Annotated in this window: 92 protein-coding genes, 3 tRNA genes and 4 pseudogenes (2 of these 99 cut by a window edge); 53 read left to right on the top strand and 46 right to left on the bottom strand. The window is 70.2% G+C overall.

What is annotated here, in order from left to right:
• On the bottom strand, window positions 1-3,967 hold the 5' portion of the coding sequence (locus SLUN_RS12925) for a HAMP domain-containing hybrid sensor histidine kinase/response regulator (RefSeq protein ID WP_108154705.1). It extends 158 nt beyond the left edge of the window; 3,967 of the gene's 4,125 nt are visible here — the first part of the coding sequence; it begins with the start codon at window positions 3,965-3,967; its stop codon lies off the left edge, out of view.
• A gap of 195 nt (window positions 3,968-4,162) precedes the next feature.
• On the opposite strand from SLUN_RS12925, the gene SLUN_RS12920 reads away from it, so the two are divergent.
• Both SLUN_RS12920 and hemW read left to right on the top strand, forming a co-directional pair.
• Window positions 4,163-6,214, top strand: coding sequence for a SpoIIE family protein phosphatase (locus SLUN_RS12920; RefSeq protein WP_108148632.1), 2,052 nt, complete (start codon window positions 4,163-4,165; stop codon window positions 6,212-6,214).
• A 40-nt stretch (window positions 6,215-6,254) separates the two neighbouring features.
• Window positions 6,255-7,487 (top strand): radical SAM family heme chaperone HemW, encoded by a 1,233-nt coding sequence (hemW, locus tag SLUN_RS12915; protein ID WP_108148631.1) that lies wholly within the window; start codon window positions 6,255-6,257, stop codon window positions 7,485-7,487.
• A 64-nt stretch (window positions 7,488-7,551) separates the two neighbouring features.
• Here the strand turns inward: hemW and SLUN_RS12910 are convergent, their stop codons facing one another.
• Window positions 7,552-8,394, bottom strand: a complete 843-nt coding sequence (locus SLUN_RS12910) for a DUF3097 domain-containing protein (RefSeq protein WP_108148630.1) — start codon at window positions 8,392-8,394, stop codon at window positions 7,552-7,554.
• Between the two features lie 10 nt (window positions 8,395-8,404).
• Window positions 8,405-9,136, bottom strand: coding sequence for an MBL fold metallo-hydrolase (locus SLUN_RS12905; protein ID WP_108148629.1), 732 nt, complete (start codon window positions 9,134-9,136; stop codon window positions 8,405-8,407).
• A 178-nt stretch (window positions 9,137-9,314) separates the two neighbouring features.
• Here SLUN_RS12905 and hrcA point away from each other — a divergent pair, with 178 nt between their 5' ends.
• The 4 genes from hrcA (at window position 9,315) to SLUN_RS12885 (ending at window position 13,441) form a co-directional block, all read left to right on the top strand.
• Window positions 9,315-10,337 carry a heat-inducible transcriptional repressor HrcA gene (hrcA, locus tag SLUN_RS12900; protein ID WP_108148628.1) on the top strand — a complete coding sequence of 341 codons (1,023 nt, stop codon included), beginning with the start codon at window positions 9,315-9,317 and terminating at the stop codon, window positions 10,335-10,337.
• The gene (gene dnaJ / locus SLUN_RS12895; protein WP_108148627.1) at window positions 10,338-11,471 is read left to right on the top strand and encodes a molecular chaperone DnaJ; all 1,134 of its coding nucleotides are present in this window, start codon (window positions 10,338-10,340) and stop codon (window positions 11,469-11,471) included.
• A 156-nt stretch (window positions 11,472-11,627) separates the two neighbouring features.
• Window positions 11,628-12,698, top strand: coding sequence for a nitronate monooxygenase (locus tag SLUN_RS12890; protein ID WP_108148626.1), 1,071 nt, complete (start codon window positions 11,628-11,630; stop codon window positions 12,696-12,698).
• Window positions 12,698-13,441: a 16S rRNA (uracil(1498)-N(3))-methyltransferase gene (locus tag SLUN_RS12885; RefSeq protein ID WP_108148625.1), complete on the top strand. Its 744-nt coding sequence runs from the start codon at window positions 12,698-12,700 to the stop codon at window positions 13,439-13,441. Before SLUN_RS12890 ends, SLUN_RS12885 begins: the two co-directional genes overlap by 1 nt.
• Before the next feature lie 44 nt (window positions 13,442-13,485).
• Here the strand turns inward: SLUN_RS12885 and SLUN_RS12880 are convergent, their stop codons facing one another.
• On the bottom strand, window positions 13,486-13,860 hold the full coding sequence (locus SLUN_RS12880) for a hypothetical protein (RefSeq protein ID WP_108148624.1): 375 nt from the start codon (window positions 13,858-13,860) through the stop codon (window positions 13,486-13,488).
• An 84-nt stretch (window positions 13,861-13,944) separates the two neighbouring features.
• On the opposite strand from SLUN_RS12880, the gene SLUN_RS12875 reads away from it, so the two are divergent.
• The 15 genes and pseudogenes from SLUN_RS12875 to era all read left to right on the top strand — a co-directional run bounded on the left by SLUN_RS12875 (window position 13,945) and on the right by era (window position 30,373).
• On the top strand, window positions 13,945-14,463 hold the full coding sequence (locus tag SLUN_RS12875) for a hypothetical protein (protein ID WP_175313747.1): 519 nt from the start codon (window positions 13,945-13,947) through the stop codon (window positions 14,461-14,463).
• A 46-nt stretch (window positions 14,464-14,509) separates the two neighbouring features.
• On the top strand, window positions 14,510-17,713 hold the full coding sequence (locus SLUN_RS12870) for a S41 family peptidase (protein ID WP_108148623.1): 3,204 nt from the start codon (window positions 14,510-14,512) through the stop codon (window positions 17,711-17,713).
• Window positions 17,714-17,846: 133 nt separating this feature from the next.
• Window positions 17,847-18,206 carry a histidine triad nucleotide-binding protein gene (locus SLUN_RS12865; RefSeq protein WP_108148622.1) on the top strand — a complete coding sequence of 120 codons (360 nt, stop codon included), beginning with the start codon at window positions 17,847-17,849 and terminating at the stop codon, window positions 18,204-18,206.
• A gap of 48 nt (window positions 18,207-18,254) precedes the next feature.
• The gene (locus SLUN_RS12860) at window positions 18,255-19,163 is read left to right on the top strand and encodes a ribonuclease Z (protein WP_108148621.1); all 909 of its coding nucleotides are present in this window, start codon (window positions 18,255-18,257) and stop codon (window positions 19,161-19,163) included.
• Between the two features lie 27 nt (window positions 19,164-19,190).
• The gene (locus SLUN_RS12855; protein WP_108148620.1) at window positions 19,191-20,183 is read left to right on the top strand and encodes an adenosine deaminase; all 993 of its coding nucleotides are present in this window, start codon (window positions 19,191-19,193) and stop codon (window positions 20,181-20,183) included.
• A gap of 184 nt (window positions 20,184-20,367) precedes the next feature.
• Entirely contained in the window at window positions 20,368-21,666 is a 1,299-nt protein-coding gene (locus SLUN_RS12850; RefSeq protein ID WP_108148619.1) for a glucarate dehydratase family protein, read from the top strand.
• 124 nt (window positions 21,667-21,790) lie between these two features.
• A pseudogene (locus SLUN_RS12845) lies at window positions 21,791-22,899 on the top strand (carbohydrate kinase family protein).
• A gap of 162 nt (window positions 22,900-23,061) precedes the next feature.
• Window positions 23,062-24,090, top strand: a complete 1,029-nt coding sequence (locus SLUN_RS12840; RefSeq protein ID WP_108148618.1) for a PhoH family protein — start codon at window positions 23,062-23,064, stop codon at window positions 24,088-24,090.
• 12 nt (window positions 24,091-24,102) lie between these two features.
• Window positions 24,103-24,600 (top strand): rRNA maturation RNase YbeY, encoded by a 498-nt coding sequence (gene ybeY, locus SLUN_RS12835; protein ID WP_108148617.1) that lies wholly within the window; start codon window positions 24,103-24,105, stop codon window positions 24,598-24,600.
• Window positions 24,597-25,880: a hemolysin family protein gene (locus tag SLUN_RS12830; protein ID WP_108148616.1), complete on the top strand. Its 1,284-nt coding sequence runs from the start codon at window positions 24,597-24,599 to the stop codon at window positions 25,878-25,880. Before ybeY ends, SLUN_RS12830 begins: the two co-directional genes overlap by 4 nt.
• Window positions 25,877-26,230 carry an MmcQ/YjbR family DNA-binding protein gene (locus SLUN_RS12825; RefSeq protein WP_108148615.1) on the top strand — a complete coding sequence of 118 codons (354 nt, stop codon included), beginning with the start codon at window positions 25,877-25,879 and terminating at the stop codon, window positions 26,228-26,230. Before SLUN_RS12830 ends, SLUN_RS12825 begins: the two co-directional genes overlap by 4 nt.
• A 56-nt stretch (window positions 26,231-26,286) precedes the next feature.
• Complete coding sequence (locus SLUN_RS12820) at window positions 26,287-26,640, top strand: cytidine deaminase-like protein (protein WP_108148614.1); 354 nt, start codon at window positions 26,287-26,289, stop codon at window positions 26,638-26,640.
• 279 nt (window positions 26,641-26,919) lie between these two features.
• On the top strand, window positions 26,920-28,275 hold the full coding sequence (locus SLUN_RS12815; protein WP_108148613.1) for a beta-xylosidase: 1,356 nt from the start codon (window positions 26,920-26,922) through the stop codon (window positions 28,273-28,275).
• 188 nt (window positions 28,276-28,463) lie between these two features.
• Window positions 28,464-29,411, top strand: coding sequence for a WxL protein peptidoglycan domain-containing protein (locus tag SLUN_RS12810; RefSeq protein WP_108148612.1), 948 nt, complete (start codon window positions 28,464-28,466; stop codon window positions 29,409-29,411).
• Between the two features lie 11 nt (window positions 29,412-29,422).
• A complete protein-coding gene (era, locus tag SLUN_RS12805) occupies window positions 29,423-30,373 on the top strand; it encodes a GTPase Era (protein ID WP_108148611.1) in 951 nt (316 codons plus the stop codon).
• A gap of 137 nt (window positions 30,374-30,510) precedes the next feature.
• Here era and SLUN_RS12800 read toward each other — a convergent pair whose 3' ends face one another.
• Window positions 30,511-30,777, bottom strand: a complete 267-nt coding sequence (locus SLUN_RS12800; RefSeq protein WP_108148610.1) for a protealysin inhibitor emfourin — start codon at window positions 30,775-30,777, stop codon at window positions 30,511-30,513.
• Window positions 30,778-30,802: 25 nt separating this feature from the next.
• The gene (locus SLUN_RS12795; protein WP_108148609.1) at window positions 30,803-31,870 is read right to left on the bottom strand and encodes a M4 family metallopeptidase; all 1,068 of its coding nucleotides are present in this window, start codon (window positions 31,868-31,870) and stop codon (window positions 30,803-30,805) included.
• Between the two features lie 294 nt (window positions 31,871-32,164).
• Between SLUN_RS12795 and leuA the strand changes: the two genes are divergently transcribed.
• Together leuA and SLUN_RS12785 are read left to right on the top strand one after the other, a co-directional pair.
• Window positions 32,165-33,928, top strand: coding sequence for a 2-isopropylmalate synthase (leuA, locus tag SLUN_RS12790; protein ID WP_108148608.1), 1,764 nt, complete (start codon window positions 32,165-32,167; stop codon window positions 33,926-33,928).
• Between the two features lie 243 nt (window positions 33,929-34,171).
• Window positions 34,172-34,924, top strand: coding sequence for a tellurite resistance TerB family protein (locus SLUN_RS12785; RefSeq protein WP_108148607.1), 753 nt, complete (start codon window positions 34,172-34,174; stop codon window positions 34,922-34,924).
• 97 nt (window positions 34,925-35,021) lie between these two features.
• Here SLUN_RS12785 and SLUN_RS12780 read toward each other — a convergent pair whose 3' ends face one another.
• Together SLUN_RS12780 and SLUN_RS12775 are read right to left on the bottom strand one after the other, a co-directional pair.
• Entirely contained in the window at window positions 35,022-36,389 is a 1,368-nt protein-coding gene (locus SLUN_RS12780; RefSeq protein ID WP_108148606.1) for an FAD-dependent oxidoreductase, read from the bottom strand.
• A 329-nt stretch (window positions 36,390-36,718) separates the two neighbouring features.
• Window positions 36,719-39,229 (bottom strand): SpoIIE family protein phosphatase, encoded by a 2,511-nt coding sequence (locus tag SLUN_RS12775; protein WP_217502302.1) that lies wholly within the window; start codon window positions 39,227-39,229, stop codon window positions 36,719-36,721.
• A 172-nt stretch (window positions 39,230-39,401) separates the two neighbouring features.
• On the opposite strand from SLUN_RS12775, the gene SLUN_RS12770 reads away from it, so the two are divergent.
• The 3 genes from SLUN_RS12770 to SLUN_RS12760 are packed head-to-tail and all read left to right on the top strand — an operon-like array spanning window position 39,402 to window position 41,297.
• Window positions 39,402-39,671 (top strand): DUF1905 domain-containing protein, encoded by a 270-nt coding sequence (locus SLUN_RS12770; RefSeq protein ID WP_170146571.1) that lies wholly within the window; start codon window positions 39,402-39,404, stop codon window positions 39,669-39,671.
• Between the two features lie 50 nt (window positions 39,672-39,721).
• Window positions 39,722-40,468 (top strand): DNA repair protein RecO, encoded by a 747-nt coding sequence (gene recO / locus SLUN_RS12765; RefSeq protein ID WP_108148604.1) that lies wholly within the window; start codon window positions 39,722-39,724, stop codon window positions 40,466-40,468.
• A 22-nt stretch (window positions 40,469-40,490) separates the two neighbouring features.
• Window positions 40,491-41,297: an isoprenyl transferase gene (locus SLUN_RS12760; protein ID WP_108148603.1), complete on the top strand. Its 807-nt coding sequence runs from the start codon at window positions 40,491-40,493 to the stop codon at window positions 41,295-41,297.
• A 75-nt stretch (window positions 41,298-41,372) separates the two neighbouring features.
• Here SLUN_RS12760 and SLUN_RS12755 read toward each other — a convergent pair whose 3' ends face one another.
• From SLUN_RS12755 to SLUN_RS12740, 4 genes are read right to left on the bottom strand one after another with little or no spacing between them, the layout of a single operon-like run.
• Entirely contained in the window at window positions 41,373-41,807 is a 435-nt protein-coding gene (locus SLUN_RS12755) for a Fur family transcriptional regulator (protein WP_108148602.1), read from the bottom strand.
• Between the two features lie 55 nt (window positions 41,808-41,862).
• Window positions 41,863-42,756 carry a metal ABC transporter permease gene (locus SLUN_RS12750; protein WP_108148601.1) on the bottom strand — a complete coding sequence of 298 codons (894 nt, stop codon included), beginning with the start codon at window positions 42,754-42,756 and terminating at the stop codon, window positions 41,863-41,865.
• Between the two features lie 2 nt (window positions 42,757-42,758).
• On the bottom strand, window positions 42,759-43,523 hold the full coding sequence (locus SLUN_RS12745; protein ID WP_108148600.1) for a metal ABC transporter ATP-binding protein: 765 nt from the start codon (window positions 43,521-43,523) through the stop codon (window positions 42,759-42,761).
• A gap of 26 nt (window positions 43,524-43,549) precedes the next feature.
• Window positions 43,550-44,521, bottom strand: coding sequence for a metal ABC transporter substrate-binding protein (locus tag SLUN_RS12740; protein ID WP_108148599.1), 972 nt, complete (start codon window positions 44,519-44,521; stop codon window positions 43,550-43,552).
• Between the two features lie 167 nt (window positions 44,522-44,688).
• On the opposite strand from SLUN_RS12740, the gene SLUN_RS12735 reads away from it, so the two are divergent.
• Window positions 44,689-46,071 (top strand): glycine--tRNA ligase, encoded by a 1,383-nt coding sequence (locus tag SLUN_RS12735; protein ID WP_108148598.1) that lies wholly within the window; start codon window positions 44,689-44,691, stop codon window positions 46,069-46,071.
• Window positions 46,072-46,256: 185 nt separating this feature from the next.
• Window positions 46,257-46,460 carry a hypothetical protein gene (locus SLUN_RS12730; RefSeq protein WP_108148597.1) on the top strand — a complete coding sequence of 68 codons (204 nt, stop codon included), beginning with the start codon at window positions 46,257-46,259 and terminating at the stop codon, window positions 46,458-46,460.
• Between the two features lie 90 nt (window positions 46,461-46,550).
• Here the strand turns inward: SLUN_RS12730 and SLUN_RS12725 are convergent, their stop codons facing one another.
• Both SLUN_RS12725 and SLUN_RS12720 read right to left on the bottom strand, forming a co-directional pair.
• The gene (locus SLUN_RS12725; RefSeq protein ID WP_108148596.1) at window positions 46,551-47,135 is read right to left on the bottom strand and encodes a TetR/AcrR family transcriptional regulator; all 585 of its coding nucleotides are present in this window, start codon (window positions 47,133-47,135) and stop codon (window positions 46,551-46,553) included.
• Between the two features lie 64 nt (window positions 47,136-47,199).
• A complete protein-coding gene (locus SLUN_RS12720; RefSeq protein ID WP_108148595.1) occupies window positions 47,200-48,219 on the bottom strand; it encodes an aldo/keto reductase in 1,020 nt (339 codons plus the stop codon).
• Window positions 48,220-48,499: 280 nt separating this feature from the next.
• Here SLUN_RS12720 and SLUN_RS12715 point away from each other — a divergent pair, with 280 nt between their 5' ends.
• Complete coding sequence (locus tag SLUN_RS12715; RefSeq protein ID WP_108148594.1) at window positions 48,500-48,700, top strand: DUF6243 family protein; 201 nt, start codon at window positions 48,500-48,502, stop codon at window positions 48,698-48,700.
• A 99-nt stretch (window positions 48,701-48,799) separates the two neighbouring features.
• Window positions 48,800-49,945, top strand: a complete 1,146-nt coding sequence (gene dusB, locus SLUN_RS12710) for a tRNA dihydrouridine synthase DusB (protein ID WP_108148593.1) — start codon at window positions 48,800-48,802, stop codon at window positions 49,943-49,945.
• Between the two features lie 48 nt (window positions 49,946-49,993).
• Here dusB and SLUN_RS12705 read toward each other — a convergent pair whose 3' ends face one another.
• Window positions 49,994-50,758: a GntR family transcriptional regulator gene (locus tag SLUN_RS12705; RefSeq protein ID WP_108148592.1), complete on the bottom strand. Its 765-nt coding sequence runs from the start codon at window positions 50,756-50,758 to the stop codon at window positions 49,994-49,996.
• Between the two features lie 264 nt (window positions 50,759-51,022).
• On the opposite strand from SLUN_RS12705, the gene SLUN_RS12700 reads away from it, so the two are divergent.
• The 7 genes from SLUN_RS12700 (at window position 51,023) to SLUN_RS12670 (ending at window position 60,395) form a co-directional block, all read left to right on the top strand.
• Entirely contained in the window at window positions 51,023-52,168 is a 1,146-nt protein-coding gene (locus SLUN_RS12700; protein ID WP_108148591.1) for an ABC transporter substrate-binding protein, read from the top strand.
• Window positions 52,168-53,064: an ABC transporter permease gene (locus SLUN_RS12695; RefSeq protein ID WP_108148590.1), complete on the top strand. Its 897-nt coding sequence runs from the start codon at window positions 52,168-52,170 to the stop codon at window positions 53,062-53,064. Before SLUN_RS12700 ends, SLUN_RS12695 begins: the two co-directional genes overlap by 1 nt.
• Window positions 53,052-53,957, top strand: a complete 906-nt coding sequence (locus tag SLUN_RS12690; protein ID WP_108148589.1) for an ABC transporter permease — start codon at window positions 53,052-53,054, stop codon at window positions 53,955-53,957. The genes SLUN_RS12695 and SLUN_RS12690 overlap by 13 nt, the downstream gene beginning before the upstream one ends.
• Window positions 53,958-53,960: 3 nt before the next feature.
• Window positions 53,961-55,055 carry an ABC transporter ATP-binding protein gene (locus tag SLUN_RS12685; protein WP_108148588.1) on the top strand — a complete coding sequence of 365 codons (1,095 nt, stop codon included), beginning with the start codon at window positions 53,961-53,963 and terminating at the stop codon, window positions 55,053-55,055.
• On the top strand, window positions 55,052-55,768 hold the full coding sequence (locus SLUN_RS12680) for an HAD family hydrolase (RefSeq protein ID WP_108148587.1): 717 nt from the start codon (window positions 55,052-55,054) through the stop codon (window positions 55,766-55,768). Before SLUN_RS12685 ends, SLUN_RS12680 begins: the two co-directional genes overlap by 4 nt.
• Window positions 55,769-56,108: 340 nt before the next feature.
• Window positions 56,109-58,817: a pyruvate, phosphate dikinase gene (gene ppdK, locus SLUN_RS12675; protein ID WP_108148586.1), complete on the top strand. Its 2,709-nt coding sequence runs from the start codon at window positions 56,109-56,111 to the stop codon at window positions 58,815-58,817.
• Between the two features lie 558 nt (window positions 58,818-59,375).
• Window positions 59,376-60,395 carry an ArsR/SmtB family transcription factor gene (locus SLUN_RS12670; protein ID WP_175314027.1) on the top strand — a complete coding sequence of 340 codons (1,020 nt, stop codon included), beginning with the start codon at window positions 59,376-59,378 and terminating at the stop codon, window positions 60,393-60,395.
• Here the strand turns inward: SLUN_RS12670 and SLUN_RS12665 are convergent.
• Both SLUN_RS12665 and SLUN_RS12660 read right to left on the bottom strand, forming a co-directional pair.
• Entirely contained in the window at window positions 60,365-61,522 is a 1,158-nt protein-coding gene (locus tag SLUN_RS12665) for an alkaline phosphatase PhoX (protein ID WP_108148584.1), read from the bottom strand. The two genes, SLUN_RS12670 and SLUN_RS12665, sit on opposite strands and share 31 nt — an antisense overlap.
• A 191-nt stretch (window positions 61,523-61,713) precedes the next feature.
• Window positions 61,714-63,601: pseudogene (locus SLUN_RS12660) on the bottom strand (APC family permease).
• A gap of 216 nt (window positions 63,602-63,817) precedes the next feature.
• Here SLUN_RS12660 and SLUN_RS12655 point away from each other — a divergent pair.
• The gene (locus SLUN_RS12655) at window positions 63,818-64,417 is read left to right on the top strand and encodes a hypothetical protein (RefSeq protein WP_306610689.1); all 600 of its coding nucleotides are present in this window, start codon (window positions 63,818-63,820) and stop codon (window positions 64,415-64,417) included.
• A gap of 150 nt (window positions 64,418-64,567) precedes the next feature.
• Here SLUN_RS12655 and nirD read toward each other — a convergent pair whose 3' ends face one another.
• From nirD to SLUN_RS12640, 3 genes are read right to left on the bottom strand one after another with little or no spacing between them, the layout of a single operon-like run.
• Window positions 64,568-64,891, bottom strand: a complete 324-nt coding sequence (gene nirD / locus SLUN_RS12650) for a nitrite reductase small subunit NirD (protein ID WP_108148583.1) — start codon at window positions 64,889-64,891, stop codon at window positions 64,568-64,570.
• Window positions 64,888-67,410 carry a nitrite reductase large subunit NirB gene (nirB, locus tag SLUN_RS12645; RefSeq protein ID WP_371413824.1) on the bottom strand — a complete coding sequence of 841 codons (2,523 nt, stop codon included), beginning with the start codon at window positions 67,408-67,410 and terminating at the stop codon, window positions 64,888-64,890. The genes nirD and nirB overlap by 4 nt, the downstream gene beginning before the upstream one ends.
• A 10-nt stretch (window positions 67,411-67,420) precedes the next feature.
• The gene (locus SLUN_RS12640; RefSeq protein ID WP_108148582.1) at window positions 67,421-68,629 is read right to left on the bottom strand and encodes an NAD(P)/FAD-dependent oxidoreductase; all 1,209 of its coding nucleotides are present in this window, start codon (window positions 68,627-68,629) and stop codon (window positions 67,421-67,423) included.
• Between the two features lie 184 nt (window positions 68,630-68,813).
• On the opposite strand from SLUN_RS12640, the gene SLUN_RS12635 reads away from it, so the two are divergent.
• Window positions 68,814-69,599: a sulfite exporter TauE/SafE family protein gene (locus tag SLUN_RS12635; protein ID WP_108148581.1), complete on the top strand. Its 786-nt coding sequence runs from the start codon at window positions 68,814-68,816 to the stop codon at window positions 69,597-69,599.
• A 199-nt stretch (window positions 69,600-69,798) separates the two neighbouring features.
• On the opposite strand, the gene SLUN_RS12630 is transcribed toward SLUN_RS12635, so the two are convergent.
• On the bottom strand, window positions 69,799-70,443 hold the full coding sequence (locus tag SLUN_RS12630) for a class F sortase (protein WP_108148580.1): 645 nt from the start codon (window positions 70,441-70,443) through the stop codon (window positions 69,799-69,801).
• Window positions 70,444-70,546: 103 nt separating this feature from the next.
• Window positions 70,547-71,053, bottom strand: a complete 507-nt coding sequence (locus SLUN_RS12625) for a GVDTG sorting domain-containing protein (protein ID WP_108148579.1) — start codon at window positions 71,051-71,053, stop codon at window positions 70,547-70,549.
• A 468-nt stretch (window positions 71,054-71,521) separates the two neighbouring features.
• Between SLUN_RS12625 and cutA the strand changes: the two genes are divergently transcribed.
• The gene (cutA, locus tag SLUN_RS12620; protein ID WP_257153713.1) at window positions 71,522-71,854 is read left to right on the top strand and encodes a divalent-cation tolerance protein CutA; all 333 of its coding nucleotides are present in this window, start codon (window positions 71,522-71,524) and stop codon (window positions 71,852-71,854) included.
• Window positions 71,851-72,303 carry a gamma-glutamylcyclotransferase family protein gene (locus SLUN_RS12615; protein ID WP_108148577.1) on the top strand — a complete coding sequence of 151 codons (453 nt, stop codon included), beginning with the start codon at window positions 71,851-71,853 and terminating at the stop codon, window positions 72,301-72,303. The genes cutA and SLUN_RS12615 overlap by 4 nt, the downstream gene beginning before the upstream one ends.
• Window positions 72,304-72,361: 58 nt before the next feature.
• On the opposite strand, the gene SLUN_RS12610 is transcribed toward SLUN_RS12615, so the two are convergent.
• From SLUN_RS12610 to SLUN_RS12600, 3 genes are all read right to left on the bottom strand, one after another.
• Window positions 72,362-74,461 carry a molybdopterin oxidoreductase family protein gene (locus tag SLUN_RS12610; RefSeq protein WP_108148576.1) on the bottom strand — a complete coding sequence of 700 codons (2,100 nt, stop codon included), beginning with the start codon at window positions 74,459-74,461 and terminating at the stop codon, window positions 72,362-72,364.
• A 227-nt stretch (window positions 74,462-74,688) separates the two neighbouring features.
• The gene (locus SLUN_RS12605; RefSeq protein WP_108148575.1) at window positions 74,689-75,270 is read right to left on the bottom strand and encodes a TIGR03086 family metal-binding protein; all 582 of its coding nucleotides are present in this window, start codon (window positions 75,268-75,270) and stop codon (window positions 74,689-74,691) included.
• Window positions 75,271-75,363: 93 nt separating this feature from the next.
• Window positions 75,364-76,059, bottom strand: coding sequence for a SanA/YdcF family protein (locus SLUN_RS12600; protein ID WP_371413910.1), 696 nt, complete (start codon window positions 76,057-76,059; stop codon window positions 75,364-75,366).
• Between the two features lie 164 nt (window positions 76,060-76,223).
• On the opposite strand from SLUN_RS12600, the gene SLUN_RS12595 reads away from it, so the two are divergent.
• The 6 genes and pseudogenes from SLUN_RS12595 to SLUN_RS12570 all read left to right on the top strand — a co-directional run bounded on the left by SLUN_RS12595 (window position 76,224) and on the right by SLUN_RS12570 (window position 84,112).
• On the top strand, window positions 76,224-76,982 hold the full coding sequence (locus SLUN_RS12595; protein ID WP_108148574.1) for a hypothetical protein: 759 nt from the start codon (window positions 76,224-76,226) through the stop codon (window positions 76,980-76,982).
• 89 nt (window positions 76,983-77,071) lie between these two features.
• Window positions 77,072-77,965, top strand: coding sequence for a sirohydrochlorin chelatase (locus tag SLUN_RS12590; RefSeq protein ID WP_108148573.1), 894 nt, complete (start codon window positions 77,072-77,074; stop codon window positions 77,963-77,965).
• 59 nt (window positions 77,966-78,024) lie between these two features.
• Window positions 78,025-79,365 carry a deoxyguanosinetriphosphate triphosphohydrolase gene (locus SLUN_RS12585; protein WP_108148572.1) on the top strand — a complete coding sequence of 447 codons (1,341 nt, stop codon included), beginning with the start codon at window positions 78,025-78,027 and terminating at the stop codon, window positions 79,363-79,365.
• A 152-nt stretch (window positions 79,366-79,517) separates the two neighbouring features.
• Window positions 79,518-80,780, top strand: a complete 1,263-nt coding sequence (locus SLUN_RS12580) for an NAD(P)/FAD-dependent oxidoreductase (RefSeq protein WP_108148571.1) — start codon at window positions 79,518-79,520, stop codon at window positions 80,778-80,780.
• A gap of 35 nt (window positions 80,781-80,815) precedes the next feature.
• Window positions 80,816-82,728, top strand: a pseudogene (gene dnaG, locus SLUN_RS12575) (DNA primase).
• 130 nt (window positions 82,729-82,858) lie between these two features.
• Window positions 82,859-84,112: an RNA polymerase sigma factor gene (locus tag SLUN_RS12570; protein ID WP_108148570.1), complete on the top strand. Its 1,254-nt coding sequence runs from the start codon at window positions 82,859-82,861 to the stop codon at window positions 84,110-84,112.
• A gap of 157 nt (window positions 84,113-84,269) precedes the next feature.
• Here SLUN_RS12570 and SLUN_RS12565 read toward each other — a convergent pair whose 3' ends face one another.
• From SLUN_RS12565 to SLUN_RS12550, 4 genes are all read right to left on the bottom strand, one after another.
• Complete coding sequence (locus SLUN_RS12565; RefSeq protein WP_108148569.1) at window positions 84,270-86,207, bottom strand: ABC transporter ATP-binding protein; 1,938 nt, start codon at window positions 86,205-86,207, stop codon at window positions 84,270-84,272.
• Entirely contained in the window at window positions 86,204-87,937 is a 1,734-nt protein-coding gene (locus SLUN_RS12560) for an ABC transporter ATP-binding protein (protein WP_108148568.1), read from the bottom strand. Before SLUN_RS12560 ends, SLUN_RS12565 begins: the two co-directional genes overlap by 4 nt.
• 91 nt (window positions 87,938-88,028) lie before the next feature.
• Entirely contained in the window at window positions 88,029-89,474 is a 1,446-nt protein-coding gene (locus tag SLUN_RS12555) for an FGGY family carbohydrate kinase (RefSeq protein WP_108148567.1), read from the bottom strand.
• Window positions 89,475-89,510: 36 nt separating this feature from the next.
• A complete protein-coding gene (locus SLUN_RS12550) occupies window positions 89,511-89,810 on the bottom strand; it encodes a YtxH domain-containing protein (protein WP_108148566.1) in 300 nt (99 codons plus the stop codon).
• 172 nt (window positions 89,811-89,982) lie between these two features.
• Here SLUN_RS12550 and SLUN_RS12545 point away from each other — a divergent pair.
• From SLUN_RS12545 to SLUN_RS12535, 3 genes are all read left to right on the top strand, one after another.
• A tRNA-Asn gene (locus SLUN_RS12545) sits at window positions 89,983-90,055 on the top strand.
• Window positions 90,056-90,060: 5 nt separating this feature from the next.
• Window positions 90,061-90,133, top strand: a tRNA-Asn gene (locus tag SLUN_RS12540).
• Window positions 90,134-90,324: 191 nt separating this feature from the next.
• Window positions 90,325-90,398: transfer RNA gene (locus SLUN_RS12535), tRNA-Ile, on the top strand.
• On the opposite strand, the gene SLUN_RS42325 is transcribed toward SLUN_RS12535, so the two are convergent.
• Entirely contained in the window at window positions 90,358-90,975 is a 618-nt protein-coding gene (locus SLUN_RS42325; RefSeq protein WP_108154699.1) for a transposase, read from the bottom strand. The genes SLUN_RS12535 and SLUN_RS42325 overlap by 41 nt on opposite strands.
• A 244-nt stretch (window positions 90,976-91,219) precedes the next feature.
• Here SLUN_RS42325 and SLUN_RS41120 point away from each other — a divergent pair, with 244 nt between their 5' ends.
• Window positions 91,220-93,328, top strand: coding sequence for an ATP-binding protein (locus SLUN_RS41120; RefSeq protein ID WP_257153712.1), 2,109 nt, complete (start codon window positions 91,220-91,222; stop codon window positions 93,326-93,328).
• The gene (locus SLUN_RS41115; RefSeq protein WP_257153914.1) at window positions 93,232-94,788 is read left to right on the top strand and encodes a fused response regulator/phosphatase; all 1,557 of its coding nucleotides are present in this window, start codon (window positions 93,232-93,234) and stop codon (window positions 94,786-94,788) included. Before SLUN_RS41120 ends, SLUN_RS41115 begins: the two co-directional genes overlap by 97 nt.
• A gap of 889 nt (window positions 94,789-95,677) precedes the next feature.
• Here the strand turns inward: SLUN_RS41115 and SLUN_RS12520 are convergent.
• The 12 genes and pseudogenes from SLUN_RS12520 to SLUN_RS12465 all read right to left on the bottom strand — a co-directional run bounded on the left by SLUN_RS12520 (window position 95,678) and on the right by SLUN_RS12465 (window position 107,230).
• The gene (locus tag SLUN_RS12520) at window positions 95,678-96,679 is read right to left on the bottom strand and encodes an arsenic resistance protein (protein WP_108148565.1); all 1,002 of its coding nucleotides are present in this window, start codon (window positions 96,677-96,679) and stop codon (window positions 95,678-95,680) included.
• A 97-nt stretch (window positions 96,680-96,776) separates the two neighbouring features.
• The gene (locus tag SLUN_RS12515) at window positions 96,777-97,685 is read right to left on the bottom strand and encodes a cytochrome c biogenesis CcdA family protein (RefSeq protein ID WP_108148564.1); all 909 of its coding nucleotides are present in this window, start codon (window positions 97,683-97,685) and stop codon (window positions 96,777-96,779) included.
• A gap of 24 nt (window positions 97,686-97,709) precedes the next feature.
• Complete coding sequence (locus SLUN_RS12510; protein ID WP_217505546.1) at window positions 97,710-98,312, bottom strand: redoxin domain-containing protein; 603 nt, start codon at window positions 98,310-98,312, stop codon at window positions 97,710-97,712.
• A 77-nt stretch (window positions 98,313-98,389) separates the two neighbouring features.
• Window positions 98,390-98,695 carry a mercuric ion transporter MerT gene (gene merT / locus SLUN_RS12505; protein ID WP_254710098.1) on the bottom strand — a complete coding sequence of 102 codons (306 nt, stop codon included), beginning with the start codon at window positions 98,693-98,695 and terminating at the stop codon, window positions 98,390-98,392.
• Complete coding sequence (locus tag SLUN_RS12500; protein WP_108148563.1) at window positions 98,692-99,495, bottom strand: heavy metal-responsive transcriptional regulator; 804 nt, start codon at window positions 99,493-99,495, stop codon at window positions 98,692-98,694. The genes merT and SLUN_RS12500 overlap by 4 nt, the downstream gene beginning before the upstream one ends.
• Window positions 99,496-99,778: 283 nt before the next feature.
• A complete protein-coding gene (locus tag SLUN_RS12495; RefSeq protein WP_159100237.1) occupies window positions 99,779-100,399 on the bottom strand; it encodes a hypothetical protein in 621 nt (206 codons plus the stop codon).
• Between the two features lie 1,749 nt (window positions 100,400-102,148).
• Window positions 102,149-102,925 carry a hypothetical protein gene (locus SLUN_RS12490; protein ID WP_108148561.1) on the bottom strand — a complete coding sequence of 259 codons (777 nt, stop codon included), beginning with the start codon at window positions 102,923-102,925 and terminating at the stop codon, window positions 102,149-102,151.
• On the bottom strand, window positions 102,922-103,362 hold the full coding sequence (locus tag SLUN_RS12485; protein WP_159100236.1) for a hypothetical protein: 441 nt from the start codon (window positions 103,360-103,362) through the stop codon (window positions 102,922-102,924). Before SLUN_RS12485 ends, SLUN_RS12490 begins: the two co-directional genes overlap by 4 nt.
• 53 nt (window positions 103,363-103,415) lie before the next feature.
• On the bottom strand, window positions 103,416-105,656 hold the full coding sequence (locus SLUN_RS12480; protein ID WP_108148559.1) for a glycoside hydrolase domain-containing protein: 2,241 nt from the start codon (window positions 105,654-105,656) through the stop codon (window positions 103,416-103,418).
• 64 nt (window positions 105,657-105,720) lie between these two features.
• A pseudogene (locus SLUN_RS41110) lies at window positions 105,721-105,908 on the bottom strand (clavaminate synthase Cs1); the annotation flags it as partial.
• A gap of 130 nt (window positions 105,909-106,038) precedes the next feature.
• Window positions 106,039-106,326: a hypothetical protein gene (locus SLUN_RS12470; RefSeq protein WP_108148558.1), complete on the bottom strand. Its 288-nt coding sequence runs from the start codon at window positions 106,324-106,326 to the stop codon at window positions 106,039-106,041.
• Window positions 106,327-106,714: 388 nt separating this feature from the next.
• Complete coding sequence (locus tag SLUN_RS12465; RefSeq protein WP_108148557.1) at window positions 106,715-107,230, bottom strand: hypothetical protein; 516 nt, start codon at window positions 107,228-107,230, stop codon at window positions 106,715-106,717.
• A gap of 1,427 nt (window positions 107,231-108,657) precedes the next feature.
• On the opposite strand from SLUN_RS12465, the gene SLUN_RS12460 reads away from it, so the two are divergent.
• Window positions 108,658-110,031, top strand: coding sequence for an ankyrin repeat domain-containing protein (locus SLUN_RS12460; RefSeq protein ID WP_108148556.1), 1,374 nt, complete (start codon window positions 108,658-108,660; stop codon window positions 110,029-110,031).
• A gap of 276 nt (window positions 110,032-110,307) precedes the next feature.
• Here the strand turns inward: SLUN_RS12460 and SLUN_RS12455 are convergent, their stop codons facing one another.
• The 4 genes in view from SLUN_RS12455 to SLUN_RS12440 are tightly spaced (at most 10 nt apart) and all read right to left on the bottom strand, a layout consistent with a single transcriptional unit that may run on beyond the window.
• On the bottom strand, window positions 110,308-111,447 hold the full coding sequence (locus SLUN_RS12455; RefSeq protein WP_217505544.1) for a vWA domain-containing protein: 1,140 nt from the start codon (window positions 111,445-111,447) through the stop codon (window positions 110,308-110,310).
• Between the two features lies 1 nt (window position 111,448).
• Window positions 111,449-112,357: an AAA family ATPase gene (locus SLUN_RS12450; protein WP_108148554.1), complete on the bottom strand. Its 909-nt coding sequence runs from the start codon at window positions 112,355-112,357 to the stop codon at window positions 111,449-111,451.
• A complete protein-coding gene (locus SLUN_RS12445; protein WP_108148553.1) occupies window positions 112,350-113,276 on the bottom strand; it encodes an XdhC family protein in 927 nt (308 codons plus the stop codon). Before SLUN_RS12445 ends, SLUN_RS12450 begins: the two co-directional genes overlap by 8 nt.
• Before the next feature lie 10 nt (window positions 113,277-113,286).
• Window positions 113,287-115,343 carry the 3' portion of an aerobic carbon-monoxide dehydrogenase large subunit gene (locus SLUN_RS12440; RefSeq protein ID WP_108148552.1) on the bottom strand. It continues 316 nt past the right edge of the window, so 2,057 of the gene's 2,373 nt are visible here — the last part of the coding sequence; its start codon lies off the right edge, out of view; its stop codon occupies window positions 113,287-113,289.

Genomic DNA, 115,343 nt, shown 5'->3' with positions numbered 1-115,343 from the left:
CAGGCTTCGGTACGTAGTCGTTGGCGCCCTGGGCGATCGACTTCTCGCGGTCGCCGGGCATCGCCTTCGCGGTGAGGGCGACGATCGGGAGGTCGGTCCACAGCGGGCTGCGCCGGATCGCCTCGATCGTCTCGTACCCGTCCATCTCGGGCATCATGATGTCCATCAGGATCAGATCGACGTCGGGGTTGCGCTCCAGGGTCTCGATGCCTTCCCTGCCGTTCTCCGCGTACAGCACGGGCATGCCCACCCTCCCCAGCACATGGGTGAGCGCGAAGACATTGCGGATGTCGTCGTCGACGATGAGGACGCGGCAGCCCGGCAGCACCCGGCCGGCCCGGCCCGACTTCCACTCCTCGAGCTTCGTCGTGGTGGGCCAGCCGTCCTCCAGGTCCGGGCGCGGCACATGGTCGGAGTGGTGCCGCTCGGTCGCGGTCAGCGGGATGTCGCGGACGTCATGGATGCCGTGACTGTCGTGACCGTCGTGGAAGCCGTCGCTGTCGCCGCCGGCATGACCGGGGTAGAGGACGGGGACGTACAGCGTGAAGGTCGAACCGCGGCCCGGCTCGCTCTCGGCGATGATGCGGCCGCCGAGCAGCCCCGAGATCTCCCGGCTGATGGACAGGCCGAGCCCCGTACCGCCGTACTTGCGGTTGGTGGTGCCGTCGGCCTGCTGGAACGCCTCGAAGATCACCGGGAGTTTCTCCGGGGCGATACCGATGCCGGTGTCGGAGACGGAGAAGGCGATCAGGTCGTCGATGCCCTTGAGCAGCTTGTCGTCGGGGTCCTTGATCCTTCTCACGCTCAGTTCGACACGGCCGGACGAGGTGAACTTGATCGCGTTGGAGAGCAGATTGCGCAGGATCTGCTGGAGCCGCTGCTCGTCGGAGTACATCTCCCGCGGTACGTCCTCGCCGACCGCGACCTCGAAGGCCAGCCCGCGGTCGAGCGTGATCGGGCGGAAGGTGGCGTGCACATAGTCGAGCACTTTGATCAGCGGCAGCTTCTTCGGGCGTACGTCCATCCGGCCCGCCTCGATCTTCGACAGGTCCAGGATGTCGTTGATCAGCTGGAGCAGATCGGAGCCCGAGCGGTGGATCGTGGTGGCGAACTGCACTTCCTGGTCCGAGAGATGGCCGTCCGGGTTGTCGGAGAGCAGCCGGGCCAGGATGAGCAGGGAGTTCAGCGGGGTGCGCAGCTCGTGCGACATGTTCGCCAGGAACTCCGACTTGTACTGCGAGGAGGTCGCCAGCAGCGCCGCCTTCTCCTCCAGCTCGGCGTTGGAGCGCTGGAGTTCGCCCTGCTGGCGCTGGAGCTCGTCCGAGCGCTCCTGGAGCTGGACCGCGAGCCGCTGCGACTCGCCGAGCAGTGACTCCGTACGGGAGTTGGCGATGATCGTGTTGATCGCGACGCCGATGGTGTTCACGAACTGGTCGAAGAAGGCCAGGTGGACGTCGGAGAAGCGGGAGAAGGACGCCAGCTCGATGACGCCGAGCAGCTTGTCCTCGAAGAGGATCGGGATGATGACGACGCTGGCCGGGGATGCCTCGCCCAGGCCCGAGTTGATCTTGATGTAGTCCGGCGGTGCCTCTTCCAGGAGGATCCGCTTCTTCTCCAGGGCTGCCTGCCGGACCAGACCGTGGCCGGGCATGCCGGTGGTGTCGATGGTGGCCGACTGGGCGGAGCCGTAACCGGCGATGAAGGCCAGTCCCTTGGTGGTGGATGTCGTGCGGGACGGAGCGCCGTCGGCGTCCGGGTGGGCCAGGAAGAACGCGCCGTACTGCGCGTTCACCAGCGGGGTCAGCTCGCGCAGGATCAGGTCCGCGACCTCCATCAGGTCGCGGTGGCCCTGCATCAGACCGGCGAGGCGGGCGAGATTGGACTCCAGCCAGTCCTTGGCGCGGGTGGTCTCGCGGAGGTTGGACACCATCAGGTTGATGTTGTCCTTGAGCTCGGAGACCTCGCCGCGGGTCTCGACGGTGATCGAGCGGGACATGTCGCCCTGGGCGACGGCGGACGCCACCTCGGCGATGGCGCGGACCTGGGTGGTGAGATTGAGCGCCAGCTCGTTCACATTGGTGGTGAGCCGCTTCCAGGTGCCGTACACACCCTCGACCCGTGCCTGGCCGCCCAGCTGCCCCTCGGAGCCGACCTCGCGGGCCACACGGGTGACCTCGGAGGAGAACGAGGAGAGCGTGTCCACCATGGTGTTGATGGTGGTCTTGAGCTCCAGGATCTCGCCGCGGGCGTCCACGTCGATCTTCTTGGAGAGGTCGCCCTGGGCCACGGCCGTCGCCACCTGGGCGATGTTCCGCACCTGTGAAGTGAGGTTGTCGGCCATGTAGTTGACGTTGTCCGTGAGGTCCTTCCACAGGCCGGTGACACCGAGGACCTGGGCACGGCCGCCGAGCCGTCCGTCGGTGCCGACCTCGCGGGCCACGCGGGTCACCTCGTCGGCGAAGGCGCGCAGCTGCTCCACCATGGTGTTCACGGTGTCCTTCAGCTCCAGGATCTCGCCGCGGGCGTCCACGGTGATCTTCTTGGAGAGGTCACCGTTGGCGACGGCGGTGGTGACCTGGGCGATGTTGCGGACCTGCGAGGTCAGGTTGGACGCCATGAAGTTGACGTTGTCGGTCAGGTCCTTCCAGACGCCGGACACTCCGCGGACCTGGGCCTGGCCGCCGAGGTTTCCTTCGGTGCCGACTTCGCGCGCGACGCGGGTGACTTCGTCGGCGAAGGCGGAGAGCTGGTCGACCATGGTGTTGATGGTCGACTTGAGTTCGAGAATCTCGCCCTTCGCCTCGACCGTGATCTTCTTGCCGAGGTCGCCCTGGGCGACGGCCGTCGAGACCAGCGCGATGTTCCGCACCTGGCTGGTGAGGTTGTCGGCCATGAAGTTGACGTTCTCGGTCAGGTCCTTCCAGACGCCGGACACTCCGCGGACCTGGGCGCGGCCGCCGAGGTTTCCTTCGGTGCCGACTTCGCGCGCGACGCGGGTGACTTCGTCGGCGAAGGCGGAGAGCTGGTCGACCATGGTGTTGATGGTCGACTTGAGCTCCAGGATCTCGCCCTGGGCATCCACGGTGATCTTCTGCGAGAGATCGCCGTTGGCGACGGCGGTGGTGACCTGGGCGATATTGCGGACCTGCGAGGTCAGGTTGGACGCCATGAAGTTGACGTTGTCCGTGAGGTCCTTCCAGACGCCGGACACCCCGCGGACCTGGGCGCGACCGCCCAGCCGGCCCTCCGTGCCGACCTCGCGGGCGACGCGGGTGACCTCGTCGGCGAAGGCGGAGAGCTGGTCCACCATGGTGTTGACGGTGAGTTTCAGCTCGAGGAGCTCGCCGGTCGCCTCGACCGTGACCGTACGCGTCAGATCGCCGCGCGCCACCGCCGTGGTCACCGCCGCGATGTCCCGCACCTGCGCGGTCAGCCGGGAGGCCATGGTGTTGACCGCCTCGGTGGCGTCCCGCCAACTGCCGGACAGGCCCTGCACCTTGGCGCGGCCGCCGAGCCTGCCCTCCGTACCGACCTCGCGCGCCACGCGGGTCACCTCGCCGGTGAACAGCGACAGCTGGTCGACCATCTTGTTCACCGCACGGCCGAGCCGGCGCAGGTCGCCGCGCAACTGGCGGTTGCCGTCGTGCAGATCGACCCGCTGGGTCAGATCGCCGCCGGCCACCGCGTCCAGCACGCGCGTGGCGTTCGCGGCGGACACCACCAGGGCGTCGAGCAGCGCGTTCGTACTGTTGACGCTGGAGGTCCAGGCGCCCTGGCCGGGGCTGGCCGACAGCCGGTCGTCGAGCCGTCCGTGCCGTACGACTTCCCTGCGCACCCGCGACAGCTCGTCCGTGAAGTGCTGATTGCGCCCCGCGATCTGGTTGAACATCGCGGCCAGTTCGGCCGGCATCCCCTCGTGGACCTCCGCCATGCGCACATGGAAGTCCCCGTCCCGCAGTGTCGTCATCGCGGCCAGCAGCGGGCGGAGCTCCGAGGCCCGGATCCAGCCGCCGTCCGCGGAGGGCGGGGCGGACGGAGAGGGCGCCGAGGGCAACCGGGAAGTCGGCTGGACGGACGGCGACGCATTGTCTCTGTTCATAATCCGCCCACTTCGGTGACTCGACGCTTATGGGCAGGCTCAGTCTGTCACTCTGTCGGTGTCATGAGCGGCGCATTGCCAGAACCGACCAGGAGCCGCACCGTGGGGTCCATTCCGATGCAGCAGCGCGAGACGACTCATCGCTCAACACCGCAGCACCCACTGCGGGATGACGCACGTTCAGTCGCCCGCACCAGCCTGCCCGGCAACCCTCTCGCGCCCTCCGCCGCACGCCGCTTCGTACGCGCCGCCATCGCCGACTGGACCAACCTCGGGATGCTCGCCACCTGCGCCTTCTGCCGGGGGGCCGGCGGGGGCTGCCCGCCGGGACAGCACAGTACGGACCGGCTCGCGGACGACGCCGTGCTCATCGTCAACGAACTCGTCACCAACGCCGTCGTACACGCCGGCACCACCGTCGAACTCCTCTGCAGGCTGGAGGAGTCGGCGGAGGGCGAGCCGGCCGCCCTCGTCCTCGAAGTCTCCGACCACCATCCCGCCAGGGCCGTACGCAGCGAACCGCACCGCGGCGATCCGCACCGCACCGAATCGCGCGGCGCCGAGGACCGCTCCGGCACCCCCGAGTACGGGCGAGGCCTCCATCTCGTCGCCGCCCTCGCCGAGCGCTGGGGCATCACCTACCGCTCCGGCCTCAAGACCGTCTGGGCCCGCATCCCCGTCGACGGCTGGGACACCTGCCCGCTCCCCGGCACCGAACCCGCGCCGCAGCGGGGACTGCGCGCCGCCGAGATCCTCGCCCCCACGCCCAGGCGCACGGTGCGCGAGGACCGGTCCGATCAGGGCATGACCAGCCGCGGCGCCCTCTCCTTCCTCGCCGAAGCCTCCGACCTGCTCGCCGGACAGCTCGACGAGGACATGGTCGCGGCGCTCGCGGGACAGCTCCTGGTGCCGCGGCTCGCCGACTGGTGCGCGATCTGGCTGGAGGGCGAGCAGGGCCGGACGGGCTGGGGGACGGGCGGCGCGGCAGGAGCAGCGCCCCGGCTGGCCAGGGTCTGGCACAGCGACGAATCCTGTACGGAGCAGGTGCGCGAGGCCCTCGAGAAGGATCCGCCACCGCTGCCCGCCACCTCCGGCAACGGGCCCGTACCGATCCCCTGGCCCGGGGAGGGCGAGCCGGGCGCCACAGAAGGCACGGCCCTCGCGTACCGCCTGGTCGCGGGCGGGCGCGGGGTCGGCACCCTGCTGGTCGCGCGGCACGGCCTCGCGCGCGTGCCCGACGAAGTGACCGCGCTGATCGAGGACTTCGCGCGGCGGGTGGCCCTGGCGATCAGCGCGGCCCGCCAGTACACCCGGCAGGCCACCATCAGCCGGGTCCTCCAGCGCGGTCTGCTGCCCAGCAAGGTCGGCCAGATCCCCGGCGTCGACCGCTTCCTGGTGTACGAGCCCAGCGACGACGGCGTCGCGGGCGGCGACTTCTACGACATCTTCCCGGCGGGCTCCGGGGGCCGTTGGTGCTTCATGCTCGGCGACGTCCAGGGCAGCGGGCCCGAGGCCGCGGTCGTCACCGGCCTCGCCCGGCCCTGGCTGCGGCTGCTCGCCCGCGAGGGCTACCAGGTCGGCCAGGTCCTCGACCGGCTCAACGGACTGCTCCTCGACGACGCGATGGAGGCGGCGGAGGCGGCCGCGCTGATGGTCGCGGCGGCGGGCGGGCAGGGCGTGCCGGAGGGGCAGCAGGCGCGCTTCCTGTCCCTGCTGTACGGGGAGCTGGTGCCGTCGCCCCGGGCCGGCGGGGGCGTGCGGTGCACCCTGGCGAGCGCAGGGCATCCGCTGCCGCTGCTGCTGCGGCCCGACGGGACCGTCCTGACGGCGGCCGAGTCGCAGGTGCTGCTCGGGGTCGTCGACGACGTCGCGTTCCAGAGCCAGACCTTCGACATGGAGCCCGGTGACACGCTGCTCTGCGTTACGGACGGGGTGACGGAGCGGCGCTCGGGATCGCGGATGTTCGACGACGACGACGGGCTCGCCCGGGTACTGGCGGGGTGCGCGGGCCTGACCGCGCAGGGGGTCGCCGACCGGATCAGGCAGGTGGTGTACGACTTCGGCGAGACGCCGCCGGAGGACGATCTGGCGCTGCTGGTGCTCCAGGCGCAGTAGCCGTCCCGGGGCACCTTCGAGGTGACGGACAATGGGGGGCATGCCTTCCGTACTGCCCGATGGTGAGCCGATGCCCGAGGACGGGGCGCTGCCCGCGTCCGCCCTGACGGCTGCCGGCGACCGGCCGCTCGCCTTCTATCTGCATGTGCCGTACTGCGCGACGCGCTGCGGCTACTGCGACTTCAACACCTACACGGCGACCGAGCTGCGCGGCTCGGGCGGAGTACTGGCCTCCAGGGACAACTACGCCGAGATGGTGGCCGAGGAGGTCCGCCTCGCCCGCAAGGTGCTGGGCGACGACCCGCGGCAGGTGCGGACGGTGTTCGTCGGGGGCGGTACGCCGACGCTGCTCGCCGCGTCGGATCTCGTACGGATGCTGGACGCGGTGCGCGAGGAGTTCGGTCTCGCGGACGACGCGGAGATCACGACCGAGGCGAATCCGGAGTCGGTGGACCCGGCGTATCTGGCGGAGCTGCGCTCCGGCGGCTTCAACCGGATCTCGTTCGGTATGCAGAGCGCGCGGCAGCATGTGCTGAAGGTGCTGGACCGTACGCATACGCCGGGGCGGCCGGAGGCGTGTGTCGCCGAGGCGCGGGCGGCGGGCTTCGACCACGTGAACCTGGATCTGATCTACGGCACGCCGGGCGAGAGCGACGACGACTGGCGGGCGTCGCTGACCGCGGCGGTGGGGGCGGGTCCGGATCATGTGTCGGCGTACGCGCTGATCGTGGAGGAGGGCACGCAGCTGGCGCGGCGGATCCGCCGGGGCGAGGTGCCGATGACCGACGACGACGTCCACGCGGACCGGTATCTGATCGCGGACTCGGTGCTGGGCGATGCGGGCTTCGACTGGTACGAGGTCTCCAACTGGGCCACGTCCTCCGCCGGGCGCTGCCTGCACAACGAGCTCTACTGGCGCGGCGCGGACTGGTGGGGCGCGGGCCCCGGCGCGCACAGCCACGTGGGCGGGGTGCGGTGGTGGAACGTGAAGCACCCGGGCGCGTATGCGGCGGCGCTGGCGGCGGGACGCTCGCCGGGGGCGGGCCGCGAGGTCCTCTCGGCGGAGGACCGCCGGGTGGAGCGGATCCTGCTGGAGCTGCGGCTGCGGGAGGGGTGCGCGCTGTCGCTGCTGCGGCCTGCGGGGCTGGCGGCGGCGGGCCGGGCCCTCGCGGACGGTCTGCTGGAGGCGGGGCCGTACGAGAAGGGCCTCGCGGTGCTGACGCTGCGGGGGCGGTTGCTCGCGGACGCGGTCGTGCGGGACCTGGTGGACTGAGGCGCCTGCCGGGGCTCCGCCCCGAACCCCGCGCCTCGAACGCCGGCGGGGCTTGATGTGCGCCTCAAACGCCGGCGGGGCCGGGAGGTGCTGTGACGAAATCGATCAGCTCCTCCACCCTCCCCAGCAGCTCCGGCTCCAGGTCCCTGTACGACCGCACTCCCGACAGGATCCGCTGCCACGCCGCTCCCGTGTTCTCCGGCCAGCCCAGCGCGCGGCACACGCCCGTCTTCCAGTCCTGGCCGCGCGGTACCGACGGCCAGGCCCGGATGCCCACCGACGACGGCTTCACCGCCTCCCACACGTCGATGTACGGGTGGCCGACGATCAGTGCGTGGCCGCTGGACACCTGCGCCGCGATGCGGGACTCCTTCGAGCCCGGGACCAGGTGGTCCACCAGCACCCCGAGGCGCGCGTCCGGGCCGGGGGCGAAGTCCCTGACGATCGACGGGAGGTCGTCGATGCCCTCCAGGTACTCCACGACCACGCCCTCGATCCGCAGGTCGTCACCCCAGACCCGTTCGACGAGCTCCGCGTCGTGGCGGCCCTCGACATAGATACGGCCCGCCCGCGCGACCCGGGCACGTGCGCCCGGGACCGCCACCGAGCCCGAGGCCGTACGCGCCGGGCGGCCCGGACGGGCCGAGGGCGACGACGCCGGGCGGACCAGCGTCACCACCCGGCCCTCCAGCAGGAAGCCCCGGGCCACAAGCGGGAACACCCGGTGCTTGCCGAAGCGGTCCTCCAGCGTCACCGTCGGGCCCTCCGCGGTCTTCTCGGTACGGATCACCGCACCGCAGAACCCCGTCGTGACCTCCTCAACGACCAGGTCGGACTCGGCGGGGACCTCCGGAGCAGGCTGCTGCTTCTTCCAAGGAGGCGTCAGATCCGGGCTGTAGCTGCGCATTTGGCAGACGCTACGACACGCTGAACCGCGCCGCCAACGCTTCCCGCTGCGCGCGTACGAACGCCGCGTCGACCACCGCCCCGTGCCCGGGCACGTACACCGCGTCCTCCCCGCCCAGCGAGAGCAGCCGGTCCAGCGCCGCCGGCCAGCGGGACGGGATCGCGTCCGGGCCCGCCTGAGGCTCACCCGACTCCTCCACCAGATCGCCGCAGAAGACCACCTCCGGCTCGTCCGCGCCGCCCGGCACCAGCAGCGCCAGATCGTGGCCCGAGTGGCCGGGGCCCACATTGGCCAGCAGCACCTGGCGGCCGCCGAGCTCCAGCGTCCACTCCCCGCAGACCAGATGGTGCGGCGCCACCAGCAGATCGGCCGCCTCCGCCGCATCGTCCGCCGTGACCCCTTCCCGTACGGCCGAGCCGCGGATCTCGTCCCGCTCCCGCCTCATCAGCTCGTCCACCCCGACGGCGCCGTACACCTCCGCCCCCGAGAAGGCAGCCGTCCCCAGCACATGGTCGAAGTGCGGGTGGCTCAGTGCGATATGCGTCACCCGGCGGCCGCCCATCAGCGCCTGCGCCTGGGCGCGGAGCTCGGCGCCCTCGCGGAGCGTCGAGCCCGTGTCGTACATGAGGACACGGTCCTCACCGGCGATCAGTCCAACGGTCGCGTCCCAGAGAGGCAGCCGCCGGCGGCCCACCCCGTCGGCCAGCCTTTCCCAGCCGAAGTCTTCCCAACTGACGTCCATACCGTGACGCTACTGGCAACGACCAGCGGAGTCTCGCGGTAGCGTGGCCGGTCGCCCTTGCTACGGGCGTACCCCACGGCCGTACACTGGCGAGGGGAAATGCTGGCACTCCGACGTTTCGAGTGCCAAGCAGTCACCCGAGGAACCACAGAGGGAACCACAGCTGGAGGTGTGCGCGATGCTCAGCGAACGCAGACTCGAAGTGCTGCGCGCCATCGTCCAGGACTACGTCGGCACCGAGGAGCCCGTCGGCTCCAAGGCCCTCACCGAGCGGCACAAGCTCGGTGTCTCCCCGGCCACCATCCGTAACGACATGGCCGTGCTGGAGGAGGAAGGATTCATCGCCCAGCCTCATACGAGTGCCGGGCGGATCCCCACCGACAAGGGCTACCGGCTCTTCGTCGACAAGCTGGCGGGCGTCAAGCCCCTGTCGTCGCCCGAGCGCCGCGCCATCCAGAACTTCCTGGACGGAGCGGTGGATCTGGATGACGTCGTGGGGCGTACGGTCCGGCTGCTGGCGCAGCTGACCCGGCAGGTCGCCGTCGTCCAGTACCCCTCGCTGACCCGGTCCACGGTCCGGCATGTGGAGCTCCTCTCACTCGCTCCCGCCCGTCTGATGCTCGTGCTCATCACGGACACCGGACGGGTCGAGCAGCGCATGATCGACTGCCCCGCGCCCTTCGGCGACACAGCGCTGGCGGACCTGCGGGCCCGGCTCAACAGCCGGGTCGTGGGGCGCCGCTTCGCGGATGTGCCGCAGCTGGTGCAGGACCTGCCCGACTCCTTCGAGCCGGAGGACCGCGGCACCGTCTCCACGGTGCTCGCGACCCTGCTCGAGACCCTGGTCGAGGAGACCGAGGAGCGGCTCGTGATCGGCGGCACCGCCAATCTGACCCGCTTCGGGCACGACTTCCCGCTGACCATCCGGCCGGTGCTGGAGGCGCTCGAGGAGCATGTGGTGCTTCTCAAGCTGCTCGGCGAGGCGAAGGACTCGGGCATGGGCATGACCGTACGTATCGGTCATGAGAACGCTCATGAGGGCCTCAACTCCACGTCCGTGGTCGCGGTCGGCTACGGTTCGGGCGACGAGGCAGTTGCGAAACTCGGCGTGGTCGGACCGACCCGCATGGACTACCCCGGAACGATGGGAGCGGTACGCGCAGTGGCACGTTACGTCGGACAGATCCTGGCGGAGTCGTAAGTGGCCACGGACTACTACGCCGTTCTCGGCGTTCGCCGCGACGCATCGCAGGACGAGATCAAGAAGGCGTTTCGGCGCTTGGCGCGCGAGCTTCACCCGGATGTGAATCCGGACCCGAAGACTCAGGAGCGCTTCAAGGAGATCAACGCCGCGTACGAGGTGTTGTCGGACCCGCAGAAGAAGCAGGTCTACGACCTCGGCGGGGACCCGCTGTCGCAGGCCGGCGGCGGGGCGGGCGGCTTCGGAGCCGGTGGCTTCGGCAACTTCTCCGACATCATGGACGCGTTCTTCGGTACGGCGTCGCAGCGCGGGCCCAGGTCGCGAACGCGACGGGGCCAGGACGCGATGATCCGCCTGGAGATCGACCTCAACGAGGCGGCCTTCGGTACGACGAAGGACATCCAGGTCGACACGGCCGTCGTCTGTACGACGTGCTCGGGCGAGGGCGCCGCGCCGGGGACCTCGGCGCAGACGTGCGACATGTGCCGGGGCCGGGGTGAGGTCTCGCAGGTGACGCGGTCCTTCCTGGGGCAGGTCATGACGTCGCGGCCGTGCCCGCAGTGCCAGGGCTTCGGCACCGTGGTGCCGACGCCGTGCCCGGAGTGCGCCGGCGACGGCCGCATCCGCTCGCGCCGGACGCTGACCGTGAAGATCCCGGCGGGTGTCGACAACGGCACGCGCATCCAGCTCGCGGGTGAGGGCGAGGTCGGCCCGGGCGGTGGACCCGCGGGTGATCTGTACGTCGAGATCCACGAGCTGCCGCACGCGGTCTTCCAGCGGCGCGGCGACGATCTGCACTGCACGGTGACGATCCCGATGACAGCGGCGGCGCTGGGCACGAAGTGCCCGCTGGAGACGCTCGACGGCGTGGAGGAGATCGACATCCGCCCGGGCACGCAGTCCGGCCAGTCGATCCCGCTGCACGGGCGCGGCATCACGCATCTGCGGGGCGGCGGGCGCGGCGACCTGATAGTGCACGTCGAGGTGACGACGCCGACGAAGATGGACGCGGACCAGGAGCGGCTGCTGCGGGATCTTGCGAAGCTGCGCGGCGAGGAGAGGCCGTTGGGCCAGTTCCAGCCGGGGCAGCAGGGCCTGTTCTCCCGCCTGAAGGACGCGTTCAACGGGCGGTAGCCCTTGGGGTGGGCGCGGGGGTGCGCCCGGGTGCGGGTTGCCCCTGGTTTCCGGGGGCTCCCCCCGGACCCCCGCGCCTCAATCGCCGGCGGGGCTTGATCTGCCGGCCGGAACTCCCGATTCGGTGGCGCGGCAGCGGCATGGCACCATGCCTGCATGTCCTCCGCACTGACCGATCTCTGCCGGTATCCGATCGTGCAGGCCCCCATGGCGGGCGGCGCCTCCTGTCCCCAGTTGGCCGCCGCCGTTTCCGATGCCGGTGGGCTCGGCTTCCTCGCCGCCGGGTACAAGACCGCGGACGGCATGTACCAGGAGGTCAAACAGATCCGCGGGCTCACCGGACAGCCCTTCGGCGTCAATCTCTTCATGCCGCAGCCCAACACCGCCGACCCCGCCGCCGTCGGTGTCTACCGGCATCAGCTCGCCGGTGAGGCCACCTGGTACGAGACGCCCCTCGGCGACCCCGACAGCGGACGCGACGACGGCTACGAGGCCAAGCTCGCCATCCTCCTCGACGACCCCGTGCCGGTCGTCTCCTTCACCTTCGGCTGCCCGAGCCGCAATGTGCTCGACTCCTTCGCCAAGGCCGGCACCTTCACCGTCGTGACGGTCACCACGCCCGAGGAGGCGCAGGCCGCGCAGTGGGCCGGTGCCGACGCCGTGTGCGTACAGGGAGTCGAGGCCGGCGGGCACCAGGGCACCCACCGTGACGACCCGGCCTCCGAGGGGGCCGGGATCGGGCTGCTCTCGCTCATCGGGCTGGTCCGCGAGGCCGTGCGGCTGCCGGTCATCGCCACCGGCGGCCTGATGCGCGGCGGCCAGATCGCCGCCGTGCTCGCGGCCGGCGCGGGCGCCGCGCAGCTCGGGACCGCGTTCCTGGTCTGTCCGGAGTCAGGTGCCAACGCCCTGCACAAGCAGGCCATGACCAACCCGCTCTTCGTACGCACCGAACTCACCCGCGCTTTCTCCGGGCGCCCCGCCCGCGGCCTCGTCAACCGCTTCATGCGCGAGCACGGACCGTACGCCCCCGCCGCCTACCCCCAGGTGCACCATCTGACGAGCGGCCTGCGCAAGGCCGCCGCCAAGGCGGGCGACCCCCAGGGCATGGCGCTGTGGGCCGGACAGGGCCACACGATGGCGCGCGAGCTGCCCGCGGGACAGCTTGTCGAGGTCCTCGTCGCCGAACTGGACTCCGCGCGGGCCGCGCTGGCGCTGGGCGGTTCCTGATGACCGCGCCCGTATTCGTCGTCGACTCCCTGGAGGGCGTCGGGCCCGGCGCCGTACTCACCCTGGACGGGCCGGAGGGGCGGCATGCCGTCTCCGTGCGCAGGCTGCAGTCCGGTGAGGACGTCGTGCTGACGGACGGGCGCGGGCGCGGGGCGGCCGGTGTCGTTCTGCGGACGGAGGGCAAGGACCGGCTGATCGTCGAGCCGTCCGAGTTCCCCACGGAACCCGAGCCCACGCCCCGTATCACCGTCGTCCAGGCCCTCCCCAAGGGCGACCGCGGCGAACTCGCCGTCGAGACCATGACGGAGACCGGCGTGGACGCGGTCGTGCCCTGGGCCGCCGCCCGCTGCATCACGCAGTGGAAGGGCGAACGGGGCGCCAAGGCCCTCGCCAAATGGCGGGCCACCGCGCGCGAGGCGGGCAAGCAGTCGCGCAGGCTCCGCTTCCCGGAGGTCGCGGACGCGGCAACGACCAAGCAGGTTGCGTCACTTCTGGCCGAAGCCGACTTCGCGGCGGTGCTGCACGAGGAGGGCGCCGAGCCGCTGGCCACCGCCGAACTGCCCGCCGAGGGTTCGATCGTGCTGGTCGTGGGGCCCGAAGGGGGCGTGTCGCCGGAGGAGTTGGCAGCCTTCGCCGAGGCGGGCGCGAAGCCCTACCGGCTCGGGCGGAGCGTGCTGCGTACGTCGACCGCCGGGACGGCCGCCGCCGCGCTGCTGCTCGGCCGCACCGGCCGCTGGTCCTGACGAGTCGCTCAACGAGTCGCTCAACCAGTCACACGACGCGTCGCTCAGCCCGTCGCCACCGCGTCGAACAGCGGCCAGCCGTCGACCTCCGTAGTCCCGGCGGCGGCCGGCAGCAGCCCCCGCTCCCGTGCCTCGTCGAGCAGGCGGCGCGCCGCCCCCGGCTCGTGCAGGTTCAGCGAGTTCTGCCCGGTGTCGCCCACCGCGCCCGAATGCCAGTAACCGCCGGAGACGATCCGGCCGGGGAGCTGCCGGAAGACGATCTCCAGACGCGCCGTCGTCCCCTCGCGCCGCAGCGAGAGCGTGGTGCGGCAGTCGCGGGCACCCGCCGCGCCAGGGGTGTGCTTATGGCGTACCGACCACATGTAGACGGTGTCCTCGTCGACGACGAGACGCCGCGCCCTGATCAGCTTCCTGGCCATTCCATGACCGTACGGGGGAAAAGGTGGCCGCAACCACTCTTTTACATCCGGGGAGTCGGTGACAGTCTGCCCTCCATGCGGGGCATGAGACGAATACTTCACCGGCGCATCCTGGCCGCAACCGGCGCCGCCGGGGCGGCAGTTGTGGGCATCGCGGCCTGTGAGCCGACGACCGGCGGACTGAGTTCCATCGCCGTGGCGGTCACCACCGACAAGACAGGGACCCGCACACTCGAACGCCTGGGCTTCGACGTGGGGTGGCTCACCTGCACCGCGAACATGCGCAGCGGCAAGGCCTCCGCGTCGCCCTCCGCGCGGAGCGTGGCCACCGTCGACTGCACGGGCGACACCAAAACCGGCCAGGACATCACGCTCAAGGGCAAGGTGACCGAGGAGCGCTCCGGGACGTGCGTACGCGGCGACCTCATCGCCAAGGTCAACGGCAAGGTCGTCTTCGAGGCCACGATGCTCGGCAACTGCGCCGGTACACCGACCCGTACGCCGGCCCGCACCCCGCCCGCCACCCACCGGCCCGGCGAGCCGCCGGAGCCGACCGTCACCGTCACGGTCACCGTGACCGCGACACCGGACCAGGCCAAGTGATCCCAAAGGCGTGACCGGGCAGCGGCCACCTGCCTAGGGTGACGGTGTGACGCACCCTGCCTACCTCCGGTATCCGCATGTCCACGGCGAGTTGATCGCCTTCACCGCAGAGGACGACGTCTGGGTCGCCCCGCTCGACGGCGGCCGCGCGTGGCGCGTCAGCGCCGACAACATGCCGGTGAACCATCCCAGGATCTCGCCCGACGGCACGCACATAGCGTGGTCCTCGTCCCGGGACGGTGCGCCGGAGGTGCACCTCGCGCCCATCGACGGCGGTCCCTCCGACCGGCTGACGCACTGGGGGAGCTGGAAGACGTCCGTACGCGGCTGGACGCCGGACGGCGAGGTCCTCGCGATCAGTACGTACGGCCAGGCCTCGCTGCGCCGCAGCTGGGCGCGCGCCGTGCCGCTCGACGGCGGACCGGCGACCGTGCTGCCGTACGGGCCCGTGGGCGATGTGGCGTACGGACCCGGCTCGCAGGTGCTGCTGCTCTCGGCCACCATGGGGCGCGAGGCCGCCGCCTGGAAGCGCTACCGGGGCGGCACCGCGGGCAAGTTGTGGATCGACCGGGCGGGCGACGGGGAGTTCGTACGCGTCCACGAGGACCTCGACGGCAACATCGAGTATCCGCTGTGGGTGGGGGAGCGGCTCGCGTTCCTCTGTGACCACGAAGGCGTCGGCGCCCTCTGTTCGTCGCTGCCCGACGGCTCGGATCTGCGGCGCCACACGGGCGTCGACGGCTTCTACGCCCGCCACGCCGCCACCGACGGCACCCGCGTCGCCTACGCGAGCGCCGGTGAACTGTGGCTCCTGGACGACCTCGTCGGCGCCGAGCCCCGCCGGCTCGACATCCGCCTCGGCGGCCAGCGCACCGACCTGCGGCCCCGCCCCGTCAACGCCGACCACCATCTCGGCACCGCTGCCCCCGACCACACCGGGCGCGGCAGCGCGGTGGAGATCCGCGGCGGCATCCACTGGGTGACGCACCGCGAGGGCCCGGCACGGTCGCTGGCCGTCGAGCCCGGCGTACGGGGCAGGCTGCCGCACAGCTTCCGCGTGGACGGCGAGGAGCATGTCGTCTGGGTGACCGACGCCGAGGGGGACGACGCGCTCGAATTCGCGCCGGCCATCGGTCCGGCGCCCGGGGCGACACCGCGCAGGCTCGGTGCCGGGCGGCTCGGCCGCGTACTGAGCCTGGCCGTCGCACCGGACGGCAGCCGCGCCGCCGTCGCCTCGCACGACGGCCGCGTACTGCTCGTCGAGCGCGAGAGCGGCGAGGTGCGCGAGGTCGACCGCAGCGAGCACGGCGACGCCACCGGCCTGGCCTTCTCACCCGACTCGGGCTGGCTGGCCTGGTCGCACCCCGGGCCCTCCCCGCTGCGCCAGCTGAAGCTCGCCAACACCGCCGACCTGGCCGTCTCCGAGGCGACCCCGCTGCGCTTCCGCGACTTCCAGCCCGCCTTCACGCTGGACGGCAAGCACCTCGCGTTCCTCTCCGAGCGCGCCTTCGACCCGGTCTATGACACACATGTCTTCGACCTCGCCTTCATCGGCGGCTGCCGCCCGCATCTGATCACGCTGGCCGCCGCCACCCCGTCGCCGTTCGGGCCGCAGCGCCACGGCCGGGCCGTCGAGTCGGACAAGGACTCGTCGAAGGAGAGCGGCGAGGAGAGCGGCGCCCCCGTCACGCGTATCGATCTCGACGGGCTCGCCGACCGGATAGTGCCCTTCCCCGTCGAGGCGGCCCGCTACTCGACGCTGCGCGCCGCCAAGGACGGGCTGCTGTGGCTGCGCCACCCGCTGCGCGGCGTCCTCGGCGCGACCCGCGCCACACCCGACGACCCTGGTCCGCAGACCGCGCTCGAGCGGTACGACCTTCTCCAGCAGCGCATCGAGGAACTCGTCGCCGACGCCACGAGTTTCGGGGTCAGCGGCGACGGAAAGCGGGTGCTGCTGTACGCGGAGGGCAAGCTGAAGGTCGTGCCGAGCGACCGCAGGCCCTCGCGCGACGAGGACAGCGACAGCAACATCACCGTCGACCTCTCGCGCGTACGCCGCGATGTCGACCCGGCCGCGGAGTGGCGGCAGATGTACGACGAGGCCGGGCGTCTGATGCGCGACAACTTCTGGCGCGCGGACCTCGGCGGCGTCGACTGGGACGGCGTACTGGACCGCTACCGCCCGGTGCTCTCCCGGGTGGCCACGCACGACGATCTGATGGACCTGCTGTGGGAGGTGCAGGGCGAGCTCGGCACCTCGCACGCCTATGTCACGCCACGGGGCGGATACGGGAACGCGTCGGCGCGGCAGGGACTGCTCGGCGCGGACATCTCCCGCTCCGCGGACGGCACCTGGCGCATCGACCGCATCCTGCCGTCCGAGACCTCCGACCCCAACGCCCGCTCGCCGCTCGCCGCGCCGGGTGTCGCGGTCCGCGCGGGGGACGCGATCCTCGCGGTGGACGGCAGGCCGGTGGACCGCGTCACCGGGCCGGGGCCGCTGCTGGTGGGCGCGGCGGGCAAACCGGTCGAGCTCACGATCTCCCCGGCGGGCGGCGGCGATCCGCGGCACGCGGTCGTCGTGCCGCTCGCGGACGAGGAGCCGCTGCGGTACCACGCGTGGGTCGCCGGCCGGCGTGGTTACGTCCACGAGAAGTCCGCGGGCCGGCTCGGCTATCTGCACGTGCCGGACATGCAGGCGCCGGGCTGGGCCCAGATCCACCGCGATCTGCGGGTCGAGGTCGCACGCGAGGGCCTGGTGGTGGACGTACGGGAGAACCGCGGCGGCCATACCTCGCAGCTGGTGGTGGAGAAACTGGCGAGGCGGATCGTGGGCTGGGACCTGCCGCGCGGCATGCAGCCGCAGAGCTACCCGCAGGACGCGCCGCGAGGCCCCGTGGTGGCCGTCGCCAACGAGTTCTCGGGCTCGGACGGCGACATCGTCAACGCGGCGATCAAGGCGCTCGGCATCGGCCCCGTGGTGGGTACGCGGACGTGGGGCGGCGTCGTCGGCATCGACAGCCGGTACTCACTGGTGGACGGCACGCTGGTCACACAGCCCAAGTACGCCTTCTGGCTGGAGGGTTACGAGTGGGGCGTGGAGAACCACGGGGTCGACCCGGACGTGGAGGTGGTCATGGCTCCCCAGGACCACGCGTCGGGGAGGGACCCGCAGCTGGACGAGGCGGTGCGGATGGCGCTGGCGGTGCTGTCCGAGAACCCCGCCAAGTCGGCGCCGAGCCTGCCGTAGGCAGGGGTTGCGGGGGCCCGCAGCCTTGTCTCCAAGGCCGCGGGCCCCCGCGCGCACGTCCGCGAGGGGGGTTGTTCCCTCGTGCGCTATACGATGCCGTTCGTACCGACCACACGCGAGGAGGACCCCGGTCATGGCGGGAGAACCGCAGGCTGACTGCCTGTTCTGCAAGATCGTCGCGGGGGAGGTGCCGGCCACCGTGGTGCGGGAGACCGAGACCATCGTCGCCTTCCGTGACATCAACCCCCAGGCCCCGACGCACGTCCTGGTCATCCCCAAGGCGCACTACCCCGACGTGGCCACGCTCGCCGCCGCGGAGCCCCAGCTCGCCGCCGACGTGCTGCGGGAGGCGGGTGAGGTCGCCCACGAGGACAAGGTCCACGGAGCCGGATACCGCATCGTCTTCAACACCGGCTCCGGCGCGGGCCAGACCGTCTTCCACGCGCACGCCCATCTGCTCGGCGGCCGCGGCCTCGAATGGCCCCCCGGGTAACCCGTGACAGGCACCAAGGACCAAGTAACAGGCAGCAGGTAAACCGCCTTGTCCGTACGTGAATTGGTGGTGCTCGGCACCGCCAGCCAGGTACCCACCCGGCACCGCAACCACAACGGCTATCTGCTGCGCTGGGACGGCGAGGGCATCCTCTTCGACCCCGGCGAGGGCACCCAGCGCCAGATGCTGCGTGCCGGTGTCGCCGCGTACGACATCAACCGCATCTGTGTCACGCACTTCCACGGCGACCACTCCCTCGGACTCGCCGGGGTGATCCAGCGGATCAACCTCGACCGGGTCCCGCACCCGGTCGCCGCGCACTACCCGGCGAGCGGCCAGCGCTTCTTCGACCGGCTGCGGTACGCCACCGCCTACCGCGAGACGGTGGCGCTGAGCCAGGAGCCGGTGAGCGGGGACGGTGCCGTACTGGCCCGGACGGCTGCGTACACCCTCGAAGCGCGCAGGCTCTCGCATCCCGTCGAGTCGTACGGCTACCGACTCATCGAGCCCGACGGCCGCCGCATGCTGCCCGAGAAGCTCGCCGCGCACGGCATCAAGGGGCCGGACGTCGGCCGGCTGCAGCGCGAGGGCGAGGTGAACGGCGTCACGCTGCACGAGGTGAGCGAGGCACGGCCCGGACAGCGTTTCGCCTTCGTCATGGACACCAGGCTCTGCGACGGCGTGCACGCGCTCGCGGACGGGTGCGACCTGCTCGTCATCGAGTCCACCTTCCTCGACGAGGACGAGCAACTGGCCTCGGACCACGGTCACTTGACCGCCGGGCAGGCGGCCCGGGTGGCGCGCGACGCGGGCGTACGGCACCTCGTGCTGACGCACTTCTCGCAGCGCTACAGCGACGCGGACGACTTCGAACGGCAGGCGCGCGCGGCGGGTTACGAGGGTGAGCTGACCGTCGCCAAGGACCTCTGGCGGGTCCCCGTTCCCAAACGGACCTGAGTGCGGACGCCGACCTAATATGGGGCAATGTCCCTCCCCAAGGCAGAACTCCACCTCCACATCGAAGGCACCCTCGAACCCGAGCTCGCCTTCACGCTCGCTGCCCGCAACGGTGTCGAGCTCCCGTACAAGGACACCGAGGAGCTGCGCCGCGCGTACCTCTTCCAGGACCTGCAGTCCTTCCTGGATCTGTACTACGGGCTGATGGCCGTGCTGCACACCGAGGACGACTTCGCCGAGCTCGCGGAGGCGTATCTGGCGCGCGCGGCCACGCAGGGCGTGCGTCACGCGGAGATCTTCTTCGACCCGCAGGCACACACGAGCCGCGGCGTCCCCATCGGCACGGTGATCGAGGGCCTGGCCCGCGCGCTCGACCGCAGCCTGGAGCGGCACGGCATCTCCACCCTGCTGATCATGTGCTTCCTGCGCGACGAGTCCGCGGAGTCGGCGATGGAGACGCTCGACGCCGCGAAGCCGCATCTGCACCGGATCGCGGCGGTGGGCCTCGACTCGGCGGAGGCGGGGCATCCGCCGTCGAAGTTCCGCGAGGTGTACAAGGCGGCGGACGCCCTCGGCCTGCGGAAGGTGGCGCACGCGGGCGAGGAGGGCCCGCCCGCGTACATCCGGGAGGCCCTGGACGTCCTGGGCGTCGAGCGCATCGACCACGGGCTGCGCTGCATGGAGGACCCGGAGCTGGTGGAGCGGCTCGTACGGGAGCGGGTTCCGCTGACGCTCTGCCCGCTGTCGAACGTCCGGCTGCGGGCGGTCGACACCCTCGAGGAGCACCCGCTGGCGCGGATGATGGACGCGGGGCTGCTGTGCACGGTGAACTCCGACGACCCGGCGTACTTCGGCGGCTATGTCGGCGACACGTTCCACGCGGTGCACGAGGCGCTGGGGCTGGGGGAGGAGCGGCTGCGGGAGCTGGCGCGGAATTCGTTCGTGGCGTCGTTCCTGGAGGGGGATGAGGAGCGGCGGGCGCGTCTGATCGCGGAGGTCGAGACGTATGACTTCCCGTAACCGGGGGCGCTGCCCCCGGACTCCCGCGCATCGATCGCCGGCGGGGCTCGAGTCGGCGATCGTGTTCGGCGTGCCTGGTCCCATTGACGGCCTACATTCGCGTATCTAATCTCAGTTCTCATCCGTGTACGTCACACCTCGAAGGGCTGCTCGCGGACGGACTCGATCTCGTAGGAGCCACAGCATGACGCAGGACCTGACGATCAGTGAGGTGCGGCTCACCCCTGTCCTCGTCGCCGACCCGCCACTGCTCAACACGCAGGGTGTGCACCAGCCGTACACCCCGCGCCTGATCGTCGAGGTCGTCACGGCCGACGGCATCACCGGCGTGGGCGAGACCTACGGCGACACCAAGTACCTTGATCTGGCGGCCCCGTTGGCGGACGCCCTGCCCGGCTGCCGGGTCAGCGATGTGAACGGGCTGCACCGGCTCGCGGACCTGGTGTGCGGCGACTCGCCCGAGGCCACCGGCGCGGACGCCGTCGACGTCGGCGGCCTGCGCGGCGTGCAGACCGCCGACAAGCTGCGGCTCTCGGTCGTCTCGGGCTTCGAGGTCGCCTGCCTCGACGCGCTCGGCAAGGCGCTGGGCCTGCCGGTGCACGCGCTGCTCGGCGGCAAGGTGCGTGACGCCGTCGACTACAGCGCGTACCTCTTCTACCGCTGGGCCGAACACCCCGGCGGGGCGGGCGAGTCCGACGACTGGGGCGCCGCGGTCGACCCGGCGGGCATCGTCGCGCAGGCCCGGCGCTTCTCCCGCGAGTACGGCTTCGCCTCCTTCAAGCTCAAGGGCGGCGTCTTCGAGCCGGACGAGGAGATCGCGGCGGTCCGCGCGCTGGCGGAGGCGTTCCCCGGTCAGCCGCTGCGACTCGACCCCAACGGCGCCTGGTCGGTCGAGACCTCGCTGAGGGTCGCGGAGGAGCTGGGGGACGTACTCGAGTACATGGAGGACCCGGCGAGCGGCACCGAGCGGATGGTGCAGGTCGCGGCCGGCACCGAGGTCCCGCTCGCGACGAACATGTGCGTGACGACCTTCGCGGAGATTCCGGAGGCCTTCGCGCGCGGGGCCGTCCAGGTCGTCCTCTGCGACCACCACTACTGGGGCGGGCTGCGCAACACCCGTGAACTGGCCGCGATCTGCCGGACGTTCGGGGTCGGTCTGTCCATGCACTCCAACACCCACCTGGGCATCAGCCTCGCCGCGATGACGCATGTCGCCGCGGTTGTCCCCAACCTGGACTACGCCTGCGACAGCCACTACCCGTGGCAGACCGAGGACGTGATCACCGAGCGCCTCGACTTCAAGGACGGGTGCCTGGCTGTCAGCGACCTTCCCGGTCTCGGCGTCGAGCTCGACCGCCGGCGGCTGGCCTTCCTGCACCGGCGCTGGCTCGACGACGACGGCACGATGCGGGACCGCGACGACGCGGCGGCGATGCGGGTGGCGGAGCCGGGCCGGACGTCCCCGCCGGTCCCCCGCTGGTAGCCACGCCCAGGCCGGGGCTCGGCCCTTGCCGGGGCTCCGCCCCGGACCCCGCGCCTCAACCGTCGGCAGGGCTGAACTTGGGGCAGACTGGGCCTGATCTGCACCACGTACCAGGAGCGGCACGGTGACCACTCGACACGGAGAGCGACCGGACCACGCTGCCGCCTGCCTCGACCCCCTCGCAGCGCTGCGGACGCCGGCCGATCCCCCGTGCGACGTCTACCTCACCGGCAACGTCTTCCTCGACATCATCTTCACCGGCCTCGACTCCGCCCCCGTCCGCGGCACCGAGTCCTGGGCCCGCGGCATGGGGTCCAGCCCCGGTGGCGTCGCCAACATGGCCACCGCGCTCGCCCGGCTCGGGCTGCGGACCTCTCTCGCCGCCGCCTTCGGGGACGACCACTACGGCGAGTACTGCTGGGACGCCCTCGAGCAGGGCGAGGGCATCGACCTCTCGCTGTCGCGCACCGTGCCCGGCTGGCACTCGTCCGTCACCGTCTCCATGGCGTACGAGGGCGAGCGCACGATGGTCTCCCACGGGCACGAGGCCCCGCCCACCGAGCCCACCCCGAGTGCCCGCCGCCCGCCAGGGCCGCCATCGCCTCCCTCACACCCGGCCGCGCCGAGTGGATCGCCCAGGCCGCCCGCAAGGGCACCCGCATCTTCGCCGACGTCGGCTGGGACGAGACCGGCCGCTGGGACCCGGACGACCTCGCCGACCTGGAGCACTGCGAGGCCTTCCTGCCCAACGCCGAAGAGGCGATGCGCTACACCCGCACCGAATGCCCCCGTGCCGCCGCCCGAGCCCTGACCGAGCGTGTCCCGCTCGCCGTCGTCACTCTGGGTGCGGAGGGCGCGTACGCCGTGGACGGCGCCACCGGCGAGAGCGCCCAGGTTCCCGCCATCGCGGTGGAGGCGCTCGACCCGACGGGCGCCGGGGACGTGTTCGTGGCCGGATTCGTCACCGGCACCCTCGCGGGCTGGCCGCTCGCCGACCGCCTCGCCTTCGGCGGGCTTACCGCAGCCCTGTCGGTGCAGGAGTTCGGCGGCTCGCTCTCCGCGCCCGGCTGGTCGGAGGTCGCGGCCTGGTGGCAGTACGTCCAGGGCTGCGACGACCAGGACCCGGCCGCCCTGCGCAGGTACGCCTTCCTGGAGGCGCTCCTGCCCGCCCCCACCAGGCCCTGGCCGCTGCGCCGTGCCGTGCCCACCATCGGCTTCGGCCGCTCGTTCTGAGCCCGCGCACCCACCCGCTCCCCGCAAAGCAAAGCCCGCCGCAAAGCCCGCCGTAAAAGCCCTCGGCCTTGTCAGTGCCAGGTCGTACGCTTGGTGTCCCAGAGGTTGTCGAGCAGCGAGAACCCTGCAACGGGAGGTATGTGCAGGCCACAGAGCCGGCCCATGACTCAGACACCTACAGCCCAGAACCCGGCGCCCGGGCAGGCGCGAGCCCACTTCACCGTCCCCGCCAAGCATCCGATGGTGACGGTCCTCGGTTCGGGTGACGCCCTGCTGCGCGTGATCGAGAAGGCCTTCCCGGCGGCCGACATCCATGTCCGGGGAAATCAGGTGAGCGCAGTCGGCGACGCGGTGGAAGTCGCCCTGATCCAGCGCCTGTTCGACGAGATGATGCTCGTGCTCCGCACCGGGCAGCCGATGACGGAGGACGCGGTGGAACGCTCGATCGCCATGCTCAGAGCAGGCGAAAACGGCAATGGCGGCGGCGAGACCCCGGCCGAGGTGCTCACGCAGAACATCCTCTCCAGCCGCGGCCGGACCATCCGTCCCAAGACCCTCAACCAGAAGCGGTACGTCGACGCGATCGACAAGCACACGATCGTGTTCGGCATCGGCCCCGCCGGTACCGGCAAGACGTATCTCGCCATGGCGAAGGCGGTCCAGGCCCTGCAGTCCAAGCAGGTCACCCGGATCATCCTGACCCGTCCCGCCGTGGAGGCGGGCGAGCGGCTCGGCTTCCTGCCCGGCACCCTCTACGAGAAGATCGACCCGTATCTGCGGCCGCTCTACGACGCGCTGCACGACATGCTCGACCCCGACTCGATCCCGCGGCTGATGGCGGCGGGCACCATCGAGGTCGCGCCCCTGGCGTACATGCGCGGCCGGACGCTCAACGACGCGTTCATCATCCTCGACGAGGCGCAGAACACCAGCGCCGAGCAGATGAAGATGTTCCTGACCCGGCTCGGCTTCGACTCGAAGATCGTCGTCACAGGTGACGTCACCCAGGTCGACCTGCCGAACGGCACCAAGAGCGGACTGCGCCAGGTCCAGGGCATCCTGGACGGCGTCGAGGACGTGCACTTCTCCCGGCTCACGAGCGAGGATGTCGTACGGCACAAGCTCGTCGGCCGTATCGTCGACGCGTACGAGAAGTACGACGACCAAAACGGGCACGCGAACGGGAAGTAGTAACAGCGCACCATGTCGATCGACGTCAACAACGAGTCCGGAACCGAGGTCGACGAGCAGGCGATCCTCGATGTCGCCCGCTACGCCCTCGCGCGGATGCGCATCCACTCGCTCTCCGAGCTCTCGGTGATCGTCGTGGACGACAACGCCATGGAGCAGTTGCACATCCAGTGGATGGACCTGCCCGGTCCGACCGATGTCATGTCCTTCCCGATGGACGAGCTGCGTCCGCCGGTCAAGGACGACGAGGAGCCCCCGCAGGGGCTCCTCGGTGACATCGTGCTCTGCCCCGAAGTCGCCAAGAAGCAGGGCGAAGAGGCCGAGACGCAGCACTCCATGGACGAGGAGCTCCAGCTCCTGACCGTCCATGGGGTGCTGCATCTGCTGGGTTACGACCACGAGGAGCCGGACGAGAAGGCGGAGATGTTCGGCCTCCAGGCTGCGATCATCGACGGCTGGCGAGCGGAGAAGGGGCTCACAGGGCCGTCGCCGGCGCCGACCGTCTCATGACCGGTCAACTGGTCTTCGGCGCGATTCTGCTGGTCGTCGTCGCCTGGCTGGCGGCGTGCGCGGAGGCGGGCCTCGCCCGCGTCTCCAGCTTCCGGGCCGCCGAGGCCGTACGCTCCGGGCGCCGCGGCGCCGACAAGCTGGAGCAGGTCGCGGCCGACCCGACCCGGTATCTCAACGTCGCCCTGCTGGTCCGGGTGTCGTGCGAGATGGCGGCCGGGGTGCTGGTCACCTATGCCTGCCTGGAAGAGTTCACCGAGACATGGCAGGCGCTGCTGGTCGCCATCGGCGTGATGGTGCTCGTCTCGTATGTCGCGGTGGGTGTCTCGCCGCGCACCATCGGCCGCCAGCACCCGCTGAACACGGCCACGGGCGCGGCGTACGTCCTGCTCCCGCTCGCCCGCGTCATGGGCCCGATCCCACAGCTGCTGATCCTGCTCGGCAACGCGTTCACGCCCGGAAAGGGCTTCCGCAAGGGCCCGTTCGCGAGCGAGGCGGAGCTGCGGGCGATGGTCGACCTCGCCGAGCAGGAGTCGCTGATCGAGGACGACGAGCGCCGGATGGTGCACTCCGTCTTCGAGCTCGGCGACACCCTCGTACGCGAAGTGATGGTCCCGCGTACCGACCTGGTCTGCATCGAGCGGCACAAGACCATCCGGCAGGCGCTGACGCTGGCACTGCGCTCAGGCTTCTCGCGCATCCCCGTCACCGGGGAGAACGAGGACGACATCGTCGGCATCGTGTATCTGAAGGACCTGGTCCGCAAGACGCACATCAACCGCGACGCGGAGGCGGATCTGGTCTCGACGGCGATGCGGCCGGCGGTGTTCGTGCCCGACACGAAGAACGCGGGTGATCTGCTGCGCGAGATGCAGCAGAAGCGCAATCACGTCGCGGTCGTCATCGACGAGTACGGCGGCACGGCCGGCATCGTCACGATCGAGGACATTCTGGAGGAGATCGTCGGCGAGATCACCGACGAGTACGACCGTGAGGTGGCGCAGGTCGAGGAGCTGGGCGAGGGCCGCTTCCGGGTCACGGCGCGCCTGGACATCGACGATCTGGGTGAGCTGTACGGGCTCGACGAGTTCGACGACGAGGATGTGGAGACCGTCGGCGGACTGCTGGCGAAGGCCCTGGGCCGGGTCCCGATCGCGGGCGCGTCCGCGGTGGTTGACCTGCCGGACGGCCGCGCGCTGCGGCTGACCGCGGAGTCCCCGGCCGGCCGCCGGAACAAGATCGTCACGGTACTGGCGGAGCCGGCGGAGAGGAAGTCCCTGTGACGCCTGCGGAGTTCAGGGCCTTCTGCCTGGAATTCAACGCCGCGGTGGAGGAGTTCCCGTTCGGGCCCGAGACCTCGGTGTTCAAGGTGCACGGCAAAGTCTTCGCGCTGAGCGGGCTGGACGCCGAGCCGCTGAAGGTGAACCTCAAGTGCGAGCCGGAGATCGCGGAGCGGCTGCGGGAGGAGCATGCGGGGATTGTGCCGGGCTACCACATGAACAAGCGCCACTGGAACACGGTGACGGTGCGGGACCTCCCGGACGGGATGGTCCGGGAGCTGATCGAGGACTCGTACGACCTGGTGGTCGCGGGCCTGCCGAGGGCGACCCGTCTCCGCCTGGACCGGCCCTGACGCAGCGCGAGGGTCCCGGCTGAGGGGCCCTCGTCGTTTCGATCTATGCTCGGGACATGACCCAGAGCACCGGTCTCGGCCCCGAGGACCGCAAGATCATCACGCTGGCGCGCAGCGCCCGGGCCCGCAACGGTGTGGCCGAGGGCGCGGCGGTACGGGACGAGACCGGGCGTACGTACGTCGCCGGGACCGTTGAGCTGGACTCGCTGAAGCTCAGCGCGCTGCAGACCGCGGTGGCGATGGCGGTGGCGAGCGGCGCGCAGTCCCTGGAGGCCGCGGCCGTCGTCTCCGACGCCGATGCCGCCTCCGACGCGGACCGTGCGGCGGTACGTGACCTGGGCGGGCCCGCGACCCCGGTGCTGCTGGCCGGTCCCGACGGCACGCTCAAGGCTTCGGTGACGGCGGGCTGACGCGGTCGACCCGCGCCCAGCCGGCCTCACAAGACCCTTGAGAATCACGGGACTTCCCCTTGCGATCGAGCCGCGAGCCGCTTGCGGCCGAGGTGTGACAGCGCCGCTGTGACAGGGACCGGCGTCACTTTTGCGGTGGCGCCGGTTCCCCTTCCGGCCTGCGGAAACGCGGATCTTGACAGTATCTGATGGGTCATCAGACAGCGCATTTCGATTCCATTGACTTCTTTCGGCCACCACACGTCAATGGCCCCCTGCATTCCTCAGAAGGGGGCAATCATGGCTACAGCCACCCGAAGATCCGCCACCCGAAGGTCCACCGGCCGGCATCGGCGCTGGACCGCCGCTGCCGGTGCGCTCGCACTCGTCGCCGGTACGGCATGGCTCGCCGCGCCCGCGAGCGCGCTGGCCGCCGCATCGGCGCCGGTGGACTTCGCAACCCACTGCGTACCGCCGCCCATCGCCGGCATCCCGCCCATCGACGGCACCACGACCGCCGAGATCACCGTCGACAACGCCACCCCCAAGGTGGGCGACACCGTCACGGTCACCTACACGGTCACCAAGCCCGCCGCCAGCAACCCGGTCGACCTCGCACTCCCGGCCGACATCATGACGCCCAGCGGCAAGGTCGCCCTCGGCGGCGCCCAGGCCGGCGGCGTCACCGTCACCGGACCCAAGAAGAACCCGCCCGTCCCCGGCAAGGGAGCGTTCCCGCCGTTCTCGATGACCGGCACCTTCACGGTCACCGCGCCCGGCTCGATCACCCTCTCGCCCGGCGACTACAACATCCACACCAGCTACATCATGGAGCTGGACACCCCCTGCACGGTCATCACTCCGCCCGCGCCCGTCTCCGAGACGATCACCGCGACGGACGTCCCCGGGGCCAACGAGCGCGCCATCCAGCTCGCCACGGCCTCCGGCAAGCCCGGTGACCGGGTCACCGTCACCGGCGCCAAGTTCACTCCGCTCGCCGACATCACCGTCGTCGGCCGGGCCGGCGCCGCCGAGACCGCCGACCGGATGACCTTCAAGGCCACGGCCACCGGCGGCTTCACAGCAAGCCTCGCCGTCAACGACAAGGCGACCACCGGCATCGTCGCGTACGAGGGCAGTGCCTGGTCGGCGGAGAAGGGCGCGGGCCCGGCGGCGTACACGGTGCTCGACGACACCCCGCTGCCCGGGAACAGCCAGAAGCTCAACGCCTCGGTCGCGGCAGGCACCCTCTCCATGTCCCAGGCCGGTGACACCGTCGACCTGTCGGCGGTCGACTTCGGCAAGGGCGGGGCGGCCACCGGCGATCTGAGGACGGTGACGGTCAAGGACTTCCGGGGTGGCCCCGCGGGCTGGTCCCTGACCGGCAAGGTCACCGACTTCACCGGGCCCGGCGGGACGATCGACGCCGGCAAGCTCGGCTGGACGCCGGCCTGCACCACCAAGCAGGGCAGTCCCAGCACCTGTGCGGCCGGCTCCGCGGGACCGGTCGGCAGCGCGGGCGCGACCCTCGCCTCCACCCCCAACGGGGCGCTGACCGGAGGCGAGTTCACCGTGGACGCGAAGGTCTCGCTGGACGTACCGGCGTTCACCGCACCCGGCGCGTACTCCGGCGTGCTGACCCTCACGCTCACCTGACCGCGGCGAGTGAGCCGAAGGGGCGCGCGGGTGTCGAAAGGGAGAACGCGCGGAGGCCGCGAGGAACGAGTGGTCGAGCACGATCGACCGTCGACACACGCTGAAGCGCCCCGGAGGTGAACCGAGCCACAGAAAACACGGCGGGCCGGGCGCGCACCCGGTCGGCCCGTCATCAGCCTGGGGGCTCCATGCGCAAGCTGTGCGTCATCCTGCTGGGTCTCATCACCATGCTGTGCGCCGTTCCGGCCGCGCACGCCGCCGACAACGGCAACTGGTCGGTCTACCCGGCCGCCTCGGAGCTCGGCGGGCGCCCGTACTTCTATCTCTCCGCCGACCCCGGCACCACTCTCACCGACCGGGTGACGGTCACCAACAAGACCGACGCCCCGCTGACCTTCCGGCTGTACGCCGCCGACGCGTACAACACCGAACGGGACGGCGGCTTCGCCGTGCGCACCCAGAAGGAGAAGCAGCGCGGCGTCGGCGCCTGGGCCAGGCCCGAGCGCGACCGCGTCACCGTCCCGGCGAACAGCTCCGTCACCGTGCCGTACACCCTCACCGTCCCCGAGGGCGCCGAGCCCGGTGACCACCCCGGCGCCCTGGTCGCCCTCGACGAGCGCGTCAGCCCCTCGACCGGCCCGGTCGCCGTCGGCATCCAGCAGGCGGTCGGCGCGCGGGTCTACCTGCGGGTGGGCGGTCCCACCGTGCCCGCGCTCTCCGTCGAGGACGTCGCGCTCACCCACGCGCAGCCCCTGGTCCCGGGCACCGGCGAGAGCAGCGCGCTCATCTCGTACACGCTCCACAACCGCGGCAACGTCACCCTCAACCCCAAGGTCGCCCTCAAGGCCGAGGGCCTCTTCGGCCGCGATCTCCTCAGCCGCGATCTGAAGAAGATCCCGTCCGAACTGCTGCCGCGCCAGAAGATCCGGCTCACCGAACGCTGGTCGGGCGCGCCCCAGCTCGAATGGGGCGAGGTCAGGCTCACGGCCAGCGCACGGGACGTCCGCGAGTCGGCCGGAGCCTCCTTCTTCGCGCTGCCGTGGCTTCTCGCGGCGGTGCTGGCGGCGGCGCTCGCGGGGACCGGGGTGTGGGCGCGGTCAAGGCGAGTGAGGGCGCGCGTACCACGGGGCTCCTGACATCAGGGACAATGGGCGCCATGAGCGCTCGTACCCAAGAGAACAACGCCCCCCACCGGGCGGGCTTTGCCTGCTTCGTGGGCCGCCCCAACGCGGGCAAGTCCACCCTGACGAACGCTCTGGTCGGCCAGAAGGTGGCGATCACCTCCAGCCGGCCGCAGACGACCCGGCACACCGTGCGCGGCATCGTGCACCGCCCCGAGGCCCAGCTGATCCTGGTCGACACCCCTGGACTCCACAAGCCGCGCACGCTGCTCGGCGAGCGGCTCAACGACGTCGTGCGCACCACGTGGGCCGAGGTCGACGTGATCGGCTTCTGCCTGCCGGCGAACGAGAAGCTCGGCCCCGGTGACCGCTTCATCGCCAAGGAGCTCGCGGGGATCAGGAAGACCCCGAAGGTCGCGATCGTCACCAAGACCGACCTCGTCGACTCCAAGACCCTCGCCGAGCAGCTGATCGCCGTCGACCAGCTCGGCAAGGAGCTGGGCATGGAGTGGGCGGAGATCGTCCCGGTCTCGGCGGTCGCCGGCAAGCAGGTCGAGCTGGTGGCCGACCTGTTGATCCCGCTGCTCCCGGAGAGCCCCCCGCTCTACCCGGAGGGCGACCTCACCGACGAGCCCGAGCAGGTCATGGTCGCGGAGCTGATCCGCGAGGCCGCGCTGGAGGGCGTACGGGACGAGCTGCCGCACTCGATCGCGGTGGTGGTCGAGGAGATGCTGCCCCGCGAGGACCGCCCGGCGGACAAGCCGCTGCTGGACATCCACGCGAACCTCTACATCGAGCGCCCGAGCCAGAAGGGCATCATCATCGGCCCGAAGGGCAAGCGCCTGAAGGAGGTCGGCATGAAGTCCCGCAAGCACATCGAGGCGCTGCTGGGCACGCCGGTCTTCCTGGACCTCCATGTGAAGGTCGCGAAGGACTGGCAGCGGGACCCGAAGCAACTGCGGAAGCTCGGCTTCTGACGCGGGCCGTCCCGTAACCGGGGCTCCGCCCCGGACCTCGCGCCTCAAACGCCGGCGGGGCTGAACTTCAGCCCGTCCGGCGTTTGAGGACATGCGGCCAAAGGTGGCGCGCCCGGCCATGACGTCGTCAGAACCGGTCACGCACCTTCCTTGAGCACCCGCGAGATCAGCTTCCGCTGCGCGTCGGACAGCCGCGGATCCGCGCAGTAGACCGTGCGCCCGTCCACCGTGATCTGGTAGCTGAACCCGTCCGGCACCCCGATCGGCGGCGTCCGCCGGCCACCGGCCACCGCCTGCTCGGCCAGGGCGTGCCACTCGCCCGCATCGGTCCGCCCCGAGGTGTCCACCTCCGCGAACCGCTCGATACCGGCGAATCCGCCCGTACGCCTTACCTGGATACGCATGGGTCCTGTCTAGTACGAGAACCGCTCAGTTGGTAGGCACCCCGACCTGGGACCACGCTTTCAGCAGCGCCTCCTGTTCCTCGCCCTCGCCGAAGCGGGCGCGGGCCGCGGCCACGGTGAGCCGTGCGAAGTCGGTGAACCGGGCCGTCGTGGACAGCTCGCCGCCCGTCAGCACGTCGTACCAGATCCGCCCCGCGCGCTCCCACGCATTGCCGCCCAGTGCGGTGGCGGCCAGGTAGAAGGCGTGGTTCGGGATCCCCGAGTTGATGTGGACGCCGCCGTTGTCCCGGCCCGTTCTGACGTAGTCCTCCATCCTCGCGGGCTGCGGGTCCTTGCCGAGTACATCGTCGTCGTACGCCGTGCCCGGCTCCTTCATCGAGCGCAGGGCGACACCCGTCACGTTCGGGCCCAGCAGGCCCGCGCCGATCAGCCAGTCGGCCGCGTCGGCGCTCTGGCCGAGGGAGTACTGCTTGATCAGCGCGCCGAAGACGTCCGACATGGACTCGTTCAGCGCCCCGGACTGGCTGAAGTACTCCAGATTCGCCGTGTACTGCGTGACGCCGTGGGTGAGCTCGTGCCCGATCACGTCGACGGGGAGCGTGAAGTCCAGGAAGAGATCGTTGTCGCCGTCGCCGAAGACCATCCGCTCGCCGTCCCAGAAGGCGTTGCCGTACTTCTCGCCGTAGTGGACGGTCGCGTTCAGCGGCAGGCCGGAGTCGTCGATGGAGTGCCGGCCGTACGCCTTGAGGAACAGGTCGAAGGTCGCGCCGAGGCCCGCGTGGGCGCGGTTGACCGTGGCGTCCTTGGCGGGCTCGTCGCTCTCGGAGTGCACCTTCGTGCCCGGCACGGTCTCCTGGTGCCCGGCGTCGTAGATCGTGCGGTCGGGCTTGTCCGAGACAGTGCCGCTCACACTCGGAGCGAGCCCGCGCACCGTCGTGATCCGGCGGCGGGTGCGCTGGAGGGCGTCGTGCTCGAGGGTGCGGGCGGCGGGCCCGGCGATCGCGGGGTCCTCGGCGCGGGCCAGTTTGTCGAGGACATGGGGCGGCACGATGGTGCAGAAGACCGGGTTCACCCGGCGGGCGTTGGCGTCCATGCCGGGACTGTGGCACTGAGTCATGAGGCTGTCACTAGTTGCCACCATGATTGACGAAATGGAGTGAAGGATCACGGTTTACCCGTAACTGAAGTTGTGTCCCGCATACTGATACGGCACCGCCATACCCGCGCCGCTCGGTTAGGCTGCTCCGCATCATGCGTTTTGGGCTGCTTCTTCTTAGCTGCCGCGGCGAGGGCCTGTAGTCGTAGGCCGACCCCCTCCCCGCGGGATCTGGTGCTGCTTCGACTCAGTCGGCCGTCCTACTGCTGGACCCCCGAGGAGCCCTGCGCAATGTCCGAGAATTCTGTCGGTCGCCCCACGCCCGTCACCACCGCGACCCACACTCAGCAGCCGTCCGGGATGCCGATCCACAAGTACGGCCGCTACGAGGCCGTGGACATCCCCGACCGCACCTGGCCGAACAGCCGGATCACCGTCGCCCCCCGCTGGCTGTCGACGGACCTGCGCGACGGCAACCAGGCCCTGATCGACCCGATGTCGCCGGCCCGCAAGCGCGAGATGTTCGACCTGCTCGTACGCATGGGCTACAAGGAGATCGAGGTCGGCTTCCCGGCCTCCGGTCAGACCGACTTCGACTTCGTACGCTCGATCATCGAGGACGAGGGCGCGATCCCCGAGGACGTGACGATCTCCGTCCTGACGCAGGCCCGTGAGGACCTGATCGAGCGCACCGTGGAATCGCTGGTCGGCGCGCACCGCGCCACCGTGCACCTGTACAACGCGACCGCACCGACCTTCCGCCGGGTCGTCTTCCGGGGCTCCAAGGACGACATCAAGCAGATCGCCGTGGACGGCACCCGTCTGGTGATGGAGTACGCCGAAAAGCTGCTGGACGACCGGACGGCCTTCGGCTACCAGTACAGCCCCGAGATCTTCACCGACACCGAGCTGGACTTCGCCCTGGAGGTCTGCGAGGCCGTCATGGACGTCTGGCAGCCCGAGGCCGGCCGCGAGATCATCCTCAACCTGCCTGCCACCGTTGAGCGTTCGACCCCGTCCACGCACGCCGACCGCTTCGAGTGGATGTCGCGCAATCTGTCGCGCCGCGAGCACGTCTGTCTGTCCGTGCACCCGCACAACGACCGCGGCACCGCGGTGGCCGCCGCCGAGCTGGCCATCATGGCGGGCGCGGACCGTATCGAGGGCTGCCTGTTCGGGCAGGGCGAGCGCACCGGCAACGTCGACCTGGTGACGCTGGGCATGAACCTCTTCAGCCAGGGCGTGGACCCGCAGATCGACTTCTCGCAGATCGACGAGATCCGTCGTACGGCCGAGTACTGCAACCAGATGGAGATCCACCCGCGCCACCCCTACGCGGGCGACCTGGTCTACACGTCCTTCTCCGGCTCCCACCAGGACGCCATCAAGAAGGGCTTCGACGCCATGGAGGCCGACGCCAAGGCGCAGGGCAGGACGGTCGACGACATCGAGTGGGCCGTCCCGTACCTGCCGATCGACCCCAAGGACGTCGGCCGCTCCTACGAGGCCGTCATCCGGGTCAACTCGCAGTCCGGCAAGGGCGGAATCGCGTACGTCCTGAAGAACGAGCACAAGCTGGACCTGCCGCGGCGTATGCAGATCGAGTTCTCCAAGACAATCCAGGCGAAGACGGACGCCGAGGGCGGCGAGGTCACGCCCAAGGAGATCTGGGCGATCTTCCAGGACGAGTACCTGCCCGCCGAGACGAACCGGTGGGGCCGTATCCAGCTGCGTTCCGGCCAGACCACGACCGACAAGGACGGTACGGACACGCTGACCGTGGAGGCCACGGTCGACGGAGCCGACACCGTGCTGACCGGCGTCGGCAACGGACCGATCTCCGCCTTCTTCGAGGCGCTGAACGCCATCGGCATCGACGCGCGGCTGCTGGACTACCAGGAGCACACAATGAGCGAGGGCGCGTCCGCGCAGGCCGCCTCGTACATCGAGTGCGCGATCGACGGCAAGGTGCTGTGGGGCATCGGCATCGACGCGAACACCACGCGTGCGTCGCTGAAGGCGGTCATCTCGGCCGTCAACCGGGCGACGCGTTAGTCCCAACCACGGGGCTCCGCCCCGAACCTCGGTTCTCCATGGCCGGACGGGCTGCTGTGTTCTGCCCTCAGTCGCCGGGCGGGCTGCTGTGTTCTGCCCTCAATCGCCGGGCGGGCTTGAGCAAGCCCGTCCGGCCATTGCTGTGCGCGGGCGCAGGGCGCGGAATCGGCCATGTCCTGGCGTTCTGGCGCCGGGGTGCTGACGTGACATCACTGATGTGGCTAACATCACGTCAACGCGGCAATGTTGCCGTGGGGGCACCCCCGTGCCCGAAGGGCTACGGGGGAGTTACGGAGGTGCCACGTGCGGCGAGACCAAGGGCTATTCGGCCGGAAACTCCTGGTCTGCGGCGTTCATACCTCTTGGAACACTGTGGGCGACGGTGAGTTCTTCTGCGCCGATTGCGGAGGCGACCGCAACTACCGCCGCCGTACCGGCCGTCGGCGCTTCACCGTCCTCGGTCTCCCCCTGCTGCCGCGCGGCTCGGCCGGTCCTGTCGTCGAATGCGCCGCCTGCCGCACCCACTTCGGCATGGACGCCCTCGACCACCCCACCACCAGCCGCTTCTCCGCGATGCTGCGCGACGCGGTGCACACCGTGGCGCTCGCCGTCCTCGCCTCCGGCGGCACCTCATCGCGTACGGTCCGGGAGATCGCCGTCGCCACGGTCCGCGCGGCCGGCCTCGACGACTGCACCGAGGACCAGCTCACCGCCCTGATCGAGGCGCTCGCCGCGGACACCGGCCGTTTCGTCACCGACACAGGTCCCTATGGCGCGGCGCTCGCCATAGAGCTGCACGAGGCGCTGGAGCCGCTGGCGCCCCATCTGGCCCCGGCGGGGCGAGAGTCGATCCTGCTGCAGGGCGCGAGAATCGCCCTCGCGGACGGTCCGTACAGCCCGGCGGAGCGCGAGGTGCTGACGACGGTCGGCGTGGCGCTGCAGCTGCGCGCGGACGACACGGCGCGGCTGCTGGCCGCCGCGCGCACGCCGTTCTGACCCACTCCCGCGCTCCGCGTACTCCCCGGGTTCGCGACCCTCGAACCCGGTGCCCTGCCGGCCGCCGAGCTCAACAGCGCCCGCGGGCTCGGCCCGTTCAGCCCTGTTCGCCGCTCGCCCGCAGCATCGCCTCGCGGTCCACGATCTTCACCCGCTCGCGGCCCTCCGCCTCGCCCAGCGCCCGCTCCGCCGCGTCCAGCCGGTGCCAGCCCTCCCACGTCGTGTAGGCAACACCCTTGGCCTCGAGGAAGTCGACCACCGCATCGTCACCGGGCGCGCCCGGCGTGAGCAGCCGCCCGTTGCCGTGGTCGTCCAGCAGATGTGCGACAGTCTCGTTCGCGTCGCCCTTGGTGTGGCCGATCAGGCCGACCGGGCCGCGCTTGATCCATCCGGTCACATACGTGGAGGGCAGGTGCTCGCCGCCCTCGATGACCCGGCCGCCCTCGTGCGGCACGGTGCCGGTGACGAAGTCGAAGGGCAGCTTGGGCAGTTCGTCGGAGAGGTAGCCGACGGCGCGGTAGACGGACTGCACGTCCCACGTGCGGAACTCGCCCGTGCCGGTGACATTGCCAGTACCGTCCAGCCGCGTCCGCTCCGTACGCAGCCCCACCACCCGGCCGTCCTCACCGAGGACCTCCGTGGGCGACTCGAAGAAGTGCAGGAACAGCTTGTGCGGGCGGTCGCCGACGTCCCGGATCGCCCAGTTCTCCAGCGTCTTGGCGACCATGTCCGCCTGCTTGCTGGCGCGGCGGGTGGCGATGGAGCCGTCGTCGTAGTCGATGTCCTCGGGGTCGACGATGACCTCGATGTTCGGCGAGTGGTCGAGCTCCCGCAGCTCCATCGGGCTGAACTTGGCCTGCGCGGGGCCACGGCGGCCGAACACATGCACCTCGAGCGCCTTGTTGGCGGCCAGGCCGTCGTACACATTCGGCGGGATCTCGGTCGGCAGCAGCTCGTCCGCGGTCTTCGCGAGAACGCGGGCCACGTCGAGGGCGACATTTCCGACGCCGAGTACTGCGACCTTCTCGGCCTCCAGCGGCCACGTCCGCGGCACATCCGGGTGCCCGTCGTACCAGGACACGAAGTCGGCGGCGCCGTACGAGCCCTCGAGCTCGATGCCGGGGACGTCCAGCGCCCGGTCCGCGTCCGCGCCCGTGGAGAAGATCACCGCGTCGTAGAACTCGTGCAGATCGTCGAGGCCGATGTCGCTCGGATAGTCGACATTTCCGAACAGACGTATCTGCGGCTTGTCGAGGACCTGGTGGAGGGCGGTGACGATGCCCTTGATCCGCGGGTGGTCGGGCGCGACGCCGTACCGGATCAGCCCGAACGGCGCGGGCATCCGCTCGAAGAGGTCGATGGAGACGCCGGGTTCGACGGCGGCCTCGGACTTGAGGAGCGCGTCGGCGGCGTAGATCCCGGCGGGGCCGGCACCGACGATCGCGATCCGCAGAGGGCGGGGCATGAATGGTTCCCTTCGAACGAGGTCCACGAGGCGTGACCCGGCGTGTGAGGCGGCCCGGCGCGTGCGGGGGAGCTGACTCTCGTACGCCACCCTGTCAACGGCGCTCCGACCGCGGTACCCGCCCTGTGCCTATGAACCCATAAGCCTGATCTATGACCCGGCACCCGGGAGGGGCGGGGTAAGGACACCCTAACCTCCCGCTCCCGGGCTGCCCGCAGGGCCCCACCGCTCGCGACCGCGGCGGAGCGGATCAGCGCGACGACGGCGTATGTGAACGCACGAAGCCGGGGCGAGGTGACCTGAAGCGGCCGTCCGGTGCGCGCTTCCGCTCACCCGGCGGGGGGCGTCGGCGGCGAGGCATGGGTGTACTGGGTGAGCAGCAGCGCGATGTCGTCCATCCGGTTCGGGGACTGGCGGGCGTCCCGCAGGAGTGCGTCGGCCAGTTCTTCGAGGGAGCCCACAGCAGCATGGGCCAGCAAGGTCCGCAGCCGGTCCATGCCCACACCGATGTCGGACTCGCGTGTCTCGATCAGTCCGTCCGTGTAGAGGGCCAGAATCGAGCCGGGCACGAGACTCAGCTCCGATTCCGGGTAGTCGACGGCGCGCTCCACTCCGAGTGGCAGGCCGCCCGGCAGATCCAGGATCTCGGTGTGCCCATCGGGTCGGCGCAGGAGGGGCTGGCAGTGGCCCGCGCGCACCACGTGCGCGACTCCCTGACCCGGGTCGAGGAGGACGTAGCAGCAGCTGGCGAGGAGCCCGGGGTCGAGGTCGAGGAGCAGCCGGTTGGTGCTGGCGATCACATCGCTCGGTCGGTGGCCTGCGGAGGCGAAGGCCCGTACCGCGCTTCGCAGCTGGCCCATGGTGGCTGCGGCGGCGACGTTGTGGCCCTCGACGTCTCCGACGACCAGCACGACGCCGCGGTCCGTGGGGATCGCGTCGTACCAGTCGCCGCCTATGTGCATCCCGCGGGTACCGGGCAGGTACCGGCCGGTGACGCGGACGCCCGGCAGCGTGGGCAGCCGGTGCGGAAGCAACGCGTTCTGCAGGCCCCGGGCGAGGGTGAATTCGGCGTCGTAGAGCCGGGCACGTTCCAGCGCCTGGGCGATCAGCCCGCTCAGCGCGGTGAGGAGGCTTCGTTCCTCGTCGGAGAACCGGTGGACCTCGTCGAAGCCCAGGATGCAGGCACCCACGGGGCGGCTGGAGGCGATCAGGGGCAGGAAGACAAAGGAGCTGGACTCGGGCTCGAGCTCGGGATAGGCCGCCCCGAACTCTTCTCGCGATTCGATGAACAGCGGCACCCCGGAGGTCAGCGCCCCGGTCACGGGCTCCCGGGCGGCGTGGTGCAGCGGCTGGCCCTCGAACCGCTCCAGAAAGTTCCCACGGTAGCCACGCTGCGACAGCAGATATACGTGCCGCTCGTGCACCACGAATATCGCCAGTCGATCACCGCCGACGGCGGGCAGGAGCTGGTCGGCGACGGCATCGCACACTTCGCGCGCGGTGACCGCCTCGGTCAGGGCGCTGCTCATCTGAAGGACGCGATAGATGGCGCCCAGGGGTGTCGGCGCGGGCCGCGATGAGGACGGAGCGGCCCCTCCTGCCTCCTCGGGGGGTGCCCCGGGCTCGGCCCCGGCCGGGACCGGTTGTCCGGCCGGCGCAGCCCAGCCGGTCATGCCCTGCGCATCCGGGCGGAGGGAGAATACGAGCCACCGGTCGGGGGATCGGGCCAGGAAGGAGACGGGCTGCTGGGAGACCCTGGCGGCCCGGAAACGGTCTTCGTAGGCGGGATCGGCCAGCCACGGCAGAACGTCCCAGGGGCGGCGGCCCACCAGATCCTCCCGACGTACGTGCAACAGCCGCACCAGGCTGTGGTTGGCGTAGGCCACACGCCCCTCGCGGTCGAGCGCGAAGAAGCCGTCCGCGAGCCGTTCGATCGCCGCGACGGCGGCCATACCGGCTCCGAGGTCCAGGACCCCGCCCACCAGGTGGGGCCGCGACTCCCGGGCGGCGTCGGGTTCAGGTACCCGGCCCCACAGCTCGATGGTGCGGTGACCGCCGCCCTTCTCCGGCACGCGCAGACTCTGGGCGAGGACGCGGCCGCCCTTGAGTGCGGCACGGGCGGCACCGCGGAAACCGGGACGGTCCGCGGGGTGCACCTGGGCCTCCAGCGTGGCCGCTCGTCCGTCGTACTCGTCCGGGGCGAGGCCGAAGACCGCGCACAAGGTGGCATCCGCTTCCAGGGCTCCGGTGTCGAGGTTCCAGTCGAACAGGCCTACCCGTACCGCTGAGGGGGAAGGTACCGGGACCTCCAGCGGACCGGTCTCCATGTCGTACCCGACTTCGACGCCGCGCGCGTTCAGCTCGGCGAGCGCTGCGCCGAGGCGGCCGGCCGCGGTCCGCATGTGCCGTCGCTGTGCCTTGGACAGCCCTTGCCCCCCGGACCTGGCGGCCCACACCGCGGCCATGGACCCGAAGGTCTCCTGCCCCGCCGTGACAGGTACGGAGGCGGAGCCGAAAGGGTATGGCAACGCGACTGCGAGCTGAGGAAAACGCCGCATGGTCTCATCGGCGTCGACCAGATGGACCGTCCGCCTGGAGCGGAACGCCTCCGCCACGGGAATGGGACTGTTCACAGGAATTCGCCGCCAGCCGCCGAGGAGGGAAGGCGGCATCCCAGCCGCTGCGGCGAGTATCAGCGTCTGACGGTTGCGCGAGACCAGGAACACACTCGCCGCATGGGCCCCGGTCACCTCGACTGCTTTGAGGACGGCCTCAGCCAGTGCATCGTCGCGCTCCGCCGCGCCTTCGGCGCCCGTGGTGCCGAAGGGATGCGTACTCAACCTGGAATCGCTGGACGACACGCTGGCCCCGATCGCTGCAATGGTGGCGTGGCCCGCACGTCAGGGGTGTCTGTCCAATTCTTCTATGGAATGGTTCCTTGCGAAACCTGACGGGACGCCGCACCGATCGGGAGGGGCGATGAGTTTGCCCGCCTCGCGCCGTCCTATCTGCATGGACAGACAATTCAGCGCAACGCTGCAGAAGAGCCCTGAGAAGGGCGGCTGGACGTATCTGGTGTGGCCCGAGTCGGTCGAGTTCTTCGGCACCCGGGGCCTCGTCAAGGTCCGCGGCACGATCGACGGTCATCCGTTCCGGAGTTCGTTCATGGCCCTGGGTGACGGCAGGCACAAGCTGCCGGTGAAGGCCGACGTACGCAAGGCGATCGGCAAGGAGGCGGGCGACAGCGTGACCGTCCGCCTTCAGGAGCGCGTCGACGACTGATTCTCCGGGCGGATGACGGTCGGAGAAGCTCCGTACGGGACAATGACCGCATGAGCCTGTTCCGTGACGACGGCGTCGTCCTCCGCACCCAGAAACTGGGCGAGGCCGACCGCATCATCACCTTGCTCACCCGCGGCCACGGCCGCGTCCGCGCCGTCGCCCGTGGTGTCCGGCGCACCAAGTCCAAGTTCGGAGCCCGGCTCGAGCCCTTCTCCCACGTCGACGTGCAGTTCTTCGCGCGCGGCAGCGAACTCGTCGGCCGCGGGCTCCCGCTCTGCACCCAGAGCGAGACCATCGCTCCGTACGGTGGCGCGATCGTCACCGACTACGCCCGCTACACCGCCGGCACGGCCATGCTGGAGACCGCCGAACGGTTCACCGACCACGAGGGCGAACCAGCCGTCCAGCAGTACCTCCTCCTCGTCGGCGGCCTGCGCACCCTCGCCCGCGGCGAGCACGCCCCGCATCTGATCCTCGACGCGTTCCTGCTGCGCTCCCTCGCCGTCAACGGCTATGCGCCCAGCTTCGACGACTGCGCGAAGTGCGGCATGCACGGGCCGAACCGTTTCTTCTCCGTGGCCGCCGGCGGCGTCATATGCGGTGACTGCCGGGTCCCGGGCAGCGTCGTACCCTCGGCGGAGGCCATCGCACTGCTCAGCGCACTGCTGACCGGCGACTGGCCGGCCGCGGACGCGTGCGAGGCGCGCCACGTCAGGGAGGGCAGCGGGCTGGTTTCCGCCTATCTGCACTGGCACTTGGAGCGCGGCCTGCGCTCGCTGAGGTACGTCGAGAAGTAGAGAAATAGGAGATGTGAGCCGCATGGCACGACGCGGAATCCTGGGCCGGTCCCGCCGCGAGTACAAGGTCCCCGAGCCGCACCCCTCCGGCGCGCGCCCGCCGAAGATCCCCGGCGAGCTGGTGCCCAACCATGTGGCGTGCGTCATGGACGGCAACGGCCGCTGGGCGAAGGAGCGCGGACTGCCGCGCACCGAGGGCCACAAGGTCGGCGAGGGCGTCGTACTCGACGTTCTCAAGGGCTGCATCGAGATGGGCGTCAAGAACCTCTCCCTGTACGCCTTCTCCACCGAGAACTGGAAGCGCTCGCCCGACGAGGTCCGCTTCCTGATGAACTTCAACCGGGACGTCATCCGGCGGCGGCGCGACGAGATGGACGAGCTCGGCATCCGTATCCGCTGGGTCGGCCGCATGCCGAAGATGTGGAAGTCGGTCGTCCAGGAGCTCCAGGTCGCCCAGGAGCAGACCAAGAACAACGACGCGATGACGCTGTACTTCTGCGTCAACTACGGCGGCCGCGCCGAACTCGCGGACGCGGCGGCCGCCATCGCGGCGGATGTGAAGGCGGGCAAGCTCGACCCGTCGAAGGTCTCCGAGAAGACCATCCAGAAGTACCTCTACTACCCGGACATGCCGGACGTGGACCTGTTCCTGCGCCCCAGCGGCGAGATGCGGACGTCCAACTACCTGATCTGGCAGAGCAGTTACGCCGAGATGGTCTTCCAGGACGTCTTGTGGCCGGACTTCGACCGGCGCGACCTGTGGCGGGCCTGCCTGGAGTACGCCCAGCGGGACCGCCGCTTCGGCGGCGCGATCCCGAACGAGAAGTAGCCGCCCTGTCCTCGAACGCCGGCGAGAACCAGCCTCGCCGGCGTTGAGGCGCGGGGTCCGGGGCAGAGCCCCGGGTTACTTCGCGGCCGCGGCCGCGCACTCCGCACACGTACCGAAGATCTCGACCGTATGCGCCACATTCACATAACCGTGCTGCGCCGCGATCGTCTCCGCCCACTGCTCCACCGCCGGTCCCTCGACCTCGACCGCCTTGCCGCAGACCCGGCACACCAGATGGTGATGGTGGTCGTCGGTCGAGCAGCGCCGGTACACGGACTCGCCGTCGGACGTGCGCAGCACATCCACATCGCCCGCGTCCGCGAGCGACTGCAGCGTGCGGTAGACCGTCGTCAGGCCCACCGAGTCGCCGCGGTGCTTGAGCATGTCATGCAGCTCCTGCGCGCTGCGGAACTCGTCCACCTCGTCCAGCGCCGCCGCAACCGCGGCCCGCTGCTTGGTCGACCGGCCCCGCACTGGGGCTGCACTTCCGCCGATTGGCGCCGTCGCCACAGGTGCCTCCTCGCTTTGCCCGCACATATGTCGGGCCATTCTGCCAGGCCTGGGCTCAGACCTTGACGTCGTCGCTGGGCCGTCTGTTGCCCGGCATGTCCACGGTGCACTGAGCACCTCTCGCCTCCAGTGTGCGGGCACGCCGCCGCGCGAGAGGGGTCACGAGCGCGGTCAGTACGACGAAGATGCCGATGGCGAGCAGCACGATCGTCGCGCCGGGCGGCACGTCCTGGTAGTACGAGGTCGTGGTTCCGGCCAGCGTGACGGTGACGCCGATGGTCACGGCGATCGCGAACGTGGCCCTGAAGGACCGCGAGATCTGCTGGGCCGCGGCCACCGGCACCACCATCAGGGCGCTGACCAGCAGCAGCCCGACCACCCGCATCGCCACACTGACCGTGACCGCCGCGGTTACCGCGATCAGCAGATTCAGCGCACGCACCGGCAGACCGGTCACCCGGGCGAACTCCTCGTCCTGGCTGACCGCGAACAGCTGCCTGCGCAGTCCCACCGAGACCAGCACCACAAAAGCGGCCAGCAGTGAGATCGCCGTGAGGTCCGCGTCGGAGACCGTCGACAGCGAGCCGAACAGGAACGAGCTGAGATTGGCCGTGGAACCGGTGTCCGAGAGGTTGATCAGCAGCACACCGCCCGCCATGCCCCCGTAGAAGAGCATCGCCAGCGCGATGTCGCCGCGGGTGCGCCCGTACGCCCGGATCAGCTCCATCGTGACCGCGCCTACGACCGAGACGATCGTCGCCATCCAGATCGGGTTGGTCGAGAGGAGAAAGCCGAGGCCGACACCGGTCATCGCGACATGGCCGATGCCGTCGCCCATCAGCGCCTGCCGGCGCTGCACCAGATAGATGCCGATGGCGGGGGCCGTGATGCCGACCAGTACGGCCGCGATGAGCGCCCGCTGCATGAACGCGGTCTCGAGGATTTCCATGATCAGGTCAGCAGTCCCGTGCGGAGCGGCTCGTCGGCCGCGTGCGGATGTACGTGGTCGTGGCCGGGCAGCGCATGCTGGCCCACGGCCTTCGGTGGCGGCCCGTCATGGACCACACAGCCTTCGCGCAGGACCACCGCGCGGTCGATCAAAGGCTCCAGCGCGCCCAGCTCGTGCATGACCAGCAGCACGGTCGTCCCGGCCGCGACCTGCTCGCGCAGCGTCCCGGCGAGGATCTCCTGGCTGACCAGGTCCACGCCCGCCATCGGCTCGTCCATGATCAGCAGTTCGGGCTCGGAGGCGAGCGCGCGGGCTATCAGCACCCGCTGGTGCTGGCCGCCGGAGAGGGCGTTCACGGAGTCCTTGGCGCGGTCGGCGAGCCCGACGAGCCCGATGGCGCGCTCGACGGCCGCCCGGTCCGCCCGGGTCTGCCGGCCCAGCCTCGTACGGGAGAGCCGGCCCGCGGAGACGACCTCGCGCACCGTCGCGGGCACACCGCTCGCGGCCGTGGTGCGCTGCGGTACGTAACCGATGCGCGCCCAGTCGCGGAAGCGGCGCAGCTCCGTGCCGAACAGGGCGATCTCGCCGTCGGTGAGCGGCACTTGGCCGATCACGGAACGTACGGCCGTGGACTTGCCGGAGCCGTTGGCGCCGAGCAGGGCGACGACCTCACCGTGCTGGACGGTGAGGTCGATGCCGCGCAGTACCGGGCGCGAGCCGAGCGTGGCATGGGCCCCGCGGACGGATATGACGGGCTCCATGGCCATGGCTCGTGCCTCCGGTGTGTCGTGGGTCACTTCGCGCCGAGAGCCTTCTGCAGCGCGGTGAGGTTGGACTCCATCACCTCGATGTAGTCATCGCCCTTGGACTTGTCGGTAATTCCCTCGAGCGGATCGAGGACGTCCGTCTTCAGGCCGGTGTCCTTGGCGAGGGTCTTGGCGGTCTTGTCGCTGGCGAGCGTCTCGAAGAAGACCGTGCTGACCTTGTCCTTCTCCGCGATGGTCTGGAGGTCCTTGATCCGGGCCGGGCTGGGCTCGGACTCGGGGTCGACGCCCGCGATGCCCTCCTGGTCCAGGCCGTAGCGCTCGGCGAGGTAGCCGAAGGCGGCGTGGGTGGTGATGAAAGTCTTGGTGGCCGTGTTCTTCAGGCCCTGCTGGTACTTGCCGTTCAGCCCGTCGAGCTTCTTGACCAGCGCGTCGGTGTTCTTCTTGTAGTCCGCGGCGTTGTCCGGGTCGGCCTTCTCGAGGGACTTTCCGACGCCCTTGGCGACCTCGGCGTACTTCACCGGGTCGAGCCAGATGTGCGGGTCGGCGCCCGCCTCGCCCTCGCCCGCGTGCTCGTCGTGGCCGGCCTCTTCGCCCTCGTGACTGTGGCCGCCCTCGGTGCCGTGGTGCTCGAGCTCGGTGAGGGTGGCGGCGTCGACCTTGTTCTTCGCCTCGGACTGGGTGATGGCCTTGTCGACGGCGGGCTGGATGCCCTTGAGGTAGAGGATGAGGCCCGCTTCGTTCAGCTCGGCGGTCTGGCGGGGCTTGAGCTCGAGGTCGTGCGGCTCGACGCCGGGCTGGGTGAGGGTGGAGACGGAGACATGGTCGCCGCCTATCTCCTCGGCGAGGTACTGCATCGGGTAGAACGACGCAACCACCTTCAGCCTGTCGCCGTTGCTGCCCTCGGCGGCGTCGGAGGTGGAGCAGGCGGATACGGCCATGAGGCCGAGGGCTACGGCTCCGGCGGCGGCGGTGGTGGGTATGAGTCGGCGTACGTTCATGACAGTCATTTTCAACAAAACTGGAAACGATTGTCAACAAAGCTGCTGAGCGCCCTCCGGTTTCCCCTCTGACTCCGCCTCCCCCCGGACCGATTTGATCCGGGGGGTGCGGCCGCCGGTAACCTGAAGCATTCGCCGTTCGTCGTCGTCGTAATGAAGAGAGCACCGTGGCCGCCGACAAGATCGACACCATCGTCAACCTGAGCAAGCGCCGTGGCTTCGTCTACCCCTCGAGTGAGATCTACGGCGGTCAGCGAGCCGCCTGGGACTACGGGCCGCTGGGTGTCGAGCTGAAGGAGAACCTCAAGCGCCAGTGGTGGCGCTACATGGTCACCTCGCGCGAGGACGTCGTCGGTATCGACTCGTCGGTGATCCTTGCCAGCGAGGTCTGGGAGGCCTCCGGCCACGTGGCCACCTTCACCGACCCCCTCACCGAGTGCACCTCCTGCCACAAGCGGTTCCGCGCCGACCACCTGGAAGAGACGTACGAGGAGAAGCACGGCAAGGCCCCCGCGAACGGCCTCGCCGACCTCAACTGCCCCAACTGCGGCAACAAGGGCACCTTTACCGAGCCCAAGAGCTTCTCCGGCCTGCTCTCCACGCACCTCGGCCCCACCCAGGACTCCGGCTCGGTCGCCTACCTGCGCCCCGAGACCGCCCAGGGCATCTTCACCAACTTCGGCCAGGTGCAGCAGACTTCCCGCAAGAAGCCGCCGTTCGGCATCGCGCAGATGGGCAAGTCCTTCCGGAACGAGATCACTCCGGGCAACTTCATCTTCCGCACCCGCGAGTTCGAGCAGATGGAGATGGAGTTCTTCGTCAAGCCGGGCGAGGACGAGACGTGGCAGGAATACTGGATGGAGCAGCGCTGGAACTGGTACCGCGACCTCGGTCTCCGTGAGGAGAACATGCGCTGGTACGAGCACCCGGCCGAGAAGCTCTCCCACTACTCCAAGCGCACCGCCGACATCGAGTACCGCTTCAGCTTCGGCGGCAGCGAGTGGGGCGAGCTCGAGGGCGTCGCCAACCGCACCGACTACGACCTCTCCGCGCACTCCAAGGCCTCCGGCCACGACCTGTCGTACTTCGACCAGGAAGCCGGCGAGCGCTGGACCCCGTACGTCATCGAGCCCGCCGCCGGTGTCGGCCGCGCGATGCTCGCCTTCCTCCTCGACGCCTACAACGAGGACGAGGCGCCCAACGCCAAGGGCGTCATGGAGAAGCGCACCGTGATGCGCCTCGACCCGCGCCTCGCGCCGGTCAAGGTCGCCGTGCTGCCGCTGTCCCGCAACCCGCAGCTCTCCCCGAAGGCCAAGGGCCTCGCCACGGACCTGCGCAAGAACTGGAACATCGAGTTCGACGATGCCGGCGCCATCGGCCGCCGCTACCGTCGCCAGGACGAGATCGGCACGCCGTTCTGCGTCACCGTCGACTTCGACACCCTCGATGACAACGCGGTGACCGTGCGCGAGCGCGACACCATGCAGCAGGAGCGCGTCTCCCTGGACCAGATCCAGGGCTACCTGGGCAGCCGCCTGCTCGGCTGCTGAGCGCACACCGGCGTACGCGAAGGCCGGCCGGGTTCCTTGCCCGGCCGGCCTTCGCGTACGCTGTGCCGCCTCCATCGCGGCTCGTGACTGAACCGCAGGTGGCTGCTGAGCAACAGCGCGACAAGATGCCCCTGTTGATGTTGTCCGTGCTGCACACTGGGCGCAATTCGTCACCAGGAGGAACGATGCCGTCCACGACCACCAGCAAGGTCAGCAGATGGGATCAGCACGGCCGCGAACATGTCGTCCATGTCCAGAAATCGGGCATACAGCGGATGCTGACCTGCGACACCTGCGGCTGGCGCAAGGGGGCGCAATTCCTGCCCTGGCTCAAGGCGGAGGAGCACCTCGTCGAGGCACACCAGGCGACGGTGGATCCCGGCGTCTGACTCCGGCGCCCGCGTCGCCCGCCCGTATGAGAAGCCCGTATGAGACGCCCGCATGAGACGCCCGGATCAGGCTCGTATCAGGCGCCCGGGTCAGGCACTCAGGCCGCGCAGCAGCAGATCCAGTACGGCGGCGAACTCGTCGTCGATCGACGGCTTCTGCCACTGGGGCGCATAGGCCGGGTCATGGAAGCGGGACGTCGCGTCGAACACCGCCTGCGCCGCGGACCCCGGCTCCGCCGGCGCGAACTGCCGGGCGAGCACGCCCTCTTCGATGATCTCCCGCACCTGCTCCACGAGCTCGCGGATGTGCTCCTCGACGACGCCGCTGTTCTCCTCGATCAGCACGCCGTACGTGGCGAACAGCTCGGGATCGTCACCGGCCTTGTGCCGCTTGGCCTCGAACAGCGTCGTCAGCCAGGACCGCAGTTTCACCGGCGCCGGATGCTCATGGCCGTTGGTGATCTTCGCAAGCTCCACGACCGACCGCTCCAGCCAGCGACTGGTCACCGCCTCGCGCAGCGCCGCCTTCGTACGGAAATGGCGGTAGACACTGCCATGGCTGACACCCAGCGCACGGGCCACATCGACGACGGTGGCCTTGGCCGGACCATAGCGGCGCAGGACGTCCTCGGTCGCTTCGAGGATGCGCTCGGGGGTCAGTGCTTCGGGCGTCATCGCGTCTGTGCTGCCTTTCGGTCGGCGGAAGCCGGTGGCGGAACCCTGTGACGGTACCCGCCGGTCAGCGCTCGCTGTCCAGGTGGGCCATCTGCGCCGTCGGGTAACGGTCGCCCGCGGCCGCGCCGGCCGGGACGGCCTGCTCGATCGCGGCGAGATCGTCGGCGCCCAGGGTGACATCGAGCGCGCCGAGAGCCTCGGTGAGCCGGTCGCGGCGGCGGGCGCCGACGAGCGGCACGATGTCCTCGCCCCGCGAGAGCACCCACGCGATGGCGATCTGCGCGACGGAGACGCCCTTCTGCTCGGCGATCTTGCGCAGCGCCTCGACCAGTCCGAGGTTGTGCCGAAGGTTCTCGCCCTGGAAACGCGGGCTCATACCGCGGAAGTCGCCCGGTGCGAGCGCGCGGTCGCGGGTGAAGTGCCCACTGATCAGCCCGCGCGAGAGCACCCCGTACGCAGTGACACCGATGCCCAGCTCACGGGTGGTCGGCAGAATCTCCTGCTCGATGCCGCGGGAGATCAGGGAGTACTCGATCTGGAGGTCGGAGATCGGGGCCACGGCCGCGGCCCGGCGGATGGACTCCGCGCCGAACTCGGAGAGGCCTATGTGCCGGACATGGCCTGCCTGGACCAGCTCGGCGATGGCGCCGATCGTCTCCTCGACCGGGACGTCGGGGTCGACGCGGGCGATCCGGTAGATGTCGATGTGGTCGGTGCCGAGCCTCTGCAGGGAGTAGGCGGCGAAGTTCTTCACCGCGGCGGGCCGGCCGTCATAACCGGACCAGCCGCCGTCCGGGTCGCGCAGGGCGCCGAACTTGACGCTGGTGAGCGCCTTTTCGCGGGCTGCGGCGGGGGCGGTGCGCAGGGCCTCGTTGATCAGCAGTTCGTTGTGCCCCATCCCGTAGAAGTCGCCGGTGTCGAGAAGGGTGATCCCGGATTCCAGGGCGGCGTGGATGGTGGCGATGGATTCGGCACGGTCGGCCTCGCCGTACAGCGCGGACATGCCCATGCAGCCGAGACCGAGGGCGGAGACCTGGGGGCCGGTGGATCCGAGGGGACGCAGGGGGAGAGGGGGGAAGGTCATGAGGGGGCTCCTCGGTCGGTGGGGCATTGGGGTGACATCACAACCATGGCATGACGGATGACAGATTTCAATATCTGTCATCCGTCAGTCGTCATCTGATATCTGTCATCCGTCGGTCCATGGAAGTCGCCCGGAAACTGGTACCTGCGCCGCCCCGAGGCGCGGTACCGTCACCTCCATGTCTTCGTTCTTCCAGATCTACGAGTGAGAGGGCGGCGGTCCACCCCCGCCGCCATCTGACGATTCCCCAGTCACTTCTCACCACATATGGGAGAGCCCCATGGCCAAGAGCCGCAACAACCTCCTCGGCGTGGGCGGACAGCGCAAGAAGCTGTCCCGCGCCGACCAGCAGGGCAACGGTCCCGCGCGCAACGCCGACCGCAAGACGGCCGCCGAGCAGAAGCAGGACCTGGTGCGCAAGATGCGTGAGCGCGCACAGGGCGGCAGCGAGGCTGCGGCGCCGCAGGAGGACCAGTCCTGATCACGACCGTGGGCCCGGACCGCATGACGCGGTCCGGGCCCACGGCCATGTCCCGTCCCGGCGGCGGTAACGACTCCGGGAGTGCGCGACAATGGGCGGATGACCACGCTCGCCCCGTCCTCGACGCTCAAGATCGGCCCGTACGCCGTGCAGCCCCCGGTGGTGCTCGCGCCGATGGCCGGGATCACCAATGCGCCCTTCCGCACCCTGTGCCGTGAGTTTTCGGGCGGCAAGGGGCTGTTCGTCAGCGAGATGATCACGACGCGGGCGCTGGTCGAACGCAACGAGAAGACCATGCAGCTCATCCACTTCGACGCGACGGAGACGCCGCGGTCGATTCAGTTGTACGGGGTGGACCCGGTGACCGTCGGCAAGGCGGTCCGCATGATCGCGGACGAGAATCTGGCCGATCACATCGACCTGAACTTCGGCTGCCCGGTGCCGAAGGTGACGCGCAAGGGCGGTGGCTCGGCCCTCCCGTACAAGCGGCCGCTGCTGCGCGCGATCCTGAACGAGGCGGTGTCGAACGCGGGCGCCCTGCCGGTGACGATGAAGATGCGCAAGGGCATCGACGACGACCACATCACCTTCCTCGACGCGGGCCGGATCGCGGTCGACGAGGGCGTGAGCGCGATCGCGCTGCACGGGCGTACGGCGGCGCAGCACTACGGCGGTACGGCGGACTGGGACGCGATCGCCCGGCTGAAGGAGCACGTCCCGGAGATCCCGGTGCTCGGCAACGGCGACATCTGGTCGGCGGACGACGCGCTGCGGATGGTGCGGGAGACGGGCTGCGACGGGGTGGTCGTGGGGCGCGGATGCCTGGGGCGACCGTGGCTGTTCGGCGATCTGGTGGCCGCCTTCGAGGGCGGTGGCGCCTGTGCGACGCCGACGCTCAAGGAGGTCGCGGGCGTGATGCGGCGGCACGCGGAGCTGCTGGGGGAGTGGATCGGCGACGAGACGCGTGGCGTGATCGACTTCCGTAAGCATGTGGCCTGGTACCTGAAGGGCTTCGCGGTGGGCTCGGAGATGCGGAAGAAGCTGGCGATCACGTCGTCGCTGGCGGAGATGGACGCGCATCTGGGGGAGTTGGACCTGGACCAGCCGTGGCCGGTGGGCGCGGACGGCCCCCGGGGCCGCACCTCGGGCAACAACCGCGTGGTCCTGCCGGAGGGCTGGCTGAAGGACCCGTACGACTGCGCGGGCGTCAGCGCGGAGGCGGAACTGGACACGTCCGGGGGGTGACCCGCGGCGTGCGGTGCCCTGCCGGGGCTCCGTGCCGCTCCCCGCTCCTCAATCGCCGGAGGGGATTGAGAGGTCGCCCGCGTGGCGCGAAAGCGGGGCCGTGTCCGAGGAGTTGCTCACGCTGAACGTCACACTCCCCGCCACATAGCGGTCGTCCGTCCACTCGATCGGCCGGCCCGTCGCCGTGCACGTCAGATGGCGCTGGCGCAGCAGCGGGCTGCCCCTGCGGACCCGTAGCATCCGTGCGTCCACGCTCCCCGCCGGCACCGCGTCGATGAGGTGTTCGCCGTACTGGGCGACGATGCCCTGCCGTTCGGCGATGCTGTTCATGATCGATACGCAGTCCTCGGCCAGTTCCTCCACCGCGGGCGCCACCCACTCCGCGTACGCCGTCCGTTCCAGCATGGCCGGTTCGCCGTCGAGCAGCCGCAGCCGCAGGACGTACAGGATCCCCGAACCCGCGGGGACCGAGAGCCGGGAGGCCTCCGTCGGGGTCGCGGGGCGGCGGGTGCGGGTCAGGATGTGGCTGGAGGTCTCGTAGCCCATGCCCTGCGCCCACTGCGCGAAGCTGTTCAACTCCGCGAAGCTGTGGCGGCGTTCGTGGCGCAGTACGATTCTGCGCGCACCCTGCCGGGAGCCGATCAGGCCCTCGGACGCCAGTACGGCGACGGCCTGACGCACTGTCCCCCGCGATGCGGACCAGCGGGCCGCGAGGTCGCTCTCCGAGGGGAGTTGGGCCCCGACCGGATACTCGCCGCCCAGGATCGACCGCCGCAGTGCCTCCGCGATCTCCAGATAACGCGCCGTGCCCACGCGAACGCCCTCCGTGCCCCGAACTGTGCGCAGTCGCTTGCGCTGTGTTCCGATTCCCTGCTCACCCTAACCGGGCCGCACGGCCACCGTGTCCAGTCCCGCGGGCCGGGCCTGACCGGTGCGGGGACAGCGTCGGCTCTTCCGGCAGCCGTGCCGCTCCGGCCATGTGGCGTTCATGATCCGGACAGCTCCTCCGGGCGAACTGAACCCAGCTTGTTCAGACAAGTTCCTCAGGTGCCCCGCACCTCGTCTCTGGGAGAGACCGTGTTCAGACCCACCCGTCTCGGCGCTGCCGCACTGCTCGGCGCTGCCGCGCTCACCACCCTCACCGCCTGCGGTGCCGCGCCCGACGGTGAGGCCACCGGCGGCAAGGTGAAGGCGAACGCCAGTGCCTCGGCCGCCGACTTCGGTGGAATGAAGGCGCTCGTCGCGGCCGCCGAGAAGGAGGGCAAGCTGAACGTCATCGCCCTCCCGCCGGACTGGGCGAACTACGGCGAGCTGATCAAGGCCTTCGAGGCCAAGTACAAGATCAAGGTCAGCAGCGAGAACCCGGACGCCTCCAGCGCCGACGAGATCGCCGCCGTCAAGGCCCGCAAGGGCCAGAAGCGCGCCCCCGACGTCATGGACCTGGGCATCGCCTTCGCGCGCAGCGGCGCGGCCGAGGGCCTGTTCGCCCCGTACAAGGTCGAGTCCTGGAGCAGGATTCCGGACGCGCAGAAGGACGCCGACGGCCGCTGGTACAACGACTACGGCGGCTACGTCTCCATCGGCTGCGACGCGAAGCGCATCAAGAACTGCCCGCAGACCTTCGCGGATCTGCTCAAGCCCGAGTACAAGGGCAAGGTCGCGCTCAACGGCAACCCGACCAAGTCCGGCTCCGCCTTCGGCGGCGTGTACGCGGCCGCCCTCGCCAACAAGGGCACCTTCGCCGACATCCAGCCCGGCATCGACTTCTTCGCCGAGCTGAAGAAGAGCGGCAACTTCATCCCCGTCGAGTCCACCCCGGCCACGGTCGAAAAGGGCGAGACCCCCATCAGCATCGACTGGGACTACCTCAACGCCGGTTACGCCGACCAGTTCCGCGGCAAGGGCGTCGACTGGAAGGTCTCCGTACCCGGCGACGGCGTCTACGCGCAGTACTACTCGCAGGCGATCAACAAGGAGGCCCCCAACCCGGCCGCCGCCCGGCTGTGGATGGAGTTCCTCTACAGCGCCGAGGGCCAGAACCTCTGGCTGAAGGGGTACGCCCGTCCCGTACTGCTGCCCGTCATGACCACGGACGGCACCGCCGACAAGGGCTCCGTCGCCAAGCTCCCCAAGGTCGAGGGCACCCCGGCCTTCCCCTCCTCCGCGGAGCTCGACAAGGCCAAGGCCGCCCTCGCCGAGAACTGGGACAAGGCCCTCTCCTGATGCCCGTTCCCTCCCCGTCCCCCAGCGGACCCGCCGGCGGCACCCGCCGCCGGCGGCCCGGCCCCCGCACCTGGCTCGCCGCGCTTCCGCTGCTTGTCTTCACCGGCCTGTGCTTCGGCCTTCCCGTCGGCGCTCTGCTGTACGGCGCGGTCACGGGCACCGACCGGGCCACCGGCGCCACCGCGCTGACCGGTGAGCATCTCCAGCGCTCGCTGCAGGGCCCGTATCTCGGCTCCCTCGTCGGCAGCGTGCAGCTCTCGGCGCTCACCGCGGTGATCGGTTCGGTCGCCGGTGTACTGATCGCGCAGGCGATCGTCACCTCCCGCCGCACGTGGCTGCGCAGCGCGGCCCTCACCGCCTCCGGCGTGCTCGCCAACTTCGGCGGCGTACCGCTCGCGTTCGCGTTCATCGCGACCGCCGGCATCTCCGGTGTGGTCACGCAGCTCGCGGACCTCGGCAGTCTCGGCTGGAATCTGTACTCCTTCACCGGGCTCGCCGTCGTCTATCTCTACTTCCTCACCCCGCTGATGGTGCTGGTGATCATCCCGGCGCTGGACGGACTGCGTCCCCAGTGGCGCGAGGCCGCGCAGAACACCGGAGCGACGGGATGGCAGTTCTGGCGCATGGTCGGACTGCCGGTCCTCGCACCGTCCCTGCTGGGCGGGTTCGTGCTGCTCTTCGGCAGCGCCTTCGCCGCGCACGCCACCGCCGCCGCCCTGGTCGGCGGCTCCGTACCGCTGGTCACGCTGAAGATCGCGGACGCGCTCTCCGGCAATGTGCTGGTCGGCCAGGAGAACGTGGCGCTCGCCCTGAGCCTCGACATGATCGTGATCGCCGGCCTCGTCATGGCGGTCTATCTGCCCCTCCAGCGACGGAGTGCCCGATGGCTGCGATAACGACCGATGCCGGGAACGACGCCGCGCAGAGCACGCTTGCCGAGCGTCGCCGCCGACGGCCGCGCGTCTGGCGCGGGCTCGTACTGGCGCTCGCCGGGCTGTACTTCATCGTGCCGCTCGTCGCGTCGTTCGTCTTCACCGTGCACACCCCGGGCCAGGGCGTCTCCTTCGAGGCGTACACCGGGATTCTCGGCGCCGACGGATTCACCGACAGCCTGCTGCTCTCGCTCGGCCTCGCCGCCGCGACCATCGCGCTCGTCCTGCTGCTGGCCGTGCCCGCGCTGGTCGCCGTACGTCTTGGCGCGCCCCGGCTGCGGCCCGTCGTCGAAGTGATGTGCATGCTGCCCCTGGTGGTGCCGCCGATCGCGCTGGTCACCGGGATCACCACGGTGCTGCGCTGGGGCCCGGAGCAGCTGTCCCGCACCCCGCTCTACCAGACCTTCATGGCGGTCCAGAACGAGAGCTTCCCGCTCGTGCTCGTCCTCGCCTACACGGTGCTGGCGCTGCCTTTCGTGTACCGCTCGCTCGACGCGGGACTGCGCGCCATCGACGTACCCACACTGGTGGAGGCCGCCCGCAACTGCGGTGCGAGCTGGCTGTACGTCATCCTCCGGGTCATCCTGCCCAATCTGCGCACCTCGCTCGCCGGTGCCGCATTCCTCACGCTGGCGCTGGTGCTCGGCGAGTTCACCATCGCCGCGCTGCTCGGCTACCAGCCCTTCGCGGTGTGGATCGTCACGGTCTCCGGAGCGCAGGCGCGCATGTCGGTGGCCGTCTCCATCCTCAGTCTTCTGCTCACCTGGGCGCTGCTGCTGCTCCTCTCCCGTGCGGGGAACGGCACCCGGACCGCGAACGCCATGGCCGCCGCCCCCTCCTCCAGCAAGGACCAGTAACCCATGTCTGCACCAGCAACTGCCGTGGCGGAACGGTCCGGTGCCTCCGCCGTGACCGGAGCCCGCGTCGAATTCCGCGGTCTGCGCCGGGCCTTCGGCCCCACCGTCGCACTCGACGGCCTCGACCTGACCGTCGAGCCGGGCGAGCTGATCGCCCTGCTCGGCCCCTCGGGCTGCGGCAAGACCACGGCACTGCGTGTCGTCGCCGGCTTCGAGGCGCCCGACGCGGGCGAGGTGCTGGTCGACGGCGAGGACATCACCCGGGTACCGGCCAACCGCCGGGACGCGGGCATGGTCTTCCAGTCGTACAGCCTCTTCCCCAACCTCAGCGCCCGCGACAATGTGGCCTTCGGCCTGCGGGTGCGCAAGGTGCCCGCCGCCAAGCGCAACGCCCGCGCCGCCGAACTCCTCGACCTCGTCGGCCTGCCCGAGCACGGTGACCGCTACCCGCACCAGCTGTCCGGCGGCCAGCAGCAGCGGGTCGCCCTCGCCAGGGCGCTGGCCCTTCAGCCGCGCGTGCTCCTGCTGGACGAGCCGCTCTCCGCGCTGGACGCCAAGGTGCGGCTCAGCCTGCGCGAGGAGATCCGGCGGCTGCAGCTCTCCCTCGGGATCACGACGATCTTCGTTACGCACGACCAGGAGGAGGCCCTGTCCATGGCCGACCGGGTCGCCGTGCTCAACGCCGGGAAGCTGGAGCAGTGCGCGGCACCGGCCGAGCTGTACGAGCGGCCCGCCACGCCGTTCGTCGCCGAGTTCGTCGGCACGATGAACCGGCTGCCGGGCCGTATGACGGACGACGGCCTGGTCGACGTGGCGGGCAGCAGGCTGCCCGTGGACGGTGACGCGCCCGGGACGAGTGAGGTCGAGGTGCTGGTACGCCCCGAGAACGTCACCGTCACCGCCGACCCGCAGGGCGAGGCCACGGTCGTCTCCACGTCCTTCCTCGGCTCCGTCACCCGGGTGCTGCTCGACCTGCCGGGCGGCGGTTCGGTCAAGGTCGATCTGCCGTCGCGGGACGCGGGCGCGCTGGTGCCCGGCGGCCGGGCGGCGGTCGGCCTGGCGCAGCGGCCCGTCCTCGTCGTGCCGGGGGTTTCATGAGGAAGCCCGGGGCCCTCCCCGCGGCCGTGCTCTTCGACATGGACGGCACGCTCGTCGACACCGAGGTGCTGTGGTGGGAGGCGACCGAAGAGGTCGCCGCCTCGCTCGGCCACCGGCTGTCGGACGCGGACGCCCCGGAGGTGGTCGGCCGGGCCGTGGAGGACACCGCCGCTCATCTGATGCGGGTCAGCGGCGCCGGGGAGACGGATGGGGTGGCCCTGAGTGCCACCCTCACCGCCTCCTTCCACCGCCGGGTCGAGGCCGGGGCCCCGCTGCGCCCCGGCGCATGGCGGCTGCTGGCTGAACTGGAGCGGCGGCAGGTGCCCTTCGCCCTGGTGAGCGCCTCGCCGCGGATCGTCGTGGACACGGTGGTCGGGGGAGCGCTGGCCGATGTGCCGTTCTCCTTCACGCTCTCGGCCGACGACACCGTACGGACGAAGCCGCACCCCGATCCCTACCGGGCGGCCGCCGACCGGTTCGGGGCTCTCCCCGGGGCCTGCGTGGCGGTGGAGGACTCGCCGGACGGCAGCAACTCCGCGGAGGCCGCGGGGTGTGCGGTGCTGGTGGTGCCATCGTTGCTGCCGGTGCCCGAGTCGGCGGGCCGGGTCTTCGCCCGGAGCCTGGAGGAGGTGGATCTCGCTGTCCTCAGCCGTTGTGTTTCGGCGTGTTACGCGGGTCCGGATCCTGGGACGGGACGCCCTCCCGCCGCGTGATTCTCGCCACCCTTGATAGGGGTGGCGCTCAGATGAGCGATTTGGCGTCGACTGCATCTTTCTGAGGGGTGGCACTAAGTGCCACCCCTCGTTCGTTCGATTGATCAAGTAATTCATCGCTCTGCGTGATGCTGGATCGTGTTGTCATCGCTGTACGTGCTGATGCCTTCGGATCTTGAATGAATGCGTCCAGTTCAACTGCTCGTTGGTTACTTTCGATCTACTGGCGGACGAGTGGTTACAGCCGTATGACGGCCAAGTGGACGTACCCAGATGCCTTCGATCTGGGTATGTTCCTCGCCGTCAGGGCAGCCACCGAGTCCTCGAGGAGTCGAGACCCGTGTCGGAAAACAAAGATCAGAAGTTCGTCTACGACTTCACCGAGGGCAACAGGGACCTCAAGGACCTCCTCGGTGGCAAGGGTGCGAACCTCGCCGAGATGACCAACCTCGGGCTGCCCGTCCCTCCGGGCTTCACGATCACCACCGAGGCGTGCAAGGTCTACCTCGACAGTGGCACCGAGCCCGCCGCGCTCCGGGACGAGGTGAGCGCGCACCTCGACGCCCTCGAGCAGACGATGGGGAAGAAGCTCGGCCAGGCCGACAACCCCCTTCTGGTATCGGTACGTTCGGGTGCGAAGTTCTCGATGCCGGGCATGATGGACACCGTCCTCAACATCGGTCTCTCCGACGCCTCGGTGGCCGGGCTCGTGCAGCAGTCCGGCGACGAGCGCTTCGCCTGGGACTCCTACCGCCGCCTCATCCAGATGTTCGGCAAGACCGTGCTGGGCGTCGACGGCGACCTCTTCGAGGAGGCGCTCGAGGAGGCCAAGCACGCCAAGAAGGTCACCGTCGACACCGACCTCGACGCCGCCGATCTGAAGAAGCTGGTCAAGCAGTTCAAGAAGATCGTCTCGCGCGACGCGGGCCGTGACTTCCCGCAGGACCCGCGCGAGCAGATGGACCTCGCGATCCGCTCGGTCTTCGAGTCGTGGAACACCGAGCGCGCCAAGCTCTACCGCCGCCAGGAGCGCATCCCCGGCGACCTCGGCACGGCCGTCAACATCTGCTCGATGGTCTTCGGCAACCTCGGCCCCGACTCCGGCACCGGCGTCGCCTTCACCCGCGACCCCGCCAGCGGTCACCAGGGCGTCTACGGCGACTACCTGCAGAACGCGCAGGGTGAGGACGTCGTCGCGGGCATCCGCAACACCGTGCCGCTCGCCGAGCTGGAGACGATCGACAAGACGTCGTACGACCAGCTGATGCAGATCATGGAGACCCTCGAGACGCACTACCGCGACCTGTGCGACATCGAGTTCACCATCGAGCGCGGCCAGCTGTGGATGCTGCAGACCCGCGTCGGCAAGCGCACGGCCGGTGCGGCCTTCCGTATCGCCACCCAGCTCGTCGACCAGGGCCTCATCGGCGAGGCCGAGGCGCTCCAGCGCGTCAACGGCGCCCAGCTCGCGCAGCTGATGTTCCCGCGCTTCGACGACCAGGCGAAGACGGAGCTGCTCGGCCGCGGTATCGCCGCCTCCCCCGGCGCGGCCGTCGGCAAGGCCGTCTTCGACTCGTACACCGCGGTCAAGTGGTCGCGTTCCGGCGAGAAGGTCATCCTCATCCGCCGTGAGACCAACCCCGACGACCTCGACGGCATGATCGCCGCCGAGGGCATCCTGACCTCGCGCGGCGGCAAGACCTCGCACGCGGCCGTCGTCGCCCGCGGCATGGGCAAGACCTGTGTCTGCGGCGCCGAGGAGCTCGAGGTCGACACCAAGCGGCGCCGGCTGACGGTCGGCGAGCGGGTCATCGAGGAGGGTGACGTCGTCTCCGTCGACGGCTCCACCGGCAAGGTCTACCTCGGTGAGGTGCCGGTCGTACCGTCGCCGGTCGTCGAGTACTTCGAGGGCCGGATGCACGCGGGCGCCGACGACGCCGACGAGCTGGTCGCCGCCGTGCACCGGATCATGGCGTACGCGGACCGGGTACGCCGACTTCGCGTACGGGCGAACGCCGACAACGCCGAGGACGCGCTGCGCGCGCGGCGGTTCGGCGCCCAGGGCATCGGCCTGTGCCGCACCGAGCACATGTTCCTCGGCGAGCGCCGCGAGATGGTCGAGAAGCTGATCCTCGCGGACACCGACGACGAGCGCGAGCTGGCGCTGGGCGCCCTGCTGCCGCTGCAGAAGAAGGACTTCATCGAGCTGTTCGAGGCGATGGACGGGCTGCCCGTCACCGTCCGGCTGCTCGACCCGCCGCTGCACGAGTTCCTGCCCGACATCACCGAACTGTCGGTACGTGTCGCCCTCGCCGAGGCCCGCAAGGACGCCAACGAGAACGACCTCCGGCTCCTCCAGGCCGTGCACAAGCTCCATGAGCAGAACCCGATGCTGGGCCTTCGCGGCGTACGTCTCGGTCTGGTCATCCCCGGTCTGTTCGCCATGCAGGTTCGGGCGATCGCCGAGGCCGCGGCCGAGCGCAAGAACGCCAAGGGCGACCCGCGGCCGGAGATCATGATTCCGCTGGTGGGCACCGTCCAGGAGCTGGAGATCGTCCGCGAGGAGGCCGACCGGGTCATCGCCGAGGTGCAGGCGGCCACGGGCACCGACCTCAGGCTGACCATCGGCACGATGATCGAGCTGCCGCGGGCCGCGCTGACGGCCGGCCAGATCGCCGAGGCCGCCCAGTTCTTCTCCTTCGGTACGAACGACCTCACCCAGACCGTGTGGGGCTTCTCCCGCGACGACGTCGAGGCGAGCTTCTTCACCGCGTACCTGGAGAAGGGCATCTTCGGGGTCTCGCCGTTCGAGACGATCGACAGGGACGGCGTCGGCGCGCTGGTGCGCAGCGCGGTCGAGGCCGGCCGGGCCACCCGCCCCGACCTCAAGCTGGGCGTCTGCGGTGAGCACGGCGGCGACCCGGAGTCGGTGCACTTCTTCCACGAGGTGGGCCTGGACTACGTCTCCTGCTCGCCGTTCCGTATCCCGGTGGCGCGCCTCGAGGCAGGCCGGGCGGCGGCGGAGTCGAAGGGCAGCGACTCCCGATAGGACACCGGAGCCGTCGCCGGGGTCCGGGGCCTGCCCCGGTCGGTACCCCACCCTCACCGACCCGGTGGCGGCTCCGGAACACCGAAAGGGAAGGGGCGGGCGCCTTGTGCGGGGCGCCCGCCCCTTCTGTGTGCCTTTTTCGGCAAGGCCGATTCCCTGTTGAATTACGGACCTTCACGGGAATCGAATTTCTGCCGTTCGCCACGCAAAGAACAGGCCGATCGCCACGCAAAGAACGGGGCGGAGCGTCGTACGGAAAACGGGCGGAGCGCGGCCCGCGGATCCCCATCCGCGGGCCGCGCCCCATTACCCGTGCCGGGCAGGGAGCCGCACCTTCTGTCACCCGCCGCCGGACGTGCAAAGCCCCCCACGGTCTTCGCACGTCCATCGGAGACAGAAGGTTTCCTGCCCGACGTCGTACAGCCTTTCGGTTAGCACCCACCCCTCGCGAGGCGTTTCAACTGTGGCTGAAACACCGTGGTAACGTCCTGTGATGGCATGCATACTCAGTGATCGGGGGCGATTGCGGATGCAACAGGTGGAGCAGGTGGGGGTTCGGTGCTGCGTATCCATTTCACTGGGGACGACCTAGCAAGAGTGCGGATGGCGGTGAGACCTGATGTTCTGTGGGAAACCATTCTCAGCTTTCACCGATTGCGGGATCGGCGCGGTGCACAGGTCTTCGGGGAATGGCGCTCGGAAACCCGCGCCCGGTTGAATGGTGAAACACGTCTGCTTGCCGCACTGGTTCCGCCGCGGGGCTATTTCCCGGACTTTCTGACACCTCCTGAAGGCCGCTCGGGGATGGACGCGGGACTGGAGGCGCTGCGTGCCACGCCGCCCGGCCGTCTGCACACCGAACTGGCCCTGGCCGCCTCCGACCGTGCCTCCGTGCCCGTGCTGCCCGGCAGGCTCGCCGCGCTCGCCGAGGGCGGGGCCGAGCCGCTGGCCCGCCTCATCGGGGCGCTGCGCAGCTACCACCGGGCCGCCGTGGAGCCGTACTGGCCGCACGTCCAGGCCAGGATCGAGGCGGAGCGTGCCGTACGCGGCCGCGCGCTGCTCGACGGCGGCGCGGACGAACTGCTCGCCTCGCTGCCGCCGGTGCTGCGCTGGCGGCCGCCGGTCCTGGAGGCCGACTATCCCGTCGAGCGCGAACTGCACCTGGGCGGGCGGGGTTTGCTGCTGCAGCCGTCGTTCTTCTGCCGCGGCAAACCGGTGGTATACCGCGACGCCGCGCTCCCGCCGGTACTCGTCTATCCGGCCGCGCACAGCGCCGGCCCCGCTTTCGGCGAGGCCGGCGGCCCTTCGCTGGGCAAGCTCGTCGGCCACACCCGCTCGGCCGTCCTGCAGGCCATCCGCTTCGGCTGTACGACCAGTGAACTCGCCCGCAGGGCAGGGGTGTCACTCGCCTCCGCAAGCCAGCACGCGGCCGTACTGCGCGAGGCGGGCCTGGTGGTGACACTGCGCCACGGCAACGCGGTCCTGCACACGCTCACTCCGCTGGGCGCCGCCCTGCTGCGGGGCGGCGCCACGGCGGAGGCCGCGGGCTACGCCCGGAACGGTCCCGTCACCTCGTAGGTGATACCGCCCGACGAGGAGCCGCTCGTACCGCGCTGGCTGGAGAAGTACAGCCGCTGGCCGTCGGGCGAGAACGCCGGTCCGGTGATCTCGGACGAGGACTGGCCCGTGACCCGCAGGAACACTGCGACGATGTCGTTCGGCGTGATGATGCAGATCTCCAGGTTTCCGCCGTCCTCTGCGACGAAGAGATCGCCGGAGGAGGAGCCGGTGATGTTGTCGACGCCGGTCAGTGGGGCGGGACCGGGGTTGACCAGGTTGTCGTCGTAGGCCAGCTCGTAGGTGCTGTTCAGCAGGTTGACCTGCCAGACGCGGTTGTCGCCCTTGGTGGTGAACCAGACGGTGTCGCCTGCGTAGTGACAGCCCTCGCCGCCGTTGAAGTGCTTGGCGCCGGAGACCTGGTTGCGAGTCGCGGTCGGCGAGCCGTCCGGGTCGGGCACGTTCTGCCAGGTGAAGGAGCCGGAGGTGCCGGAGCCGGCGACGAGCACCTGGAGGGTGCCGGAGGAGAGATTGCCCCATGTGGTCGGGATGAACCGGTAGAAGCAGCCGTTGCTCTCGTCCTCGGTCAGGTAGATCACGTGGCGTACCGGGTCGGCGGCGGCAGCCTCGTGCTTGAACTTGCCCATGGCGTCTCTGCGGGTGCTGGTGCCACCCCACGGGTTGGTCTCGTAGACGTAGCCGAGGGAGACCTCCTCGCAGGACAGCCAGGTGTTCCACGGGGTGGCGCCGCCGGCACAGTTCTGCCGGGTGTTGGAGAGGATCCGGTACGCGCTGGTGATGGTGCCGGAGGAGTTGAACTTCACGGCGCTGGCGCCGCCGCCGGGGTTGATCTCTGAGTTGGAGACATAGATCCAGCCGCTGCCGTCGGCGAAGCAGGCGCCGCCGTCAGGGGCGTTGTGCCAGGCGTAGGAAGTGCCGGAGACGGTCTGCCCGGAGCGGGCGATCACCCGGCTGGTGAACCCGCTCGGCAGCTGGATGCCGTTGGCGTCGGCGGCGCCCAGCGGGCCGTACGGGCTGGGGCCGTTCTGGGCGGGGGCCGCGTATGCGGCACCGCGCATCAGGGTGCCGCCGAAGGCGGCGACGGAAGTGCCGATGACCGCTCCGCGCAGGAAGCTGCGACGTTCCACTTGTCACTCCAGGGTGGTGGTGACCACCCCGCCGCACCGGCCGGCGCCGCGGGGTCGCGCGCTACCGGAACCTAGGAGTGCCGAATTGACTGTACGTCAACAAGAGGTGACATACAGCGGTCCACTCGCCCAGGTGTGACCGTTACCAGGTGACGGGGAGTTCGAGCATCCCCTGAATTGTATCGCCGGACTTAGGAGCGGCTCCCGGGCTCCCCGAGGCGGAAGCGGAGGCGGCAGATCACCGCGTCCGTGTCGCGCCGTACCGCGTGCGCCAGGACCGCGCCGCGCTGGTTCTGCAGCAGTCGCTGCCACAGCCGGTCCGGCTCCACCTCGGGTATCAGCACCGTGACCCGGGTGCCCGGGTGGTACTTGTACACCTTGCGTACGTACTCCGAGACGGGCCGCCCGACCGTGCGGTGCTCGGAGGACAGCTCCACCAGCTCCACGCCCGGGTTCCACAGCTCCCAGTCGCGGCGCAGCGCGGCCAGCGCCTCGCGGTCCTCCTCGTCCGGGTGCGTGACCGTCACGGCGCGCACCTCGTCGCCCAGGGACACGGCCGCGTTCACCGCCTCGCAGGTCAGCCGGGACAGATTCGACACGGGGACGATGACGAGGGAGCGCTCGCGGTGCGGGGCCTCGGGGACCTTGCCGAGGCCGAGACGCTCACCGATCCTCCCGTACTCCCGGTGGATCCGCTCGAAGAGCAGCACCAGGGCGGGCAGCGCGATCACGATCAGCCAGGCGCCCTCGGTGAACTTGGTGGCGGTGACGACGACCGCGGAGACGCAGGTGAGTACGGCTCCGAAGCCGTTGAGTGCGGCCTTCCACCGCCATCCCTGGGACCGATCCGCGCGCCAGTGGATCACCATGCCGGTCTGGCAGATGGTGAAGCCGACGAAGACGCCGATCGCGAAGAGCGGTACCAGGGTGTTGGTGTCGCCGCCGGAGAAGACCAGCAGCAGCGCGGCGATGGCGGCGAGCGTCAGCACGCCGTGCCGGTGAACCTCACGGTCGGCCTTGAGGCCGAAGACATGCGGCAGGTAGTTGTCGCGGGCGAGCAGCGACATCAGCACCGGCAGCCCGCCGAAGGAGGTGTTCGCGGCCAGCGCCAGCAGGACGACGGTCGCGAACTGCACGACGTAGAAGGCCCAGTTGTGGCCGAGCGAGGCGTCGGCGAGCTGCGCGAGGACGGTGACGCCCTCGACCGGCTGGAGGTGGAAGCGGCCGATGAGGACGGCCAGCCCGATCAGCATGACGCCGAGCAGACCGCCGAGGGCGACCTCGGTGCGCTGGGCCCGCTTGGCGGCCGGGGCGCGGAAGGACGGGACGGCGTTGGCGACGGCCTCGACGCCGGTCAGGGCCGAGCAGCCGGAGGCGAAGGCCTTCAGCAGGAGCAGCGCGCCCACCGTCGTGGCGTTCTCGGTCAGTACGGAGGCGTGGCCCGCGGGCCGCCTCGGTGGACGCGGGTGCGTCACGGAACAGACCGACGACGATCATCGTCAGGATCGAGCCGACGAAGATCGCGGTCGGGACGATGAAGGCCTTCGCCGAGTCCACGATGCCGCGCAGATTGACGGCCGTGACCAGCACCAGGACGCCGAGGCAGAGGATGAGCCGGTCCTCGTAGAGGGCGGGGAAGGCGGAGGTGAGGGCGGCGACGCCGGCGGTGACGGAGACCGCGACGTTCAGTACGTAGTCGAGGACCAGCGAGGCCGCGGCGACCAGGGCGGTGCGGCGGCCCAGATGCGTCTTGGCGACGGCGTAGGAACCGCCGCCGTTCGGGAAGGCGGCGATGACCTGCCGGTACGAGGCGACGAGCACCGCGAGCAGGCCGGCGATGGCGAGGGTGACGGGCAGCGTGAAGCCGAGCCCGACGCCGCCGGCGGTGGCCAGTACGAGAACGATGGCCTCGGGGCCGTATGCCACCGATGCCATCGCGTCGAGGGAGAGGGCGGCCAGGCCCTGGAGGGCGGTGAGCCGGTGCCGGTCGCCCGCGAGCACCTTCGGCGGCGGGAGCGGCGGGGCCGCCGGCGCGGCCCCCTCTTGGGGCGCGCCGGGAGGCGTGGAGAGAACGGTCATCGTGCTGGCACCTCCGGGTAGTGGAATCCCCAGCGTGAGGGCGCGTTTTTGGCGGCGCGCGCGCTCTTGTCGCGTCCTTGGCGCGCGCACCGGCCCTCTTCACGCGATGTTGACGCCCGGCGTGACCATCAGGACGCCGTCAAGGATCCGGGGAACGCCATCAGCGCACCGTCAACGGTGGGCACGCGCGCCCGGGCTCCGGCTAGCGTCGCGGCCATGGGACGCGACAGCACACCCGACGCAGCGCAGGGCGGTGACGATGCGGTGCCCGAGGGACCGACCGCCGAGATGCTACGGAGACGGCCCCGGCCCCGCCGCGAGCCGCAGGGGGACCAGCGCTGGGCCGCGGATCTGCGGGCCGCGCTCTTCTGCGCCGCGAGCCTGTTCGTACTGCTGCACCTCGTCGACTTCGCCGGCGGCACGCTGGACGCCCTGCGGTCCGGGATGTGGAGCGGGCTCGCGCTGGTGCTCTTCGCGGTCCTCTTCCCGCCCCGGGTGACCGCGGGCCACCACTGGCTCGCGGTACGCGGACTGCTGGGCGAGCGCCGCGTCAGCACCGATCTGCTCACCCATGTGAGCCGCCGCGGCGGCGTGGCTCAGCGGATCGTGCTGCGGGACGCGCTGGGCAACCGCGTCGAGCTCGACCCCAAGGTCCTCGCGGGCAGTCCGATGCTCTGGCACGAGCTGGACACGGGCGCGCGCCGGGCCCGCGAGCGCGGGCTGCTGCGGGCCGGGGCGGCTGTGCTGGAGGGTCTGGCGGACCGTATCGAGGGGGACGAGGCGCGGGCCGTGTTCAAGGCGTCCGGCCTGGGGTGACGGCGCTCGCCAAGGCGCCTGGCCCCCGTGTCTCGTCAAGCCGCCTCGACATCACGTGGATGGACACGGCCCAGGCCGGAGGCCCGCACGCCAACAGCCGTGAGGGCCTCCGGACGTGAGGCCCTCACGTGTCAGGCCGGGGAGCCGCTGTCATTTCGTGGAGTAGGTCGCCACCGAAACCGACTCGTCGTCCAGGCAGAGGCCCGTCTCCAGATCGAAGCGCTGCTTGAGCAGAGGGGACGCGACATACGGCCGTCCGTCCGGTGCCGAGCCGATCAGTCCGCGCGAGAGGACATACGCGCCCGTGAACGGGTCGCGGTTGTCGATCGCGTACGTACGCCCCGCGCGGTCGGCGAAGACCGCGGCCTGCCGCCCGTCAGGGAGCAGCGCCGCGACGCCCCTCCCCGGAGTCAGCCGGGCCGCCTCGCAGACGGTGAACCAGACGTCTTCCAGGCGGAGTTGGACCTTGCTCATCGGGTTGCCCCCAGGGTCAGGACGGGAAGTTCGGGCTTGATCTGCCCGCGCTCGGGCACGAACCGCACCGACGGGTCAGGAGTCTCCGGCGCGTTCACGAAGGAGACGAAGCGGAGCAGCCGGTCCGGGTCGTTCAGGGTTTCGGCCCACTCGTCGCGATAGCCGGTCACATGCTCCGCCATCAGCGACTCCAGCTCCGCGCACAGCCCCAGCGAGTCATGGACCACGACGTCCCGCAGGTGATCCAGACCGCCCTCCAGCCGCTCGAGCCACGTCGACGTGCGCTCCAGGCGGTCCGCCGTGCGGATGTAGAACATCAGGAACCGGTCGATCAACCGGATCAGTTCGGCGTCGGAGAGATCCTGGGCCAGCAGATCCGCGTGCCGCGGCGTCGCGCCGCCGTTGCCGCCCACGTACAGGTTCCAGCCGCCGGCCGTGGCGATCACTCCAAAGTCCTTGGACTGCGCCTCCGCGCACTCCCGCGCGCACCCCGAGACCGCCGACTTCAGCTTGTGCGGGGCCCGCAGGCCGCGGTAGCGCAGCTCAAGGTCGATGGCCATCCGGACCGAGTCCTGTACGCCGTAGCGGCACCAGGTCTGCCCCACACAGGACTTGACCGTGCGCAGCGCCTTTCCGTACGCGTGCCCCGACTCGAAGCCCGCGTCCACCAACCGTCCCCAGATGCTGGGAAGCTGGTCCACCCGGGCGCCGAAGAGGTCGATCCGCTGGCCACCCGTGATCTTGGTGTAGAGCCCGAAGTCGCGCGCCACCTCGCCGATCACGATCAGCTTCTCCGGAGTGATCTCACCGCCCGGTATGCGCGGCACGATCGAGTACGAGCCGTTGCGCTGCAGGTTCGCCAGGAAGTGATCGTTGGTGTCCTGCAGCGCCGCCTGCTCGCCGTCGAGGATGTAGCCACCGGCGAGAGACGCCAGGATCGAGCCGACCGTCGGCTTGCAGATCTCGCAGCCGTCGCCGCCGCGCGCCTCCTCGCGGCCGTGGCTGTCGAGCAGAGCGGCGTACGAGGTGATGCGCAGGGTGCGGACGATCTCGTACAACTCGCTCCGGGTGTACGGGAAGCAGCCGCACAGGCCCTTGTCCCCGGACTGCGGCAGCAGCTGGCCGATGACCTTGACGCAGCTGCCGCAGCCCGTCCCCGCCCTGGTGCACTTCTTCACCTCGGGGAGGGTGGCGCAGGCGGTGATCGCGGCCTTGGTCACGTTGTGGCAGTTGCAGATCACCGCGTGGTCCGGCAGCGCGGACGGGCCGAGCGCGGCGGGCGCGCCCGTTCCGGCCGGCAGCACCAGCTGCTCGGGGGAGACGGGCGGTACGGAGCCTGTGAGCGGGCGCAGCATGCCGTACGCATCGGCGTCGCCGACCAGGACGCCGCCCAGCAGCGTGCCCTGCGGGTCCACCACCAGCTTTTTGTAGACGCCGGAGCGGGAGTCCGAGTACACGACGTCCAGACAGCCCTCGGCCGTGCCGTGCGCGTCACCGAACGAGGCCACGTCCACGCCGAGCAGCTTCAGCTTCGTCGACATGTCGGCACCGGTGAAGGCCTTCACCTCGCCCTCCAGCGAGTCGTCCAGTGCCGCGGCCGCCGTCTCGGCCATCTCGTAGCCGGGCGCCACCAGCCCGTACACCCGGCCGTCCGCCGCCAGAGCGCACTCGCCGATCGCGAACACCGACGGGTCCGACGTACGGCACTGCTCGTCGACCACGATGCCGCCGCGCGCGCCGACCTCCAGGCCGCTCGCGCGGGCCAGCTGGTCCCGGGGCCGTACCCCCGCCGAGAAGACGACAAGATCGGTGGCGAGGACCGAACCGTCCGACAGGGCCATGCCGTTGACGGCCCCCTTGTCGTCGACCGTGACCTCCTGGGTGCCGGTGCCCGTGTGGACGCTCAGGCCCATGCGCTCGATGGTGCGCAGCAGCGCCGCGCCGCCGCCGTCGTCCACCTGCACCGGCATCAGCCGGGGCGCGAACTCCACGATGTGCGTCTCGAGTCCAAGACCCTTGAGCGCGCCCGCCGCCTCCAGGCCGAGCAGCCCGCCGCCGACGACCGCGCCCGTACGGGCCGTCTTCGCGTACTCCTCGATCGCCAGCAGATCCTCGATCGTTCGGTAGACGAAACAGCCCTCGGCGTCCTTGCCGGGCACGGGCGGCACGAAGGGGTACGAGCCGGTGGCCAGCACCAGGGTGTCGTACGTGAAGCTCAGCCCGGTGCGCGAGGTGACCGTGCGCGTGGCCCTGTCGATGGTCTCGGCCGGGTCGTCGAGATGCAGCTCGATGCCGTGGCGCTGGATGAAGTCGCCCTCGACGAGGGAGAGTTCGTCCGGGGTCCGGCCGGAGAAGTACGAGGTCAGCCGGACCCGGTCGTACGCGGCACGTGGCTCCTCGCACAGGACGACGATCCTCGCCCGCCCGGTCAGGCCGCGCTCCGCGAGGGCCTCCAGGAACCGCTGGCCGACCATCCCGTGGCCCACGACCACGATCGTGGGGGTGGAAATCGTGGACATCGTCGACATCTCAGGAGCCTCCAAGCAGGTGCAGCAACGGGGTTGAGGGGAGCGGCTCGTCGCCTTCCCAGGTACGGGCCAGTTCGCCGACGGCCCCGAGTTCGCCGAGCAGGATTCCGCCGACGAGCCGGTCCCCGCGGACGACGACCTTGCGGTACGCGCCACGGGTGGCGTCGGCGAGCCGGACGACGTCGTCGCCGGGCAGCGGGGTGGTCTCGCCGAACGCGGCCAGGTCGAGGGGGCCGTGCCCGGCGAGCGTCAGCCGGGTCAGCGCGCGGGTGCCGGTGTAGCGGGCCGGCGTCGCGGTGAGTACGGACGCGAGGACATCGGCCTGTTCGAGCGCGGGACCCGCCAGGCCGTAGACCCGGCCGTCGTGCTCGGCGCAGTCGCCGATGGCGTGGATGTACGGGTCCGAGGTGCGCAGCTCGTCGTCGACGACGATGCCGTGGCGGACATCGAGTCCGGCGGCCTGTGCGAGGCCGACCCGGGGGCGTACCCCGCAGGCGAGGACGACGAGCTCGGAGTCGAGGACATAGCCGTCGGCGAGCTCGACGGACGTACCGCGCAGGCCGCGAACGCGGCACTCCGTGTGCACCTCCACGCCGAGCGACTCGATGTGGTGGCGCAGCAACTCAGCTGCGGCGGGGTCGAGTTGGCGCTCCATGAGGTACTCGCCCTGGTGGGCCAGTACGACGTGCGCGCCGCGCTCGGCGAGCGCGCGGGCCGCCGAGACGCCCAGCAGCCCGCCGCCGATGACGACGGCGCGGGTGCCCTCGCGCACGGCGGCGGCGAGCGCGAGGCAGTCGTCCATCGTGCGGAAGGGGTGAACGCCGTCGGGGAGCTCACGGCCGAGCCCGCGCAGGGGCGGGAGGACCGGGTTGGAGCCGGTCGCCAGCACCAGGCGGTCGTAGGGCACCACGCTTCCGTCGTCGCACTGCACGACCTGGTCGGCGCGGTCGATACGGACCACGCGCACGCCGCGGCGCACGGGGGTGGTGGGGAGGGCGATGACGTCGGGGCCGTAGCGGCCGGCGAGGACTTCGGCGAGGAGGACGCGGTTGTAGGGGGTGTGGGGTTCCTCGCCGATGACGGTGACGGTGACGCCGGTGCCGGTGCCGGTGCCGGTGCCGAGGCCGGGGGCGGCGTCGCTCGCGGCGAGCCGGCGCGCGAGGCGGGTGCCTGCCGTTCCGCCGCCGATCACCACGATCTGAGTTGCCATGTCCGCAGCCTGCGGTGCGGGTGTTACCCGGCAGGTGCGGGGCTGTTTCCCCCGGGGAACGCTGCGCTCAGCGCGGGCGACGGTGTGGTGTGAGGGTCACGTCGGGGCCCGCCCCGAGCCCCGCCCGAGCCCCGCCCGAGCCCCGCGCCTCGATCGCCGGCGGGGCTGGATTAGGGTCGCGATCATGCCTGACATATCGCTGACCACCCTCGTCGTCCTCTGCCTCGCCGCCGCCGCGGCCGGCTGGATCGACGCGGTGGTGGGCGGCGGCGGGCTGCTGCTCCTGCCCGCCCTGCTGCTCGGTCTGCCTCATGTCCCGGCCGCCCACATCCTCGGCACCAACAAGGCCGTGGCCATCGTCGGCACCTCGGGCGCCGCCGTCACCTACGCCCGCAAGGCTCCGGTGGAGGTGAGGACGGCGGTACGGATCGGGCTCGCCGCGCTCGCGGGTTCGATGGGCGGCGCGTTCTTCGCGGCCGGGATCAGCAGCGAGGTACTCCGCCCCGTGATCATGGTGGTGCTGCTCGGCGTCGCGGCCTTTGTGATGCTGCGCCCGTCGTTCGGCACCGCCGCGGACACCGACAAGGGCGCCGTCACCCGGGCCCGTACCATCGCCGCGATCGTCCTCGTGGGCGGCGGAATCGGCTTCTACGACGGCCTGTTCGGGCCCGGCACCGGCACCTTCCTGGTCCTCGCGCTCAGCGCCGTACTCCACCTCGACCTGGTGACCGCCTCCGCCACCGCCAAGATCGTCAACGTCTGCACCAACGCCGGGGCGCTCGTGATGTTCGCCTACCAGGGCAGCGTGCTGTGGCAGCTGGCCGCGCTGATGGCGGTGTTCAACCTGGCGGGCGCCCTGTTCGGCGCGCGGATGGCGCTCAGGAAGGGCAGCGAGTTCGTCCGAGGGGTCCTGCTCGTCGTCGTCTTCTCGCTGGTCGCCAAGCTCGCCTTCGACCAGTGGACGGCCTAAGCGGCCCCGGGGAAGTCCGGGCGGCGTCGCGGGCCGATGGCTGTCGCCTGGCTGCGTTGTCGTCAGTCGCCGACGCTCCGCGTGGACTCCTTCCTCCGCCTTGCCAGACTCGGCCCTCGACCCTCCCCCGTAGCCCTTCGGGCACGGGGGTGCCCCCACCTTCACCCACCCGGACTTCCCCGACACCCCTTAGACCTACCTAGGTCGCCGTGGGCTCCCGCACTCCGATGAGGTGCGCGTACGCCACCACATTGCCCTGGTAGCCGGTCTTCTTCGTGAACCCGCCGCCGCAGGTGATCACCCGTAGTTCGGCCCGGTCCCTGGGCCCGTAGACCTTCTCGTCCGGGAAGGCGTCGGCCTCGTACACCTCGATCGCGTCGATGGTGAACACGGCGGTACGGCCGTCCTCGCGGGTCACCTCGATGCGGTGGCCCTTCTTCAGCGCGCCCAGGCTGTAGAAGACGGAGGGACCGCGCGCGTTGTCGACATGTCCGGCGACGATCGCCGTGCCCTTGGCGCCCGGGGCCGTGCCGTCCTTGTACCAGCCGGTGAGATTGCGGTCGGCGGCCGGCGGTACGTCCAGGCTGCCGTCCTTGTCCAGCCCCAGCAGCATGACCGGGGCATTGACCCTGATCTCGGGTATGCGCAGCCGTACGGGCGCGGACGGCGGCAGCGGATCGGCGGCCGCGTCCGTGTGATGGCCCGGCCCGGCCGCGAAGGCCTCGGCGGCGGACGGTATCGGCGGGGTGATGTTCTCGGCGCCGTTCTGGACCAGCCAGACGCCGGCGCAGACGGCGACGGCTATGCCCCAGCCCTTGCCCCAACCCCTCTTCCTGGCGGTCATCGGTCCTCCGGGCGAATCTCGCCCGCTCCCGGCAGGCTCGGTTGCCCGGGGCCTGACGGGAGCGGGGACACGGCGGTACGAGGGACGGTGGGAAACCGGCCCGTCAGCTGCCCTGCGCGCCGCTCGCCCGGCGGCGCAGGAACAGGGTCCCGCCGACGGCGGCCGCGGCCAGTACGGCCACACCCGCCGCGATCTGGGTGGTGTCGGGGCCGACGCTGCCGCCGACGCCCGTGTTCACGTGGCCGATCGGTCCGGGGTGGTGCCGCACATGTAGCTCACCGGTGGCCGTCCTGCCGTTCTTGCAGGTCACGTCGATGGTGTAGTGCCCCGCATGGGTGCCGTGGGGGACCCGGAACCGGCCGACCGCGACCTCCTTGTGCGTACCGGGCGACAGCCGGAACTCGCCGGCGCCGAGCGACCGTGCGTCACCGACGCCGCGGCCGTTGTTCCCGCAGGCGGTGGTGCTCACGGTGACGGTCTCGCCGGCGGAGGCGGGCGACGGAAAGATCTCCAGCGGCTCGAAGTTCCCGGCGAACGCCCCCTGGGCACCGAGTCCGATGATGGCGGCCGCCAGCGCGGTACCGGTCAGCAGGCGGGCGGTGGTGCGCATGGCGGTCCTCCGGGAGAGCGCGCTGGTGCGGTGTCGTGTTCTCTCCGAGGTAAGGCGCAGCCCGTCGCCCACGCCTGCTGATGATCCATCAGTTCGGGTGGCATCGCTCGGCGTGTCGCGCTGGACATGATGCGTCGTCGCAGGTCACGGCGGGTGATGGGGGATCGGATGGCGTCCGGGGGTCGACGTGCTGAACGGGTGAAGGGTCGTGGCCGGCCGGGCGTGTCGGCCCGCTCGCCGAGGTGTGAGCGGCAGGGGACGTACGGCGAGGTGTGAGCGGCAGGGTGGGTACGGCCGAGGATCAGATCAGCTGCGATCGGATCGCCGCCGTGGCGACGGATGCCGGGACGTTGCGCAACAGCCGTGCGTACGGTGGCCTGACCGGCCGGAAGTGGACTCATGGTCCCGCCGTTTTGGCCCGTGACGACGTGGCCCGGACGACGGCCGACGAACCGAAGGAGCTTGTTGGTGGCCCAGGCACTGACCGTACTCACCGTACTGACCACGACCGACAGCGCGGAGAAGGCGGAGGCGCTGGCACGCGGCGCGGTGGAGGCCCGGCTGGCCGCCTGTGCGCAGGTGTCCGCGCCTGTGACCTCCGTCTACCACTGGCAGAACGCGATCGAGACGGCGGAGGAGTGGCAGGTGCTGTTCAAGACGAAACAAGCCTGCTACCCGGCGCTGGAGGCTCATCTGACGGCGGCACACGACTACGACACCCCGGAGATCATCGCGACCCCGGTGCTGGCCGGCAGCGCGGCGTATCTGGAGTGGATCGACGCGGAGACCGTGGCACCGTGACGCGGCCGGGCCCCGGGGAGGAGCTTCCGTTCTTCGTCTACGGGACGCTGCGCCCCGGCGAGTGCAACCACGACCACTTCCTGCACGGCCGCACGGCGGCGGAGGAGCCGGCGCTGCTCGCGGACGCGGTGCTCTACGAGGGCCCGGGCTACCCGTACGCCCTGCTCGAGCCCGGCGGGGGCACGGTCGCGGGCGAGGCGGTGACGGCGGCACCGGGGGAGTACGGGGAGCTCCTCGCCGTACTCGACCGCCTCGAGGAGTACGTCGCGCCGGGCCACCCGCGCAATCTGTACGAGCGGGTGGCGCGCGAGGTCCTGCGACCGGACGGCACGGCGGTACGGGCGTGGGTGTATGTCGCGGCGGCGGGCGTGGCGGAGGAGCTCCGGGCGAAGGGCACGGTGATCCAGGGCGGGGACTGGACGGGCCGGCTGCGGGGCCCCTTCCCGTAACCGGGGCGCTGCCCCGGAACCCGCGCCTCAATCGCCGGCGGGGCTGGAAAAGGCACCCCTACCCCGGCACCCGCTCCACCCGCACCGCGCACACCTTGAACTCCGGCATCCGCGACGTCGGGTCGAGCGCCGGATTCGTCACCGAGTTGACCCGGCCCTCGCCCGGCCAGTGGAACGGCATGAAGACGGTGTCGGCGCGTATCCCGGTGGTGATCCGCGCGGGCCCTACGGCCCGCCCGCGCCGCGACACCACCGCGAGCGGCTCGCCCTCGACGGCCCCCAGCCGCTCGGCGAGCAGCGGATGCAGCTCGACGAACGGCCCGGGCGCGGCGGCGTTGAGCTCGTCCACGCGCCGGGTCTGGGCCCCGGACTGGTACTGGGAGACGACCCGCCCGGTGGTGAGCAGCACCGGATACTCGGCGTCGGGTTCCTCAGCGGCGGGCCGGTGCCCGACGGCGATGAAGCGGGCCCGCCCGTCGGGCGTGGCGAACCGCTCGAGGAAGAGCCGCGGCGTACCGGGGTGGGTCCGGGCTCCCGTCCCGTCCTCCGGGCAGGGCCAGAACACCCCGTCCTCCTCCGCGATCCTCCGGTACGTGATGCCCGAGTAGTCCGCCGGGCCACCCGCCGACGCCCTGCGCAGCTCCTCGAAGACCTCCTCCGGGTCCGCCGGAAAGCCCTTCTCGTGACCCAGCAGTCCCGCCAGAGCGCTCAGTACCTCCAGATCGCTCCGTACTCCCGGCGGCGCCTGCACCGCCTTCTGGCGAAGCAGAACCCGGCCCTCCAGGTTCGTCGTCGTGCCCGTCTCCTCCGCCCACTGGGTGACCGGCAGCACCACATCCGCCAGCGCCGCCGTCTCCGACAGCACCACGTCCGCGACCGCGAGGAAGTCCAGCGAGCGGATCCGCCCCTCGATGTGCGCGGCGCGCGGCGCGGAGACCACCGGGTTGGAGCCCATCAGCAGCAGCGACTTCACGTCCCCGCCCAGCGCGTCGAGGAGCTCGTACGCACTGCGCCCGGGCCCCGGAAGCGACTCCGGGGTCACGCCCCACACCCCGGCGACATGTGCCCGCGCCGCCGGGTCGTCCAGCTTGCGGTAGCCCGGCAACTGGTCGGCCTTCTGGCCGTGCTCGCGTCCGCCCTGGCCGTTGCCCTGGCCGGTCAGACAGCCGTAGCCGGAGAACGGGCGCCCCGCCCGGCCCGTCGCGAGGCAGAGATTGATCCAGGCGCTCACCGTGTCCGTACCCTTGGAGTGCTGCTCGGGACCGCGCGCCGTGAGCACCATCGCGGACTCGGCGTCGCAGAACATCCGTACCGCTTCCCGCAGTTCGGGCACGCCGACTCCCGTGATCCGCTCGACGAGCTCGGGCCAGTGCGCCATGGCCGCCGCCCTGGCCTCTCCCCAGCCGCTCGTACGGTCCCGGATGAACTCCTCGTCCGTACGCCCTTCCGCCACCGCCACATGGAGCAGCCCGAGCGCGAGCGCCAGGTCCGTCCCCGGGCGGGGCGCCAGATGCAGGTCGGCCTGCTCCGCGGTCCGGGTCCGCCGCGGGTCGACGACGATCAAGGTGCCGCCGTTCTCGCGCAGTTCGGTCAGATAGCGCAGCGCGGGCGGCATGGTCTCGGCCAGGTTCGAGCCGACCAGGATCACGCATCCGCTGCGCGGAATGTCCTCCAGCGGGAACGGCAGCCCGCGGTCGAGACCGAACGCCCGCTGGTGCGCGGCCGCCGCCGACGACATGCAGAAGCGTCCGTTGTAGTCGATCTGCGAGGTGCCGAGTACGACCCGGGCAAACTTCCCGAGCGCGTACGCCTTCTCGTTGGTGAGGCCGCCGCCGCCGAAGACGCCGACCGCGTCGGGGCCGTACACCGTCCGCGTACGTGACAGTCCCGTCGCAACGGTCCGGAGGGCCTCCTCCCAGGTGGCCGGCTCGAGCCTGCCTGTGGCGGGGCGTCGGACCAGGGGCTCGGTCAGGCGCACCCGGGAGGAGAGCAGCGCGGGCGCGGTACGGCCCTTGCCGCACAGCGCGCCCCGGTTCACGGGGAAGTCCGGGCGCTCCACCACCTCGACCGCCTCGGCTCTGCCGCGCAGGTTCATGCCGCACTGCAGCGCGCAGTAGGGGCAGTGGGTCGGGGTGGTGTCGTCGAGCACATCGGGCATACGGCCAGCGTGCGACGCCCGTGTTACGCGGACGGGCGCGCCCGATTACGGGCCGGGTACGCCCAGCTCCGCCCGCGCCCCGCCGCCGCGTGAGGCGCCTGTCACCTCGGTGTTCCTGTGGCTCGGCGACATTAGAGGCTCGGCGACATCAGAGGCCCGGATTAGAGGCTCGGCGACATCAGAGGCCCGGCGCCGTCAGAGCCGCGGTGCGTCAAGCCGCGGTGCCGTCAGGCCCGGCGGCCGAGCAGGGCCAGCAGCCTGGTCTGGTGGCTGTCGCCCGGCGGGGGCTCGATGGGCGGGGCGAACAGGCCGGACTTCGCCAGGCCCGAGGCGTACGGCGTGACCTCCTCCAGCGCGAAGCTCACCAGCACGTCCGGCAGCCGCTCCTGCGCCCCGAGCGCGCGCGACAGGTCCCAGGTGTGCACGACGGCATCCGTGATCATCTGCGCGCAGTACGCCACGGCCGGGGTCTCCCCGTACGACAGCACTACGGTCTGCTCCAGCGCGCCCTCGGCCGCGAAGGCCTTGCGGGCGGCGCGCGATGCGGCGTCCCAGGTGGCCTTCGGTTTCCTGCCGAGTACGTCCCCGTCGTAGGCGTCGCCGATGTCCTCGATGCCCGCTCCCTCGGTCACGAGAGGGGGCACCCACAGCTGTTCCGCGGTGAGGTGGTTGACGAGATCGCGTACGGACCAGTCGGTACAGGGCGTCGGAGCGTCCCACTGGTCGGCCCCTACGGCGTGCACTCGCTCGGTGAAGAGGGCGAGCGCTTCGGTGTGCCGGGCGAGAAGGGTTGCCACATCGTTTTCCATACGGCTCACTGTTCCCTGCCGTGGATGACGACGCGAGTCTCCGGACGGACGGGCCGTCCGTGTCGCCGCGCGAGCGTGAGCCGGCCGCGCCGGTCAGCGGGCGGCCGAGGCCAGCGCCTCCTTCACACCGGGCTCCCTGGCCCCCAGGAAGCGAGGATCCGGTGTGAACGTGGCGTCCAGCGCCGCCTTGCCGGCCGCGAACATCTCCCGTGCACCGCCGTAGTACCAGACCGAGTCATGCGGTTCGCCGACCCCGACCCCGTACGACTCGACCCCCGCCGCCCGGCAGAGCGCGACGGCCCGCCGGATGTGGAAGCCCTGGGTCACCAGGACCGCCCGGTCGACCCCGAAGATCTTCTTCGCGCGTACGCAGGAGTCCCAGGTGTCGAAGCCCGCGTAGTCGCTGACGATCTGCTTGCCCGGCACCCCGCGCGCGGTGAGATACGTCCGCATGGCATCCGGCTCGTCGTACTCGACCCGGCTGTTGTCCCCGGTGACGAGTACGACCCTGACCTTGCCCGTCCGGTACAACTCGGCGGCGGCGTCGAGCCGGTGCGCGAGATAGGGAGTGGGGCGGCCCTTCCACAGCCCGGCCCCGAAGACCACGGCGACATCCTGCGCGGGCACTTCGGCGACGGTACGGACCCGGCTGTCGGCGACGACATGCATCCAGGTCGCGGGCGCGATCGCGAACACGCAGGCGAGCATGATCGCCTGGACGATCCGCCGCCGGCTACGGCGGGAGCGCGGCAGCTTCGGGATACGCGGCTTCGGGAGGCGCAGGGTCAGCCTTGATGCCTTGGATGCCGGCTTGGACGCCGACTCGAACGCCGACTTGAACGCCGACTCGCACGCCGTCTTGAGCGCCGTCAGGGATGCCTTCACGGCAGGTCAGACGCGGATCGGACCGGATTGGTTCGCTCCGTGCGGTCTCTCTGCCATGATTCAGTTTCATGATCACGGCAACGGACAGGCACGCCTGGGTGCGCACCGCCGCCCGCAACAACGCAGAGTGGTGCGAGGCCATGTGCCGTGCGCACGGACTTCCGGGCGCGTTCGGCGACCGTGCCTGGACGAGCGAGTGGCGGACCCCGCCGCTGTATCCGGACGCGGTCACCCTGGCCGCGGACGCCACGGCGTGGGAGGTCCTGGCGGACATCGACACCCGCGCGCCCGGGTGCTCGGTCAAGGACAGTTTCGCCTCGATGGACCTGGCGCGGGACGGCTTCGAGGTGCTCTTCGAGGCGGAGTGGCTGCACCGGCCGGCCGGGCTGGCCGCTCCCGTACCGCCGCCGGGGATCGAGTGGGCGCGGCTGCGGACCCCCGGGGAACTCGCCGCGTGGGAGGCAGTGTGGGGCGGCGGCCAGGGGCTGTCCGGCCTCTTCCGCGCGGAGCTGCTGGCTCTGAACACGACGTCCGTACTCGCCGGGTACGACACGGGCGGGCGGGTCGTCGCCGGCGCTGTGGCGAGCCGGAGCCGCAGCGGGGCGGCCGTGGGCATCTCCAACCTGTTCGCATCGGACGACGACCTGGACGGCGCGTGGGCCGGGTGCCTGGCGGCCGTGGCCCATTGGTGGCCGGGTGAGCCGGTCGTCGGATACGAGCACGGCGAGGACCTGGCCGCCGCGATGCGTCAGGGCTGTGTCCCGGTGGGGCCGCTGAGGGTGTGGCTCGCGTCCGCGTCCGAGCCTGTTGCGGACCGGTCGGTCTGACAACGCCGCCGGGGAGCCCGTGAGGGCGTGGAAAACACCCGTCACCCTCACGCAACGACCCTGCAACCTCCGCCCGTCAGGATCGGTCCATGACGGAGCCCGCGCACCTTCGTGAGTCCCTGCCCCTCGACACGACCGCGCAGCTGCTGACGCGCATCACCACTGAACTGGGCACCCAGCTCAGCCATGTCGCACTGAACGGAAGCCGCAGGCGTATGCCACCGACCGACCGGCCCGCCCTCGTCGCCGTCGCCCACGGCAGCCGCGACCCGCGCGCCCTGCAGACCGTGACCACGCTCCTGGACCGGGTACGCGAACTGCGCCCCGGCCTCGATGTCCGCCTCGGCCACGTCGAGCTGAACGAGCCGCTGCTGCCCGACACCCTCGCCGCGCTCAAGGGTGATGAGCGAGGAGTCTCCCGGGCCGTACTCGTACCGCTGCTGCTCAGCCGCGGCCACCACGTCAAGCACGATCTGCCGCAGGCCGCCGCCGCCGTCCCCGGCGGGGACATGCGCGTAGCGGCTCCGCTCGGCCCGCACCCCCTCCTCGTCGAGGCGCTCTGCTCCCGTCTCGCCGAAGCGGGCTGGCGCCCCGAGGACGGCACCAGCCGCAGCGCCGGGGTCGTCCTGGCCGCCGCGGGATCGCGCGACCCCGACTCGGTCTCCGACGTCCGCCGCACCGCCGAACTGCTCAGCGAGCGTCTCGGCGGGGTGCCCGTCGTCCCCGCGTACGCCTCCGCCGTCTCGCCCACCGTCCCCGCGGCCATCCGCGCCCTCAGCGCCCGCGGCCGCCACCGGATCGCCGTCGCCTCCTACTTCGCGTCCCCCGGCCTCTTCGCCACCCGCAGCGCGGCCGCCACGCCCTGGATCGCCGCCGCCCCGCTCGGCGCGCACCCGGCCCTGGCCCGGCTGCTGCTGCGGCGCTACGACGAGGCGTTCAGCACCCCGTACGCGGCTCAGCGGCGCGAACTCGCCCCTGCCTAGGCCCCCCCCTGGCCACCCGCCGTCCCCCGACACTCACCTGCTCCGGTTACCTTCGGTGCATGGCAGGCACCACCAGCACCACCTCATACGACCCCGCAGTCCCCGACGCGTACGACGAGGCGGCCACCGCCCGCTGGGCGCCCGAGCCGGACAAGCGTCCGGGCCGTACCGCCTTCCAGCGTGACCGCGCGCGCGTGCTGCACTCCTCCGCGCTGCGCCGCCTGGCCGGCAAGACCCAGGTGGTGACCCCCGGCACCCGCAACCAGGCATGGGACGCCAGCCCGCGCACCCGGCTCACCCACTCCCTGGAATGCGCCCAGGTCGGTCGGGAACTGGGCGCGGCACTCGGCTGCGACCCCGATCTGGTCGAGGCCGCCTGCCTTGCCCACGACATGGGCCACCCTCCCTTCGGGCACAACGGCGAGCAGGCGCTCAACGACTTCGCCAAGGACTGCGGCGGCTTCGAGGGCAACGCCCAGTCGCTGCGGCTGCTGACCCGAATCGAGCCCAAGCGGTTCGTCCACAGTGAGGCGGTGACATCAGCCGCTGCCGCGGCGGGCGGCGGGCTGGTCAGCGTCGGCCTCAATCTCACCCGGGCAGTCCTGGACGCCGCCACCAAATACCCCTGGCCGCGCGGCGGGCACCCCACCGACCCCGGCTCGGTGAAATTCGGCGTGTACGAGGACGATCTGCCGGTCTTCGAATGGGCCCGCCAGGGCGCGCCCGCGTACCGCAAGTGCTTCGAGGCGCAGGTCATGGACTGGGCCGACGACGTGGCGTACTCCGTGCACGACTTCGAGGACGGACTGCACGCCGGCCATCTCGACCCCAACCTCCTCCTCGCCGAGCCGGAGCGCAGCGACATCTGGTCGGTCGCGATCGGCCGCTACGTCCCGCACGACACCGACCCGCAGGAGCTGGCCGAGGCCCTGGACCGTCTCATCGACGAGGAGTGGTGGCCGCACCACTACGACGGCTCGGCCGTCGCGCAGGCCCGGCTGAAGGACGCGACGAGCCAGCTCATCGGCCGGTTCTGCCTCGCCGCCGAGGCCGCGACCCGTCAGGCGTACGGCTCCGGACGGCTCACCCGGTACGCCGCCGAGCTGGAGGTCCCGCGCGCCACCCGCAACGAATGCGCCGTCCTCAAGGCCGTCGCCGACCGCTATGTCATGCAGCGCGCCGAGCAGGAGGCCATCCGCGCCGACCAGCGCATCGTCCTGGCCGAACTGGCCGAGGCGCTCACCGTCCGTGCCCCCGACAGCCTCGACCCCCAGTTCCGCGCCCTGTTCGGCGCCGCCCCGGACGACCGGGCGCGCAAGCGGGTGATCGTCGACCAGCTCGCATCGCTCACGGACGCCTCCGCCCGTACCCTTCACAGCCAGCTCACGGCCCGCCGCTGAGCGGCCCATCAGCCCTTCCCCGAGCAGCCGGGAGTGCCCCGACGGCGCGTCCGAGATGACACGCCCATGAGGCACTCCCTCTTCCGCCATCACGCTCCGTGCGGGACGCTCGCTGAAGGCTGCGCAGCGTAGAAGCAAAGAGGAGGCATCACGTGGTCGACGCACATCGGACTTTCGTCATCGTCGGCGGTGGACTTGCCGGAGCCAAAGCCGCCGAGACTCTCCGCGCCGAGGGGTTCACCGGACGCGTGATCCTCATCGGTGACGAACGCGACCACCCCTATGAACGCCCGCCCCTGTCCAAGGGCTATCTGTCCGGCAAGGAGGAGCGCGACAGCGTCTTCGTCCACGAACCCGCCTGGTACGCCCAGGCCGATGTCGAGCTGCACCTCGGCCAGACGGTGGTCGCCGTCGACCGCGACGCCAAGTCCGTGACTCTCGGCGAGGGCACCGTCCTCCACTACGACAAGCTGCTGCTCGCCACCGGCGCCGAGCCGCGCCGCCTCGACATCCCCGGCACCGGACTCGCAGGTGTCCACCATCTGCGCCGCCTCGCCCACGCCGACCGGCTGCGCCGTGTGCTCGCCGCCCTCGGCCGCGACAACGGCCATCTGGTCATCGCGGGCGCGGGCTGGATCGGCCTGGAGGTCGCGGCGGCCGCCCGTGGCTACGGCGCCGAGGTCACCGTCGTCGAACCGGAGCCCACCCCGCTGCATCAGGTCATCGGCCCCGAGCTGGGCCAGGTCTTCACCGAGCTGCACCGTGAGCACGGCGTCCGCTTCCACTTCGGCGCCCGCCTCACCGAGATCACCGGACAGGACGGTGTGGTGTTCGCCGTCCGTACCGACGACGGCGAGGAGCACCCGGCCCACGGCGTCCTCGCCGCGATCGGCGCCGCCCCGCGCACCGCGCTCGCCGAAGCCGCGGGCCTCGGCCTCGTCGACCGGGCACACGGCGGCGGCATCGCCGTCGACGCGAGCCTGCGCACCTCCGACCCGGACATCTACGCGGCGGGCGACGTCGCGGCCGCCCAGCACCCGCTCCTCGGCTCCCGGCTGCGCGTCGAGCACTGGGCGAACGCGCTCAACGGCGGCCCGGCCGCCGCCCGCGCGATGCTCGGCCAGGACGTCTCGTACGACCGCGTCCCGTACTTCTTCTCCGACCAGTACGACCTGGGCCTGGAGTACTCGGGCTGGGCGCCGCCCGGTTCGTACGACCAGGTGGTGATGCGCGGCGACGCCGGAAAGCGGCAGATGATCGTCTTCTGGCTGAAGGACCGCCGGGTGCTCGCCGGAATGAACATCAACGTCTGGGACGTCACCGACCCCATCCAGCAGCTGATCCGCTCCGGCGCCCCGGTGGACCTGGAAGCCCTCGCCGACCCGTCCGTACCGCTCGGTTCCCTCAACAGCTGACGGGAGTGTCACCGCGTCACCGTAGACTTCCGCGTGTGGCAGGCAGGATCAACGACGACGACGTGAAGGCGGTACGGGACGCGGTCCCGATCGACGCCGTCGTTTCCGAGTACCTCCAGCTGCGCAACGCCGGCGGCGGAAACCTCAAGGGCCTGTGCCCCTTCCACGACGAGAAGTCCCCCTCCTTCCAGGTCAGCCCGAGCAAGGGTCTGTTCCACTGCTTCGGCTGCCAGGAGGGCGGGGACACCATCGCCTTCGTGATGAAGATCGACCATCTCACCTTCTCGGAGACGGTCGAGCGGCTCGCCGCGACGGCGGGCATCACCCTGCGCTACGAGGAGGGCGGGTACAACCCCAGCCATCAGCGCGGCGAGCGCATCCGTCTGGTGGAGGCGCACAAGATCGCCGCGCAGTTCTACATCGAGCAGCTGGAGAACGGGCCCGAGGCCGAGACCGGCCGCAAGTTCCTCGCGGAGCGCGGCTTCGACCAGGCGGCGGCGCAGCACTTCAGCGTCGGCTACAGCCCGCAGGGCTGGGACCACCTCACCCGCTTTCTGCGCGGCAAGGGCTTCTCCGACAAGGAGCTGATCCTCTCCGGCCTCTCCCAGGACGGCCGCCGCGGGCCCATCGACCGCTTCCGCGGCCGGCTGATGTGGCCGATCCGGGACATCTCCGGAGACGTCGTCGGCTTCGGCGCGCGCAAGCTGTACGAGAGCGACAACGGGCCGAAGTACCTCAACACCCCTGAGACGGGCATCTACAAGAAATCCCAGATGCTGTACGGCATCGATCTCGCCAAGAAGGAGATCGCCAAGACGAGCCGGGCCGTGGTCGTCGAGGGCTACACCGACGTCATGGCCTGCCATCTCGCGGGCGTCACCACCGCCATCGCGACCTGCGGCACGGCCTTCGGCGGGGACCACATCAAGATCCTCCGCCGGCTGCTCATGGACAACGCCACCGCCGAGGTGATCTTCACCTTCGACGGTGACGCGGCCGGCCAGAAGGCCGCCCTGCGCGCCTTCGAGGACGACCAGAAGTTCGCCGCCGAGACGTCCATCGCGATCACGCCGGGCGGTATGGACCCCTGCGAACTGCGCCTCGCGGAGGGCGACGACGCGGTCGAGAAGCTGGTCGAAACCCGCACCCCGCTCTTCGAGTTCGCGATCCGCCACAGCGTGATGCGCCACAACCTGGAGACGCCGGCCGGCCGGGCCGCCGCGCTGGACGAGGCCGCGCCGATCGTCGCCGGCATCAAGAACATCGCCATCCAGCACGAGTCGGCCGTGCAGCTCGCCGGCATCCTCGGCATCCTCGACACCCAGTTCGTGGTCAAGCGGGTCGCCCAGCTCGCCCGCTGGGCCCGCGACCGCGGCGGCCGCGGACCGGCGAAGCCCACCCGCCCCGGCCAGTCGTACGAGCAGCAGGGCCCCTCTCAGGCCCCGCCGGCCCCGGCGGCCCCGCCCTCAATCTGCGCAGCCCCGCCCACCGCACCGAGCGTGAGCTGCTGAAGCTCGCCCTCCAGTACCCGGCCCTGGTCTCGCCGGCCTTCGACGCGTACGGCGGCGACGAGTTCACTGCCCCGCCGTACGCGGCGGTCCGCCAGACCATCGCGGAGGCGGGCGGCGCCGAACAGGGCACGCAGGACAGCCCCGAGTACATCGCCCGGGTCCGCGAAGCCGCACCCAACGACACGGTGCGCGCCCTGGTCACCGAGCTCGTCGTGGAAGCCATCCACGCGCGGACGGTCGACGAGACCTACGCCGGCAACCAGTTGGTCCAGGTCCGCCTCCGCGCGCTCGACCGCCGCATCCGCGAGGTCCAGGGCACGCTCGCCCGCCTCGGCCCGAACGCCGACCCGGAGCACCACACCGCCGTGGCGAACGAACTGTGGGTGCTCCAGCAGTACGGCCAGTCCCTCCAGAACCAGGGCGCGGACGCGCTCTGAGACACGGCCTAGCCCCCCGGTGGATCCTGCCGAGGGCCCTGCTTCGGTAACCGCCCGATTACGCACGGGCTCAAAAAGTCACCGCACGCCCCTCGTGGCAGCCATGTGTCGTACCCCACACTGGGGTGCGGTGCCTGAGTCCTCGGAGCGCGGCCGGTCCACCCACAGTGGGCCTCCCACCCCCGCGGATCCGCTCATCGTGTACGGGACGGAATGCGGCCCGGCCGCTCCCGTCCCGCTGCCGCACGTCCCCGAACCGGCAGCGATCACCCTGGAGGTCGCCCCCGTGCAGACCCAGACCCTGACCGAGACCGACGACGCCGCGGCCGTCTCCGCGCGGGTCCCCGCGCAGAGCCGGGCCGTACATCACCCGGAGGCGGTGTCCGGAGCAGTCCCGGAGACTGTTGTCGAGGATCCAGTGGAAGTGCCCGAACCTCCCGAACGCCGGGCCGGCGGCCGCGCTGACAGCGGCGGGCCCTCGTCCGATCTCTTCCGGCAGTATCTGCGGGAGATCGGCAGGATTCCGCTGCTCACGGCCGTCGAGGAGGTGGATCTCGCGCGCCGCGTCGAAGCGGGCCTGTTCGCCGAGGCGAAGCTCGGCAACACCCCCGACCTGGACTCCCAACTCGCCCTAGACCTCGACAAGCTGGTGGTCATGGGCCGGATGGCCAAGCGCCGTCTGATCGAGGCCAACCTCCGGCTCGTCGTCTCCGTGGCCAAGCGCTACGTCGGCCGCGGACTGACCATGCTCGACCTCGTCCAGGAGGGAAACCTGGGCCTGATCAGGGCAGTCGAGAAATTCGACTACGCCCGCGGCTACAAGTTCTCGACGTACGCGACCTGGTGGATCCGCCAGGCCATGTCCCGGGCCCTGGCCGACCAGGCGCGCACCATCCGCGTCCCGGTCCACGTCGTCGAGCTGATCAACCGGGTCGTACGGGTCCAGCGCCGGATGCTCCAGGAGCGCGGCTGCGAACCCACCCCCGAAGAGGTCGCCGTCCAGCTGGACCTGGCGCCCGAGCGGGTCAGCGAGGTGCTGCGGCTCGCCCAGGAGCCGGTCTCGCTGCACGCACCGGTGGGGGAGGAGGACGACGTCGCCTTCGGCGACCTCATCGAGGACGGCGATGCCGCGTCCCCGGTCGAGTCCGCGGCCTTCCTCTTGCTGCGCGAGCACCTGGAGGCGGTGCTCTCCACGCTCGGCGAGCGCGAACGGAAGGTCGTCCAGCTGCGGTACGGACTGGTGGACGGCCGGCCGCGCACGCTCGAGGAGATCGGCCGGATCTTCGGCGTGACGCGCGAACGCATCCGCCAGATCGAGTCGAAGACCCTCAACAAACTCCGCGACCACGCCTTCGCGGACCAGCTGCGGGGCTACCTGGACTAGCAGTTACCGGCCTTGAGCTGCAGGCACCTTCAGCCCGTCCGGCGATTGAGGACACGGCCGGAGGCCGTACGGGGTCGGGGGGCTTGCCCCCAGTTTCGGAAGGGCGGGTAGGGAACGAGCCCCGCAGTACCCACCCCGCACCCGCACCCACCCCCGCCTACTCCACCTCCACCACCGCCTGGGCGAACTGCGCCGCGTACAGCCGCGCATACGCCCCCTCCGCCGCCAACAGCTCCTCATGCGTGCCCTGTTCCACGATCGCCCCGCTCTCCATCACCAGGATCACATCCGCGTCCCGGATGGTGGACAGCCGGTGCGCGATCACGAACGACGTGCGCCCGTGCGCCAACCGCGCCATCGCCTTCTGGATGAGCACCTCCGTACGCGTGTCCACCGAGCTCGTCGCCTCGTCGAGCACCAGGATCACCGGGTCCGAGAGGAACGCCCGCGCGATGGTGATCAGCTGCTTCTCGCCCGCGCTCACGCCCCCGCCCTCGTCGTCGATCACCGTGTCGTAGCCCTCGGGCAGGGTCCGTACGAACCGGTCGGCGTGGGCCGCCCGCGCCGCCTCCTCGATCTCGCCACGGGACACCTCCCGCGCCGCCCCGTAGGCGATGTTCTCCGCGATCGTGCCGCCGAACAGCCAGGTGTCCTGGAGCACCATGCCTATCCGGGACCGCAGTTCCTCCCGGGTCATCCGCGAGATGTCCACGCCGTCCAGGCTGATCCGGCCGCCCGTCACCTCGTAGAAGCGCATCAGCAGATTCACCAGGGTCGTCTTGCCGGCGCCCGTCGGGCCGACGATCGCGACCGTGTGTCCCGGCTCGACGGTCAGCGACAGATTCTCGATGAGTGGCTTGTCGGGCTCGTAGCGGAAGGCGACCTCGTCCAGCGAGACCTGGCCGCGCGAGACCTCGCCGCGCAGTTGTTCCGGCCGCTCGACGGACGGGGCGTCCGGCTCCTGCTCCTGCGCGTCGAGCAGCTCGAAGACGCGCTCGGCCGACGCGACACCCGACTGCACCAGGTTCGCCATCGAAGCGACCTGCGTCAGCGGCATCGAGAACTGCCGCGAGTACTGGATGAACGCCTGCACATCGCCGATCGACAGCGACCCCGACGCGACCCGCAGCCCGCCGACGACCGCCACCAGCACATAGTTGAGGTTGGAGACGAAGAACATCAGCGGCTGCATGATCCCGCTGTTGAACTGGGCCTTGAAGCCGGCCTCGTACAGCGCCTCGTTCTGCTCGGCGAAGGCCTCGGCCGACTCGTCCTGCCGCCCGAAGACCTTTACCAGCGCATGGCCGGTGTACATCTCCTCGATATGGGCGTTGAGCTTGCCCGTGGTCTTCCACTGCTGCACGAACTGCGGCTGCGACCGCTTGCCGACCTTCGCCGCCACGTAGACCGACACCGGCACGGTCACCAGCGCGACCAGCGCCAGCAGCGGCGAGATCCAGAACATCATCGCCAGCACACCCACGATGGTCAGCAGCGAGTTGATCAGCTGCCCCATCGTCTGCTGCATGGTCTGCGAGATGTTGTCGATGTCGTTCGTCGCCCGGCTGAGCACCTCACCGCGCTTGGCCCGGTCGAAGTACGACAGCGGCAGCCGCGACAGCTTCGCCTGGATGTCCTCACGCATCCGGAACACGGTCCGGTTGATCACCCGGATCGACAGCCGGGTCGCCACCAGCATCAGCAGCCCCGCGGCCACATAGACCACCAGCGCCATCAGCAGCACGCGGCCCACGGCGTCGAAGTCGATGCCGTTGCCGGGCGTGAAGTCCACCCCGGACAGCATGTCCGCCGGCCCGCCGTCGCCCTTGTCCCGCAGGCCCTCGATCGCCTGGTCCTTGCTGGTCCCGGCCGGCATCCCGCGGCCGATGACCCCGGCGAAGACCAGGTCCGTCGCCTGCCCCAGGATCTTCGGGCCGACCACCGAGAACGCGACGCTCAGCACACACGCGCCGAGCATCACCCACAGAGTCGCCCGCTCGGGCGCGAGCTGCCGCAGCAGCCGTTTGCCCGAGCTCTTGAAGTCCATGGACCGCTCGACGGGGCCCATCATCATGCGTCCGCCCGCCCCGCTCATGCGGCCTCAGCCTCCGTCAGCTGCGAGAGCACGATCTCGCGGTAGGTCTCATTGCTCTCCATCAGCTCGTGGTGGCTTCCCGTCCCCACGACCTGCCCCTCGTCCAGGACCACGATCCGGTCGGCGTCACGGATGGTCGACACCCGCTGGGCGACGATCACCACCGTCGACTCCGAGGTCTCCTGGGCCAGCGCCCGGCGCAGCGCCGCGTCCGTGGCGTAGTCCAGCGCCGAGAAGGAGTCGTCGAAGAGATAGATCTCCGGCCGCTGCACCAGCGTCCTGGCGATGGCAAGGCGCTGCCGCTGTCCGCCGGAGACATTGGTGCCGCCCTGTGCGATCGGCGCGTCCAGGCCGGCTTCCAGCTCCCGTACGAAGTCGGCGGCCTGCGCCACCTCGAGCGCCTGCCACAGCTCTTCGTCACTCGCGTCGGGCTTGCCGTACCGCAGATTGGTGGCCACGGTGCCGGAGAAGAGATACGGCTTCTGGGGCACGAGCCCCACCGTTCTGGCCATCAGCGCCCGATCGAGCGTGCGTACGTCCACGCCGTCGACGAGCACCTCGCCGCCCGTCACATCGAACAGCCGCGGTACGAGCCCCAGCAGCGTCGACTTGCCGCTGCCCGTGGACCCGATGATCGCGGTCGTCTCCCCGGGCCGCGCGACCAGTTCGACGCTCCGCAGCACCGGCGCCTCGGCCCCCGGATAGCGGAACTCGACGTCCCGTACCTCCAGATGCCCGCGCCGGAGCAGCTTCCGTACGGGCTCGGCCGGCGGCACCACGCTCGAATCCGTGCCCAGGACCTCCGCGATCCGCTCGGCACAGACCTCGGCGCGCGGCACCATCATGAACATGAAGGTGGCCATCATCACGGCCATCACGATCTGCATCAGATACGCGAGGAACGCGGTCAGCGCACCGATCTGTATGGCACCGCTGTCGATCCGCTGCGCACCGAACCAGACGACGGCGACGGACGACACGTTCACCACGGTCATCACGGTCGGGAACATCAGCGCCATCAGCCGCCCGGTGGACAGCGACACCTCCGTGAGGTCGTTATTGGCCTCGCGGAAGCGTTCCTTCTCGTACTCGTCGCGTACGAAGGCCCGGATGACGCGATTGCCGGTGATCTGCTCCCGCAGGACCCGGTTCACGGTGTCCAGCCGCTCCTGCATGGTGCGGAACAGCGGCCGCATCTTCCTGACGATCAGCGACACCGCGATGCCCAGCACCGGCACCACCGCCAGCAGCACCGCCGACAGCGGCACATCCTGGCCGAGCGCCATGATGATGCCGCCGACGCACATGATCGGCGCCGACACCATCAGCGTGAACCCCATCAGGACCAGCATCTGCACCTGCTGGACGTCATTGGTCGTACGCGTGATCAGCGAGGGCGCCCCGAAGTGGCCGACCTCCCGCGCCGAGAAGCTCTGCACCCGGTCGAAGACGGCCGCCCGGACGTCCCGCCCGAGCGCGGACGCGGTCCGCGCGCCGTAGTAGACGGCTCCGATATTGCAGAAGACCTGCACGATGCTGACGGCGATCATGATCCCGCCGAGCTGCACGATGAAGCCCGTGTCCCCCTTCACGACACCGTTGTCAATGATGTCGGCGTTCAGGGTGGGCAGATAGAGGGTGGCGCTGGTCTGCAGCAGCTGGAGAGCCACGAGCAGGGCGATGGGTTTCTTGTACGGACCGAGGTAGGTCCGCAGTACTCGTATCAGCACGCGCTGTCTCTCGGGGTCGGCAAGATCGGGGTGTCACCCCATCTTCTGCTACTCCATCCCCGGAGCCTCAAGCAATTAATTCAAGGCGGGGTCAAGAACTCGGGTTGAAGGCCCCCGGGTGGATCTGGTCCCGCGTCGCGCCGTACTGCTGGCGAACCGCCTGACCCACCGCCAGCTCCTCGCCCGGCTCCAGGATCTGCGCCGCGGCGCCCTGCCATGCCGGGGGAGCGGCCGGCGACAGCGTCCCCTGCGAGACCCCGAGCGCCCACGCGGCCTGCCGGGCCGCGCCGAGCGCCGCATAGTCGGCGGGCTGCGGTACGACGACCTGCGCACCGAAGATCGCGGGCGCCGCGGCCTGCACGGCGTGCAACTCGGCCGCCGCACCCAGCAGAAAGACCCTGCGGACCTCCACCCCGCGCCAGCGCAGCACGTCCATAGCGTCCGCGAGCGAGCAGAGCATGCCCTCGAAGGCCGCCCGCGCCAGATGCTCGGGCTTCATCGACTCGCGCCGCAGCCCGCTCAGCGTCCCCGCGGTGTGCGGCAGTTGCGGAGTCCGCTCGCCCTCCAGATAGGGCAGCATCACAAGACCGGACGACCCGGGCGTCGACTTCATCGCCAGCGCGGAGAGCTCTTCGAGCCCCTCCAGACCCAGCAGCTCGGCCGTCCCGCGCAGCGCCCGTACGGCATTGAGCGTGTGCACGACCGGCAGATGCATCCCGGTGGCGTCGGCGAACGACGTGATCATCCCGCTCGGGTCGGCCAGCGCCTCATGGTGCACGGCCATCACTGAGCCCGAAGCCCCCAGCGACACCACCGCGTCGCCGACCCCGACGCCGAGCCCGAACGCCGCGGCCATCGTCTCGCCGGTCCCGGCGGAGATCAGCAGCCCCTCGGGCGTCGTCCCCGCCGCCTCGGCCGGGCCGAGCACCTCGGGCAGCGCGCACCGGTGCCCGAGCGCCAGCTCCACCAGATCGGTCCGGTAGGAGCCGCTGCCCGCCGACCAGTACCCGGTGCCGGAAGCCGCGCCGCGGTCGGTGGTCCGGCGGGCCGGCCGGCCGAGCAGCTGCCACACCAGCCAGTCGTGCGGCTGCATCACCAACGCGACGCGCCGCGCGAGGTCGGCCTCCGAGCGCGCCATCCAGCGCAGCTTCGTCACCGGCTGCGCGGCCTGCGGCACCGAGCCGACAGCCTCGGCCCAGGCCTGCCGCCCGCCGAGCGCGTCGATCAGATCCGCCGCCGCGGGCTGCGCCCGCTTGTCATTGCCGAGCAGCGCGGGCCGTACGAGATTGCCCTGCGCGTCCATGGCCAGCAGTCCGTGCTGCTGCGCGGACACCCCGATGGCCTGTACGCCTTCAAGCAGCCCGCCGGTCGCGGCCTCACCGAGCGACAGCAGCCATACCTGCGGATCGACCTCGGTCGCCTTCGCCTCGACGGGGTGCGGCGCATACCCCTGGCGCAGAACGGCACCCGTGTCCGTGTCACAGACGACGATGCGCGTGAATGCAGACGAACTGTCCAGCCCGGCGACTATCCCCATGTCAGACGATTCTGCCGCACGCGCGGGACCACGTCGTCACGTGTTGCTCGTTCCCCAGTCGTCCTCGGCGTTCGCGGTCCGCTCCCGGAGGGACCGCACCCGCTCCGCCACCGAGTCGGGCACCCGGTCCCCGACCTTGTCGCTCACCGCGTGGAAGGCCTTGCCCGCCACCTCGCGGCTGCTCTGCGCCGCGGACTCGGCGGCATTGCGGACGGCGGGATTCTGGGAGAACTGGCGCGCGGACTTCTTCAGCTGCTCGTAGCGCTCGCGGCCGGCCCGTGTGCCGATCACGTAGCCGAGGGCCAGTCCGATGACGAACGTCAGCTTGTACCGCATGGCTGCCACCCTTCCCTTGCGTCGGTGCTGCCCGCCTACCCGGCGCAGCCGGAGATCACCCCAGCCATACCGATTGGCGGAGCACCCCCCTGCTTGCGCTAATGTATGTGTCGCAGCGAGCACACGCCCCCCGGGACGCCCGAGGTAGGTACGTTCGGTGCACACGCAGCAATCCCCTGTAGCTCAATTGGCAGAGCAGCCGGCTGTTAACCGGCAGGTTACTGGTTCGAGTCCAGTCGGGGGAGCGCGATCCCCTGTAGCTCAATTGGCAGAGCATTCGGCTGTTAACCGGAGGGTTGCTGGTTCGAGTCCAGCCGGGGGAGCAGATACCGGAAGAGGGCCCCTGTGGGGCCCTTTTTCGTATGTCCCATGTGATGGTCCGACGACTTCTGGAACCGGGCAGGGGGCAGCGCAGTCCTCATGATTGTGCGTTGCCGATCATCCGAGGCAGGAGATCGTATGAGCGGCTATGCTGCGGCAGACGGCGCGCACATATGTGCGCGACGCGCCGTTAGGGGCGGTAGCTCAGCCGGTTAGAGCAGCGGACTCATAATCCGTCGGCCGTGGGTTCGAGTCCCACCCGCCCCACTGTGCAGGCCTCTGACCTGCAGAAACGTCTCATCGCGGGTGCGGATTCAGGACTTTGGCCCAACGGACTGAATCCGCTGCCGATGAGTTCGACAGCGTTGCCGTCGGCGGTAGTTCGAACTGGCCTGACCTGCGCGGATGTGTTGGCCCCACAGTCCGGGAAGTCACCGCATCTGGCCAATGTGAGCGGTTGGACGGCGAATTCGGGACGCTGGCAGGACGCAGGGAATCGGAAGCAACTGCCTCGGCACCATGTTGCCCGACACCGCTCCGGACGTGGGTGGCGTAGTCCGCGCGGTGTGGCGGCACGCGGCCAGCGTTTGACAATGGTGAGCGCGAGGCGGAGCCGGGTGCGGGCCCCAGTCGACGAGTCGGCGTATCCGCCGTCGGCCCACACCAGGGTGATCCTGCGGTGGAGTTCACGCAGTCGCTGCAGCAGCGGCATCGCGGCATCCCGGTCCTGGACGCTCGCGGCGGTGACCAGCACCGCCAGCAGCAAGCCCAGGCAGTCCACGACCTGCCCTTTGCGGCCCGCCACCTTCTGCCCGCCGTCCCGGTCGACACCGTCGGCGCCGATCGGTGTCGGCTGCTCACAGGGACTGCGAAAGGTCGACGATCACCGCCGTCGGCGTGCGGCTGCAAGCGTACACTGCTGGGCAAATCACAGTTTTAGTCGTTTTAACCTTGCAATTCTGGCAGGAGCGTAGCCAAAACCGTCGGATCCGGCGTCCGATCTGCCCGGAAGGTCCGCAGCGAGTGGCCGTCGGCGGTCTTGGGAGGGCGCGGGCGGATCACATAGGCGCCAGGAGGAAGAATTCTCGATGACCCGGCCCGATGACCCGCGCACCGCGGCGGCCCGGATGTTCGCCGAGGCCGGCGCGTTCGGCGAGCTTCTGGCAGGGATCGAGTGGGCGGCGACGCCGCTCGGGCCCCCCGAGTCCTGGCCGGGGCCCCTGGTGGACACCCTGCGCCTCATGCTCACCTCTGAGCACGGGATGGCTCTGTACTGGGGCGCCGAATTCGCCACGCTGTACAACCTGGGCTCCTCACCCATTGTCGGCGCCAAACACCCCTGGGCGCTCGGGAGGCCCTATAAGGATGTGTTCCCCGAGGTCTGGGTCCACCCCGTGAGCTCCCACTTCCACTATGTGACCGACACCCGCAAGCCCCTGCTGATCCCCGATGAGCCGCTCATCATGGAGCGCCACGGCTTTCCGGAACAGTGCTACTTCGACTCCGCCTTCCAGCCCGTGCTGCTGGACGACGGCACCGTCGGCGGCGTGCTGCAGATCATCACCGAGACCACCGGCCGGGTACTGGGCGAGCGCCGACTGCGCCTGCTGAGCGAGACCGGCGCCCGCACCGCCGGGCTGCCCACCCCGGGCGAGGTCGCCCGCGTCGTCGCGGAGGTGCTGGGCTCCTATCCCGAGGAGATCCCGTTCCTGGGCCTGTACCTGGCCTCCGAGCCGGGGATGCTGCGGCAGGCGGCCTCCGCAGGGCTCCGGCCGGCGCCCGAGGCCGTCTCGCTGGGTGCGGCCGACGGGTCGGAGGTCGCGGCCCGGCTGGCGCAGGTGGTCGCCGAAGGTGCCCCTGCCACGCTGCCAGCCGCCGCGCTCACCGGCGGCAACACGGCCGGGCAGCACGCAGCGGCCCCCCGGCTCCCAGTCGAGCAGGCGCTGGCCCTGCCGCTGGACTGTGCGGGCCAGGTGGAGGGCGTCCTGGTGGTGGGCGTCAACCCCTGCTTCCCGCCAGCCGGGGCCTACAGGGACTTTTTGGAGGTGCTCGCCGCCGCCGTGGCCGGGGCGCTGACGGCCGCGCTCGCCCACGACGAGCAGCGCCGGCGGGCGGAGGCGCTGGCCGAGCTGGACCGGGCCAAGACCACCTTCTTCGCCAACGTCAGCCACGAGTTCCGCACCCCGCTCACCCTGCTCCTGGGCCCGCTCCAGCAGGCCCTGGCCGACGAGGACCGGCCCGAGCGGCGCGAGCAGCTGGAGCTGGCCGAGCGCGGCGCTCTGCGCCTGCTGAAGCAGGTCAACACCCTCCTGGACGTCGCCAGGGCCGAGGCCGGGCAGATGCGCCCGGCCCTCGAGCCGGTCGACCTCGCCGGTGCCACGGCCGAGCTGGCCGGGGTGTTCCGCTCCGCCTTCGAGGCGGCCGGGCTGACGCTGGAGGTGGACTGCCCGCCGCTGCCCAAGCCGGTGTCCCTGGACCGGGAGATGTGGGAGAAGATCATCCTCAACCTGCTCAGCAACGCCCTGAAGTTCACCTTCACCGGCGGTGCCCGGGTGCAGGTGGCCGCGGCCGGCGACCGGGCCCGGCTGACCGTGACCGACACCGGCACCGGCATCCCCGCGGACGAGTTGCCGCGCCTGTTCGAGCGCTTCCACCGGGTCCGCGGCGCCCGCTCCCGCTCCCACGAGGGCAGCGGCCTCGGCCTGGTGCTGGTGAAGGACCTGGTGGAAGCGCACGGCGGCACCGTCGGCGTGGACAGCCGGCTCGGCCAGGGCACCACCGTCACCATGGACCTCCCCTTCGCCGCCGCCCACCGGCCCCGCCCGGACCCGCCAGCGGTCGGCGCCGGATCCCTCGAGGAAACCCCCAGAGAAGGTGGAGGCGGCCGACCCGGCCGCGCCGCGGCCTACGTGGACGAGGCGCTGGGCTGGCTGGCGGCCGACCCCGTCCCCGCCGCGGCCACCCCGCGGCACGCACCGCACGCCCCGCGACCCACGATGCCCCCCACGGCCCCGGCCCGCACGAAACCGACCGCCCCCACCGGGCCCGCCTGCTGGTCGTCGACGACAACGCCGACATGCGCGCCTACCTCACCCAGCTCCTGCAGCCCGACTACGACGTGCTGCTCGCCGCCGACGGCCGGGCCGCCCTGGAGATGGCCCTGGCGCAGCCGGTGGAGCTGGTGCTCAGCGACGTGATGATGCCCCGCATGGACGGCTTCGAGCTGGTCCGGGCGCTGCGCGCCGACCCGCGCACCGCCCGCCTGCCCATCGTCTTGCTCACCGCCCGCGCCGGCGAGGAGGAATCCGTGCAGGGCCGGCACGCCGGTGCCGACGACTACCTGGCCAAACCCTTCTCCGCGCGCCAGCTGCTGGCGCGCGTCCGCACTGGGTTGGAACTGTCCCGGCTGCGCGAACAGGTCCTGACCGAGACCCGCAACCAGCTGGCCGTGCTGGCCTCCCTGGCCGACGCGGGCCTGCGGCTGTCCGCCACTCTCGACCCGGACCAGGTACTGCAGACTGCCGGCCAGATCCTGCTGCCCGACTTCGCCGACCAGATCAGCATCCACCTCACCGCCGCGGCACCCGCCCCGGCGCAGTCGCCCCCGGCATACATCGCCGGCACCCCTCTTCTTGCCCGCGAGGCCCTGGCCACCGCCGCCACCCACGCGATCGACGGCACCGCCCCAGCCCCAGCCGGCCCGCACCCGCCGCACGCCGCCGTGCTGGCCCTGCCGCTGCACGCCCACGACCAGACACTGGGGGCCCTGGTACTGGTCCGGCACACCGACTACTCCGCGGTCGAACACAAGTATCTGGAGAACCTCGCCCACCGCCTGGCCCTGGCCTACGACAACTCCACCCGGTACCACAACGAGCGCCGCCTCGCCCTGACCCTGCAGCGCGCCCTGCTGCCCCACCGCCTGCCCCAGGTGCCCGGGGTGCGCCTGGCCACCCACTACCGGGCCAGCAACCGCGGCGCCGAGGTCGGCGGCGACTGGTACGACGTGCTCGCACTGCCCGACGGTGCCGTGGGGCTGGCCATCGGCGACGTCATGGGCCACGACGTGGAAGCCGCCACCGTGATGGGCCAACTCCGCTCCGCCCTGCACAGCCTCGCGATGGAGGGCGCCGGCCCGGCCCAGGTGCTGGCCAGGCTGGACACCTACCTGCAGTCGCTCGCCACCGAACGCTTCGCCACCTGCCTGTACGCGGTCTACAACCCACACCGCCACCGCCTGCGCTACGCCGCCAGCGGGCACCTGCCGCCCCTGCTGGTAGCCGCCGACACCGCCTACCTGGAGCTGCCCCCGGCGCTGCCGCTGGGACTGGGCAGCACCCCAGTCGACCGCGAGGTGGCGTTCCCGCCCGGCACCAGCCTGCTGCTATACACCGACGGCCTGGTGGAAAACCGGGCGCTGCCCCTGGACGACTGCCTGGAGGCCCTGCGCCAGACCTGCGGCGCGCTGCCCGCCGCCGCCCGCACCGACCCCCAGCAGATCACCGAACGGGCTCTGGAGCTGCTGAACACCCCCGACCGGGTCGACGACGACACCGCCCTGCTCGCCGCCACCGCGGAACCATCGTGTCGAACCGGCGACCCGCAGGCTGGCGGAAGTGCCATGCAACCGACCGCTACTGCTCGAAGTCATTGCTAAGGAAGCTGCGGATTTGCTAATCCACTGCTAACGAACTGTCTTCATTGCTAATGGAGTCGCTGATCCTAAGTAGCACCGACACAGCTCGCCCGCTCTGACCAGCAAAAGCGTCGTAGATCGGCGTAGATCGACAAGGGCCGTCACGATCACCAAAGGACTCATAATCCGTCGGCCGTGGGTTCGAGTCCCACCCGCCCCACTGTGAAGGCCTCTGACCTGCAGAAACGGCTCATCACGAGCGCGGATTCAGAACTTTTGGCCCAACGGACTGAATCCGCTGCTCGTGAGTTCAACGGCGTTGTCCTCGACGGTACTTCGAGACGGCTCTGACCTGTATGGATGTGCTCGGCTGAAGGCGCCGGGGCCGCCACACATGGCCCGTGTGAGGAGCTTGGTGCCGCATTCGGGACGTTCGCAGGACGCAGGGAATCGGAAGTGGCTGCCTCGGCGCCAGCTTGCCGAGGCGATCGAGTCCCGGCTGCGCACACCGCTCCGGCGGTGGGTGGCGTAGTCGGCGCGGTGTGGCGGCAGGCGCCCGGAGTGCTGCGCTGCTGCGCAACCTTTGGATCGGAGGGCTGCCGTCGACCGGAGCGCGGGGCTAAACGGCCCGAACTGAAAACGGTCCTGCAGGTGCTGGAGTTGGTGCTGGAACGCAGCGCGTGCCCTCAGCGGCACGAGGCTCCGAGGGCTGTCGGCTTACGAAGCCCTTGCCGGTGACCGGCAAGGCGTTCGGTGTTGCCTCGTGTCCCAGGAGCAGCAGGGTAGTTAGCTCGGACACGGCCAGTGGTGCGCGGCTATCGAGGTTGCCCACCGGGCCGAAGCCCTGAGGGGCGGCTTCGGGACAGGGTCGGTTGGACGCGTGCGGGCCCTCAGCCGAGTGGCCTTGTCTTTACAAGGAGGCTCTGAGGGTTGGTTCCTTGCCCGTGGGGACGAGGCGGGGAACGGCGCGGATGTACACGACCATGCCCAGGACCTCGACCAACGTCTGCGTGACCACCACGACCGCGGCGACAGCCAAGTTGTCCGGCAAGGCGAGCGCGAGTGGGAGGACGACCAGGGAGTTGCGGGTGGCTCCTGTGAACACAACCGCCCGCGAGGCGGGGGCGTCCAGGCGGAAGAGCCGGGCCACGGCGCGTCCGGCGAACGCCATGACCACCAGGAACAGCACGTAGAAGGGCACCACGGCAGCGACGTCGGTGAGGCTGCCACCGAGCTTGGGGATCTGGGAGGCGACGACGACCAGGAGCGTGGCGGCCATCAGCGAGACCATCGTCGTGGTGGCCGCGTCGGACACCTTCTGCCCGGCGGGCCTGCGGGCCGCCCATGCCTGAGTGGCCCAGGCAAGTGCCAGCGGGATGACGATCAGGAACAGGAACGCCTCGAGGAACGGGCCGACTTCGACAATGTCGGCCAGGCCCGAGCCCATGAACAGGAAGAGGAATCCCGGCAGCAGCACCATCTGCGCGACCAGCAGCAGCGGGGTGGATGCCAGCAGGCGGCGGCTGTTGCCGCCGGCCAGCCCGCTGAAGACGATCACGTAGTCGACGCACGGGCACAGCAGCACCAGCAGCACGCCCAAGCGCACGGCCTGGTCGGCGGGCAGGAAAGTGAACATCGCCGCGACCAGCAGCGGCACGACGAGAGAATTCACGACCATCGTGGCGGACAGGAACCGTCCGCCACGCAGTGAGCAGACCAGTTCGACAGCCGGCACCTGCAGGAAGGTCACGTAGAGCAGCGTGCCGAGGACAGGGCTGATGGCGTGCTCCAGGGTGGGAGCCGCGTCCGGCGCTGCCCAGCCGAGGACAGCGCCGACCGCCATCGCTCCGAGGTAGACCGCGACCTGGTGGTGTTCCATCTGCTCGACCAGACCCTGCGGTTCCTGCGACACCGTTTACGGCTCCTTGCTCTGTGTTGCCGCCCGGGGACTTGGTGGGCTGGCTCCCGGTCATTGTGGCAAGTCATCGGGGCCTGGTCTGCGGGGAAGGTCAGGAGCGGATCGGTGGGCTGTTCTCGGCAGTGGATCCCGGGGCGGTCCTGGTTCGGGAGCGGCGGCGAGCGACCAGGGTGGCCGCCCCCGCGAGGGCGACAAGGACGAGCAGGGCTAGCGCGAAGGGGGTGGGCCCGAGTGCGTCGACCCATCCGGCCAGTGTGTTCTGGATTCCGGAGGCCGCGTCGACCACGGGGTCCTCGGTGCTGCCGCCCGCGTACACGCGCAGTTCGTAGATGCCGTACCAGGCGATGTACGCGCCGACGAGGACGAGCAGGCCGCCGCCGATACGGGTGATATGGGGCAGCACCCTGCGCAGCAGGCGTGCGGCGGACTGCTGGGCGAGGGCTGCGGCAACAGCGAGGACGCCGACGACCAGCCCCATCCCGGCCGCGTAGGCCGCGTACGCGCCGATGCCGGTGGTGATGTCCCCGGCCTTGAATGTCGTGGTGGTCACCACGAGGAAGGGGCCGATGGTGCAGCCCAGCGAGGCGACCGCGTAGGAGACGCCGTACAGGGCCATCGCCCCGAGGCCGGCTGCGGGGTTCTTCGTGGCCTGCAGTTTCGGGGTGCGCAGCAGGATGTTGCGGCCGGTGAGCATGAAGACACCGAGGAGCAGCAGAGCGGCGCCGATGATGATGGTGACGGTGGGCAGCCACCGCTGCACGGTGGAGGCAATGGGAGCCAGCGCCAGGCCGAAGGTCCCGAAGACGGCGAGGAAGCCCAAGGTCATCGCCGCTGTGGCGGCCAGGGCCCGGCCGAGTGCGGCCAGCCGCTCCGGGGGTGCGTCGCTGTCCGTGCTCTGGGCGATGAACAGTGTCAGGTAGGCGGGCAGCATCGCGAATCCGCACGGGTTCACTGCGGCCAGGGCGCCCGCGGCCAGGGCGAAGGCGAGGGTCTCACTCACGGGAATCGGTCCTTGGCCGCCGGTTCAGTCGCCGGTCAGTTCGGCGACCTTGTCGGCCAGGGCCTTCTCACCGAGTTCGCCCCGTACGACCCCTACCTTGCCGGAGCCGTCGACGAAGGCGTAGGCGGGCTGTTGGACGACGCCGAACCGCTTCCAGATGGTGCCGTCCAGGTCGGCGATGTGCTCGAAGGCACCCACCTTGTAGTCCTCGACGAAGGCGCGCATATCCGAGGGCTGGCCCAGTCCCGCGACTCCGACGAAGACAGCCTCGTCCTTGTTGGTGGCGGCCTGTACGGCGGCAACATGGGGTGCCTCGCGGCGGCACTCTCCGCACCAGGGCGCCCAGAACCACAGCACCGCGTCCTTGCCCGCCAGCGAGGAGCCTTCGAAGGCCTTGCCGTCCACGGTCTTGGCGGTGAACCGCAGCTGCTTCGCCGTCTCGGCCGGCGCAGCAGACGACTGGCTCGCCGACCGCTCCGCCGGGGCCGAGGTGCTGCCGTCAACCGGCGTCGAGGGCGCGACCGGGGACTCGGCCGAGGAGTCATCGCCGCTGCTGCTGCAGGCGGTCAGGGCGGTCAGGGCGAGCAGGGCCACAATGGCCACGGCGAGGGGGCGGATCGTGCGCACGTGCGGGTACCTCCGAGAGCAGGGACGGGCATGCCCGGCTGATGGCGCCGGCAAGAGATGGTGGGGCAGCGGATCGCTCAGCGGTGTACCGGATCGGCCTTGGCCTGCGGCGGGGCCGGGGCGGGCATGCCCAGGTCGACCGAGCTCCCGCTCGTGCGGCAGGCGGAGCGACGGCGGCGCCGCACCATCAGCACCCCGAGGACGGCGGAGACTGTGAGCACGGCCAGTGCGGGGACCCACAAGGCGCCGATGGCGGAGAACACGCCAATGCCACCCAGCACGGCGAGCAGCGGGCCGGCGCAGCACACCGCGCAGGCGGCGACAACGGCGGCACCGGCGCCGACGGCGGACCAGGGACGGGTGGGCGGAGGGGATTCGGTCATGTCAACGCTCCGAACAGTTCGGCCACCAGGGCATCGGCGGCCTCGGGGGCCCGTACGGTCAGCACCAGTGCCGTGGGAGTCAGATGCAGCGTGAAGTCGAAGAAGGCGCAGCAGTCCTGCTCGGCGGCAGCCAACCGGGCCACATCGGCTGCTACCTCCGGGCCGGCGGGGAACGTCACCCGCAGTCCGTCGCCGGTGTCCTCCCGACCGGTGGATGAGGCCAGCAACTGCTGCCACTGGCGGGCCCGCCCCTCTTGATCGGCACCGGCCAGGCTGCAGGCGACCGGTGCCTGTCGCCACGACTCGTCGAGGTCGCCGGCCTCCCCCCGGCCGCCCCCGCTCCCCGACCGATCAGGCCGGGTCAGGGACAGCTCCACCGGCACGGGCCCGGCCGGTGTAGTGGAGACGCATCCGCAGCCCGGGCCGCACGCACCCTCCGGCGCGGGACCCGTCAGCTCCTGGTGCACGCCGGTCAGGTGAGCGGTGAACGCCTGGAGTTCGGCGATGCGCCGGTCGGCGTCGGCGATACGGTCGGTCACCAGCGGCAGCAGCCGCGCCCGCACGTGCGCGCACACCCCCCGCTCCCACACACCCAACAGGTCACGGATGTCTTCCAGCGGCAGCCCGAGGAGCTTGGCTGAGGAGATGAACGCCAGCCGCTGCACCGCGTCATCCCCGTAGACGCGGTACCCGGTCGGCGTGCGGTCGGCGGGCAGAAGGCCGGCGGTCTCGTAGAACCGCAGCGTGGTCGCCGGAACTCCGGACCGCTTGGCCAGCTGCGAGATGCGATACGTACTCACGCCACGACCGTAAACCTTCGAGTCGAGTCGAACGTCAAGCGATTGCGTTCCACCTATCGCCGCGACGCCGGCCAGGCAGCGTCAGCGCCAGGTGATGCCGAGCGGTCGCAGCAGTAACGGTGTAGCAGTAGTCGGCACATCCGACCACTGCGTCCAGCGTGTAGGGCGCCGCAGGGCCACCCGCTCCACGTCAACAGCCGCAGTCGCCACTCGCGCAGCCGCTGCCACCAGCGGCTGTGGCCCTGCGGGCGGCCCGGCGGCGGTGCGTGGGTGATGCGGTCCATCAGTTCTCTCCAGATCTGGTGGTGGCGGTGCCGAACACCGCGGTGACCACGTCGCGGGCCTCATCGGGGGCACTCACCGTGAACTGCATCCCCATCGGCCCGATCGTGAGCGTGAAGGTGAAGAACGAGCAGCAGGCGAACTCCGCCGCCGCCAAGCGGGCCAGCTCCACCGCCACCCCCGAGTCGTGGTCGAACGCCAGCGTCACCCCGCCGTTCGCGGGCACGCGCCCGGTGCTGCGGCCGATGACCGCCTGCCACTCAGTGATGCGATCGCGCATGGCGTCAGTGCCACCGTCGAGGGTGCACACGATGTCCGCCCCGCCACCGGCCGCGGCGCCCGCCGACAGGGCCATGCGGCCTGCCGGAACCCGCGGCGCGGTCACCGCCGAAGCCGCCGTCACGCAGGCACAGTCCTGCCCGCACAATCCGTGGGCCGCAGACCCGCTCAACCGGGCGACCGCGGCCTGCAATTGTCCGACCGTGCCACCCAACTCGACGATCCGACCCTGCACCTGTGCCACCTCCTCAGGCCGACTGGCCTGCAACCGGGCGGCCTGCTCGATCAGCTCCACAAGCCGAGCCCCTGACGCGGTCAGCCGCGCTGTCACCAGCTGCGCCATGCGTGCCTGCACCGCCGCGCAGTCCCCGCCGTCGTACACCTCAGCCAAGCCGGCCAGATCGCTGTCGGCGATACCGAGTTGCTTGGCACCGGCCAGCAGCCGCGCCTTTACAGCCGAAATAGCCCCTGAGGACCGCTCAGCAGATATTGCGGCGGTGGTACCGCAGCACCCGCATCCGCCCTCCTGCACCGCAACTGACATGGCACCTCCACGATCATCAGCACTGTCGCCGTCGTTTCTCGACCGTAAGGCTGTACCTGACTACCGGATTCAAGCCCGAAGAGAGTGACCTCCGTCATAGGGAATCTCCGCGACCGTGCGGCGGCGAGCAACGAATTGCCGCACAGTTCCAGGCGTAGGCAAGGTTTACTCCCGCCGAAGACATTCAGCGGCAAGGCCGTCGGCTGCCATGGTGGCCGTGGCCTGGCCAAGCACTCGGAGGCCGAGCGCAGGCCGGGACGCTTTCGGGACACAAGGACAGGAACAGACCGACAAAGACGAAGCAGTACCGACACGGCTCGCTCCATCTGACCTGCGAAAACGTCGTAGATCGACGTAGATCGACAAGGGCCGCCAAGATCCCCAAAGGACTCATAATCCGTCGGCCGTGGGTTCGAGTCCCACCCGCCCCACTACGCGCTACGCGTGGAGAAACCTTCTGACCAGCAACTTTGCTGGTTGGTCGGGTGGCCGAGAGGGCAGAGTCGCCCCAATTGATCATGGCTTCATGATCGGCAGGACAGAATTCGGGACGCCGATTTCCGGCAAACTGGGCATGCGGTGTAAGTCGTGCGTTTGGGGGTTGCTGGGTTGGCATCGAGGCGTCGTCCCCTGTGGGGGAGTGGTCCAGTCCGGGCAGGGTTCCGTGATGCTGGCGCCGTGTCTGCGACCCCGTGGTTTGTATTCCAGCGGGTCGCAACGGTCGGCCTGGTGCGTGTGTACGTCTGCGGGACCGCCTGAGGTCTTTGAGGTTGCCGGGCCGGGCGCGAATGCTCTGCTGTCCTACTTGCTCTTGGCGCTTTGGGAATTGCGACCGCGATGGGCGTACTGGAGCGTCATGTAACGGCCCGAACTGAACACGGCCCTGCAGGTGCTGGAGCTGGTGCTGGTGTGCTCATCAGCCGCAGGACGGGAGTCAGGGTGCCCGAAGCCTTCGTGCCCAGCCTTACGGCCGCGCAGAGCGTACGGTCGTCGGCTCTGTTCGATGGCGAGAGGCAGACCGGTCAGGCCGTCGGCCAGGGGGACGCTCGTTCAGTTCGACGCCGGCGAGCGCAGCCCCCGTCGGCGGACGGATCCGCTACAACTCCGATATCGCCTCTCTCATGGGGCGGAACATCGCCGCGGGTGCGGGGCCGACTCAAGGTGCGTGGCCGACAGTGAGCTGATCAATGACCGCTCCGGCACCGGTAGAACATAGGTCCGGGCCTGCCCTGACCCATGTCGCGGCCGCCGCCGCGTCCGCAGGAACATCCCCGCAAGTGCGGGCCGACAGCGCGGCGGCGGGGTCGGGGACCTTCCAGACGGGAACATCCCTGCAGGTGCGAGGCCGACACCGCACAAGGCGGCGCCCAGACCTGGCGAAGCTACAGCCGTTTACGGTGCGCTGATGAGGACTAGTGCCACCAGGGTGGTTGCGGTCGGCATCGTGGCGAGCTGGCGGACCTTGCGAGCTATCGCGGACCAGAAAGCATGGATCCCTCGCTCGTGAGGTCAGCGGACAGCGACTGTCGTCTGTGGGGCCGAGACGCGTTATCGAACTGCCGTAAGTCTCTGCTGGCGGCGTTCCAGTGATTTGGCTGCGTTGCGCCGCTCGCGGGCAAGCACGTCTACGGGGGTGCCCGCACCCTTGTCAGGCTCGTCCTGCCAGTTGCGGAGTTGAGCGGCCTTCTTGGCCAACGTCGCGTCGCCGGGAGGAACGTCGACGTAGAAGAGAGCTTCGTCCGGTTTGCTGTCGTCGCCGCCCCAGCGGACGACACCGTCGAGCTCGGCGAGGATGTCCCGGATCACCACCTGCTGCTGGGGGTAGAAGCCACCGCGCGTGCCGGCAGGGTAATGGCCGGGCTGGATCTGCACCGCTGTCCCGGACGCCTGGTTGGACTCCGGCAGCCCCTTCCGCACGGTCCCCGGGGAGCGCCAACCGACGACGCCGCCCTTGCGGAGTTCGTCGATCTCGTAGTGGAAGCGACGGATGACGTGGACGAGTACCGTCTCGGCGTCGCCCATGCGCACCTGGACGCCCGCGAGGGGGGTGCCCGGGACAGGGCGCGTGTAGATGTTGCCGCCGTCGTCCGCGACCTTCTCCATCTCCCATCCGTTGCGGGACGGCTTGCCCGTCAGTACCCGCCTATTCCGTGCCTGCGCTCTGCCCACCGCCTCGCGAACCTCCTTGGGGATCGGGTCCTTCCCTGCCGCATAGGCGGGGGAGGACAGGAATTGCGAGGCGGGCAGGGAAGCGGCGATCGCGGCACCGGTGATCACGGCGGTGCGGGCGAGGACGGTACGGCGCGATATATGCGGAGTGTTCAAGTGGACATTCCCTTCATGTAGTTCTGTCTGCCGCGATGCTTCGCTTCGATGGCCGCGAAAATGGTCAAAGTAGCAGTAAGGACCGCCAGCCCCAGCATGGCGGGGTTGACGTACTCGGGGATGGCGGCGGCGTATGTGCCGTCGCCTTTGACGTGGCAGCCCAGGTGCAACGGGATGTAGGAGAATTCGTATCGGTCGATGTCGGCTGATTGCTCCCTCCCGACTGCATCGCGGCATGCCTGGACAGTCATCGTCTCGTCCCCCACGAGGTGGAGGGCGCCCCAGGCGTACATGGCGATTCCGATGGAGGCGGCGAGGGCAGCGGAACTGCGGAGAACGTTCCCTATGCCTGAGCGCCTCACGCCTTGCCGCGCCAGAGTGCTGAAGCCATAGCCAGCGAGACCGACTGCGGTGATCGCCATGACCAGACTGAGCATCAGCAGGACAAGAGGGCTGGGCGGGCCGACGTGGCCGGATGCCATCGGGGCACTCAAGGGTTCCGCACAATGCCGTTGTATTTCTCGAAGATCTGGTAGAGGGTCATGCGCTTCGTCGCGTGCTCTTCCACCCTTTCGCCGTTCGGGAGTTTGCCCCAGCCCTGATAGCGGCGCACGAGCTCGAAGATCTCCTTTTCGGTGTAGTCCAGGCGCATGGAGCGCAGGATGGTTTCCCCATCCGGAGGGTTGTCGCCCCCTGGCTTGCCGTCCACGCCCCAGAGGTGAAGCAGCGAAACCGTCTGCACGCTGAACGCGTTGTCCTTGTTCACCTTTTGCCACATGGTCCAGATGTCCGAGTCCTTGTTGGGGTCGAGGACAGTGCCGGACGCGAAGCCCTTGTTGATGCAGTGGTTCCAGGCGATGATTCCGACCCGCCCACTGATCTGCGCGATACCCGTGGAAGAGTCTTTAACCGCGCCAACGCCATTGAGGTGGTACGAGGCAACTTGGTGATCCACAGCCTGGTCGATGAGGTCGTAGTGGCGCATCTCCCAGTACGCGTTCGTCTGGATCAGTGCTTTGCGCATGCTGTATCTGTTCGACAACTGAGTGATCAGGGTGTCGAAGGACATGATCGTTTCGAAGCACTGCGTGTGGGTGAAGAGCTTCGCGTCGGCGCCGGTGCCGCCGTCGTCCGCGTAACCGATGGACCGCATGAATCTACCGAGGTCATCGTGAAGGGCGTTGAGGAAGCCGCCGTCGAACCGGACGTCGGGGACGGTACCGCGCGGCTTGTTGAACGAGTTCTGCCCGATGTCGCGGCCGGAGGCGATGTTGTTGTCGATCTCGATCTTGCCGTCGCCGGAGCCGACGGTACGGGTGACGATCTGGTCGTAGGCCCAGTCGGCGGGCAGCGGGTAGCCGTAGTTGCCGGAGAAGCCGGAGGACATGTCGGAGACGAAAGAGGCTGTGGAATGGCCTGCCTCGCCGACACGAGTGCAAACGTTGCGTGGACCGTACACTCCAACCAGGTATGCATTTCCGGTGTCCGCCATCGAGTCCTCGATCCCCTTGAAGTGGGGTAGGACGTTAGAGGTGACTTCGTGGTCGAGGGCGTCGAAGTCGACGGCGAAGAAGATCCGCGTCCCGTTCTTGAAGCCGTGGTCCACGGCCGCGTTGACCGCCGCGTACCCGGCCGCTCGCCCGGCGGCGTAGTTGAAGCCGGCGGCGTCACGGCCAAAGGTCTGGTAGATGGGGTAGCAGCGAAGGCCGTTGTCGGCGATCGTCTGGAGTTCCCCCGGCTGGATCGCCTTCTCGGGCAGCGACGTCGTGCTCGGGTTGGTGAGGTAGCGGCCGACATAAGTGATGCCCTCCGTCTTCAGCGCCGCCGCGCGAGCCGGGGTTATCTTCGTGACCCCGTCGCACGCCGCGCCCTTGCGGGACTGGTCGCCGTAGGAGGCAAGGAGGGATGCCCAAGTCTGGAAGTCACCACTGCCCGTCACGGGAAGCTTGGCGAACGACTGGAAGGCACGTACCGCGTCGGCGAGTGAGGAGCCGAAGGAGCTAGAGAAGGCCACGGACCGCTGGTTGAGAATCATCCCCGCCGAGAACAGGGACACCCAGGTGCCTGTGGACCCTGAGGACACCGTGTGCGACTTCAGACCCGACTGAGTGCCGGGACCGAACACACCGTTCGCGACTCCGTCCGCCATCCCTAATTCGTACTGGACCGCGAAGAGCATGGACTTCGACACGTCCCGGGAGTTGTGACCGTCGCACGGGATGACGAAGAAGTCCCCGCGGTTCACGTAGCGGCCGTTGAGCCACCTCTGCACACTACGGATCGCCTCGGAGCCGGAGTTGACGGTGACGTAGGCGTCCATGTTCAACAGGCCCTTGAAGACTTTCGGTATCAGGACGCTGTTGGACGCGTCAACCCCCATGTCCGATTTCAGTTTGAGCATCGCCTGCTTGACGCGAATGCTGTAGACACCGTCGATATCACCCCCGTCGTAACCCTTGCAGTACATCGCGGACTGAATGATGCGGCAGAAGTCCTCAGAAGGAATGGTGGTCTCGTACAGCTGCGGGTACTTCGAGTTCAGCGTGGACAGCGTCGTGGGACCGAAACTGTTGGAGAGAGACGTGATGCCCAACTCGTACTGGAGAGCACGGGTGAGGGCGTACATGGTGTTCCAGCCTGTCTGACCGTCCTCCTCCACCGTCATTCCGATGCGACTACCGTAGACGGAGTTCACGAATCGCTGTGCCCGTTTAATCATTTCATCAGCCACGAAAGGTCCTCTTTCTTTGCCTGCTCATGCGCGTGCGGATCTACTTCTGAGGGAATGCCGGGTCTTATAGGCGGGGCATGAAGGCCGCGACGTCGCCCGCTCGCTCCTCACCGGGCAGGAGTTGGCCGTAGGAGTCGGTGCGAGTGCACACGCGATGCAGCCACCGGTCCCTGCCGTCCCAGCGCGGCGTGAAGGCGTCCGCGCGTGCATGGTGCGGAAGTTGCCGGAGATCAGCACGTCGCCCGGGGCGAGGGCCTTCCACAGCCACGTCTGCCTCGGCGTCCCGGTCGGGGTTCGCCTTGAGGAAGTTCACGGCCGTAGCCGGGCAGTGGATCAGCGCAGACGGCCCCTGCAGGAACTTGCGGGGGCCGCCTGCTGCTGGTCAGCTCTGCAGCTCTCGCTTGTTGTTCTTCACGATCGACACGACCGGGTTGTCCGGCAGGGGCTTGCCGGGATCCTTCACGGTGAGTTCAGTGGGCCACGACGTGCCGGGGTAGAGGGCGACCGCGCCGGTGTCGACTCTTACCGTCGCGTCGAATCCGCCCGGCCCGGTGATGCGTACCTCGACTTGGTAGGAGGCTCGCTTCTTGCCGCTGTTGGTGATGCTCAGCGGCACCGTCAGCGATCCCCTGTCACGACGGGGCTTGAAGACCGTGACATCGCGGCTCACAAGGACCGGCTGTCCGAACTCCTCACTGCCTTGAGCCGTGCCGGTCGGTGTGCTGCGCGTGATGGGGTCGCCGCTGGCAGCTGCTGCCTGCCGCGCGTCGATCTCGGCTCTGATGCGATCCTGCGCCGCAGGCTGAGACGACGACGGTTTGGGGGCAGGTGTCGCCTCGGCAGACTTCGAATGCGACTCCGCCCCTGCCGCTGGCTCTGTCGATCGACCGACAGACGGGGGCCCACTGGGCGCAAATGAACCGGGCGGGCCATCGGCGGTACCGTCGCTCCTCCGGTCCCCTCCGGTGAGAACAACGACTGTTCCAGCTGTTATCGCCGCTGTCAGCACCAGGGCTCCGCCCCAGGCGACAGTCCGACGGCGCGGCGCGGGCCGCCGCCTAGTTGCACGAGAAGGCATATTGGGAGGTGTAGTTGATGAAGTTCGACATCTTTGCGGTGACAGTGGCGCACACGGGGTACTTGGTGTAGACGGGGCCGGCGTACTGGCTGAACGTGCCAGTGTCGGTGTCGCACTTGGTGCCCGGGTACCCGTCGCAAACCTTCGCCGTCATACTCTGGGCTCTGCCCGTGTTGTTGTCGAAGATGAGGCACCCGCCTGCCTGACTGTTGTAGGTGAACACAGTTGCAAGGCGCAGTCTGGGGTCAGTACCCACCGGCAGCGGTATGGCTCTGTTCAATGTGTACCCCGTGCCACACGCGTTCGCTGCAGCCGCGACTTCCCCCGGGTTGGCCGCGGCGAACTCGCGAGTCTCCTTGGAGGCCTCGACGGACATCTTTACGTCGGTGCTGTTGGGATCCTCAGCGGCGGACGCCTGCGGCGCAGCGACAGTCAGAGCAGCGACGCCGGTGGCGGCCACCGCTAAGCGAGCGGTGGATCTGGCAATGGCCAGCATGTAAGTCCCCCTCATGGATGCACCAAGTGCAAGCGAATGATCTTGACCGGATCGGCAAGAGGCCGTTGAAGGTTGCCCGGACTTCCCAGCCCCCCAGTCCGCGTGCGCTCTCTCACGATCAGAAGAGAGCCTAGGAGGCGCTAGTGCCATCCCCAAGGGGTCTAGACCAGCCATCGGCGCCGCAGGAGCGATTGCTGCTACGGAGGGCCACGCAGTGCGCCGTCCTTCTAGTCATATGCGGCATTTGCGCCATTGAGTGTCACCTAGAGCCACGCGAGGCGACAAGGCGTGTCCCGTGTCACACGCCCATCGAGGGCGCTTGCTGGTGCCACCTCTGCCGTGTGTCGCGCGGTCTCGCTAGCCAGGCCGACGCTCTAAATGCGGGATTGACCTTTGATTCCTCGCTGGCTCGCCGCACGGTGACGAGCACAGCTCGATGTCCCGCTCCTGGACGCACTGGAAAACTTTCTGCGCGTTGAGGCCGGAAATAGACGCAACTGTTCTTGCTGTGGCGAGTGCATCCGCCTTCAGCGATCAGGGTTGCACCGTCAGTGACCGGTCGATGGCTGGAGAGACTGCGCCGCCGCTCACAATGCTGCAGGGTTAGACGCTCCCAAGGCTGGCGACGCCCCCGCGGCCGCCCGCCCGGCCTGGCGAGCTGCCAACCGAAGGCCCCATGGCTGATCGAATCCTTGCCGAATTTGCTGCACGGCGCGACCTGAAGTCGGCGGTGGGGGCGGCGTTGGCCGCAAGGCGGCACGAGAGGCCATGAGGAGCCAGCTTGATGAATGAGTCCGATTCCCGAGCTGGCGCGGTCGCTCTCGTGCCCTTCGATTCTGTCCAACCGGGACGTGGTCAGGACGCGGTCAGGACACAAGGACAGGAACAGACCGACAAAGGCGAACTAGTACCGACATGGCTCGCCTCCTCTGACCTGCGAAAACGTCGTGGATCGGCGTAGATCGACAAGGGGCGCCAAGATCCCCAAAGGACTCATAATCCGTCGGCCGTGGGTTCGAGTCCCACCCGCCCCACTGCGTCGCAGGTCAGGAGAAACGTTCTGACCTGCGGTTTTTTCGTGCTGCTCGCTTGGGGCTGGCGGCCTTGTAGTGGCTTTTGGCGGCACATGGAGCCCCAGGGGACAAGTCAGGGGACAAGGTCAGCCCTGGCGCCTGTTTGGCTTTGAGCGGCTCCCGGAAGCGGCTAGAAGGGCGGGCGGTCGGTGTAGCCGCTGCGGGCACCGTCCCCCGCCGGCTCGAGGCCCCGCGCTGTAGGCGGGCCCCACCGAGATCAATCTCAGCGGGGACTCCCTGTTGCGTACGGGGCAAATGCAGGACCAGGGTTTCGATCCGGGGGCGGGCGGCTCACCAGGCCACTCGTGTAAGTCGGCGATGACAGCGGCGGACGCGCGTTGACGAGGGGGACGGATGGGATCGCCGGGGTACGGCAGTCACAAAGAGAGCCGGGACACCAGACTCGTATCGGCGGTACGGGCACGGAACGCCGACATGGTGCGCGCGCTGCTGGAAGAGGGCGCGGATCCCGACGCGGCCGGTGAGGACGGACTCCCGGTGCTGTGCGCGGCCGTGACGGCGTACGACGAAGTGGTCGCCGAGGTGCTGGTGGAGGGCGGCGCGGACCAGGACCAGCTGCTGCCGGACGGGATGACACCGCTGCTGCGGGCCGTCGATCTCGGCTCTCCGGCGATGGTCACGGCGGTTCTGGGCATCGAGCCGCGGCTGCGGCTCCCGCAAGCCGCACGGGAACGGCTCCTCGCCTTGGCCAGGAAATGGTACGAGATGGGCGCGACCGAGGAGTTGCGCCGCAGGACCGGAGCGTCAGGGCCAGCCGAAACGTTCCTGGTCCAAGATGACGAGTACAACCATGTCGATCAGGTCTCCCTCGGCGGGCTCACCGTACGGGCAGGGCACGGCGCCATTCTCACCTTGCTGGAGTGGGCCTTTCGCATCCTGGCACCGGTCGACGAACTGATGGCCCGCGCCGTCCGGTACCCCGACGAGGACCATGTGGACTGGTCCGCGTCCTGCTTCGTTCTCAGCCAGCGCCGCAGCAAGGAAACCTGGTCGGCCGTGGTGGCCTTCCGTCACCACCCGGCGCCCGCCCACCGCCGATTCGTGACCTGCTTCCTGTGGACCAGGGCGATCTCCGAGAGCGCCGGCCTCCACTCGTACACGAACGAGGAGAGCCAACTTCTCGCTGCTTGGGCAGTCCAAGAGACGGACAGTGAGGTGCTCGCCAAGGTTCTCGACGTCTACAACGGCGACGAACACCCCGGCCAGGAGGCCGTCGGGCTCCGCCACGCCGAGCACCCGGACCCTCGCGTGCGCCGTGAAGTGCCCTACTGCTTCCACACGTACGGCTCCTCCCCCACCCCCGCGGCCACCGCCTCACTGCTCACCCTCGCGCGCGACCCAGACTCCGCGGTACGCAGCGCGGTGTGCACCGTGCTCGGCACGGCGCGCGACCTCAGTCCTGAAATCACGCAGGCGCTGCTCGTCCTGATCCGGGACCTGGACACCGCCGTACGGGCCTCCGCCGCGGCTGCCCTGTCCGCACCCCGCGACCATACGCCCGCCGTCACAGACGCGTTCGCGGCACTGCTCGACGAGGACGACCAACAGCTGCGCCTGGAGGGCGCCTACGGCCTCGCCCGGCGGGACGATCCGCGGACCGAGGAGGCGTACGAACGCGTGGGACCGCTCGGCCCCGGCTTCGAGCACGATCACCGGCCGGGGGGGCTCTGGCGCTGGAGATGGCGGAACAGGCCCGACCAGCCCTGACCCGATAGCCGACCTTCCGTCACAATCGGGGCGGGCATCTCCAGGACGTGTTGTCGGATCGCGGCTGCGCGGCCAAGTGCTGAGGGCGTGGTCCCGGTCGGCGACCCGGCCAAGGGAAGCTGTGAGCGGACTGGCGCCCGACGTCAAGTTCATCGCTGAAGGAACGATCCGCGGTTCGATGGGGCTGCTCGACTCGATGCGGGGGCCCGCGACACAGCCATTGCCCAGGGCTACGAGCTGGCGCGGCAGCACGGTATGGCCGGAGGACGGGCAGGGTCATCGGCGGTGGCGCGGGGCGGACAGTGCGGCGGTGAAGTCGTCCAGGGCCGCGAGGTTGTGGGCGCTGACGACGGCGTCGCAGTAGGGCAGTGCTGCAGCCATGCCGGCCACGAGCGGACGGTAGCGCGGGCTTGCCGTGCGCGGGTTGACCCATACGACGCGGTAGGCGACCCGGGACAGCCGCGCCATGTGGGTGGCGAGGTCGGCGGGCGCGCCGGTGTCCCAGCCGTCGGAGATGATGGCGACCACGGCGCCGTGCGCCATGCCGCGCCGGCCGAACCGCTCGTTGAACTCCGCCAGGCACTCCGCTATCCGGGTGCCCCCGGACCAGTCCGGGGCCGCCCGTCCGGCCCGTGCCAGGGCGTCGTCCGGCCCGGCCCGCCGGAGGGCCGGCGTGAGGCGTGTGAGCCGGGTGGCGAAGGTGAAGACCTCGGCGTGGGCGGCGCGGACGGCACAGTAGAGCAGTTGCAGCATCGCGCGGGCATAGGGCTCCATCGATCCGGAGATGTCGCAGAGCACGATGAGGTCGCGGGGGCGGGCGCGGGGCACGAAGCGGCGTAGCCGCAGCGGGTATCCGCCGGTGCGCCGGCTGACGGAGAGGGTGCGGCGCACGTCGATGCGCGCACCGTGGTGCGCGGTGCGGCGCCGGCGGGACAGCCGGGTCGGGGTGCGAAGCACAATGGTGCGCATCACCTCGGAGAGCCGGGCCAGTTCCTCGGCGGACAGGTCCGCGAAGTCGCGGTTGGCGAGACGGTCGAGCGGACTGGCGGCGAGGGGTACGGGAGCCTCCCGCGGCGGTGTGTCGGCCTCCCGGCCGCGTCCGTCCGCGGTGGCCTTCCGGGAGCCGGGGACGCGGCCGGGAACGGCGTCCGGGAGCGATCGGGCCGGGTCGCCGGGCTGCCCGCGCTGTGCTCCGCGGTCGGCCGGGCCGCCGAAGACCTCGCGGAAGACCGCGTCGAACGGCTCGATCTGCTCGCGGTCGGACACCAGGGTGGCGAGCGCGCAGTGCCGCAGCTCGCGCGTCGTCGACGGTTCCAGCAGGGTGAGCGCCCGAGCGAAGCTCCGGGTACGGTCGGGGCCCACCGCGATCCCTGCGTCGTGCAGGGCGGCGGTGAACGAGGCTGCCAGTTCTGGCATGTCAGGCATCGGAGCCTGCCTCCGCGTCGACCAGCTCCGCCAGTCCGGCCCGGCGCACGGCCTCCAGGTCCTCGGCGTACTTGAGTACCGCCCCCAGGGTGCGGTCGGCGGCGTCGGCGTCGAGAACGGAGAGCCCCAGCGCGTGCAGCGCGCCCGCCCAGTCGATCGCCTCGGCGATGCCGGGCGGCTTGGTGAGCTCCTGCCGAGCACGCAGGCGCGCCACCCCGCGCGCCACGCGCGCGGCCAGCCACTCGGCCGACTCCGGCACCCGTCTGCGGATGATCGCGGCGACTCGTGCGGTGTCCGGGTAGTCGATCCAGTGGTAGAGGCAGCGGCGTTTGAGCGCGTCGTGCAGATCCCGGGTGCGGTTGGAGGTCAGTACGGCCACCGGCGGCACCGCAGCCGTCCGGGTGCCCAGTTCGGGGATGGTGACCGCGGCATCGGCGAGCAGCTCCAGCAGAAAGGCCTCGAATTCGTCGTCGGCGCGGTCCACCTCGTCGATGAGCAGCACCGCCGGCCGCGGTCCCGGGTGGCAGATCGCGGCGAGCAGCGGCCGTGGCAGCAGGTAGTCCTCGGCGAACAGGTCGGCGTCCCGCAGGGGCTTCCCGCGGGACTCGGCCAGCCGGATGGCCAGCAGTTGCCGTGGATAGTTCCACTCATAGAGGGCCTCGGCCGAGGACAGTCCCTCGTAGCACTGCAGCCGGATCAGCGGGGTGTCGAGCACGGCGGCGAGCGCGCGGGCCGCCTCGGTCTTGCCGACACCGGGCTCGCCCTCCAGCAGGATCGGCCGCCGCATGCGCACGGCCAGCAGCAGCGCCGTGGCCAGGGCGTCGTCGGCCAGGTAGCCGACGGCGTCCAGACGCGAGCGCAGGGCGGGGACGTCGGGTACGAGGGGGTCGAGGTCAGGCATGCGCGTAACGGGAGGGGTTGTCGGCGAAGGCGTGCTGGCACCCCGGCCCGCAGAAGTACACCCTGCTGCCGGCCCGGTCCAGTGAGAGGGTGGCGGGCGTGATCGCCACGGTCATGCCGCACACGGGATCCACGTCCTGGACCACGGCCCGCGGCGCGGCGGAGTCGGCTCCGGGGCGCACGGCTCGGGCCGTCTGCGGCCGCAATGCGATGATCTCGGCGTACACCGACAGCGCGATCTCTCCCGGGGTCCGCGCGCCGATGTCCAGGCCGGCCGGGGTGTGGACGTGCGCGCGTTGTTCCTCGGTGAGACCCAGCCCGGCGAGCACCGCCGCGCCGCGCTTCGGACTGGCCACCAGCCCGATGTACGGGATCCCGGCGCGTGCGGCCTCGATCAGCACGGTCTCCTCGTCGCGGCCGTGCGTGGCGATGACGATGACGTCCAGATCGGGCGGCAGCGGCTCCCCGGGCGAGGCCGGTCGGGCGTCGAGGCCGAGCGCACGACCGACGTCGAGCAGAGCGCGGGCGATGGGGGCGTGTCCGTGGACGTACGCCAGCGCCGGGGGGAGGTTGGCCTCCAGGAAGATGTCGAGCGTCCCACCCGACAGGCAGGGATTGGCCACCGTGACCAGGCCTTCGCCCGGCTCCTGCGCGCTTTCGGCCCCGGTGTCCGCGGCGGGCGTGATCCTCAGCAGCAGCGACTCGCCGGTCTCCAGCAGCCGCAGGCCCTGCAGTTGCACCGTCGTCTCGGCGCATGTGCCGCCCACGAAGCCCTCGACGGTGCCGTCGGGCAGCACCAGCGCGCTGTCCCCGGGCTTGGCGCTCGTGGGCCGTTCCGCGTGGACGACGGTGGCCAGGACGAACGGGGTCCGGCCGTGCCGGAGCACGTCCGCGCGGGCCAGCAGTTCCGTGTTCGTCATCGCGGTGGCCTCAGGTGATCGCCAGGTCGGTGCGCAGCGGCCGGCCCTGGGCGGCCCGCCACACCGCGGCGGGCGTCAGCGGCATGTCGACATGGCGTACGCCGAGCGGTTTCAGCGCGTCGATCACGGCGTTGACCACCGCGGCGGGCGAGCCCACCGTGGCGGACTCGCCGACGCCCTTGGCTCCGATGGGGTGGTGCGGGGAGGGGGTGACGGTCTCGCCGAGCTCCCAGGACGGGCACTCGACCGAGGTGGGCAGGAGATAGTCCATGAACGACCCGCCGAGGCAGTTGCCGTCCTCGTCGAAGGCGATCACCTGCATCAGCGCCATGCCGAGGCCGTCGGCGAGTCCGCCGTGCACCTGACCCTCGACGATCATGGGGTTGATCCGGATGCCGCAGTCGTCCACGGCGATGAACCGGCGGACCTTCACCTGGCCGGTGTCCGCGTCCACGTCGGTGACGCAGATGTATGCGCCGAACGGGAAGGTGAGGTTCGGCGGGTTGTAGACGCAGGTCGCGTCCAACTGGCCCTCGACACCCTCGGGCAGCTCCAGGTTGGAGTGCGCCGCGAGGGCGATCTCGGCCATGCTCCTTCCCTGGTCGGGGTCTCCTGTGACGAACCAGCGGCCCTTCTCCCATTCCAGGTCGTCCGGGTTCACTTCGAGCATCGCCGAGGCCACGAGCCTCGCGCGCTCGCGCACCTTGCGGGAGACCATCGCCGCCGCTCCTCCGGACACCGGTGTCGAACGGGAGCCGTAGGTACCGAGCCCGAACGGGGTCTGGTCGGTGTCGCCGTGCACCACCTCGACGTCGTCCGGCGGGATGCCCAGCTCCTCGGCGACGATCTGCGCGAAGGTCGTCTCGTGGCCCTGGCCCTGGGTCTGCACGGAGATCCGCAGCACCGCCTTGCCGGTCGGGTGAACGCGCAGTTCGGCACCGTCGGCCATGCCCAGCCCGAGGATGTCCATGTGCTTGCGCGGGCCGGCGCCGACGGCCTCGGTGAAGAAGCTGACCCCGACTCCCATCAGCTCGCCGCGCTCGCGCTTCTCGGCCTGCTCCCTGCGCAGGTCCTCGTAGTGCGCCATGTCCATCGCCAGCCGCAGGGCTCGCGGGTAGTCGCCGGAGTCGTACTCCCACCCGGTCTGCGTCCGGTACGGGAACTGGCCTGGTCGCAGCAGGTTGCGCATCCGCAGCTCGGCCGGGTCCTCGCCGAGCTCGGCCGCGAGCAGGTCGACCATCCGCTCGACCAGGTACACGGCCTCGGTGACGCGGAACGAGCAGGCGTAGGCGACACCGCCGGGCGCCTTGTTGGTGTAGACGCCCGTCACGGTGCAGTGCGCGGCGGCCAGGTCGTACGAGCCGGTGAAGACGCCGAAGAAGCCGGCGGGGAAGTTGGACGGTTGCGCGGTTGAGTTGAAGGCGCCGTGGTCGGCGATCACATGGACCCGCAGGGCCTGGATCTTCCCGTCCTTCGTCGCCGCGATCTCCCCGTGCATGTGGTAGTCGCGGGCGAAGGAGGTACTCATCAGGTTCTCCGAGCGGTCCTCCACCCACTTGACCGGCTTGCCGGTGACGATCGAACCGACGACCGCGCACACGTAACCGGGGTAGATGCCGACCTTGTTGCCGAAGCCGCCCCCGATGTCCGGGGAGATGATCCGGATTTTGTGCTCCGGGATGCCGGACACCATTGCGTAGAGCGTGCGGTGTGCGTGCGGGGCCTGGGTGGTGGACCACACCGTCAGCTTCCCGGTGATGGCGTCCATGTCCGCCACGGTGCCGCAGGTCTCCAGCGGCGCCGGGTGCACCCGCGGGTACAGCATGTCCTGCTCCACCACGACGTCGGCGGCTGAGAATGCCTCGTCGGTGCGCTCCTTGTCGCCCGCCGACCAGTCGAAGATGTGGTTGTCGGTCTGCTGTTCCTTGTCGTCGCGGATCACCGGCGCGTCCGGGGCGAGCGCCCGGCGGGCGTCCGCGACCGGCGGCAGCGGTTCGTATTCCACGTCGATCAGTTCAAGGGCGTCCCGGGCGGCGTAATGGTCCTCGGCTACGACGAAGGCGACCT

Origin of the sequence: Streptomyces lunaelactis (assembly GCF_003054555.1) — a bacterium.
Classification (GTDB): domain Bacteria; phylum Actinomycetota; class Actinomycetes; order Streptomycetales; family Streptomycetaceae; genus Streptomyces; species Streptomyces lunaelactis.
Note: the sequence above shows the minus strand (reverse complement) of the source record. Positions and strands in the feature narration are given on the sequence as shown.

What these genes read in the sequence shown, in the direction of transcription:
- SLUN_RS12820 (WP_108148614.1), top strand. Translation starts at nt 26,287, where the DNA reads ATGACCCAGAGCACCGGTCTCGGCCCCGAGGACCGCAAGATCATCACG.
- SLUN_RS12725 (WP_108148596.1), bottom strand. Translation starts at nt 47,135, where the DNA reads ATGACGCCCGAAGCACTGACCCCCGAGCGCATCCTCGAAGCGACCGAG.
- SLUN_RS12555 (WP_108148567.1), bottom strand. Translation starts at nt 89,474, where the DNA reads ATGGGGATAGTCGCCGGGCTGGACAGTTCGTCTGCATTCACGCGCATC.
- SLUN_RS12810 (WP_108148612.1), top strand. Translation starts at nt 28,464, where the DNA reads ATGCGCAAGCTGTGCGTCATCCTGCTGGGTCTCATCACCATGCTGTGC.
- SLUN_RS12445 (WP_108148553.1), bottom strand. Translation starts at nt 113,276, where the DNA reads ATGACGAACACGGAACTGCTGGCCCGCGCGGACGTGCTCCGGCACGGC.
- SLUN_RS12595 (WP_108148574.1), top strand. Translation starts at nt 76,224, where the DNA reads ATGATCACGGCAACGGACAGGCACGCCTGGGTGCGCACCGCCGCCCGC.
- SLUN_RS12885 (WP_108148625.1), top strand. Translation starts at nt 12,698, where the DNA reads ATGACCGCGCCCGTATTCGTCGTCGACTCCCTGGAGGGCGTCGGGCCC.
- SLUN_RS12795 (WP_108148609.1), bottom strand. Translation starts at nt 31,870, where the DNA reads ATGGACGCCAACGCCCGCCGGGTGAACCCGGTCTTCTGCACCATCGTG.
- hrcA (WP_108148628.1), top strand. Translation starts at nt 9,315, where the DNA reads ATGCTCAGCGAACGCAGACTCGAAGTGCTGCGCGCCATCGTCCAGGAC.
- SLUN_RS12465 (WP_108148557.1), bottom strand. Translation starts at nt 107,230, where the DNA reads ATGCTGGCCATTGCCAGATCCACCGCTCGCTTAGCGGTGGCCGCCACC.
- SLUN_RS12605 (WP_108148575.1), bottom strand. Translation starts at nt 75,270, where the DNA reads ATGGAAAACGATGTGGCAACCCTTCTCGCCCGGCACACCGAAGCGCTC.
- SLUN_RS12815 (WP_108148613.1), top strand. Translation starts at nt 26,920, where the DNA reads ATGGCTACAGCCACCCGAAGATCCGCCACCCGAAGGTCCACCGGCCGG.
- SLUN_RS12865 (WP_108148622.1), top strand. Translation starts at nt 17,847, where the DNA reads ATGGCGGGAGAACCGCAGGCTGACTGCCTGTTCTGCAAGATCGTCGCG.
- SLUN_RS12655 (WP_306610689.1), top strand. Translation starts at nt 63,818, where the DNA reads ATGGGACGCGACAGCACACCCGACGCAGCGCAGGGCGGTGACGATGCG.
- SLUN_RS12800 (WP_108148610.1), bottom strand. Translation starts at nt 30,777, where the DNA reads ATGCGTATCCAGGTAAGGCGTACGGGCGGATTCGCCGGTATCGAGCGG.
- SLUN_RS12635 (WP_108148581.1), top strand. Translation starts at nt 68,814, where the DNA reads ATGCCTGACATATCGCTGACCACCCTCGTCGTCCTCTGCCTCGCCGCC.
- SLUN_RS12855 (WP_108148620.1), top strand. Translation starts at nt 19,191, where the DNA reads ATGTCCCTCCCCAAGGCAGAACTCCACCTCCACATCGAAGGCACCCTC.
- SLUN_RS12730 (WP_108148597.1), top strand. Translation starts at nt 46,257, where the DNA reads ATGCCGTCCACGACCACCAGCAAGGTCAGCAGATGGGATCAGCACGGC.
- SLUN_RS12890 (WP_108148626.1), top strand. Translation starts at nt 11,628, where the DNA reads ATGTCCTCCGCACTGACCGATCTCTGCCGGTATCCGATCGTGCAGGCC.
- SLUN_RS12920 (WP_108148632.1), top strand. Translation starts at nt 4,163, where the DNA reads ATGAGCGGCGCATTGCCAGAACCGACCAGGAGCCGCACCGTGGGGTCC.
- SLUN_RS12455 (WP_217505544.1), bottom strand. Translation starts at nt 111,447, where the DNA reads ATGCCAGAACTGGCAGCCTCGTTCACCGCCGCCCTGCACGACGCAGGG.
- recO (WP_108148604.1), top strand. Translation starts at nt 39,722, where the DNA reads ATGAGCCTGTTCCGTGACGACGGCGTCGTCCTCCGCACCCAGAAACTG.
- SLUN_RS12850 (WP_108148619.1), top strand. Translation starts at nt 20,368, where the DNA reads ATGACGCAGGACCTGACGATCAGTGAGGTGCGGCTCACCCCTGTCCTC.
- SLUN_RS41120 (WP_257153712.1), top strand. Translation starts at nt 91,220, where the DNA reads ATGACCCGGCCCGATGACCCGCGCACCGCGGCGGCCCGGATGTTCGCC.
- SLUN_RS12720 (WP_108148595.1), bottom strand. Translation starts at nt 48,219, where the DNA reads ATGACCTTCCCCCCTCTCCCCCTGCGTCCCCTCGGATCCACCGGCCCC.
- SLUN_RS12740 (WP_108148599.1), bottom strand. Translation starts at nt 44,521, where the DNA reads ATGAACGTACGCCGACTCATACCCACCACCGCCGCCGCCGGAGCCGTA.
- SLUN_RS12880 (WP_108148624.1), bottom strand. Translation starts at nt 13,860, where the DNA reads ATGGCCAGGAAGCTGATCAGGGCGCGGCGTCTCGTCGTCGACGAGGAC.
- dusB (WP_108148593.1), top strand. Translation starts at nt 48,800, where the DNA reads ATGACCACGCTCGCCCCGTCCTCGACGCTCAAGATCGGCCCGTACGCC.
- SLUN_RS12905 (WP_108148629.1), bottom strand. Translation starts at nt 9,136, where the DNA reads ATGGACGTCAGTTGGGAAGACTTCGGCTGGGAAAGGCTGGCCGACGGG.
- SLUN_RS12910 (WP_108148630.1), bottom strand. Translation starts at nt 8,394, where the DNA reads ATGCGCAGCTACAGCCCGGATCTGACGCCTCCTTGGAAGAAGCAGCAG.
- era (WP_108148611.1), top strand. Translation starts at nt 29,423, where the DNA reads ATGGGCGCCATGAGCGCTCGTACCCAAGAGAACAACGCCCCCCACCGG.
- SLUN_RS12590 (WP_108148573.1), top strand. Translation starts at nt 77,072, where the DNA reads ATGACGGAGCCCGCGCACCTTCGTGAGTCCCTGCCCCTCGACACGACC.
- SLUN_RS12830 (WP_108148616.1), top strand. Translation starts at nt 24,597, where the DNA reads ATGACCGGTCAACTGGTCTTCGGCGCGATTCTGCTGGTCGTCGTCGCC.
- hemW (WP_108148631.1), top strand. Translation starts at nt 6,255, where the DNA reads ATGCCTTCCGTACTGCCCGATGGTGAGCCGATGCCCGAGGACGGGGCG.
- SLUN_RS12630 (WP_108148580.1), bottom strand. Translation starts at nt 70,443, where the DNA reads ATGACCGCCAGGAAGAGGGGTTGGGGCAAGGGCTGGGGCATAGCCGTC.
- SLUN_RS12690 (WP_108148589.1), top strand. Translation starts at nt 53,052, where the DNA reads ATGGCTGCGATAACGACCGATGCCGGGAACGACGCCGCGCAGAGCACG.
- SLUN_RS12695 (WP_108148590.1), top strand. Translation starts at nt 52,168, where the DNA reads ATGCCCGTTCCCTCCCCGTCCCCCAGCGGACCCGCCGGCGGCACCCGC.
- SLUN_RS12785 (WP_108148607.1), top strand. Translation starts at nt 34,172, where the DNA reads ATGTTGCCGTGGGGGCACCCCCGTGCCCGAAGGGCTACGGGGGAGTTA.
- merT (WP_254710098.1), bottom strand. Translation starts at nt 98,695, where the DNA reads ATGACCGAATCCCCTCCGCCCACCCGTCCCTGGTCCGCCGTCGGCGCC.
- SLUN_RS12610 (WP_108148576.1), bottom strand. Translation starts at nt 74,461, where the DNA reads ATGCCCGATGTGCTCGACGACACCACCCCGACCCACTGCCCCTACTGC.
- ybeY (WP_108148617.1), top strand. Translation starts at nt 24,103, where the DNA reads ATGTCGATCGACGTCAACAACGAGTCCGGAACCGAGGTCGACGAGCAG.
- leuA (WP_108148608.1), top strand. Translation starts at nt 32,165, where the DNA reads ATGTCCGAGAATTCTGTCGGTCGCCCCACGCCCGTCACCACCGCGACC.
- SLUN_RS12460 (WP_108148556.1), top strand. Translation starts at nt 108,658, where the DNA reads ATGGGATCGCCGGGGTACGGCAGTCACAAAGAGAGCCGGGACACCAGA.
- SLUN_RS12875 (WP_175313747.1), top strand. Translation starts at nt 13,945, where the DNA reads ATGAGACGAATACTTCACCGGCGCATCCTGGCCGCAACCGGCGCCGCC.
- SLUN_RS12780 (WP_108148606.1), bottom strand. Translation starts at nt 36,389, where the DNA reads ATGCCCCGCCCTCTGCGGATCGCGATCGTCGGTGCCGGCCCCGCCGGG.
- nirD (WP_108148583.1), bottom strand. Translation starts at nt 64,891, where the DNA reads ATGAGCAAGGTCCAACTCCGCCTGGAAGACGTCTGGTTCACCGTCTGC.
- SLUN_RS12565 (WP_108148569.1), bottom strand. Translation starts at nt 86,207, where the DNA reads ATGAGCGGGGCGGGCGGACGCATGATGATGGGCCCCGTCGAGCGGTCC.
- SLUN_RS12745 (WP_108148600.1), bottom strand. Translation starts at nt 43,523, where the DNA reads ATGGCCATGGAGCCCGTCATATCCGTCCGCGGGGCCCATGCCACGCTC.
- SLUN_RS12450 (WP_108148554.1), bottom strand. Translation starts at nt 112,357, where the DNA reads ATGCCTGACCTCGACCCCCTCGTACCCGACGTCCCCGCCCTGCGCTCG.
- SLUN_RS12685 (WP_108148588.1), top strand. Translation starts at nt 53,961, where the DNA reads ATGTCTGCACCAGCAACTGCCGTGGCGGAACGGTCCGGTGCCTCCGCC.
- SLUN_RS12715 (WP_108148594.1), top strand. Translation starts at nt 48,500, where the DNA reads ATGGCCAAGAGCCGCAACAACCTCCTCGGCGTGGGCGGACAGCGCAAG.
- SLUN_RS12485 (WP_159100236.1), bottom strand. Translation starts at nt 103,362, where the DNA reads ATGCTCAGTCTGGTCATGGCGATCACCGCAGTCGGTCTCGCTGGCTAT.
- SLUN_RS12640 (WP_108148582.1), bottom strand. Translation starts at nt 68,629, where the DNA reads ATGGCAACTCAGATCGTGGTGATCGGCGGCGGAACGGCAGGCACCCGC.
- nirB (WP_371413824.1), bottom strand. Translation starts at nt 67,410, where the DNA reads ATGTCCACGATTTCCACCCCCACGATCGTGGTCGTGGGCCACGGGATG.
- SLUN_RS12680 (WP_108148587.1), top strand. Translation starts at nt 55,052, where the DNA reads ATGAGGAAGCCCGGGGCCCTCCCCGCGGCCGTGCTCTTCGACATGGAC.
- SLUN_RS12760 (WP_108148603.1), top strand. Translation starts at nt 40,491, where the DNA reads ATGGCACGACGCGGAATCCTGGGCCGGTCCCGCCGCGAGTACAAGGTC.
- SLUN_RS12840 (WP_108148618.1), top strand. Translation starts at nt 23,062, where the DNA reads ATGACTCAGACACCTACAGCCCAGAACCCGGCGCCCGGGCAGGCGCGA.
- SLUN_RS12585 (WP_108148572.1), top strand. Translation starts at nt 78,025, where the DNA reads ATGGCAGGCACCACCAGCACCACCTCATACGACCCCGCAGTCCCCGAC.
- SLUN_RS12625 (WP_108148579.1), bottom strand. Translation starts at nt 71,053, where the DNA reads ATGCGCACCACCGCCCGCCTGCTGACCGGTACCGCGCTGGCGGCCGCC.
- SLUN_RS12750 (WP_108148601.1), bottom strand. Translation starts at nt 42,756, where the DNA reads ATGGAAATCCTCGAGACCGCGTTCATGCAGCGGGCGCTCATCGCGGCC.
- SLUN_RS12495 (WP_159100237.1), bottom strand. Translation starts at nt 100,399, where the DNA reads ATGGCGCAGCTGGTGACAGCGCGGCTGACCGCGTCAGGGGCTCGGCTT.
- SLUN_RS12770 (WP_170146571.1), top strand. Translation starts at nt 39,402, where the DNA reads ATGGACAGACAATTCAGCGCAACGCTGCAGAAGAGCCCTGAGAAGGGC.
- SLUN_RS12550 (WP_108148566.1), bottom strand. Translation starts at nt 89,810, where the DNA reads ATGCGGTACAAGCTGACGTTCGTCATCGGACTGGCCCTCGGCTACGTG.